Raw genomic sequence first — 115,343 nt, forward strand, 5'->3', positions numbered from 1 at the left:
GACAGACTGAAGCTTAATATTTAAAGACTGACACAGTTAATGTAATACTACCAACTTCTAAAGCGTGTAAACTTACATACAATTCTACGGCTTCCAACAGGGATTTTCTACGCTCAGGGAGTAAAATCCAATGTGTTGTTCTTTGACAATAAAAAAGCTTCTGATTCGCCTCAAACCAAAGAAATCTGGTTTTACGACTACCGAACTAATGTCCACCACACGCCTAAAAAAAACCCCTTAAGCTTTGATCACCTCAAAGAGTTCATAGAGTGCTATAATCCAACGGATATCACAAAGAGAAAAGAAACCTGGAGTGAACAAAAGCTGGCAGGTCGTTGGAGGAAATACTCCTCTAAGGAAATCCTGGCTAGGGAGAAGGTCAATATGGATATTTTTTGGCTCAAAGACGATAGCCTTATTGATATGGACAACCTCCCAGAACCTGACGTTTTGTTAACAGAGATCATTGACAATATCGAAAGTGCCTTGGAGAACTTTAAGACTATTCGGGAAAGTCTAACGTAGTGTTGTGCAGTTAAGTCCAAAACATTTTGACGAGCGTTTAGAAGCATTTCTAACATCTTGGCCGCTTAGCAGGGTGGTCAAGATGACCTTAGAAGAATATGCCGATTTGAGTAATCATGACTCTTTCTGTTATTGGCTTGAATTCGGCTCAAAATACCTTGGAGCAATAGGAAACAACCCCCTAACAAAATTTGGTATATGGCAACCGAAGAATTGGAAAGAATTTGGGAAGAGCATAAAGTTCGATGATCAATATGCTTGGTATAGAACAAAAGGCAAGTCGAGTCAAGAGGCTTTTGATATAATAAAAAGCGCAGTATTGGAAGTTGTAAAGCTCTCTTTAAATAAAAAATGGGATCAGATCGAGAAAGTCAACCTGCATAAAATGGTAAAATGGAAAATTGCTTTTCTTTATTCTGAAAAGCAGCTTATACCCATATATAGCAAGCCTGCCCTATTGGCGATTGCTGCAGGTTTGGGTGAAACTTTTACCAATGATTCTGATACCTATTTGATTCAGCAATACATTCTTGGACATAGAGAAATTGGAGAGCATATCGATGATTTCGCACACAGGGTTTACACCAATTTTGCTGAGCAGCCAAATTACTATCTTGTGGGCTCAAAGTATATTACATCACAAAATGATACGGTAGATATTTTTCCTGAAATGTTAAAAAGTGAGTGTATTGCCATAGGCTACTTATGGGGTCATTCATTTGAGAATATCAAAAATGCTGAGTCCCAAGAAATCAATGCATTCGTTAAACAGCACAGAAGTAAAAATGAACCGATTGTAAGTAAAGTCCAAAGCCAGGTTAAACACTTCTTGAGGCTTAAGCAAGGGGATATAGTTGCCATCAAATCAAAGGGGCAATTCAATAAATTAGAAATCGTTGCATATGCGAGGGTAATAGCCAAAGAATCTGAAATCTATAAGTATGACCCAGGAAATTTGGGACATACAACTCATGTTGAGTTTTTGGAAACTGGATTTACGAAATTTCTGGGTTTCAATTATGCAGATTCAATTCATAGGATAAAGCCCAACAGCGAGCATTTCAAGAGTATTTTTGGTAAGTATGCCCTATTGGCTGAAGAGGAAGATGATATTCGTTCATCTCTGAGCTCAGATATTGGCTCCTTGAAAGAATCAATTCCTGAAAAATCAGAGTATGAGTATGAAAGAAAGAGCGTGTCAAGTATTGTAGTCAGGCAAATTCATAGTCAGATTCAAAACCGATTCATTAAGTTTTTGTCAGACAATTCGAATGGTACTCTTGTATCAGAATTTAAAGGTCGAATTGATGTAGTAATGGAACAACAAGATGTGATTTGGTTCTATGAAATTAAGCCATTTGAAAACGCCTATAAATGTATTAGAGAAAGCATCGGACAATTGTTGGATTACACTAATCGCTTTTCAAGTTCAAAAGAAATAAGGATTGCTACTGTCGGGCCTAATGAACCAAATGACGATACAAATGCATTCATTTCTCATATTAAGAAGGAGCTCAACCTCAAGTATTCTTACATCGCCTTTGATTTCGAAAGAAGCTTAATAAAAGAGTTCTAAATCCTTGGTTCTCCTCCTAGCTTTTTCATTTGGGCACCCTGCTTTCACATTATTCCAGTCAATGCCGGCAACAATTCATAGTTCTTCCAAAATTGTTGGTTGACTTAGATATTGTCCAACTCCTACTATATATACCCCGTCACAATATACCTGACAAAGGCAATGTTTTGGAAACAATAGGGCCTCGGAAATGGATTCTAGTAATCACACCGCAAAATAAAAAAGCAGTTACAAATTAATGCAACTGCTTTAACCAAGGGTGGAAGACCGGGTTCGAACCGGCGACCTCCTGAACCACAATCAGGCGCTCTAACCAGCTGAGCTACAACCACCATGTAATTTTGGGACTGCAAAGTTAATGGCATTCATCAATTTTGCAAAGCACTTAGTCCCTTGTAAATAATAATCTTTCACCTTTTTTAGTTTCATCCAATTGGCCTTTGTGATAAGCCCTGTGCCCCGAAACAAGGACAGTGTCAATTTTTGAATGAAAGATTTGCCCTTCAAAAGGCGACCACCCACATTTCGCCAGGATATTTGACTTCTCCACCATCCAGGTTGAGCTGGTGTCGGCAATCACCAAATCAGCAAAATAACCCTCTCTGATAAAGCCCCGTTTTTCAATTTGAAACAAAATAGCTGGGTTGTGGCACATTTTTTCCACCAGCCGCTCCATGCTTATTTTACCCTCCCGGTGCTTTTCAAGCATCGCCACGAGCGAATGTTGAATCAACGGCCCCCCGGAAGGCGCCTTGAAATAGCTATTTTGTTTCTCTTCCCAGGTGTGGGGCGCATGATCAGTAGCCACCACATCGATTCTGTCTTCCAGCAAAGCTTTCCATATCTGCTCCCTGTCGCTTACCTTTTTCACGGCCGGGTTCCACTTAATAAGTGTCCCTTTACTCGCATAGTCTTCATCCGAAAACCAAAGGTGGTGGATGCACGCCTCAGCCGTTATCCTTTTTTTTGCCAGAGGAATTGAATTGTCGAACAGCGCCGTTTCCTTTCCTGTGGAGATATGCAGAATGTGTAGCTTGGTGCCGTGCTTCTTTGCCAACCCCACTGCCAAGGATGAAGAGAGATAGCAAGCTTTTTCACTTCGAATGAGAGGGTGGCATTCTATCGGCACATCTTCACCATACTTATTCCTGAATATTTCGGTGTTAGCTCTGATAGTGGCTTCGTCTTCGCAATGAGTTGCTATGAGCATGTCTACCTTGCTAAAAAGCCCTTCCAGCACCTGCGCATTGTCTACCAACATATTACCAGTGGAAGAACCCATAAACACCTTGATGCCACACACATTCCTGTGATTCGTTTTCAATACCTCCTCCAGGTTGTCGTTGCTGGCTCCCATGAAAAAAGAGTAGTTGGCAAGAGATGTTTGCCGGGCAATTTCATATTTGTCCTCAAGCAGCTGCTGAGTTAATGCGTTGGGCACTGTGTTGGGCATTTCCATAAATGATGTGACTCCCCCGGCCACAGCCGCCCTGGCCTCTGTAAAAATGGTAGCCTTATGTGTGAGGCCCGGCTCACGAAAATGCACCTGGTCATCGATTACCCCAGGCAACAGGTATTTGCCGTCGGCATCTATCACCTCGTCAGCGTCATCAGTCAAGTGCGAACCTATCTTTTCGATATACTGGCCCTTCACCAACACATCTGCGGCACGTACCTTGCCTTCGTTCACTATATTTGCATTTACAATCAGCTTCGTCTTCATAGGATGGACTATTTGATATGCAAATTTACATTTATATACCCAAACAGGGGGCTCTGGCATGATAGATAACAAAAATTTTATGGAGGAGTCGGCCGGCTTCGAGTCGTTCAAGCTGAATAAGCAGCTCCTGAATGCTATAGCCGATTTGGGTTATAAATCGCCCACTCCTATTCAGACCAAGGCTATTCCTGTGGCGAACGCAGGCCACGACCTCTTCGGCATAGCGCAAACCGGCACCGGCAAAACAGCGGCCTACCTGATCCCCATTCTATTGAAAATCAAGTATGCCCAAGGCAACGACCCGAGAGCGCTCATTCTGGCACCCACCCGGGAGCTTGTGATGCAAATCGAGGAGAATGCCCGAAAGCTGGCCACCTATACCGACCTACGGGTAGTGGGCCTCTACGGGGGAAAAGGGCCAAAGCTTCAGATTGAAGAGTTGAAAAAAGGTGTGGACTTGATCGTGGCCACCCCCGGTCGGTTCACCGAGCTTTATCACGCAGAGGCTATCCATCCACGCCAAATTAAAACGCTCGTGCTGGATGAAGCAGACCGAATGATGGACATGGGTTTTATGCCGCAGATAAGGAAGATCCTTGAGGTTATACCGGTCAAGAGGCAAAACATGTTGTTTTCTGCCACCATGCCCGAAAAAGTAGTGAAGCTCTCAGAGGAGTTTCTGGAGTTTCCTCAAACAGTTGAGGTGGCCCCTCAGTCGAGTACGCTCGAAACCATTGAACAGCGGGTGTACCTCATCCCTAACTTCAAGACGAAGATCCACATGCTCAACTGGTTTCTGCATCAAACAGAAGCCATCGACAAAGTCATCATATTCACCAAAACAAAAGACACTGCCAACAACCTTTATAAATTTATACACCGGAAAATCAATCCATCTGTAAAGGTGATCCATGGCAATAAAGACCAAAATGCCAGAATCAATGCTTTTGAAGCCTTTAAAGCTGGCGACAGCAAAATCCTGGTAGCTACGGATGTGAGCTCAAGAGGCCTCGACGTGAGCATGGTAAGCCATGTTATCAATTTTGATGTGCCAGTGTTGTATGAAGACTATGTGCACAGGATAGGACGAACAGGGCGAATTTACAAAGCAGGCTCAGCCTGGACTTTTGTTAACCCTGCCGAGGAATATCACCTTCGGAAAATAGAGGAGCTTATCCGAAAACAAATTCCCGTACACCGTTTGCCGAAAGATTTGATCATTGAGGAGACCCCGTTTGAAGAACAGCAGGACATGGCCAGGGAAGTGGATCATCAGAAGAGAAAAGATGACCCGGATTTCAAAGGTGCCTTCCATGACAAGAAGCATCCGAAAGGCCAATTTAAGAAGCCCGTTCCCAAAAAGAACAAAAGGAAAAAACGTTGATCTGCATATCGGCAGAATTCATCGAAGAATTTGGGTAGTTCATCTAATCGAAATTTTTGTTTGAAGTGAAAAGCATACATTTGATACAGAAAGATGGATAAGTCTTTCTTTCCATAGCTGGTTGAAAAGATCTTGGGGGATGTGGCTTTGCCGATCCCTCAAGTTGTTTCTAGCCCACACTAAAAAGGCCCTTGAACTGAAGTTCAAGGGCCTTTTGCATTCTTTTCGCACCGTTTGCTTGTGACTCCGCTAGTCTAGTTTAATCCGCTCTTCCCTGTTAGCCACTTCCCAGGCCGTAAAGAAAACCAGCTTTGTGATAGCGGTCATCTTGTCGAACGCAATTTTCTCGATCGTGTCGGTGGGGCGGTGGTAATCGGCATGCACACCATTAAAATAGAAAATAATCGGCACGTTGTTCTTTGCGAAGTTGTAGTGGTCAGAGCGATAATAGAACCGGTTTGGGTCGTTCTCGTCATTATAAGTATAGTCCAGCGCAAGGTTGGTGTAGTCTTTATTTACCTTCTCCGAAAGCTGATGAAGATCCTGCGACAACTTGTCCGAACCAATCACATAGATATAATTCTCATTGTCCAAATGAGCGTCATCTACCCTGCCTATCATGTCAATATTCAAATTGGCAACGGTTTTACTCAGCGGCAGCACCGGATGATCCGTGTAGTACTCCGACCCGAGAAGGCCTTTTTCCTCACCTGTCACGGTCATGAACAGTATACTTCTCCTGGGCCCGTTGCCTTTCCTTTTCGCTTCGCTAAAAGCCTGGGCTATTTCCAACACTGCACTCGTGCCCGATCCGTCGTCGTCTGCACCATGGTAAATAACATCGTCTCTTTTGCCAAGGTGGTCGTAGTGGGCCGTCACTACCAGCACCTCGTCTTTCTTGTCAGTCCCTTCCAGAAACCCAAGCACATTCTCAGTTATTACCTCCTCGGTGGTTCTTTCTGCCTTAAAGCTGATACTAGCCATCGGTTGCTCTGCGCCCGAAGCACTCGCCATCAGCTCTTCAATAGACCGGCCAAAGACACCCTTTGCAGCATCGGGCGAAACAATGAAAACAAAAGGGCCTTCGTTGCTGCTATCTCCCTCACTACTAAGGCTTAGACGTGAGGCTGTAATATAGTTCTTGTATCGACCGACTACAGTTTTAAATTGACCATCCGATTCGCCGCCAAATACCAGGAGGCCCCTGACGTCGGCTTCAGCAAACTGCCTCCTTATGGATGTCCACGACCTGCTGTCCTGGCTTCTCACAGCAACAATTTTATTCTTGAAAGCCCCATTTTTGACAATGCCTGAGGCTTGTGCCAAATCACCAATAAAAACCACCTCGGCGGTCACTTCGTTGGAAGTGCTGGCAGCACCAAAATACAACAGGTCGGTTCCGTTCTCCAGCTTTGTCGCACCTGCTTTTACATAAACATCGGTCCATTGAGATTTTTGCAGCGGGAAACGCTGAAAATAAGACATCGACTGAGCCTCAAACACGATGGGCACCAAACCATATTGCTTAAACTGTGCCGCAATAAAAGCCGCCGCCATTCGCTGACCTTCGGTGGCTGTTTCCCTACCCTCCAGGCTATCGGAAGTTAACACTTCGAGCCGGGCATAGAGGTCTTCTTTGGTGATGGTCTTCGAGATTTTTATCGCCTTTTTATCCTGGGCAAATGCAGCTAAGCTAATTACCAGGGCGAGCACAAATAATGAAAATTTTTGAATCATGATTGCTTTGGGTTACCCGGGGCAATTTTATTCTTTTCGGGTAAACCTTCCATACCAATTCCACATTTTATTTGAAAACCGGAACAAAATATCTTCACATTAAATTATACCTTTGCAGTCAGAAATAAGGTTCATATCACTACACATTTTCAGAGGGTAACTTAATGAAGATCAACGTTAACCAAAGGGTTAGTTTTGAGAGTCGCCATCACGGCAAAGATGATCAAGAGCTGGCCACAATGCTTCAAACTGTTGGAGTGTCGTCTATTGATGAATTAATAGACCAGACGGTTCCAAAAAAGATTCGACTGGAGCGGCCGCTGCAACTTCCGGCACCAAGAAATGAGTATCAGTTCCTGAACGAATTCAAGCAACTGGCTGCTGGCAACAAGGTATTCAAGAGCTATATCGGCATGGGGTATTATAATTGCGTGGTGCCTGCCGTTATTCAGAGAAATATATTGGAAAACCCAGGGTGGTACACAGCCTACACTCCTTATCAGGCAGAGATCGCCCAGGGACGTTTGGAAGCACTTATCAACTTCCAAACTGTGGTATCTGATTTGACAGGCATGGAGATCGCCAACGCCTCCTTACTCGACGAAGGTACCGCAGCGGCCGAAGCCATGACCATGCTGCATGAGCTAAGGAAAAAATCGAGAAAAGATGCGCATAAATTCTTTATCGATGAAAATACCTTCCCACAAACGATCGACTTGCTCGTTACAAGGGCCCAACCATTGAACATTGAGTTGGTAGTTGCTCCGTTTTCTTCGTTCGATGTTACCGACACTTCATTCTACGGGGCCTTGCTTCAGTATCCGGATGCTAATGGCGAGGTGAAAGACCTGACATCTTTTATCGCCGCAGCGAAGGAAAACGATTTGATGATTGCGGTAGCCGCAGACCTCCTGAGCCTCACGCTTCTGACATCCCCGGGAGAAATGGGCGCCGATGTGGTTATCGGGAGCAGCCAGCGCTTTGGCGTACCAATGGGCTACGGCGGGCCGCATGCGGCTTTTTTTGCTACGAAAGATGAATACAAAAGGCAGATACCTGGCAGAATCATTGGCGTGTCGGTAGACAAGGAAGGCAACAAAGCCTACCGCATGGCGCTGCAAACAAGAGAGCAGCACATCAGGAGAGAAAAAGCCACTTCCAATATTTGCACAGCGCAGGTACTATTGGCCGTTATGGCTGGCATGTACGCCGTATATCATGGCCCGCATGGCCTGAAGGAAATCGCTGCAAGAGTCAATGGCTTGGCAAGACTGCTCAATGCTGGTCTGGCTCACCTTGGTTTCAAGCAGATGAATGCTGAGTTTTTTGACACCCTTAAAGTAGAGGCGGCAGGTAAAAAAGAAGCGATCAAGGCCCTTGCCGAATCCAAGGGGGTAAACCTTAGGTACTTCTCCTCTGATCATGTTGGCATCTCGCTGGACGAAACTACTCAGTTGGAAGACCTGAAAGTCGTTTTCTCCATCTTTAGTGAAATAGCAGGCAAATCAACTTCCGGATTTGATCTTGAGGGCCAGTCGAGCAATGTGGATGTGAGCTTCTCTTCGGCTTTGGAACGCAAAAGCGACTATCTTACCCACCAGATTTTCAATGTGCACCACACGGAGCACGAGCTGCTTCGCTACATGAAATGGCTTGAAAACAAGGATCTTTCTCTGGTGCATTCAATGATTTCCCTTGGCTCGTGCACGATGAAGCTCAATGCCACATCGGAAATGATTCCGGTAACGTGGGCCGAATTTGGAAACATTCATCCATTTGCTCCGGCGAGTCAGGTAAAAGGCTATCAGCAGTTGGTAAACGAGCTTTCGGACTGGTTAAAAGAGATCACTGGCTTTGCGGCAGTTTCTTTGCAGCCAAATTCTGGCGCACAGGGGGAGTATGCCGGTTTAATGGTAATAAGGGCTTATCATCAGAACAGAGGCGACAACCACCGCAACGTGGCGCTTATTCCTTCGTCAGCACATGGCACCAACCCAGCCAGTGCAGTAATGGCAGGTATGCAGGTGGTGATCGTAGCTTGCGATGAAAAAGGAAATATCGACCTGAATGACCTCCAAACCAAAGCTGAAAAACACAAAGACAATCTGTCGGCGCTGATGGTGACCTATCCATCCACTCACGGTGTGTTTGAAGAAGAAATCATAGATATCTGCGACATTATCCATCAAAATGGTGGACAGGTGTACATGGACGGCGCTAACATGAATGCTCAGGTTGGGCTGACGAGTCCGGCACGCATTGGCGCCGACGTTTGCCATCTCAACCTCCACAAAACATTCTGTATCCCTCACGGCGGCGGCGGCCCCGGCATGGGCCCGATTGGCGTTGGGGCTCACCTGGCTCCCTTCCTTCCCGGCAACCCGGTGGTAAAGGCAGGCGGAGACAAAGCGATTACGTCTATTTCATCTGCTCCCTACGGCAGCGCCAGCATCCTCACTATATCGTACGCTTACATAGCTATGATGGGAAGTGAAGGACTGACGAATGCGACGAAAATGGCGATTCTTAACGCCAACTATATCAAGGAGCGATTGAAGGGCGATTACAAAATTCTTTACACCGGAAAAAATGGCCGGTGCGCTCACGAAATGATTGTGGATTGCAGAGAGTTTAAGCAGTTTGGAGTGGAAGTGGAAGACCTCGCAAAAAGGCTGATGGATTACGGCTTCCATGCGCCTACCATGTCGTTCCCGGTGCCCGGCACCATGATGATTGAACCAACAGAGAGTGAGTCAATTATTGAACTGGACAGGTTCTGCAATGCAATGCTCAGCATTAGGGAAGAAGTGAGGGAAGTAGAAAAAGGTCTGGCAGACCGTGAGATCAACGTGCTGAAAAATGCGCCACACACCCAGAAAGTAGCACTGGCCGAAGTATGGCAGCTGCCTTATAGCAGGGAAAAGGCGGTGTTCCCTCTTGAATATGTGAAAAACAGTAAATTCTGGCCAAGCGTGAGCAGGATTGACAACGCCTATGGCGATAGAAACCTTTTCTGCAGCTGCATTCCAATTTCAGAGTTTTCGGAAACACTGGCAGAAGCCTAAGGAACAGAAAAGGGAGTTAATCGCTCCCTTTTTTCATTTGGCAGGTCAATTGAAAACAAGGAGCAGTTGCCGAAAAAAGCTAAAAATTGTGTAATCTTGTTAGCCTGTTAATGTCAAGCATATTTTTTATAGTGCCTTCATTGAAGGGTAACATATTGTTGAAATACTAATCGCAGTAAAGATTATGGCGTCTCAAAAGGATCTTTTAGAAAAATGGTCCAGCCGCATAAAGGCAGAAAAACTTGATGAAACAATTGCAGTAGTTAAGAACGCCCTGGCTGGCTATAAAAGATTCCCAAAATCTGTCAGAGTAGCCTACTACCTGCATGGCTCTCACCTCAATGGCACCAATATTCTGTACAATACGCCGGTTGACGTAGCGATTGAACTGACCTCGGTAACAGGTTCCAGCAAAAGCAATGAAGACCCATTTGAGGGAAAAGGCCTCACCTACAAAAGCTTCAGAGAAAACATCCTTGAAAGCATGCAAAATGCTTTTGGCGAAGGGTCGGTACAGGATGGAGATAACGCCATTCATATCATTGGCTCTCCTAATCGCCTCCCTGTGAATGTGCTCGTGTGCTTCAAATACAAACTGTTTATCAAGCATGGAAGAGATGAAGTGGAAAAACTGGGCGTGGCATTCTACCCTAAAAAAGGGAAGGAACTCATCATCAATTTTCCAAAGCAGCACAACTCCTATGAGGCAGTAAAAGAAAGTGGCTCCCAGGGCCAGTTTCTTGCTACCGTGAGGGTTTTCAAAAATATCAGAGACCGGCTGGTGCAGATGGGCCATATGGACGAGAACAGGACGCCTTCCTATTTCCTCGAAAGCTTTATTTGCAATGCTCCTACGGGAATGTTCACCAAAGATTACATTTCTTCCATCGCCAACTTGCTCGACTTCTGGAAGAAAAATGCGTGGAGGAACTATATCACCATCGACGGCTTCAGGTCTCTTTGGGGCGACTCACCACAATCGTGGAATGTTGAGGATGCAAAATTCTTTTTGGAGGCTATTCGTAAAGTGGGAAAAGATCCCGCTTTCTGGCAGGCAGGCACTGATGCCTGATTCTCTCTTACTTGAAGTAATTCTCCCACCATTTCTGAAAAACATACAGGGCCCACGTGGTAGCATGCGCATCGCCAGGGTTGTTGCTGTGCAGTTGTTGCCTGAGCAAAGCCAACTGCTGAGCGCTGAAAATTCCCTGCTCGTTTAACTTGTCGTCATTAAAAACAACACCGTCCAGCGTGCTCTTCATATCGTTTTGCATCCACTTTAGCAGCGGAACCTCAAAGCCTTTTTTGGGTCGATTATAGAGCTTTTGAGGCAGAAAGCCTTTAAAAGCATCCTGCAAAATTCTTTTCCTGGTTCCATTGTGAATCTTAAAGCTTTCGGGTAGCCCAAAAGCAAACTCTACAACTCTGTGGTCCAAAAATGGTACTCTTACCTCCAGCGCATTCGCCATCGACATCCTGTCTACTTTGGTCAGCATGTCGTCGGGCAACACCAGCTGGGTGTCCGCCAAAAGAAAGCTGTTTAGTGAAGAGGATCCGTGCAGCGGAAGCAACCAACCTCCCTTGTTTCCAAGGTAAGTCTCCATAACAAGTTCTTCCTTTGCCGATGGGCTCAGGTAGTCCAGCGCCCGGCCTTCCGCCATATAGCTGGCCCACCGCCAATAACGGTCTTCAGCAGAAAGCTTAAGCCCTTCTCCATACTTACTTAGTTGCCTTACCTTATTTCCAAAAGCTGACGATCTTGATGCAGGGAGGCTTTTCCAGAGTGGGAGCAGGCCCTTTGCCAGCGCATTCGAAAAACTCGGCTCAACGCTTTTTTGCCAGGCCAGGTGCTTGTTGTAGCCCCCAAAGAGCTCGTCTGCTCCATCGCCGGAAAGAGCCACGGTTACGTGCTTTCTGGTTTCCTCACTTAGTATGTACACCGGCAGCGCTGACGAATCCGCAAACGGTTCATCAATATTGCTAATCATCCCCTCCAGATGATTCAGTAAGTCATCGTTCGACAACTTGAAAACATGGTGCTGTGTATTGAAATGACGAGCAACCAATTCAGCATACTCGGTTTCATCAAAAAAAGGATCATCTCTGTAACCAATTGAAAATGAATGAATACCCGGGTGCAGCTTCGAGGCAATACCCGCTACGATTGAAGAGTCGGTACCTCCGCTAAGAAATGTGCCAAGGGGAACGTCCGCAACCAGCCTATTTTTTACTGCGCTGGTGAGAAGCTCTCTCAACTCCTTTTGCTTGTCGGCATAGCTTTGACGCCCAACAGCTCTGCTTGCATCGAATGGAACCTTGTACCACTGTTCAACCGTTACCTCATTCTTTTTGCTCACAATCAGGTGGCCCGGAGACAACTTATGGACACCCTTGAGGATCGTCAACGGAGCAGGAATATAATTGAGCTGCAGGTAAGTAAGCAACGATTCGAATGACAGCTCTTTCTGAATACCATAGCGCATAATGGCCTTCATTTCTGAGGCAAAAATCAGCTTGTCCTCGTCGTAGTAGTAATAAAGCGGCTTGATCCCCAGGCGGTCTCTGGCGATAAATAGCGAACCGTCAGCTGCGTCAAATATGGCGAAAGCAAAGAATCCGTTGAGATGATTCAGCGCCTTTTTGCCAAATAATATATACAACTGAAGAAGCACTTCGGTGTCACTTTCTGTTTGGAACGACACTCCCTTTTCCTGCAGGCCCTTCCTCAACTGCATGTAGTTAAATATCTCGCCGTTAAATACGATTTGATATCGGCCGGAGGCATCCGACATCGGCTGGTGGGCGCTTTCAGAAACATCGATAATACTCAAACGACGGTGCCCCATCCCGACAAAATGGTCGTAAAAGAGTCCCTGATTGTCTGGCCCTCTTTTGGCGAGCGATTCAGTTGCGGCAGCCAGGTGAATCATGTTGATCCGCCCAACCTCATTAAATGCCTTAATTCCTGTTATCCCGCACATTATTTGAGCCTCTTTTCAAATGTTTGTGTAATTTTAAAGTAATTCAACGGTTCTGAAAATTCGTCAGATAAATATGTCCAAGTTAAGACCCTCTTTTGTTCTTTTCATTTTTTCCATTCTTATTCTCTCGGGCTGTGCCGGCTCCAAAAAATCCAGGGCAAAAAAGGTCGACGTCATTATTCAATCTGCCAGGTCATACACTGGAACACCTTATAAATACGGTGGCACCACCCGGAGCGGCATCGACTGCTCAGGGCTAATTCTCCGTTCGTTCGAGTCGGCAAGCATCCAGGTGCCCAGAACATCCAATGCACAAAGCAAAATGGGCCGAAAAGTTTCGCTGAATGACCTGGAAGAGGGCGATCTCATATTCTTTGCCATGGGCAAAAGGAAAAGAAAAATCACCCACGTTGGTATGGTGACTGACGTCAGGGGCAAAACCGACATCCGCTTTATTCATGCCTCAACAAAACTTGGCGTGATGGAAACGAACCTAAAATCCGACTATTATTGGAAAAGGATAGTGCAAGCCCGCCGACCTTTTTGAGAATACAATTTCTTTCCTATTTTTGCAGTCCCCAATTCAAGACTTCAATGTGAGCTAGCTCGTTGCGGTTCGACGATTCTTCTTTGGTGTTTTAATGGGGCATTAGCTCAGCTGGCTAGAGCGCTTGCATGGCATGCAAGAGGTCATCGGTTCGACTCCGATATGCTCCACTTCGATATTTAACTCAAAAGGAAGGCACAAGTCTTCCTTTTTTTGTCCATCTTCCTTTCTAATTGTGTTCACAATTACGCCAGCTATTACTTCAGTTCATTTTTTGGAACAAGAATTCACTTCATTTAGTAGTTTTTAGCGACTACACTGCTAATAAAATTGAAGCTTATAGCTAAACAATTGAAAAATGGGTATTTTAATTTCCAGAAACACGTAATAGATGGCAAAGCTCAAGAACATTATCAAACAACTCTCCGATAAAGACTATCAGGCTATTTATAACAGCCTCAATGAAAGTGCGGCCGAAAAATCGGCCTCGTTGCTCAAGGGCATTAGAGAACGAAGCCTTGGCGACAACAAGATCATGGAGGAGTTGGGTGTCAACCCCAATGCGTACTATACGCTGCGGTCACGACTCAACCAGAAAATTGAAGAGTATCTGGTGGAGCAAATGGAAAACCCCCGTACTGATATTCTTAAAAAGGTAGCCAACGTGAACGACGTTGTGTTCACCAAGAAACGAGCCATTGCCCTTGCCACACTAAAAAAACTGGAGAAAGAGCTAATAGACTATGATTTGTCGTCAGAGCTAACGGTAGTTTACAAATATCTCAAGCGCTTGCACATGCACTCGCCAGAGCAGTTTAGCTACTCTCAGCTCTATAACAAACACGTGGCCTTTATGCTTGCCACCGACAAGGCTGAAGATATTCTGGCAGACTATTTTAAAAATTATGGCGACTACTACCTGACGGGAGATGAGACATCAAAGCTGGGACTTAGTTACCTGCTCAGGGAGCTTACCAATGTCAGTGCTCTTCATGATTCGCACAGGCTATATGTGTACAAGTCGGCGGTAAATATCTTTCACAGACTTTTTGTGGACGACAAGGAAAGTGAACTTAACCAGGATGAAGAGGCCATTGAGGACGTTCTCAAAAAAGTAGAAAGCTACTTCTCAGTATATACCCTTGATTCTATCTACCACCACTTATCGCTTTTGTTTGACTACCTAAAGCTGGAGTATTATACCCACTATCAGCTTTATAAAAAATCAGAAGAGTTTTTCGATGAAGTGAACGATGCAGTGGCAACGCTTCTGATGAACTATCCCACGTTCACTTTTTCTTCCCAGCTGCTTATCACAAAGCTGCGAAGAAGCATCCGTCTGAAAATAGAGGACACATTGGAAGAAGAGAACCAGCTTCAGTTTTCAGAATATGAACCAAATCCTCTCAACGTACCCGCCTATATTACCTATGTCACTTACCGGGCGCTGAGTTGCTATTATGCCGGCAACTATGACGAGGCGGCTAAATGGATCAACAACTTCCTTAACGAGGTAAGCCTTAAAAAATACCCGCTTGCCCAGCTTGAAATCAAATCGGTGCTGGCCCTGCAATACTGTATGATGGGCGACTATGATTTATTCAGCCAGCTGATGAATAGTGTTCAAAGACAGGTGAGGCTGATGGGCAAGGAAAACATTGACCACGTCGTTATCTTCAACAAGATTCTGAAAGTCGCTACCAGCGAAGCAAAAAAACAGAAGGCAGATAAAATTTCGGTGTTGGTCAGGAAGTTCAATTCCTCCAATATTTCAGTTTATGCACCAACCACGCTAATTCGAATGGATGAAAAATTCATAAACGATCTCAGCTCTGTGTCGGTGGTTTAGAACTTTATCTTCTCGAGCGTATCCTGTGTTAGAGGTTTATTGATGTATTTTTTAACGTAGTTGTACTTCTTCGATTTGTTGACGTCCTGAGGATTAATTGACGAAGTAAGCATGACAATATTGCAAATATTCTTGGTTTCCACTCTGAACTTTTCAAACTCATCCAAAAATTGGAACCCGTCCATCAGTGGCATATCGATGTCGAGAAAAATGATTTGAGGGAGAATGGAATGTCCTGCCGCACCAAGCTTTTCTATATTTCTTAAAAACTCAATGGCGCTCTTGGCACCGGTATGCACATAAATATTTTCAGATAAGGTTGATGCCTCAATCATCTTTTGATTGATCAAATTATCGATCTCATTGTCGTCAATAAGCATCACAGCTTTAAATCTGGGGGCTACAGTCACTGCCATATTAAGTTGTTAGTTGGTGTCATAGCCTGGGGTAAAAGGGCTACGACACCAAATGTTACTAATTTTTTGGTAAAATACACTGCTAAAGATCAAATTTTATCCCCTGAGCCAAAGGTAACTTTGCGCTGTAGTTGATTGTATTGGTCTGACGGCGCATATATGCTTTCCATGCGTCGGAGCCCGACTCCCTGCCACCACCTGTTTCTTTCTCCCCACCAAAGGCTCCCCCAATTTCAGCTCCAGAGGTTCCAATGTTAACATTAGCAATGCCACAATCACTTCCCGCCTGTGACAAAAACTGCTCTGCTTCCAGCAGATTATCTGTGAGAATTGCAGAAGAAAGGCCCTGAGGCACACCATTTTGAAGAGCGATGGCATCAGCTACATCACCTGAGTATTTGATCAAATACAAAATTGGAGCGAAGGTTTCGTGCTGAACAATCTTGAAAGTATTCTCTACCTCAAAAATGGCGGGCTTCACATAACATCCCGATTCATAACCGGCGCCCGAAAGCACACCACCAGCAACGATAGTTTTGCCTCCTTCTTTTTCTACTTCCTTAATGGCGTTGAGGTAATTTTCAACTGCCAGTTTATCTATAAGCGGGCCAACATGGTTTTTCTCACTCAGTGGATTCCCTATTTTCAATTGAGAGTACGCTTTAGTCAACCGAGCCTTCATTTCATCAAAAATACTGTCGTGCACAATAAGCCTTCTGGTAGTGGTGCACCTTTGCCCTGCGGTGCCCACAGCACCAAACACGGCTGCGATAATTGCCACGTCCAAATTAGCATGCTGCGAAACAATGATGGCATTATTACCGCCAAGCTCCAGCAGAGACCTGCCCAGTCTTTTGCCTACAGCTTCACTCACCTTCTTGCCCATGCGGGTAGAGCCGGTGGCGGAAACCAATGGCACTCTGGTGTCGTTGGAGAGAAGCTCACCAATTTTATAGTCGCCGATAACGAGTCCGCTGATGCCTTCTGGCAAATTATTTCTTTCGAACACTTTCGCAGCTATCTTCTGGCAGGCTACCGCCGTGATCGGTGTTTTCTCTGAGGGTTTCCAAACACAAACATCGCCGCATACCCAGGCCAGCATAGTGTTCCAGCTCCAAACGGCAACAGGAAAGTTAAAAGCAGAAATGATACCCACAATGCCCATGGGGTGCCACTGCTCATACATGCGGTGGCCAGGTCTTTCGGAATGCATACTCAAGCCATACAGCTGACGAGAAAGGCCCACAGCAAAATCGCAGATGTCGATCATTTCCTGCACTTCACCATAACCCTCTTGCAAGGACTTACCCATTTCGTAGGAAACCAGTTTGCCAAGATGCTCTTTATTCTTCCTAAGCTCGTCACCGATTTGCCGTATGATTTCTCCACGCTGAGGTGCCGGCACAAGTCTCCAGCTCTTGAAAGCCTCCTCTGCCTTTTTTATCACCTGCTCATATGTAGCTGCCGTCGCAGATTCTACAGAGGCAATCAACATTCCGTCCGCCGGAGAAAAGCTTTCTATCACCTCTCCACCAGAGGCAATCCAATTTTTGCCAGTTGAGGATCCGGCATTTTTATTTTCAATACCGAGCTTTTCAATCGCTTCGGCAATTCCGTAAGTATCTTCAATTGTGACCATTCTATAATTATTAGGGGGTTAATGGAGCCGCAAAATTGCTAACATTTAAAGCGTTTTCAAAATAATACTACTTAGGAAACTGCACTCTAACAGTACCCGGTTTTCTGTTTCCCACGGCATAAGTCTTTTCTGTGTACTCAACCCCGCCACCATGATCAATAGTGATGACTGTGGTGCAGCAGGTGCCATAGTTTTCAGTCTTAATGCACATAGCCGACAGCTGTTTTTCCCAGTCAGCTGAAACCCCGGTAGCGGGTAACTGCTCATCCGGTGCCAGCTCGCCATCGCCCATCCACTCGATCATTTCGGTAGCGCTGGGATGATCCTTTTTCAAAGTGGCTTCAAAGTAGCGCTTTGCCTTTTGCACTTTTGGCCACGGTGTATCGAGGAAAGCATTGGAAAGCCCATATATACCAGGCTTTACCTGTAGTAGTTCCTTCTGAATATTATTGAAATAGTATAGCTCATTATTTTCAAGAGTCAGCAAGTTGAATCCGTTGAAAAGATCAAGCCGCCCTATTACACCCTCATAAAACGACGGTGACGATTGGGTGCCAGCAAGAAAGTCCTTCGTGAGGTTCCCTCTCGACGGGGCCGAGGCTTTGATATTTGTCAGATCTCGGTGGTTGGTAATCGCCGTCATCCGCCCCGACCGGTGCATGCCCATCCATGTACCCCCTTCTTTCAAGTCACGGCCGCCAAGGATGTCGGGGTTGTCGTTCCAATACCCAAGAGGCGCAGTGGGCCGCTCGTAAAATTCGTCCCTGTTGGCAACAAGAATCAACTGATAGTTGGGGTGGTGCTTCCAGGCAAAGGTGATCAGGCACATATTAAGGTTATTGCTTTCAAAGTCACAATACTAAAACAACTCCTCCAATCAATGATGAATTTGAGAAATAGGTTCCGTTACTTAGTTTGCGTCGCAAGAAAATAGCCATGAACAAGAAGTGGAAGATTTGGGTCGATACAGGCGGCACCTTTACCGATTGCCTGGCAGAAACACCCAATGGTGAGATAAAAAGAGTGAAAGTGCTCAGCAGCAGCAAGCTGAGGGGAAAAGCCGTTGAGCAGGTGGCTAAAAATGCTTTTCGTGCAGATGCTTCGTTCGCTGTCGATAAAGATATTTTAAAGGGCTACAAAATAAGGGTTCTTGGTCAAAACTTCCCCGGCAATTCCATCGCCCAATTCGACCCCAACAACTTTACGTTTACTCTGGTCAATTCATTGCCGAACGGGCTGATTTTTCCCTGCGACTTCGAGCTGGACGGCGGCGAAGAAGCCCCCGTGCTGGCTGCCCGATTAATCACCAAAACGGCTTTAGACAGAGCACTGCCTCCCATGGACATGCGGCTGGGCACTACCAGGGGCACCAACGCTTTACTTGAAAGAAAGGGAGCAAACACTGCCTGGATGGTGACCAAAGGGCTCAAAGACCTGATTCGTATCGGCACACAACAGCGGCCCGATATTTTCGCTTTGAAAATCGAAAAACCTGAGCCGCTTTACTCGAATGTTTTTGAGATAAATGAAAGAATAGATGCGCAGGGAAACGTGTTACTTGCCTTAAATTCAGGCGAGGTAGAGCGAATCATTGAAAAAATAAAAGAGCAGGGGATTCAATCGGTCGCTGTTTCCTTTCTCAATTCGTTCAAAAACCAAGCACATGAATTGGTGGCGCTCGACCTGTGTAAAAAAGCCGGACTAACGTATGTATCCGTTTCGTCGCAGCTTTTCCCTGCCATCAAGTTGCTCCCCAGAGCCGAAACAGCTGTAGCGGACGCCTACCTGAACCCCATCCTCTCTGCGTATCTAACAGGGGTTTCGAACAAGCTGTCAAGCGACAGCTCACTAAAAGTGATGACCAGTGCGGGTGGCCTCATCAGTGCCAACGATTTTCATGCGAAAGACAGCTTACTCAGTGGCCCGGCCGGGGGGGTAGTGGGCGCTGCCGAAATTGCCCGACTATGTGGGATGGAGCATATTCTTACCCTTGACATGGGTGGTACCAGCACCGACGTGAGCCGGTACTCCGGCAAGCCCGACTACCGTTTTGAGTGTGAAGTAGGCCAGGCAAAAATTGCTTCTCCTTCGGTGGCTGTAGAAACTGTAGCGGCAGGCGGCGGCTCCATTTGCTCGTTCGATGGGCATAAGCTAAAGGTGGGGCCTGAAAGCGCCGGCGCACAGCCCGGGCCAGCCTGCTATGGTGCCGGCGGCCCACTGACCGTCACTGACGTCAATCTGCTGCTTGGGAGAGTGGATGAGGAAAAGTTTGGCATTCCCGTGCAAAAAGGGGAGTCGGCGAAAAGGCTGGAAGAGCAGCTCAACGAAATAAAAAACCAAACCGGGGAGCACCCGCAAGCCAATAGCTTGCTGGAAGGCTATCTGCAAATTGCTAACGAACGGATGGCGGAAGCCATCAGAAACATCTCCACGAGAAAAGGATACGACCCAAGCGAGCATGCGCTTCTTGCCTTTGGTGGGGCCGGTGGACAGCATGCCTGCGCCATTGCTGAACTACTGGGCATGAAAAAAATCATCGTGCCCTTCGATGCCGGACTGCTGAGTGCCTACGGCATTGGCAAGGCCGTTGAGGAGCGCATAGTTACGCAACAAGTGCTGAACCCTCTCAATGACCTAAAGCATCATTTTGAATCAATCGTCGCCACGGCCGCTGAAGAAGCAGCGTTGATGCTCAAAAGCGAGGGAATTCTGGAAACAGAGACCACATTTGTAGCTGCCTATCTCCGCTTTTCAGGGCAAGATGCAGTGATAGAAGTTGAATCTGGAAGATATGCAAGCCTGCACGCTGCCTTCAAAAGTAAGTATGAGGAACTGTTTGGTCATTGGGTAGAGAACCGGGCTATCGAAGTGGAGTCGATAAAGGTGAAGGTTTCTGCACTGAAAATAAGCAAAGAGACTGGCACTGAGCATGTCAAAGCACATACCGCATTATCGCAACGAACCAAAGAAATAACGCACCAGGGCAAGCAGCTAATGGCTCAACTCTATGACTGGGAAACTTTGTCGCCCGGAGCGAAAATTGAAGGTCCTGCCCTGCTGGCTTCAAAAACTTCCACTACCTGGGTCGCCCCGGGCTGGCAAGCGAACCTGGGGCACGAGCTCAATGTCATCTTAGATTTGAAAAAAGCCTCTGCTGGCATCAACGAGATACACGAAACCGTAGCCCTCGAGCTGTTTACCAACAGGTTTCGGGGCATTGCCGAAGAAATGGGGGCGCTGCTCATGCGCACGGCCTTTTCAGTAAACATCAAAGAACGCCTCGATTTCTCCTGCGCCTTGCTTGATCCGAAAGGCGAGCTGGTAGTCAATGCGCCCCACATCCCAGTGCATTTGGGTGGGCTGGGACTATGCGTGCGCAAGGTGCTGGAAGCGCTGCCTCTTGGCCCAGACGATGTGGCAGTTACCAATCATCCCGGTTTCGGCGGTTCTCACCTGCCCGATATCACACTCATTGCCCCCGTTTTTGAGGGGAAAAAACTATTGGGCTATGTAGCCAACCGGGCCCACCATGCGGAGCTGGGAGGTAAAAGACCAGGCTCTATGCCGCCCGACGCCAAAAATTTGGCCGAGGAGGGAGTCTTGATTAGCCCCTTGTTATTGATCCAAAGGGGAGAAGCACGATGGCCAGCAATAGAAAAAGTGCTTACAGCACACAGCTACCCCACCAGGGCCGTGGCAGAGAACATGGCCGACCTGAATGCGGCGCTGTCGTCAATTAAAGCTGGTCAAAATGCGTTGCTTTCGCTCTGCCAAAAAGAAGGAGCTGAAAAAGTGCTGCATTATATGCAGCGGCTCAAAGACTATTCCAACGAAAAACTCTGGGTACAATTGCAAAAGCTACCAGGCAATGAGTTCGAAGCTGCTGAAAAACTGGATGACGGGAGCCCGTTGAAAGTAAAACTACAACGGGCAAATGATAAGCTAATAGTTGACTTCACAGGCTCCTCAAAGGTGCATCCTGGCAACCTGAATGCGACGCCCGCCATTGTGCGAAGCGCAGTTATTTATGTGCTCAGGCTGCTGATCTCGGAGGACATCCCGTTGAACGAAGGCATTATGAAACAGGTGGAAATCATTCTCCCTGAAGGTTTGCTCAACCCGCCTTTTCCTGCCGACTCCTCCAAATGTCCGGCGGTCGTTGGGGGCAATACCGAAGTCAGCCAGCGGCTGGTCGACACCCTGATCAAGGCACTGAAGCTTTCGGCCTGTAGCCAGGGAACGATGAACAACCTCCTGTTTGGCAACAAAAGCTTCGGCTACTACGAAACCATCTGCGGAGGCACGGGCGCAGGTCCCGGTTTCAACGGCGCCGATGCCATCCACCATCACATGACCAATACCCGCATTACCGACCCCGAGATCATGGAGTGGAGGTATCCGGTGCGGGTAGAAGAGTTTTCGATTAGAAAAGGCTCGGGAGGGCTGGGCATATGGAAGGGTGGCGACGGCATTGTGAGAAAGCTTCGTTTCAACGAGCCTGTAGAACTGACCCTCCTCACGCAACACAGGGTAGAAGCTCCATACGGCATGGAAGGAGGAAGGTCGGGGGCCACCGGCAAGCAACATGTCGAAAAGTCAACCGGAGAAGTCATCGAGTTAAAAGGCGTTGACGAAATGGATTTGCAAGCTGGCGATGCCATTGTCATTGAAACGCCGGGCGGCGGCGGGTGGGGTTCATAGGCAGCGACTGCTACTTGACGAGCATTGACAGTCTATCGCTTTTGTACTATTTTTATGGAAAATAATGCAAAACACTATTTCCCATGCAACTACTCAAATCATTTTTCGCAGTTAGCCTTCTTGTTTTTTCTCAACAGGTATTTAGCCAGTGCAATCCCTATTTCAACTACAATGAGGGGGCGGTGATAGAAAGAACCTATTTCAATAAAAAAGGGAAAGAAGTCTCTCAGGACAAGACAGAAATTCTATCAGTGACCGGCTCTGGCAACAACCAAACTATCAAAGCCAGAGTGACCATGTACGACAAAAAGAAAGAGCTGAGCAACAACGAAATCGAGATGATTTGTGAAGACGGCGTTTTCAAAATGGACATGAGGAACTTTATGCCACAGGGAATGGAGGGCATGGAAGATGTTCAGGTCGTATTCGAGGGTGACCAACTAACCATCCCATCTGACCTGAAAACGGGGCAGTCTTTGAAAGACCTGAATTTTGTGGTGACGATTGTCTCCGACAACCCCGCCATGAAAGCTATGGCTACTAACACCAATGTGTCGATCAAGAACCGGAAAGTGGTTGGCAAAGAGAAAATAACTACGGCCGCCGGCACCTACGATTGCTTCAAAATGACCTACGACTCAGAGTCTACCGTGTCGATCATGGGCATGAAAAGAACGATGAACTCTTCGAGTGTAGACTACCTGAGTGAAGGCGCAGGAATGGTGAAAAGTGAATCCTACGACGAAAAAGGTCAGCTGAATAGCTATGTGGAGTTGAGTGCTTTTAAAAAGTAAGAAGTTCCCGCATCTCATCAATAGCGTTTATTAATAGGTCCATATGCCATATATTGGGGCTGATCTATTCACACTTCTCTTTTGAAAAAGAAGCTCCTTAACATTCTCTTCTGGTCGGTCATCTCTGCCGCTTTCATCGGCCCGGGAACAATTACCACGGCTTCGCTGGCAGGGGCTTCCCACGGCGTCTCCCTGCTTTGGGCCTTGCTGTTTTCAACCCTGGCCTGCATGGTGCTGCAGGAAGGAGCCGCCCGCATTACTATCGCCTCAGGACTGACCATTGGGGAGGCCGTCACGCTCACTTTTGGCAACCAACCGTGGATGAAGTGGCTCCTTGGAGGAGCCGTGATTTTCGGATGTGCTGCCTACGAGGCGGGTAATATTGTTGGTGCCATATCGGGGGCGGGCCTGTTGCTTCCTCTCCCGCCGTGGGTTTTTACATTGGCCATTACCGGCATTGCCGCCGTTCTTTTATGGGGAGGCTCTGCGAGTTCCATAGCCAAGTCGGTGGGCATGCTGGTAGCAGTAATGGGCGTGGCCTTTCTGTATACTTCCTTTTTCATTAACGAATCTCTGCTAGCCATCACCAAAGGCCTTTTTATTCCACAAATTCCCGCCGACGATATTTTGCTGGTCATTGGGTTGGTCGGCACCACCATCGTGCCCTACAACTTGTTTTTGGGCTCTGGCCTTGGCAAAGGTCAGCAATTGGGTGAAATGAGATTAGGCCTCATCATTGCCATTGGTCTGGGTGGCATTGTTTCTATGGCGGTCTTGCTCTCAGGCACGCTGGCGTCACTTCCTTTTTCCTTCGAAGGCATGGCCACTGTGTTGGAAAAAGCTGTAGGCCTTCCCGGCAAATACCTGTTTGCCGTTGGGCTCTTCGCCGCCGGCTTTACCAGTACCATTACAGCACCATTAGCCTCCGCTATCACCGCACAAAGCATTTGGGGCAAGGGAGAAAAGAATTGGGAGGCCGCCGGAATAAATTATAGACTTGTGTGGGGTGGAATACTCGTCGTTGGCCTGGTGTTTGGACTGCTCGGCTTACGCCCCGTACCTGTTATCTTGCTAGCTCAGGCCATCAATGGAGTATTGCTTCCGGTAGCTGCCACCGGCCTTCTGCTGGTGCTCAACAACACCAGGCTAATGGTCAATCATATCAATGGCCCTTTTTCCAATGTGGCAGGGCTTCTCATCGTTGGTGTTACGCTTTTCCTTGGCATTCACCAGGTGGCACGGGCAATTTTTATGGCTATCGGCTACCAGGGCAGCTTCGATAGTCTTTACTTTGCAACGATTTCCCTGCTGGCACTTTTGCCCCTGATTTGGCTGGGAATTCGTATTTTCAGACGATAAAATTTCTTACACGTTAACCATGGATTTGATTTCGCTCCTTATCGGATTGGCCATTGGCTTGGTGGCTACAGCACTTGTCCTGCTAGCCAGACAGTCGACTACCAAACAAAGCTTGCAACGTGAGTTCGAGGCAAAAAGCAATGAGCAGAATACGCAAAACGCCTTATTGAAGGGCAAGTTGGAAGATGTGGAGAAAGAAGCAGCCGGATATGTGCAGGAGATTAAGGCAGAAAGGGAAAAGGTAATTCAGCTGAGCACACGCAACTCTACGCTGGAAGCCAATTATAAAAATCTACAGGAGAGGCTGGAAGAGCACAAAAAAGAGGTAGCAGAGCTTCAGCAGCGTTTCACTGTAGAGTTCAAGCACCTTGCTCAGGAAATCTTTGAAGAAAAAAGTAAAAAATTCACTGACCAAAACAAGACGAATATAGCCGAGGTGCTCAATCCGCTACGGGAGAAAATAGCTGAGTTTGAAAAAAAGGTGGAAGACACCAACAAAGAAAGCCTGAAGTGGAACAGCAGCCTGAGCGAGCAAATCAAAAACCTTCGGGAGCTGAACCAGCAGATCACCAAAGAAGCGGAGAACCTCACCCGAGCCTTGAAAGGCGACAGCAAATCACAGGGAAGCTGGGGGGAAATGCAGCTGGAGGCAATCCTGGAAAAAGCCGGGCTCCAGAAAGACATCCACTACTTTAAAGAGAAGAACTTTAAGAATGAGGACGGCTCCAATCAGCGCCCCGACTACATCATCAAACTTCCGGATGATAAGTACCTGGTACTCGATTCAAAAGTTTCGCTAACGGCCTACACTAATTTTTTCAATGCTGAAAACGACCTGGAACAAGCGAAATTCCTGAAGCTGCATATTGATAGCATTTACAGCCATATCAAGTTGCTCAGCGAGCGCAACTATCAAAATCTTTACGAAATCAGCCAGCCCGACTATGTGATGATGTTTGTGGCAAACGAACCTGCACTGACTGTTGCTTACAAAGAGGATCATGCGCTCTATGAAAAGGGCCTGGACAAAAACATCGTGCTGGTGTCTACCACCACACTGCTTGCCACCCTGCGCACTATTTCGTACATATGGAAACAGGACATGCAGAACAAAAATGCTGAAGAGATTGCCAGGCAAGCTGGCGCACTCTACGACAAGTTCGATGGTTTCGTGGCCGACTTGGTTAAGGTGGGCAACAGCCTTAAGCAGACCAAGGAAAACTACGATGCGGCAATGAATAAGCTGGTAGATGGCAAGGACAACCTTGTTCGCAAAACCGAGCGGTTGAGAGAGCTGGGAGCCAAAACTACCAAGCAACTTGACCAGAGGCTCATCGACAGATCAATGGACTAAACTGTTTTGTACGTTTTTCGGTTTAAGAGTAACTTTGAAACCTGATGAAGGAAAAAAGAATGGAATTGACGGCAGACAATAAGCTTAAAAAGCTGGTAATAGTGGGCGACAGGGTATTGGTCAAGCCAAAAAAGGAATCAGAGAAAACCGAAAGTGGGCTTTACCTGCCTCCGGGAGTGCAGGAGAAGGAAAAAATACAAAGCGGATACATCGTGAAAGCGGGGCCTGGCTACCCTATACCTATGCAGGCCGACGACGACGAACCCTGGAAAGCTGAAGAGGACAAAGTGAAATATGTGCCGCTTCAGGCAAAAGAAGGGGACATGGCCATTTTCCTGCAAAAGGCTGCCTTCGAGGTGCACTACAAGGGAGAAAAGTACTTCATTGTGCCGCAGTCGGCTATTTTGATGCTGGAGCGGGAAGAGGATTTATTTGATTAGACTTCAGTTTATCTAAATGGCAGCCACTCTCTTAAAATTTCCTGAAAGAATCCGATTTTCGGATGACGAATTGCTGGAAATCTGCCTGGCTAACAAAGAACTACGTATAGAAAGAGACGTAAAGGGAAATCTCATCATTGATTCACTGGCGGGATGCCGTACAAGCCGCTTCGGCTTAAAAATTCTAGCACAGCTGGGCAACTGGGCAGAGAAAAATTCCAGCCTTGGAATAGCCTTTTCCAATGGCGGATTTATTTTGCCCGATGGCTCTATGAAAGCTGCTCCCGCAACCTGGGTGTCATTAGAAAAATGGAGTCAAATCAGCGGCGAACAGAAAAACAAGTTTGCGCCAATTACACCGGAATTCGTAGTTGAGTTTAAATCTCCTTCTGATTCTATCCCCGCCATGAAGAAAAAGATGGAGGAATGGATAGCCAACGGAGTGCAATTAGGCTGGCTGATCGACCCGGAACTGAAAAAAGCGTTTATCTACAAGCCTTCTCAGCCTGTCAAAGAGGTTGACTCATTTGATTTTTTCCTGGACGGCGAAAACGTGCTACCTGGCTTCCGGCTGGATCTTTCGAAATTGATTTAGGTGGATTAAACATCCGCCTCATACTTCAACCCAATTTTTTCCCTGATTCTGTCGAGGGTCTTTAATACAAGGAGGCTGTCGCCATAGCTCCAAAGATCGCTCTCTGTTTTGCCTTCATCCAGGCATTTGTGCACTTCCGCTATCTGATAGTTGAGGCCATTGCTCGGGTAGTCAAACTTCACAAGCCCCCGGGGCTTCCAATCGGTAAAAATATTGATATTGGTTTGTCCCCAAAAAGGCTGATCAATCTGGATACGACTCTTCGACCCGTTGATGCTGGCCACCTGAGTATTATTTGAAATAATGGAGGACGAAAGGCTGGCAATTGCCCCATTGTCATACTCCAGCAGCATAGCACACTGCTCATCTACCCCGGTTGGCCCAATCACTCCGCTGGCCTGTATTTTTGTCGGCTCACCCAGAAGGGCTGTCGTGAGAAAAACAGGGTAAATACCCACGTCGAGCAATGCCCCGCCGCCTAATTCTTTGTTGAAAAGCCGGGCTCCAGGATCATAGGGAGCTTTGAAACCAAAATCAGCCTGGATAGAAACAACATGACCGATCTCTTCCTTTTTCACTATCTCAATCACCCGCTTCATCGACGGAAGAAACCGTGTCCACAAAGCCTCCATTATAAACACACCTGACTCACGGGCCACCTCATATACCTCTTTGGCCTGCTGGTAATTCATGGCAAAGGGTTTCTCGCAAAGAACTGGCTTGCCAAAACGCAGACAGGCCTTGGCCAGAGATGCGTGGGACGGATGAGTAGTGGCAATGTAAACTATGTCAACTTCCTTGTCGAGAATGAGGTCTTCATAGTTGTCGTAAAACGTCTTTGCTTCAAAACGTTCAGCAAAAGCTTCCGCATTTTTTCTGTCTCTTGAGGCCACCGCTACCAGCTGGGCAGTGGGGATCACTTTTAACGCTTCCGCAAATTTGTGGGCAATTCGCCCCAGTCCAACAATCCCCCAGCGATAGGTATTCATTAATTCTCTTTTATTAGAATAGTATTAGACAAATCTTTAGCTAAATACATCAATATTTTCATTTGAACGCCAATTTATAACAATAGTTATACTATCAAACCACTACTTTTAAACCTGCTGAGTGAGAGCAAAGTAGGGAGGCCCTGCTGACCGACGATAATACTTGCTGCCATTTTTCCCAAGCCAGGCCCATGCTTGAAACCATGGCCCGATCCTCCGCCCAGCAACCAAACGTTCGAAGCTTCGGGATGCGTATCCAGAATAAAACTGCCATCGGGCGTATTTGTGTATTGGCAGACCCTGGACTCGGCCAGCGGCAAACTTCCCAGGCCGGGAAACCTGTGATGCACATAGTCCCTTGCCCTTTCTACTTCCGGCTGTTCTGGCATCCGGCTCTGGGTTGTTGGATCAATTTCACGACCCCGCTTGTCAGACGCTACCTTAAAGCCCCTTTGAAAGCCCCCGGGAATGCCATAAAAGCCGCCATCATGGGACATGTCAATCCAGCTGGGTAAATTTGCTTCAAAAAAACTAGCTTTTGCAGCAGGCAAACCAAAGTAATGCACTTCCTGCCGGGTAACAGCCAGGTTTTGTCCAAGCACCTCCGGAAACAACGACTTAAGCCATGGTCCAACAGCGAACAGGTAGATGTCTGTTTCATGCCTGTCCCCTGATGAAGTTTCACAGGTTCCTATTTTACCATTTTTGACTACGCCAGGCTTTAGCGCCTCTGCAACATATTGCCCTCCCTCAGAGACAAATTTTTCCAGCACCGCCTGGCAGCTTTCCCTGGCTTTAAGCACACCAGCTTTTTCTTCCAGGATCAGGTGCGAAAGGTCGGAGCAATTGATATACGAAAATCGATCTGGTACTTCACTGGCTTTGAAAATCTTGTAGGGAAGGTTCAAACCATCCATCTGGGCGACAGCACTCCGCATTTCATTGTCATTTTCACCCACCATCCACAAATTGCCTGTGGTTTGCAGCAATTTTCTGCCTTCCCAGGCTTCCGTTTCCAGCCACATATCGTACGAGTCATTGGCCAGCTTCGTATAAAAGCTATTGTTTCCATATACGCTCCTCATCAACCTTGTTTCTCCACCGGAACTTGACAGGGAATTGCCTGCACCCCATGGGTCAAACAGCGTTACTTTGTAGCCAAGCCTAAGCAAATTCAGCGCTGTCCACCCGCCAAAGGCACCCGCCCCAGCCACAGTAATACGGGTCGATAAAGGAAGCGCAGGCTTAAAAACATCTGCAACATTATCAGCCTCAGCGTATCTGGGAGCAATGGTCGACATATTTTTCCAGGCCATGGGGTATAATTATTTTGATGTGTTATTAGAGTTCAGGTAACTTGATTTTACTTGGTAAATGAAATTTATGTAATATTGAATTAGAACCTTAATTAAAACGAAAATTATGGAAGAACAGGCGTCGGGATTTCTTCTTGCTTGGCACAACTTCATGGAAAATGGAGCCTATATATTGATTGCTCTCGCAGTTATTATATACATCATTACAAAGCTTCGCATTTCCAGTTTTAAAGAGCTTAAGCAGAAGTATGATTTTACCAGCAAGTATGAATCAAAGCTCCTCTGGGTGATGCATTTGTGCATTGCGCTGGCCATTACAGGGTATGCCAACACTTACAAAGACGAGACAGTCGAACTGAACTTTGTGTGGTTCTTCGTTAGGCTGTTTATCACCATTGCCATAGGTACTTTGTACGGTTATGTTGCTTTTCTCATCCTTAAATTCTACTACCCTACGGCCCAATCGAAAAGGCTGAAAAAGTTCAGATATACTCCCCGGGTCAATCCTAAAACTGGCAACAAAATGAAGCTGCTTAGTGAAGAAGAGGAGGACGTTTACCTTGACGAGGGGATGCAGGCGGAAGAGAACATCTTCAGTGTTGATTACGACGTATGGATAGATCAGGAAACAGGCGAAACTAAGATTGAAAAGTATCCGGGCAACCTCATTGCGATAGAGTGCGACAGGTGTGGTTTCCAAACGCTGAAGCTTGAAAGCGAGGAAATCATCAGCGAGGCCACGGAAACAGAGGAAGGCAAAATTGTTCAACACTACAAATGCTCATACTGTAACCGCATAAAGCACAAAGACAAAAAATTGGGGCTGGTTAGAAAAGACGGCCAGTTTATCGTACCGGAGAACGCCACGTTTGTTGATGATCCTTTGTCCGGTAAAAAAGTGATCCTGATCAAGGTGGAGATTCATGCCAAAGACGGTGAATCTAAATCCTTCGAGTTCCAAAACCTTAAAGAGGCGCAGAAATTCATGGACGAGTTTGACTTTGACCGTGTAGTGGAAAAGTGATAGTCGTAGTTCTAAGCCTTCTTTTGAATTGGCTCCAAAGCGATTCATCAGGCACTCTTACTGTGGAGATCAAAGGGATAAAAAACGTAAAGGGCGACATTCGTGTGGCCCTTTACGATTTAAAAGAGAATTTTCTTACGGATCAGCTTTACAAAGGCAAGGTAGAAAAGGTAAGCGGAGAATCGGCCCGGGTGCAATTCACAAGTCTTCCCTTTGGCTCTTATGCCATTAGTGTGTTTCACGACGAGAATGAAAACGGCAAGCTTGACACTGGCCTTTTCGGCATACCAAAAGAACCTTATGGTTTTGGAAATGATTCCATGGGGGTACTTGGCCCCCCTGATTTCGAAGAAGCTTCAGTTACCTTTCAAGCAAAGACTGCCACCCACAGCATCTCGCTTCGATAATTCGTCAGATATTACTATCTCGTAAAAGGAAAAGCATAGTCTACCGACCAATCCAGCCATGAAAGTCTCAACGATAATTATCCGTCTTTCTTTTTTATCGCTTATCACGTCATTTCTTTTGACCTCTTGCGACCATAAAATGTCGGAGGAAGAAGTAGCAGCTTACAAAGTAGCCCATCAAAAATGGCAACAGGAACGAATCGAAAAACTAAAGGCCCCCAACGGCTATGTCAACCTTGCAGGCCTTTACATCCTTAACAAGGGCTTGTCTACCTTTGGGTCAGATTCGTCCAACAAGATTGTATTTCCTGAAAAAGCACCCGCTTTTTTAGGCAAGCTGCGAGTGACTAATACCAAATCTGTACTATATGAGGCCCCTTCTGAGCCTGTGGTCATGATGAAAGAAGAGGGAAAAGACTCAATATGGGAAGCCCCAGCCCTACAGTTGGTTTACGACGACTCTATGCATATGAGTCTGCAAATGAGCCACGAGGCGCTTACCTGGTTTGTCATTAAAAGAGGTGATGAACTGGCAGTGCGCCTTCGGGACTTTGAAAACCCAAAATTAGACTCTCTTCAATCGATCGATTCCTACCCTGTGGATGTAAATTGGGTGATCACCGCTGAATTTGAGCCGTACGATCCCCCTAAAGTGCTGAAAATCCAAAACATCCTTGGCATCACTTATGACCAGCCAAGCCCGGGCAGGCTTGTGTTTGAAAAAGATGGCGAGGAATATGCGCTAGATGTGACAGAAGAAGGTGATGAGTTTTTTGTGACATATGCTGATGAAACAACGGGAGAAGAAACGTACGGAGGTGGCCGCTATATGTATACTACAAAACCAAACAGCAGTGGGGAAGTGGTGATGGACTTTAACAAGGGGTACAATCCACCGTGCGTGTACACACCTTTTGCAACTTGTCCGCTTCCTCCCCCTCAAAACAAGTTGAAGGTGGCAATATTGGCCGGGGAAAAATTTGCCAGCCACTATTGATTGTTCATACTTTTGATCAAAGGATTGGGCTTTTCTGTGCTATTTTCTAATTTCAGGCACCTACCTAAATATATCCGCTGAATGGAAAGCAAATCGCTGGCTTCTAAAATTGGACTCGTGCTGGGGCCAGTCCTTTTCATTATCTTCCAGTTTATAGTACAGCCCGAAGGGATGAGCGAATCGGGCCGGTCGGTTTTGGCCTGCACACTCTGGGTAGCTACGTGGTGGACAACCGAAGCCATTCCCATGGCTGCCACTTCATTATTGCCGATTGTGATACTGCCGTTAACTGGCGGCGCCAAAATCGACACAGTAACAGCCGCTTATGGCAATAAAATTTTATTCCTCTACATGGGAGGCTTTATTATCGCCATTGCCATGGAGAAGTGGAACCTGCACAAAAGAATCGCTCTCACCATTATTTCATGGGTGGGCACCAACAGCCGGGGTATCGTGCTGGGCTTCATCATCGCTACGGCGTTTCTTTCCATGTGGATTTCAAACACAGCCACTTCGCTCATGATGGTGACGATTGGCATAGCTTTGATCAGTCAGCTTGGAGGCATTATCGACAAGAGTGACATGCCCGACAAAGTGAAGCTCAAGGCAAATTTAGGGAAGGCGCTCATGCTCAGCATTGCCTATGCGGCTTCCATTGGAGGCATGGGAACACTGATAGGCACGCCTACCAACGTAGTCTTCTCCGCCATCGCTCAGCAGCTTTTCGATGTCGAAATATCCTTTGCTCTTTGGATGGCTTTTGCGATGCCTCTTGTTGTCGTTCTGTTAACAATCCTCTGGTGGTATATGGTGAGGGTGGCCTACCCTCTGCCAAAAAAGCCCCTTGCAGGAGGCAGGAAGCAAATCGAGGACGACCTGAAAGAACTGGGCAAAATGAGCTGGGAAGAAAAAGCCGTCTTTGCTGTCTTTACCCTAACTGCCTTTTCCTGGATAACCAGCTCATTCCTTCTCAAAAAATTCCTTCCTGGTCTTGACGATACCATCATTGCCATGAGCGGTGCATTGGCTTTGTTTCTGGTGCCTGCTAAAAGTGAAGCGAACAAAATGGTCATGGACTGGGAGTCGGCGGTGAAGCTCCCCTGGGGGATAATTGTTCTGTTCGGTGGCGGGCTGGCATTGGCAGCTGGCTTTCAGGAGTCTGGCCTGGCTGAATGGATTGGCCAGCAAATGTCGTTGCTCGAAGGTGTTAACCTCCTGCTTCTTATTTTCATAATCGCCCTCATGCTCAACTTCTTAACCGAGGTCACTTCCAATGTAGCCACGGCTTCTATCATGCTGCCGATTTTGGCTGCCCTTTCTCAGTCGATTGGCGTGCATCCGTTTGGGCCAATGATCGCCGCTACACTCGCTGCCTCCTGCGCTTTTATGCTACCTATTGCCACTCCACCAAATGCCATTGTATTTAGTTTTGGTCATGTGGAAATGAAAGATATGATTCGAAAAGGCTTTGCACTGAACCTCGCCAGCACGGTGCTGATCACGCTTTCGGTCTATTTTTTGATGGAGCTGGTGCTCGGTATCGACTTGTCAGTGAACCCGTTTTAGGCGGACTACCTCCTGTTGGCAATAAAAACACCCACAAGAATAAGCGCCATGCTTATATAGTGGGTGACAAGCAATCTTTCGCCGTCCAGAAGACCCCATATCACGGCAATGAGTGGTATGATATAAGTAACAGAACTGGTGAACAGGGGTGTTGAAATCTGCACTGTTTTATTGAATATGATTAACGCTATCGCTGTCCCGACAACGCCCAGAATACTTATATAGCCGAGGGCCTCCCAGGCTCCTTTTGTATAAATGATTTTTGTGCTGAAGTCGGTGGCGCTTGCCAGAATAACCAGTGCGAGAGGCAGCACCATAAGCAGCGAAACACTGGTAATTGTCAACGGCTTCAGGTCTGCGAGATACGCCTTGATGATGTTCAGGTTGGTAGCATACATGATGGTAGCAAGCACTACAAACAACGCATAAAAATTGAAGCCTGAGATACCGTCATCGCTCCCGGCAAATATCAAAAGTACTGTACCCACAAAGCCAATGGCAATGCCAATAGCATTCCTTCTGGTGAAAGTGGAACTAAAAAACCAGCTCCCTATCAAAATGGTGAAAAGAGGGGTAAGTGCGTTGAGCGACCCTGCCAGCCCGCTATCGAGATGCGTTTGTGCGAGGGCAAACAAAAAAGCCGGCCCGAAGCTTCCTACAAAACCAGCAAGAAGAAGAATCTGCCAGTTCCGCTTCGAAAGTTTACCAATCCGGCTTACTGCCACCGGCAGAAGGAACAAGCCCGCTGTCACTATACGAAGGGCACCAAGTTCCAATGGAGAATAGACTTCGAGCCCCCTTTTGATCAGAATAAAACTGCTACCCCAAATGAAAGAAAGTGTAATCAGTAAAAGCCATGCGAGTGCTTTGTCACTCATCTGGCTGGCTGGCTTGCTCATATTGTCTATGCCTCCACGAAAGCGTTCATGAATTCCTGCTCCATTTCACAAAGCAGTTCATCAACCTGTTCATAGGCGTCGAACTCTACCAGCTTTTGCCTGTAGGGCTTTATGTTGGGGATATTTCTAAAATAACTGGTGTAGTGCCTGCGCATTTCCAGAATGCCTGTCTTCTCACCTTTCCATTCAACAGAGAACTTAAGGTGCTTTCTGGCCACCTCTATTCTTTGCTTCATGCTCGGCGCTGCCAGCTTTTCTCCGGTTTTCATGAAATGTTTGATCTCATTAAAAATCCATGGATAGCCAATTGCTGCCCTTCCTATCATGATGCCGTCCACTCCATACCTGTTCTTGTATTCAAGCGCCTTTTCCGGAGTGTCAATGTCGCCATTGCCAAAGATCGGTATCTGTATCCTGGGGTTTTCCTTCACTTTTCTGATCAGTGTCCAGTCGGCTTCACCCTTGTAAAGCTGCGCTCTGGTTCGACCATGTATGCTAAGGGCTTTTATCCCTACGTCCTGAAGTCGTTCTGCCACCTCTTCTATGTTGATGCTGCTGTCATCCCAGCCAAGCCTGGTTTTTACTGTCACCGGCAAGCTTGTAGATTTCACCACTGCCTGGGTCAGCCTGACCATCAACGGAATATCCCGCAGCACCCCGGCACCCGCACCTTTGCAGACCACTTTCTTCACCGGGCAACCGTAGTTGATATCCAAAATATCGGGCTGTGTGGCATCCACTATTCTCGCCGACATAGCCATGGCCTCCTCGTCTCCACCAAAAATCTGAATACCAATAGGTTTTTCGTAAGGAAAAATATCGAGCTTCTTGCGGCTTTTTATGGCGTCACGGATGAGGCCTTCGCTGCTGATAAACTCGGTGTACATCAGGTCAGCGCCGTTGTCTTTGCACACTGCACGGAACGGAGGATCACTTACATCCTCCATGGGTGCGAGCAAAAGCGGGAATTCTCCCAGTTCTATGTTACCTATTTTTACCACCGTATGTCTACCTTTAGGGCCGAATGTGACCAGTTGTGTTACATCAGCTAATCTAACAAGATGCAAAAGTACAATAGTTTCCTTGAAATCAGAGATTTGAAGGGGCCGGGGCTTGGCCTGCTTCAGCTGGTTTTATTTTGTTTTGGTGGAATGATCGTGTTTCAGATAATTTCCGTACTGCCGCTGATGCTGCTTTTTAATACTGGGTTTGAAGAAACAATGAGGCTCCTGACGGACATGGGCGACCCACGATCCAAAGTGGCGCTGTACACCACCCAGGCTGTGGGATCGCTCGGAGCGTTTATTCTAGTGCCCCTGTTCTACATCAAACTCTATCAAGGCACAAAAGTAAACACCTATTTTTCCGTTGACACCCGCTATTGGCAGCCATTGACTTATGTCATCCTGATCACTTTCTGTTTCATGGTTGTCAACAGTCTTTTTATAGAATGGAACCTCAACCTGAAGTTCCCGGAGTTTATGAGTGGCTTTGAGCAATGGGCGCAGGCGAAAGAGGAGCAACTCAAGGTCATTACCGACTATCTGACTGACTTCTCCGGTTTTGGCGAACTACTGGTTGCATTACTTGTTGTGGCCATTATACCCGGCATTGGTGAAGAGCTTCTTTTCAGAGGTCTCATCCAAACCCGACTTCAGCAGCTCACACGCAATCCGCATATCGCCATTTGGGTAGCAGCTATATTCTTCAGTGCATTTCATTTTCAGTTCTATGGCTTTGTTCCCCGAATGCTCCTTGGTGCCCTTTTTGGCTACATTTTCTACTGGTCGGGCAGCCTGGTGCTAGCTATGCTGGCGCACTTCTTCAACAATGGCTTCAGCCTGGTGATGCTTTACCTTTACAAAAATGACCTGGTCGACTTCAACATCGACGATACAGAGACGGTGCCTTTGGAAACAGTAGGGTTTTTCTTTATTATTGGTGCTGCCCTCACTTACCTCTTTATTAAGTTTCACAGGAACCTGGAAAACGCTGATGGATAACTGGCAAAAGGTGTTTACTAATAACCAACAGCACAAAGCAGAGATTGTGAAGGCAGTACTAGAGGAAAATGATATTTCCGCTGTGGTAGTTAGCAAAAAAGATTCTCTCTATCAGTTGGGCAACTATGAGGTGTATGTTTCATCTGAGAATGTCCTCAGCGCTGTGAAAATGATCAACGATGACATCCATTTTGAATAGGTTCAACAACCTAACCCAAAGAATTATCGCAGCAGTTATAGGAGCCCCTATCTTGCTCTTTCTGATTATTTACAGCCCCTACACGTATTTTGCCATTTTTTTTATCCTGACTCTTCTTACCCAAATGGAGTTTTACAACCTCGTGCGGCTTCATGGCATTTTGCCGCTGCGCTTCCTGGGTTGCTTTATAGGGGCGATTATATTTTGTCTCACCTTCTTTGTGGAAACAGGAGAGATTGACGGTAAATACGCCTTTCTTATTTTTCCTTTGCTGGCCACCATCTTTTTTATCAAGCTCTACAAGAAAAACGAAAAGAACCCATTTACCAACATTGGTTTTACCTTTCTGGGGATCATTTACGTAGCCGTGCCTTTTGCTCTCCTTAACTTTATTGCCTTCTCGAGGGGCGAATATCATTGGGAGATAATAGTCGGATTGCTACTAATACTTTGGGCAAGCGACACCGGTGCCTACTTTGCCGGAGTCAATTTTGGCAAAACCAAACTTTTCGAAAGAGTGTCTCCAAAGAAGTCCTGGGAAGGAAGTGTGGGAGGGGCCCTGACCTCCCTGGCAATGGCCTATGGCCTTTCCATGTACTTTACTGTGTTGCCTCTCTGGGAATGGCTGTCAGTCTCCGTTATCATCATTGTGGCTGGAACCTATGGTGACCTCGTAGAATCTCTTTTCAAAAGAAGCATGGAGATAAAAGATTCAGGCAAAAGTATTCCAGGGCATGGCGGGTTTTTGGATCGTTTTGATGGATTGTTGCTATCCGTGCCTTTTATTATCGTTTTTCTAAGGCTTCTCTGATTTTACCAGTGTGCTAAGCTCCCATTTCACAGATACTTGACACCTTTGCTAAAAAATGTACATTTCAGCTTTTTTGAGCAAACTTTCTATTGCTTTTAGTAGCTTTGCCACCGAATACAACACATTAACCCTATTATATTTTTATGGCTTACATAGAACCGGCACCGATAAAGGACAAAGAAAATCCTTTCGAATCGATGATGTCCAGGTTTGACATTGCAGCAAAATGTCTTGGACTGGATGATGAGGTGTACAACGTGCTGAAGTCGCCTGTTAAGCAGGTAATAGTGAACCTTCCTATTACCATGGATGATGGCAGCGTACAAGTGTTTGAAGGCTATCGGGTAATTCACTCCAACATTCTTGGCCCTTCTAAAGGTGGCATCCGCTACGACATGGACGTTCACCTGGATGAAGTAAAAGCATTGGCCGCCTGGATGACGTGGAAATGCGCCGTGGTGGACATTCCCTATGGTGGTGCCAAAGGCGGTATCATCTGTAATCCACGCAATATGTCGCCGGGCGAAATCGAACGGTTGACCAGGGCCTATACAGGTGCCCTTGTCGAAATCTTCGGGCCTGACAGAGACATTCCCGCCCCCGATATGGGTACGGGCCCTCGTGAAATGGCCTGGTTGATGGACGAATACTCCCGTGCTCAGGGCATGACTGTGAATGCGGTTGTTACAGGCAAGCCCCTGGTTTTGGGCGGTTCTTTGGGCCGTACTGAGGCTACAGGTCGTGGGGTAATGATTACTGCGCTGGCGGCAATGGAGAAATTGAAAATTAATCCTTACCATGCGAAAGTGGCTGTTCAAGGGTTTGGTAACGTAGGATCATGGGCCGCTACACTTCTGGAAGAAAGAGGTGCCTCGGTCGTTGCTGTGAGCGATATTTCCGGAGCCTACTACAACGACAGCGGAATTGACATTAACAAAGCCATAGAGTATCGGAATGCCAATAACGGCTCACTTGAGGGCTTTAAAGGTGCCGAAAAAATTGCGGGCGATGATCTGCTCACCCTTAACCTCGACGTTTTGGTGCCGGCAGCAAAAGAAGATGTGATTACCGTGCACAACGCAGACCAGATAAAGGCGAAGCTGATTGTGGAAGGCGCCAATGGGCCAACTTCAGCCAAAGCCGATGCTTTGCTGAACGACAAGGGCATCATGGCTGTGCCTGACATCCTGGCCAACGCTGGCGGGGTAACTGTATCCTACTTCGAGTGGGTACAAAACCGCCTTGGTTATAAGTGGACTGCAGACAGGGTGAGCCGGCGGTCTGACCGGATCATGAAGGATGCGTTCAACAACGTGTTCAAAACCTCTCAGGAGTATAATGTTTCTTTAAGGATTGCCGCTTATATTGTAGCCATCGATAAAGTAGCTAAAACTTATAAATTCAGAGGTAGATTTTAGAAAGATGACAATACACAAAGAAGGTAGAACATTATTGCTGGTGATGGCGATTATTTTCATCGGCTTGAACTACGTAGTTTTCAACTATGTGGCAATGTCGCTTATTCATACCCTGGTGCTTGCTGCCAGCATTGTGATCTACCTTCTTGTTCTTCAGTTTTTCAGGCTTCCAACATGCGTGACTCCCGAAGACCCTAAAGCTGTTTACGCACCCGCCGAAGGGAAAGTGGTGGTGATTGAAAAAACCACCGAAGACGAATGCCTGAAAGACGAACGCATACAGATTTCTATTTTTATGTCGCCTCTTAACGTACATGTCAACAGGGCTCCAATCAAAGGAAAAGTAAGCTTTTTTAAATACCACCCAGGAAAATACCTTGTTGCCTGGCACCCGAAGTCGAGCATCGAGAATGAAAGAACGACTGTGGTCATGGAAAACGACAAGGGTGTAAAAGTGCTCTTCCGCCAGATAGCCGGAGCAGTTGCCCGCCGCATCAAGTGGTATGTGAAAGAGGGCGACCAACTGACCCAGGGTGAGGAGTTCGGATTCATTAAGTTCGGCTCCAGGGTCGACGTGTTTTTACCGCTTGACGCCAAAATTGAAGTCAACATCAACGACAAAACTACAGGCGGCAAAACGGTGATTGCCAGGCTGGCCTAAAGCATATCGCTTCCAGATCGCTGGTTTAGTGAAAAGAAATTTATATCTTTTCATAAAAACCAACCCTTACATACTATGTCATCTACTAATTATGCTGGATTTTGGCTACGCTTTGTGGCCTACATTATTGACTATATCATAGTCTATACAGTCCAATCTTTTGTTCTGTTGCCAATTTTTGCCGCTCTGGGTTTTGGCTTTGCCACCACACCCGGCTTGTTTGACGATTCCATGAGCACTGAAGAAGCGATAGGGCTTTTTGCCGCTCTCGCTAGCATTGCCAGCGTTACCTTCTTAATTACTCTCACTATTCAGGTGCTCTATTACTCTTTTATGGAGTCAAGTAAGTACCAGGCAACCGTGGGCAAAATAGCTCTTGGCCTAAAAGTAACCGACATGGAAGGCAACAAACTCGATTTTGGAAAAGCCCTGCTCCGAAACCTGGGTAAGATTGTTTCTTCGATGATCCTCGGCATTGGTTATATCATGGCGGGCTTCACAGAAAAGAAGCAAGGCCTTCATGATATGATTGCCAGCACGTTGGTAGTTAAGAAGTGATTTGAAGCATATCAATGATTTGCTCGAGGTAGCGCTGGTCTACCTCGTCAAACTCATTGAGTCTGTCGCTGTCCACATCAAGAACGCCAAGCACTTTTCCGTCTCGAATGATTGGCAGCACTATTTCCGATTTTGAATCGCCGCTGCAAGCTATATGACCGGGAAACTGATCAACATCCGGCACAATAAAGGTTCTGGCCTCCTTCCATGAAGAGCCACACACGCCTTTACCCAGGTTGATTCTGGTACAAGCGATTGGCCCCTGAAACGGCCCAAGCACCAGCTGGTCTTCTTTGACCATATAAAAACCAACCCAAAAAAAGCCCATCCCGTACTTCAGAGCCGCCGCAATATTGGCCAGGTTGGCCGTAAGATCTGGCTCGCCGGCAATCAACGCTTCAATCTGAGGCACAAGTGATTGGTATTTATCTTGCTTAGTCGCTTCCTGCGGAATAAAAAGAGTTTCAGCCATTAGTCTCTTGTATAAATAATCAATGTATCACCCAAAATATCTTCCTTACTTAAAATAGTGCCTCCGCAAACCGGAGCCTTTATGCCCGTGGTAAATGTCGTGGGCGCATAAAAAACCCTGGCCTCGTCCCAAAGGTTCATTTCTATAAACGATTCCAGCGTTTTGGCTCCACCCTCTATAATCACCGATCGGATATTTTTCCTATGCAAATCAGCCAGCACCTCCGACAAGTAGTGATGTGCGTCGACCTTTACAAGCTCAAGGTTAGCCTCCAGCGACTCTCGTATGGTTGTATAGATGATCGTCGAAACGGAGCCGTCAAGCACATGGTAGTTACCATCCAACTCGTCACCCGGATCCAGCACTACCCGCACAGGGTTTTTGCCTGGCCAGTCCCTGGCAGTCAACTGCGGATTGTCGTAAACTACGGTATTGCTGCCGACCAAAATAGCATCCTCTTCTGTCCGCCATTTGTGCACCAGCTTTCTTGAATAGGCGTTGCTGATCCACTTCGAGTCATGGTTTTCCCGAGCAACAAAACCATCCATGGTTTGCGCCCATTTCAGGATGATGTAAGGCCTGTGGTCTTTCATGGCCGTTAAAAACCGCCTGTTCATCCATTCGGCCTCCTCAGCCAGCAATCCCACCTGCACATGGATACCTGCCTGTTTCAGTCTGGCGATACCCCGGCCAGCCACTTGCGGATTGGGGTCTTCAACAGCCACTATCACCTCTGCCACTTTTTTTTCTATCAAAAGATCGGCACATGGTGGTGTTTTGCCAAAGTGAAAGCAAGGCTCAAGCGTGACATACACAGTAGCGCCTTTAAGCTGCTCAGGATGTTTTACGGCATTCACAGCGTTTACTTCGGCATGGCCCTCTCCATATTTGCGATGCCAGCCTTCCCCAATGACCAGGCCGTCTTTCACTATTACACAGCCAACCAGTGGATTAGGGCTCACACTACCCAAACCTAACTGCGCCAGTTCAATGGCCCGCCGCATGAATACCTGGTGTTGTTCCAAATCAATTGCTATTTGCCTCATAAATTTGACATAAATTGTGAGACAAAAAAATTATTGCCTTGCCTATCCCCGCTATTACTTCTGCCGACAAACTATTCACCGAAGTGGCCAATCAACTGATCCTGATTTGTGGCGCCAATGAAGCACAAAGCATCACCGGCTACTTGCTGGAGGGAGTGCTGGGAATAACTGCCGGCGACAGGCTAGCCAAAAAACAACTGGAGCTATCCGAGGATGATAGGGCTAGGCTTGACGAAGCAGTTAAAAGGCTCAAAAATGAAGAGCCAGTACAACATGTGGTGGGCTACGGATGGTTCTACGGTAGAAAATTCTTTGTGAACAAAGATGTGCTGATTCCCCGACCCGAAACAGAAGAGTTGGTTCACTGGATTATCAATTCTCAAAAGAAGCCAACCAAGATCAGCCTCCTGGACATAGGTACAGGCAGTGGCTGCATCCCCATCATCATTAAGCTGGAAATGCCAACCTTTCAATGTGAGGGCTGGGATGTTTCCGAACCAGCCTTGGCAGTTGCCAGAAAGAATGCGGGTCGGCTGAGAGCTGAGGTACATTTTAAACAAGTCAATATTCTTGAGGCAACGATCGATAAAGGGGCTTTTGATATCATAGTTAGTAACCCTCCTTATGTCAGAGTTTCCGAAAAGCCTTTAATGAGCAAAAACGTTTTGGCATTTGATCCCAGCCTGGCCCTGTTTGTCGGCGACAATGATCCGCTTATTTTTTACAAAAGAATTGCAACGCTGGCCAAAACAGGCTTGAAAAAGGAAGGCTGGCTCTGCTTCGAGATCAACGAAGCTTTTGGCCCGGAAATGAAAGATTTGCTTGATTCATTGGGTTACTCTCAAATCGAACTGCGGCAGGACATCAATGGCAAAGACCGGATGATCAGAGGGCAGGTCGGCTAAAGCTGTTCCTCAAGAAGAAAAGCCTGCCCGGATTGAATATAAACCAAGCTATCCTTCTCAACGGAAAGAGTCGCCTTGTCCAAAAGTTGCTTGGATGGCTTTGCAGTAAACCCGCTCCACATAAACTCCTGTGGCTCATCCAGCGACTTTACGCTGAGCTGGGTGCCTGCTGGCTGCCATTTGCTGTATTTCCCTTGTCGGATCCACAGCCAACGGCTCGTTTCACAATAGAAAACAATGTCCATATTGGCGAAAAAGAGTGCTAACTCCGAAAGGGATAAATCAAAAGCAGAGGCAAAAATATTAACCGCCTTGTATCTCTTTGCCAAAAGGTAATGAAGGGCAGCAATGACATCATTCTGTTCACTTATTCTTTCCAAAATGGTCAAGGGGGCGAAAGCTTCCCAGACGGCGGCGTGTTGAATTTTTTCTTCATGGGTCGCCACCACTACATCGGGCTTGATTCCCAGGGTGGTTAACACCTCCACCTCTCCGGCGGGCACCACAATCGTCGGGCTCCACTCCAGCAAGCTTGCCAGCGTTTCGTTGCGAAGCCATGCGGCATTCAGCGCCAGCAAAGCTGGTTCCTGCTCATCTCGAACGATATGGTGTGAAGACATTAGCAGTGATTTACAAAAACACGAAGATGACTATTTCTTCCACGTTTTCATAAGGTTGTCGTTCACTTGTCGAATCTCCGCCCAGGTCCATATTTCCTTTGGCTTTGTCGACTGATAAGCCTTGCGGTAAAAAGAAATGACAGTATTTTCCAGCAACTCCGGAGCAATGGATGATGAGTAGAACCGCCTGTTAAAAGGGTGATCAAAACGTATTTCCTTGTCTTTAATAGAAGGGCCAAGCCGAAGAATAGGCCCGGTGTCTGTCACATCGGCACCTGTCCACTTCTCACCGGAAGTTTCCAGGCCATTTAGCTTATCTATAAGCGGCTGAAAGTTAATCCTGGGGTAAGGGTTTCGGCCGTAGGCGTCTACCCATGTCGTGTATTTATACTCTAACTCAAACTGGTTTCCCGGGTAAATGGTCAGCACCATATCTGTCTGCGCCGATTTCCCGAAAAGCGCATAATAATGAAGAGGCATTGGAGCATGAACCACAAGAAGCCGTATGTCTTCATAGAACTCCACACTGCCCTGGCTGGCCAACAGCGATAAGTGTTGATTGGCCAGTTGATATTCCTCTTCCCAATCTTTGCGAAACACCTCAGGGTCATTCAAAGCCTTTTCAAACGCCGGCAAAAAGAAGGTGTACTTTTCTACGCAGGCCTCTTCTTCCAGGTAGGCTTTTCCGAAAGGGGCATAAAACTTTTTCTTTTCTACACTATTCAGCCACGCCACAAGTTTCAGCGCCTGGTCAGCGAGCGCTGCGTCTTCCGGGAGCTCCCTGAAATCTCCCAGCAAAGCCATTGCCTTCAACAAATGCTGGTGCTTTAGCGCCAGCTCTGGATTCAGCAGAGACCAAATGCCGATAAACCCGTCTACGTCGAAGTGGTTATTCGTGACAAACCTGGCCGCCTCCGGCACAGCGCCCTTCACCAAAGCGTTGATGGCAATGGCAGCACTGGTGTCCTCGGCAAGTTCAGCAGGAGGGCCCGCTCCCCTCCAGTGGCTCAAATTGAGCCTGCCAGGAAGGAAGCAGTCTACTCCAATCACCTGATGGTGATCAAGTTTTTTGGCTTCAGCAAACGGAATGAATTCCATTAAAACCTCACAGATAAAGCTGCCAGAAAGTTCCTCGTTGCCTGAGGATAATAGTAGTTTTCTCGCACCTCATAAGCGCCCCCGAAGTATCCGAAGGTATATCCATTAGAGGAGTACAGCGTGCTGAATACGTTGTTCACCAACAAGCTGAGGCCTATTCTTTCTACCCATGCTGGTTTCCACTCATAGGTAAACCGGAGATCATTGACAAAGTAGGGATCGATAGAGCGGGATTCCATCTGCGTGTTGTCCATGTATTGACGGCCAACATACTTGGTAAGCAGCCCTGCTTCAAAGGCGGGAATCGGGCGGTAGAAAAGCTGAGACCCCGCAACGACATTGGGAGAGAAAGAGATGTCAGTGTTTTTGTAGACATTTCTGACCTCGTTGTATTCGTCAAAGTTGGTGCCGTAGTCGTAAAGCACTTCAGTGAACTCTTTGATTTTGTTTCTGCTCAAAGTCAGGTTGGCGTTCCATGTTAGCTGGTTGGTTAGCTGTACTGAGCCCTGTAGTTCGAGCCCAGCCCGGTAGCTGTCGGCCACATTGGTACGGACGGAGGAGCCAACGTCGTTAACCTCGCCAGTCAATACCAACTGATCTTTGTAGTCCATCAGATAGAGGTTGGCACCAGCCGAGTAGCGCTTACCGGCCGTTTTGTATCCGGCTTCCCAGTTACCCAGCGTTTCGGGTGCCGGCACTTTTCCAGCTGGAGCATCAATGAAGTCGCTTCGGATAGGCTCTCTGTGGGCAACGCTGTAAGAAGCGTAAAGCTGGGAAGTCCCTTCAAGGGCATAAGTAAGGCCTGCCTTTGGATTGAAAAAGAAGAAATTCTCGTCCACATCAATAGCGGCCTGGTCGCTGTCAACCCCTTCGGTAGTGTAGCCAATCGTACGGATTTGCAGATCGCCGTAGGCATTCAGCCTGTCGGTAAGTTGATAGTTGGCTTTCAGGTAGCTATTGAAGTCCTTCTTCAGCGCATTGCTTTCGTAATACCTGTCTCTGATTTCGGAATTGCTTGCATATCTGGCCCAGATGATCTCGCCAAAGTGATCTCCATCGTACACATTGAGGCCTCCGCCCAACGTTGTCTGCCACTTCTCGCCACTGTAGTTGATGCTATAGGTAAACCCGTAGAAATCATTGTCAAGCCAGCGACGGCGAATCAAATCTGTGGTCTCAACGGTAGTGTTTTCTATCACGATCGGGTCGAGCCCGTAGTCAGAAAAGTCGTCGCCCTCCCGGTACTGCTCATAGTAGCCACGGCCATAAGTGTAATGCAATGCACCGTTAACCGACCACTCTTTGCTCAGCTGATGCGTCAGGTGAAGCTGGTAGTGGTCTTGCTGGTAGTTATCAACCTCGTTGTCGTACTGATAGTAGTTGAAAGTGCGGCCTGAGTTCAGCAAGTTGTCTGCCTGAGCCTGCGAATACCCGTTGTTGGCGATCACCTCCTGCATGCCCTCCTCGTCGTTGTTGAGTCTCGCTTCAGGCGTACCCCACCACGACTGGTAGGTAACTTCTTTGCCTCCAAACACAAGCGCTTTCACAATGGTTTTCTTGCCGTAATAGCCTCCGGAAAGGAAATAAGATTGTAAATCTGACGACGCCCTGTCGATATAACCGTCGGAAGCAATTTTTGACAGCCTGCCTTCAAACGACCAGTGGTCCTTGATGAGACCGGTGTTGTACACAATGTTGTGTTTTCTTGTTCCGTAAGAGCCAAAAGAGTTGTTGATCTCGCCAAAACCTTCGGTGGAGGGCATGGAAGTTTGGAGGTTGATGGTGGCACCAAACGCACCCGCTCCATTGGTCGAAGCACCCACACCCCGCTGGATCTGAATATTGTTGGTAGACGAGGCAAGGTCAGGCGTATTGACCCAGAAAGTGCCATGCGACTCTGAATCATTGAGCGGAACACCGTTAATGGTCACATTGATCCGGGTAGCATCGCTTCCTCTGATCCGGATGCCGGTGTAACCAACTCCAGCACCTGCATCGGAAGTTGTCACCACCGATGGCGACCAGTTGACCAACATCGGCATGTCCTGGCCAAGGTTTTGCGCCTTTATTTCCTTGTTGGAAATAGTGGAAAATGTCATCGGCGTTTTCTCATTGGCCCGTGTTGAGGACACAATGATGCCCTCATCGAGCAGCAGGTCTTTGGAAAGACTAAAGTTCATGACTTCATCTGTACCAAGTGAAATTGCTTTCTCAACCGTTTCATACCCTACAAAAGACACTTTGATAGTCACCTGCCCTGTGGGCAGTCCTGTCAGGTAGTAGTTACCCAAATTATTGGTGGAAACTCCTTTTCCACTCCCTACAATGACCACATTAGCCCCCGGTAGGGCCTCATTCGTTTCTGCGTCAGTCACTTTGCCTGAAAGCGACTGGGCATCGGCATTCGCTCCTGCGAACACACCCGTCAGTGCCAGCCATAAGCTGACGCCCAACATTTTTTTGTTAAACATGTACCTTAAATTTTTCGGTTAAACATCAGTGGCATCAAGGGGTTTCTGCCACCTTAACGTTTCACCTCCTTTCCCTTGCGCCGGCATTACCCGGATCAGGTTCAAAGGGTATAATCTCAGCCCGAACTTATTCCGCCTACTGGCAGATAGGGCACCCCTGGTAAAATTACGCTGCTAAGGTAAGGAAGAATTTAGATAGGAATCAAATCGATGGAGCCGACAGCCCTGAAATGAAACCTATTTCAGACAATCAACGAGCCTACTTTCGCAATGGCCAATTGGAGCCTTTCTTCCTCATTACCACTCACTAACGAGTAGGGAAAGCCTTCCTTTTCGAGATAGCTTTTATAAATGTCAAAAAAATAATCCCGCATGTGTGGATGTTCCCTCAGTGGATCCTCCACCCAGGGCATGTCGATATCGGTAAGGAAAAAATAATCATATTTCATATGATCAACCTGCTCTGCAATCCAGGGATCACATCGGCCATAGCTGTGTTCGCTCCACACTTTAACGACGATAAGTGTGGTGTCGCAAAACAAAAAGTTGTTGGCGCCTCGAAATAATTGCTCCTCTTTCGCTTTCTGACCTTTTGCAATGGTCAACAAATCACTTTCCTCGTACGGTCGATTAATGTCTATAAGGTATTGCCTGGCAAACTCGGGTACCCACTGTGTTTGAAAATGGGCTGCCAGCTGGAGGCTCAAAGTTGACTTGCCAGTTGATTCGGGGCCTATAATGCCAATCCTTTTGGTCATACGGCCTCCTTCGTTTGCTGCTTCACATCATTTATCCATGCAACAAGTCCTATCACTGCAATTATTGTAAAAATGAAAAACTGAAAGCTGGCCAGTAATAGTCCTTTGTAGAAGTAAAGTGGCACGGAAATCAAGTCGCCTACAATCCATGCCACCCAGTTTTCCACCTTCTTTTTTGCCATGAGCCACATGCCCACTATGAAAATGGCCGTGGTCAAAGAGTCCCACAAGGGCACGTCACTATCGGTATGTTGGGTAAGAATGTAATACCAGAAGGCAAATGATCCAATCAGGAAAAAGGCTGTAATTACATTTTCTCTTTGGCTGTTATAGCTAACAGGAAGGGCTTCTTCACCGGGAGTCTTTTTACTCCAGAGAATCCATCCATACACGCTCATGGCAGTGTAATAAACATTGATGGCCATGTCGGCATAAAGCTTGGCCGGAAAGCAGATATAGACAAAAATGATGGTACTTACTATTCCGGTAGGGAAAACCAAAATGTCTCGCCGCATGGAATACCAGACGCTCAAAAGCCCAAAGAATACGGCTATTGCTTCCAGCCAGGTCATTTGTTGCACGCCAATTTTCAATCCTTCCAGAAACCACTCCATGCCCAAATATTCTTTCGTTAAAATTAATTTCGAACTAACCGTTCCGAATAATCTTTAATATCTTTAATTTTGCCCCGCAAATAATATCACGTAAATTATTATTTGCAAATGGCCCTCAACAACTCCAAGTTCAAGTACGAAGCGCTCACTTACGACGACGTACTATTACTCCCAGCGTATTCTGAAGTACTTCCACGCCAGACTGATACTTCGACGCAACTTACCAGAAATATCAGACTTAATGTGCCTCTGGTGTCTGCGGCTATGGACACGGTCACCGAATATTCTCTTGCCATTGCTATGGCTTTGGAAGGTGGTCTTGGTTTCATTCACAAAAACATGTCGATAGAGGCCCAGGCAGAGCAGGTTCGAAAAGTGAAGCGCTCTCAAAGTGGCATGATCCTCGATCCCATCACACTTGATGTGAACTCGACTGTAGGCGATGCCGTCGCCATCATGCGTGAATTCAAGATTGGTGGCATCCCGGTCATTGATGGTGACAGAAAACTGGTAGGCATCATTACCAACCGGGATTTGCGCTTTCAGAAAAAAATGAACGTACCTGTAAAGGACGTGATGACCACCGGTAAGCTGATTACAGCAGATGTGGGCATCGACCTGGCGCAGGCAGAGGACATTTTGCAGGAGTTTAAAATTGAGAAACTTCCCATCGTTGACAAGTCAGGCAGGCTGAGTGGCTTAATTACTTATAAAGACATTTTAAAGAAAAAAGATCGTCCCTACGCATGTAAGGATGAGTTTGGCAGGCTTAGAGTGGGCGCTGCGGTAGGCGTTACCGAAGACATTTTGGATCGGGTTGATTTGTTGATAAAAGCTGGCGTGGACGTAATCAGTATTGACACCGCACACGGTCATTCCAAAGGAGTTATTGACACCGCCAAAAGGGTGAAGAAGGCCTATCCCGACCTCGACATGATTGTTGGAAACATTGCTACTGGCGAAGCGGCCAAAGCGCTTGTTGATGCAGGTGCCGACGCTGTGAAAGTAGGCGTTGGCCCGGGCAGTATCTGCACCACCAGAATCATAGCTGGCGTGGGCGTACCTCAGCTGTCAGCAGTGGTAGAGTCCGCAGAGGCCATCAAAGGCAGCGGAGTGCCCGTTATAGCCGATGGTGGTGTGCGCTTCTCTGGCGACCTTGTGAAAGCTATTGCAGGTGGTGCCAGCAGCATCATGATCGGGTCGCTACTGGCTGGAACAGAGGAGGCACCTGGCGAGATCATTATTTACGAAGGAAGAAAGTTTAAGACATACCGCGGCATGGGCTCAGTGGAAGCAATGGAAAGTGGCTCTAAAGACCGCTACTTCCAGGACGCTGAGGACGACGTGAAAAAGCTGGTGCCGGAAGGCATTGTGGGGCGGGTTCCATTCAAGGGCCTGGTTTCGGAAGTGCTGTACCAACTCGTGGGCGGACTGAAAGCCGGGATGGGTTATTGCGGAGCTGCTGGCATCGAAGACTTGCAGAAAGCCCAATTTGTTAAAATTACAGCCGCTGGTGTTCGTGAAAGTCACCCGCACGACATCGCCGTTACCAGAGAGGCTCCCAATTATTCGTCGAGATAACAGTTATCAACATGGTATAATAAAAGCTGTCTTTGGGCAGCTTTTATATTTTTACAGTAATTAGTGATTTATTTAAATTGCCCTGTCAAACAGGTGTAACACTATTGGATGTTGTCGAACAAAAGCATCGTCAGACTTAGCATAGCCTTCGGAATTATATTCTGGACGTTGCTGCTATTGACCAACCTGTCGATCCTTTTCGATCAGAAGAACAACGCCTCACTGGGCATACCGCAGTTCCTGCCCCACGCTTTTCTCATCCTTTTTATCTTGTCTGTTGGGGTTTATTATCGCTACAGCATTGGTAAAGCAGAGAGCATCAATTTTATCGATTTGTTGTGGCGTGTATTTGTAACCGGCCTTCTTACTACCATCGTTTCACTGTCGATCAAGTTCTTTTTCTACGTTTTTGGAGGCTCCATGCTCACCAAAAACATTCTGTTGATCAACTTCTTTTACCTGGTCAACCTGGGGCTCATTCTATCGTTTTTGATTTCCACCTTCATCGTTTGGAAAAGGCTGATCCTCTATCAAAAATCCAAGAAGCTTCTGCGCACCTGGCAGTTCTTCGAATATTTCCTTTTTCTGAGCCTTGGCTTTGAGTTTTCCGGCTACAAGTTGTTCGACGTTCCTTTTAACACGGTAATTCTCTTGCTCGTTGGCATTGGGCTGATCTTGTCTGTCAACTTAAAATGGGTCGCCTATCTCAATTTTAAGCAAAAGTGGAAAAGCATCTTGTTTCTACTGCTGGTCATCATTTATCTGTGGTACTTCTTCATGAGCCTGGTTGGTTATTCCAATGAGTCCGTGCTGATCACCGACCTCCTCAACAATGTGTTCGTGCTGGCAGTCTTCGCCTTCATCTTCATTTACTCCGTTTTTTCTGTCCTTGTTATCCTGTTCAACCTCCCCACTTCCTCCGTTTTTGAGAGCAAACTGGAAGAGGTCATCAATTTCCAGCGGTTGAGCCAAACCATCCCAACCGGACAAAAAGAAGAGCAAGTCTTCGAAATATTACTTGATAGCGCTGTAAGTGCGGTGTTTGCAGACGCTGCCTGGCTGGAGATCACGGACACAAAGGCCGGCAAGCAGGAACTATTGGTAAGGAACCTGAACCCTGACCTTATAGACAAAATAAAGGAGGCTGCGCAAAACAGCACGTTGAAGCGAATTCTCAACTCTGAGCTGGAAAGAAACCCCACCAGCCAAAAACTGACGGCTACGCTTAAAAAAGTGCCGTTCAAGTCGATTCTGGTGTACCCCATTATTGTTAAAAATGAACAAATCGGCACTCTTGCCTTGCTGAAAGAGGTCGACGACTCCTTCAACAAGGAAATGATCGACATCATCAACACTTACGTCAACCAGGCGAGCATTTCGATTGAAAATTTCCGGCTGCTAACGGAAGCGCTGGAAAACGAGCGGTACAAGGAAGAGCTGAAAATTGCCTCACGGGTTCAAAAAAGTCTTTTACCACAAACCCTTGACAAAAACCACGACTACAACATCACGGCATTTTCTATGGCTGCCGACGAAGTAGGGGGCGATTACTATGACACCTTCCGCATCAACGACAATAAAGTAGCCCTTATCATCGCCGACGTTTCTGGCAAAGGCACGTCAGCGGCCTTCCATATGAGCCAGATGAAGGGAATTTTCCATAGCCTTGCACAGCTGGATCTGGAGCCAAAAGAATTTATGGTGCAGGCCAATAGCGCCTTAAGCCGGTGCCTTGAGAAAACCTCATTCATTACGGCTTCCTACTTCATAATCGACACAAAAAGTAAAGTAGTAAGGTTCACCAGAGCAGGCCACTGCCCAACCTTATACCTCGATGGCCGTACAAGGGAGACCAGCTTCTTCAAAAACAAGGGGCTAGGGCTGGGAATATTGCGAAACTCTTCCTTCGAAGACTATGTTCAGGTTAATGAGTTCTACTACAAGCCGGAGGATGTGTTCGTATTATACACCGACGGTATTACGGAAGCCACTAACCAGCACCAGGAGGAATTTGGGTACGATCGCCTCCGCACCTCTCTACTTAAGCATGCTAACCTATCACCCGACAAAATAAAGGACGGGATCATTGATGATTTATACGATTTCTGTGGAAAGCGGTCGTTGGACGATGATTATACCATGCTTATCGTAAAGTTCTCTGGGCATGAAAACGTTAAAAGTGTTGAATCCGTAAAAACTAAAAAATGATTGAAATCTCTACAGCAGAAGACAAAGAATATGTATGCATTAGTGTTGGAGGCGAAGTAGATGCGAGCTCATCTATTCAACTCGACACAACAATTCAGAACGCAGTATCTGATGGGTATAAAAAAATAATGATCGACTGCTCTGGGCTTAATTATATTTCTTCTGCAGGGCTGGGAGTCTTTATGTCTTACATACAAGAGCTGGAAATAAAGGAGATTAACATGGTTATTTTCGGCTTACAGGATAAGGTTTTCCATGTTTTTCAAATTTTAGGTCTCGATCAGCTTTTAAAAATTGTTGATGATGAAAAGTCCGCTAAGGGTTTATTAAATGTTATATAATTATAAGGCATCGTGCAGTACTGATAAACTTCAGGAGATCCGTCAATTTATTGACGATTTGCTGAGGCAGCATGGCCTTTCCGATGTGGAAAGTCACAAGGTTGTGCTTGCTGTGGATGAGGTGTGCGCCAACCTTATCATTCACTCGCATGGTTGCGATGCCAACGAATCCATTGAAATCTCGGTTGAATTCAAAGCAGACAAAACAACAGTTTTCGAAATAAAAGACCACGGTGAAGCGTTCAACATGGCTCAGTACAAAGAACCTTCTTTGTCAGATATTATCAGAACCAAGAAAAAGGGAGGCATTGGTCTTATGCTGGTAAACAGAATCATGGATAAAATCGAATTCTATCAGTCCAATGGTTACAATGTTTGCCGGCTCACCAAGGATTTTAAAAAGCAATAACAAATACTTCTAGCTGAATAATGAAGCCCCAGGGAGCCCTCTTCGTCCTTTTCATTTTTTCGTTTGGCCTATCAAACCCCGCCTTCTCCCAAAAAGAAGATCCCCTTTTTACGATTGGGGATGAAGCTTTTTCTACGGAAGAATTCCTCTATGCCTTCAACAAAAACCGGCAGGCAACTTCTGGTTCTTTTACAGAGCAAGAGCTTGACGACTACTTCAAACTCTATGTGAACTTTCGGCTTAAGGTAAAAGAGGCAAAAGCACTTGGTTATGATAAAAAGCCAGCTTTCGTGGAGGAAATGGCTGGTTACAAAAAACAATTGGCAAAACCTTACCTGACCGAAAACCTCATTAACGAGGAGCTGGTCAGAGAAGCTTACAGCCGCACTCTGGAGGAGGTGGAGGCTTCCCATATCCTCATAGAAATTCCAGCGAATGCCTCACCTGAAGATACCCTCAAAGCCTACAACCTTCTTCTTGAAATCAAAAAAAGGGTAGGCAACGGTGAATCATTTGCCACATTGGCCAAACAGTATTCGCAGGATCCGTCGGCCGCACAAAACAATGGCTATCTGGGCTATTTCGGCGCCTTCCAAATGGTGTACCCATTCGAAAATGCAGCCTTCAAAACTGCCGCCGGTAAAGTATCTGACCCCTTCAAAACGTCGTTTGGCTATCACATTGTTTATGTCCATGCGAAGCGAAAAGCCCTGGGGTCTATTAAGCTGGCACATATTTTTTTCAAAATGAATGCCGACTCAACATTGGCGTACACTAAAGCTGCAGAGGTAAAGGCAAAACTTGACAAAGGTGAAGTCTGGAACAGCCTGGTGGCGCAATACAGTGATGAAGGTTCTAATAAAAACAAAGGCGGGGAGCTGCCCTGGTTAACATTCAGGCAACTGCCAGCGTCATTTTATACTGCAGCAAGTGGTTTGGATAAACCCGGCGACATCTCTCATCCTCTCAAGGCGCAAAATGGGTGGCACATCATCAAACTGGTAGAGAAGAAGCCCGTGCCGCCTTTGGAAGAGGTAAGGACAATGATTGAATCACGCATTTCGGGCGATGACCGCTCCTCCAGTAGAAATGATCAAACTATTGATAGTTTGATCAGCCGACTAAATGTGAAGATTTTTCTTGAACCGAAAAGGGCCACCTTTTCATTGATAGACGGCAGGATCATTGAAGGCAATTGGTCTTACGACTCCAAAGGCTCAGAATTGAAAAAAGTGTTGGTTAACGCTGCCAATAGCCAACTAACAATAGAAGATTTCTTGCGGTATGTGGAGATAAACCAAAAGAAGGGCAGCAACCTAACAGCTGAAAAGTATGCTGATGAGCTTTGGAACAGCTTCTTGCTGGAGAAGCTAGAAGGCATCGAGCTACAGCAACTCTATGCTACTAACTCCGCTTACAGGTTTTTATACAACGAGTATTTTGATGGCACCCTGCTGTTTGAGGTAATGAACGAAAAGGTGTGGCAGATGGCCAACACGGATACTGTGGGTTTGAGCAGCTTTTTCTCAGAGCACCGGGATGATTATACATGGAATGAACGGGCAGAAGTGTTAAGCATTGAAGGCGAAAATAAAGTGCTGAAAAGCCTGATGGACTCTTCCATCGACACCTTGTTCCTTCTAAGAAAATACACAGTTGGCACCTCATCAGAATGGGGAGCGGCCAAGGCGGGCCTTGCAGAGGTATTCAATTCGATTGACTCCCTGGGACTATCTATTTATGCAAATGAAAAATCGGTTCAGGAAATAAAAACAGCATTTCCCGATGAGGCCTCAAGGGTTCGTTTTATCAAAGATGAGATCAACTCATCTCAAATTGAATTACTTACCCAATCAAAAAGTGTGTTAGAAAAATATTTCAATGGTCTGGATACGCTATCTTTGAAGGTTTCAAGTACTCTGCTTGAAAAAGATAATAACCTCGTTCCCAAAGAATACTGGAAGGCGGGGATTCATTTCGTCAACGACGGTGCCTTCTCGAAAATTCTGTATATAAAAAATATACAGCAACCTGCCCGAAAAGAGCTCGGAGAGGTCAAAGGCAAAGTGGTTTCAGACTATCAGGAATTTCTGGAAACCACGTGGCTAAATGAGCTGAAGGCCAAGTATAGCGTAAAAGTGAACGCCAGGGCTTGGAAAAATGTAGTAAAACAACTTAATGAAAAGTAAATACCTTCCTCTCGTACTCATCCTTTCTCTGTTGCATAGCTGCGAGTTTATAAAGCTAAAATCAGGAGAAGAAGCCAATGTTCAGGAAATTCCCGTAGCACGTGTCTTCGACACGTACCTCTATAAAGCTGACCTCACTGGTATTGCCCCTGAAAATTTGTCCCCTGAAGACAGTGTCAAGCTGGTTGAGAAGTACGTTGATAGTTGGATAAAAAAGCAACTCATGATTGCCAAGGCGTCTTCGAAGATAGAGTTCAACGAAGCAGAAATCGAACGCAAGGTGCTTGACTATAAGTATGCCCTCATGGTGCATGAGTTTGAAAAATATGAGATCGGCAGGCGCCTTAACAAAGAGGTTTCCGAGCAAGAAATACAAACCTATTACGACGATAAGTTTGAGAACTTTCTTCTAAAGCAGAACATTATCAAGTGCCTGTTTGTCAAAATTCCCAAGGAGGCCCCACGAATTTCACGAATCAGGGGTCTGTTAAGAAGTTACCCCGACTCCGACATGGAAGAAATCAAGTCTTATTGCTTCAGGTTTGCCATATCTTCCTCCCTTGAGGACAACGCCTGGCTCAACTTTGACGAGGTGGTGAAAAGCACTCCGCTAGCCACCATACCCAACAAAGTTCAGTTTTTGCGGGATAATTCTTTCGTAGAATCGTCGGACGACAAATTTATTTACTTCATAAAACTACTTGAATACAAAATCTCTGATCAGGTTTCTCCGTTGGAGTTTATCAGGGAAGACATAGTTAATATTATTCTTAATAAGCGTAAAATTGAGCTCGCTAAGAAACTGGAAGAAGAGATCATAAACGAGGCGCAACAAAACGATGAATTTGAAATTTACAGGAACTAGAATATTCGCACTCTCACTGGCTTTTATCATGATGGCGTCCCTGAAAGTATTGGGACAACAAACAATGGTGTTGGATGAGATCATCGCTAAAGTCGATAACTATATCATCCTTAGGTCGGACATGGAAAAATCCTACCTGGAAATGCTATCGAGAAATGACATTACTGGTATCACCAGGTGCGATGCCCTGGAAACGTTGGTTATCAATAAAATGCTTGTTGCTAAAGCAGAAATAGACTCCGTAATGGTGGAAGATGGCGATGTGGAAAGTAATCTGGATCGCCGACTACAGTTCTTCATCAATCAGGTCGGCTCCGAGGAGCGGCTGGAGGAATTTTACGGAAAAACCATCGATCAGTTCAAGGACGAGCTTCGTGAGAGCGTAAAGGAACAGATGGTTGTGGAAAAAATGCAGGGAACTATCACCAAAGATTTAACTGTGACACCTGCAGAAGTGAAGAAGTTCTTCAAAACCATTCCATCGGACTCTCTGCCGTTCTTTTCAACCGAAGTAACTATTGGCCAAATCGTAAAAATTCCTGAGCCTGGTGAAGTTGAAAAAGAAAAAATTCGCACACAGTTAATTGCTATCAGAAATAAAATTCTGGCCGGCGAAAGTATGGCTACCCTTGCCCAGCAGTATTCGATGGATCCGAGTGTGAGGAGAAACAATGGCGAGCTCGGGTTTTTCAGACGAGGAGATTTAGCGCCTGAGTTTGAAGCAACTGCGCTTAGCACGCAGCCTGGAGAGATTTCGATGCCCGTCGAAACCGACTTTGGCTTTCATATTATACAACTTGTAGAAAGAAGAGGAAACACCTACAACAGTCGACACATCTTGATGATTCCGGTGCCATCCCCTGCTGACATCAAAGCCTCCCGGGACTATCTGGACAGCCTAAAAACGCAAATTGAAGCAAAAACGATAACGTTCGAAAAGGCAGCAAAAGAATATAGCGATGACAAGGCGACAGCTTCCGATGGCGGCTTTTTGCTCGATGGCACAGGCGCACCGAGAGTTTCCGTTGAGGAAATAGACCCCGTGCTTTTCTTTACTTTGGATACGATGAAGGTTGGTAACATTACTGCACCCATTGACTACAGGCTAGATGACGGGACGCAAGCTTTGAGACTGATCTACTATAAAGACAAGGTTCCACCTCACCAGGCAAATCTGGAGCAAGATTTCCAGAAGATTTATCAGGCAACACTTAGCGCCAAAAAAAACAAGATTCTATCTGAGTGGTTTCGTAAAGCACAGGGAGATGTGTACATTGACGTTGATCCGGAATTCGACTTCTGCAATCTTTTAAAAGAGAATTACTGATAAACAATGGTTCAGTTTAAAAACGACAAAGAGGCCGCTGATGCTTTTCACCAGTCATATCTACAGTTAACAAAAGAAGTTTCGAAAGTAATAGTTGGTCAGGACAGGGTAGTCAAGCTATTAATTTCGTCTATTTTCTGTCAGGGGCACTCCCTTTTGGTAGGTGTGCCGGGCCTGGCTAAGACCTTGCTCATTCACACAATGGCGTCAGCGCTGCATTTGAAGTTTAACAGGATACAGTTTACTCCTGACTTGATGCCTTCTGATATTTTAGGGGCAGAAACCCTGGACAAGGAACGAAATTTCAAGTTCATCCTGGGCCCCATTTTCGCCAATATCATTCTCGCCGACGAAATAAACAGAACCCCTCCAAAAACGCAGTCTGCTTTGCTAGAGGCGATGCAGGAATACTCAGTGACAATAGGCGGAAAGAACCACCCTCTTGAAAAGCCTTTCTTCGTTTTGGCTACGCAAAACCCTATCGAACAAGAAGGCACCTACCCTCTCCCCGAAGCTCAGTTGGATCGGTTTATGTTCAATATTAACCTGGACTATCCTACGCTGGCCTCCGAAATTGAAATTGTGAAGAATACTACCTCAGAGCGGGAGCAATCTGTGGATCAGGTGATGACTGCGGATGAGATCAAGTTCTATCAGCAGTTGGTGAGAAGGGTTCCCGTGGCAGACAACGTGATTGAGTATGCCGTTAAGCTTGTTCATAAAACCAGACCGAACGACGGAGGGGATGAGCTTGCCAAACAGTACCTGGAATGGGGGGCAGGCCCAAGGGCGTCTCAGTTTCTTGTGCTTGGTGCAAAATGCAATGCACTTATGAACGGCAAGTATTCTCCGGACATCGAAGATGTCCAATCCGTAGCGGAGCCCATCCTCAGACACAGGATAGTGCGTAACTTCAAAGCAGAATCGGAGGGAATAACCGAAGAGCAGATCATCACCCGACTCCTTTAGAGCTAGTTAGAAATGTAGAGGAACGTGCCGTCCGACACTGCCCTGTATTCAACCAAAGGATATTTTGCAGGGCCAGCCGTAGGGTACCCGTCAAGATCGAAGGTCGATTTGCAGCAAAGGTCTTCCATGTAAAAGCCAGAGCTATTCATCGTGACTACTTCACATTCTTTGTCCGGCCCGTAGGTGCAGATTCGATCCCACACCCTATACTCTGATTGAGATTGCCGGTAAACAATCAGACCTTTGTTTCCGCCCGATAAGTACACAAAGCCTCCAACCTGCCGAAGTGACTGATATTGAAGGTTGGATAGGTTTATTTCGATGTTGACAATTTTTGGAGGGATATTAGGGCCAGTGTTCGATTCACTGCATTGAGCAAAAATCAACACCACTGCTAAAACTCCAAAGACACTAGCCAGCCTGCTCAAAGAATGGAGGAAAATTGTTTCAAGAAGCGAACATCATTTTCGGTAAAGAGACGAAGATCCCTCACCTGATACTTCAACAAGGCCATTCTCTCTATTCCCATTCCAAAAGCAAAGCCTGTATATTTCTCCGAGTCAATACCACAGTTCTCCAGCACATTTGGGTCGACCATACCAGAGCCGGCTATCTCCACCCACCCTGTATACTTGCATATGTTACAACCTTCTCCGTTGCAAATAAGACAGGAGATGTCAATCTCTGCGCTAGGCTCTGTGAATGGGAAATAGGACGGCCTGAACCTTATTTTGACGTCTTTATGGAACATTTCCTTGGCGAAATGATACAGGGTGTCCTTCAGATCTGCAAAGCTCACTCCTTCATCTATATACAGGCCCTCTACCTGGTGAAAAATGCAATGAGCCCGTGCGGTAATGGCTTCGTTCCTAAAAACTCTTCCCGGCATAATAGCCCTGAAAGGTGGCTTCCCGCTTTCCATTAACCTTACTTGTACGGAAGATGTATGCGTTCTCAACAATACATCAGGATCTTTCTCAATGAAAAATGTATCCTGCATTTCCCTTGCAGGATGGTTTTCAGGAAAGTTAAGCGCAGTGAAGTTATACCAGTCAGTCTCAATTTCAGGCCCGTCGGCCACCGAAAACCCTATTCTTTCGAAAATCTCTATGATTCTTGCTCTGAGGGCGGTCAAAGGGTGAATGCCTCCTATTTGGTCCGTTGCGGCTGGAAGTGTTAAATCCTTTGTTTCTATGGTTGCCTCTCTACGCTCTTCCAGGCCAGACACCAGCTCCTTGAAGCGATCCTGTACCAGCACTTTTAGTTGGTTCAGAGCTACTCCGTAATCTTTCTTTTGAGCTGGCGGAACATCCTTGAAGGCATCAAACAAATCTGTAAGAACGCTCTTTCTGCTTACAAACTTCATCCTGAACGATTCAAGATCAGCCTCCTTCTCAGCAACAAATTTCTGCACCTCTTCCTTTAACTCTTCAATTCGTTCGATCATGAAAGAAAATTTTAACAAAAGTAAGGAACTCACCCTGTAATCAAAAAGCTGGTTTCCATCGGATTCGGATCAAGCCAAACTTAAAGTCGTATGCTGCTCGAACTATATGTTTTCACAAACTCACGGTAAACACTTCCAATTCCTTGTTCCAAAGTGATAGTTGGCTTGAAACCCATCGCCGAGAGACGGCATGTGTCCATGAGCTTTCTTGGTGTGCCATCGGGCTTTGAAGTGTCGAACTTTAAGGTTCCCTGAAAACCAACAATATCTTTTATTAACAGCCCCAGGTCTTTTATGCTAATATCCTCTCCCCAACCGATATTCAAAAATGACGGGTCCTTTGAATGTGGCTTGGCATCGAATTTTTCCATCAGATAAATACACGCTTCTGCCATGTCGTCGACATGAAGAAATTCCCTTTTGGGGGAGCCGGTACCCCATACTTCCACCTCACTTGCGCCGCTCACCTTTGCGTCATGAAATTTCCTGATCAGCGCCGGCAACACGTGGGAGTTTTTCAAATCATAATTATCATTAGGGCCATAGAGGTTAGTGGGCATTACTGACACAAAGTTACAACCATATTGATCTCTGTAGGCCTCACACATTTTGATGCCAGCTATCTTAGCTATTGCATAGGGTTCATTTGTCTCTTCCAAAAGTCCTGTAAGCAAATAGTCTTCTTTAAGTGGCTGAGGAGCAAGTTTAGGGTAAATGCAAGAAGAGCCAAGAAACATCAATTTGGTAGATTGGTATTTCCAGGCCGAGTGAATGACATTATTCTGGATCATCAGATTGTCGTGTAGAAATTCTGCCCGATAGGTGTTGTTGGCATTAATTCCTCCGACCTTGGCAGCGGCCAGAAAGACATAATCTGGTCTCTCCACCTCGAACAGGCTCTCCACATCAGCTTGGCGGCGCAAATCACATTCCGCCGAAGTCTTCAAAACAAAATTCGAGAAACCCCTCTTTTGTAAGCCCCTTAAAATAGCAGAGCCGACCATTCCCCTATGGCCGGCAATAAACACTTTTGATTCTTTATGCACTTGCTAGAACATTTTAAAGACAATTCTAATAGGCATTTTCCCTATTGAATACGATTGAATAAACAGTCAAAACTATGATTTTCAGGTCAAGAATAAAAGACCAATTCTGAAGATAGAATCTGTCTAGTTTCACCCGAGAGCTCATTTGGTGGAACTTTTGTATTTCGCCCCTGTAGCCCATAGCCTGTGCTAAGCCCGTGATACCAGGTTTGGAAGCATGGCGTTGAGTGAATTTATGGACCCGATTTTGGTACGACTCGTTGAGGGGAATTGGGTGAGGCCTCGGCCCAACTATCGACATATTGCCTATCAGTACATTTAAGAACTGAGGAAGTTCATCAAGACTTGTCCTTCTGAGGAAAGTCCCGACCCTGGTTATTCTGGGATCATTTCTGGAAGCCCATTTGGTATCTGCTACGTTGTTGATCACCATCGTCCTGAACTTATAGCAAACAAATGGGGAGTTGCCCTTACCGTGACGAAGCTGGCGGAAAAGAACCGGACCATTTGACTCCAGCTTTATCAACAAACCAAGGATAGGATAAAGCCAGCTCAATACTAGCGTAACTATAAGAAGGGAGAAAACAATGTCAAATGATCGTTTAACAACCCGATTCAAGATGCCATCGAGTGGGAGGTCGTTGATATCGACAATAGAGATGTCGTCAAATCTGGTAAGAGAATAGGTCTTAAAGAGCTCCGTGTTAAAATGAGGTATTAGCTTGACCTTCTTTAGCTGAGCATCGGCGGCATTGACAATCTGACTAAGAGCGAACCTGTTAACACCCTCACTCACATAGATAAATTCAGTCTGGTTGATTCCGTTTCTAATAAAGTCGTCTATTCCTCCAAGGATAGGTATCCCGTCCTTTTGAGACGCCCCCGAGTAGGTATCATCGTAAAAACCCACACACCTTATTCCATATTCAGGCTTCCTTCTAAATAAGTTGTACAGACGAACCCCCTGGCTATCGAACCCTATGATAATGGCGCTTCTAACATTACCGCCGAACTTCCGATACTTATTGAGAACTATGTGGACAAAAACTCTGTAGAAGCCAACAGCAATAAAAAGCTGAACAAAAATGAGCACCAGAAACTCCCGGTTCAGCTCATAAGCCTCGAAGAGCACCCAGAAGAAAGAAATCAGTGACAGTGATATGAAAAGTGTAAAAAATGCCCTCTTTAGTGTTACATAATAATTGGTAGACCTGCCAATTTTAAAATCTTCGGCAACAACCGAAACCGACAACCAGATGCCCAGGTAAAACCCGAAGGCCCACCGGTATACTGGCTCAAGTTGAAAGCTACCATTAATAAAATAATAGGAAAGCAGGAAAGGTATTGATATGACCACTAACTCTCCAAAGATGAAAAGGGCAGGGAATAGTTTATAAAACCTTTTAGGCATTTTAAAATGCGTTACAGAGTATAGTTAATTCTGCAAAATGTTTTCGGTTTCAATAAGGGTCTTTTCTACAACAGGGTGATTAGTAGGTACTTTAGCTCCAGGGAATTTTTTATTGACTAGTAATTTAGGACTTTTTCTGACTTTATTTTTCACAGATCGCAAAACAAGATAGTCCAACGAAAGGCCGAGAAAAATAGCCGTACCAATTACAATTGGAAGCATTATTGAGTCTGAATAGCTCTTTCCAACGATAGCAATCGCTACGAACATGAAGTTAATAGATGTTAATATAAGCGTGATATGACGATGTTCAAACCCCATCCGCATTATGAAATGATGCACGTGACTCTTATCAGGCGAAAGCGGAGACTTTCCTTTTCTCACCCTTTTTACAAAAATACGGGCAGTGTCAAAAATAGGCAAAATCATTACCGCCACTCCTGTGGCCACCGAACCACTAAACTTTATTGGAGAGCTTGCATTAAGTGCGAAATTGCTTTCGATAAATAAAACGGCGAACGATGCCAGCAGCAAACCAATTGCCAAAGCACCCGTATCTCCCATAAAAATCTTCGCAGGTGACCAGTTAAACATCAAGAATCCAACAATTCCTCCAGCAAACGTGGCCGCTATACCTGCATAAAGGTGCTGCCCATTCAACTCAAACCAAACGCCAAAAAAAGTTAACGCTAACAAGCTAATTGCCCCTGCCAAGCCGTCGACTCCGTCAATTAGGTTGAACGCATTGGTAAGTACAATTATTGTGAAAATAGAAATAGGAACGCCAACATATGTTGGAAGGTCATATACCCCAAACAACCCATAAAGAGATGTTAGCTGTACTCCACCAAAAAATACAACCAAAAGTGCTGCCGCCAACTGCCCTATCAACTTATGTAGAGCGGACATATTAACCAGATCGTCCCGTAAGCCTACCATAAACATAATGCTGACAGCAAACAATAAACTCCTGCTCTGGTTCAGCTCGCCAAATGTAAACCACAATAATGTAGCGAACAATACACCTATCATGATGGGTATTCCACCCATTGACGGTGTATTACCCTTATGGATTTTCCGTCCTCCTGGAGTGTCTGTAATACTATTTTTAACAAAAAAATAGATCACCGCCGGCGTCAGGATAAAGCAGATTAAAAAAGACGTAAGTGCAAAAAGTATCTTTTCCATATCGAAATCGGATGTCAAAGATAGTTCTTAACAATTAACCTGCCAATTTATATGGCTTAATTGTTAAGAAGAAAAATGTAAAATTTTCAAATTTTATGATTTTTCCTAGTAAATCAAGCAAGGAATTCGCTCGAAAAGTGAAATACCTATTGGTAAGAGACTGAGTGTAGGGCACCCAAAAGGATTCACAGAATCCTTAACCAATGAACTCCTAAAGAACTATCCTATGGTTTTGAAGGAACTCCGCTTTCAAAGTCCTCTGCAAACCTGTTTTAAGTGGCACAGGAGGAGTAAAGTTAAGCTGGCTGATATTGTTACTTTTGAATTGAGTAGTAGCGCAGAATTTTTTTACCCTAACACTACTAATAGGAAGCTTTTTCCCGGTAATCGCCGCTAACACATCAAAGCCCATACCTCCCAAATACCCAATCCAGTAAGGAATACGAACTTTACGGCCTGCATCTTCACTCCTGCCTATGGTGATATTCACCTCCCTCACAAGTTCGTTCATTGTGTAGTCAGGCTTGTCTACAGCATTCATCACCATATAGCCTTTTTGGTCAATAAGTGCCACGAGTAGGGCAACGACGTTTTCGATATAAATCATTGACTTACGATTGTTGCCATTGCCAATCATAAGAAACCTTCCGGATACGATCTGAGCCAGCAGGTTGTATACGTTGCCCCGGTTGCCTTCCCCAAAAACCACAGTTGGACGAATCACCAACAATGATTTACCCTCACTGCTTTCAAACCACTTTTCGTATTCCTTTTCCGCCAGTAGCTTAGTCCGTCCATAGTCATTAAAGTGGTTGAATTCCCCCGTTTCGTCCGTTTCGTTTTTCGGCAAGCCATAGACCGCTACCGAACTAGTGAAAATAATTTTCTTTATGCCTAATTCGTCTGCCACCAAAGCCACATTTCTGGCACCATCTACATTGACTTCGTCATAAAGGGAGAGGGGTGTTACATTATCTTTATGCTCTGCTGCAAGGTTGATGATCGTATGGCAGCCATCTAGGCCGCTTAAGAGGCTCCTGTTGTCTCTTACATCACACCACTTCCAATGCTCAGGGAAGGCGGAGCTTTTTTCTACGTCAAGTATAACAAAATCATCCCCTTTTTCTTTCAATCTGGCAGCAAGCCTGGAACCTATAAAACCCGAACCTCCAATAAGTGCGATCATTTAAAAACTTTAATAACTACATTCCAAAATAGAAAATAACAAGATTTTAAAAAAGACAAGCGTTCCACTTCATAAAAAAGTTTCCAATTATACTTAAGCAGCTTAATTTTATTGCTGGAGACAGACATACTTCGCTGAGTGTAAAGTGCGAGCGGCTGATCACCTACACAATATGCGTAAGATGTCTTCTTCAAAATACTTAGCCAAAGTCCATAATCCTGCCTCTTTTTAATCTGAGGCATATACATCTTCCCCAACGCCTCTGCATCATATATGGCTGTCAAGCATCCAATATAATTCGTCCTCAGCAATTTACTGTAATTCAGTCTTTTTGGTAAATCATTTCCTTTCTTCAAAATATCGCCTTCTTCAGAAATTGTAGAATAGTCTGAAAAACAAAAAACTGCTTTGGATTGCTTCATAAAGGCTATCTGTTGTTGCAGTTTTTGTGGAAGCCACTGATCATCAGCATCTAAAAAAGCAACGTACTTACCCTGTGCCTTTTCAATGGCGCAATTTCTCGCAAAGGCAGGGCCTTTGTTTTCATTATTTAGAAGAAGTATTATCCGACTATCTTTTTTTGCAAAGCTCCTTACAATTTCTACACTTCCGTCAGTAGAGCCATCATCAACCACAATCATCTCCCAATCATGAAAAGTTTGTTTGACAACTGAGTTAATCGCGTTAGCAATAAATAGCTCAGCATTAAAAAGGGGTGTGATAATAGACACCGATTTACTGCATCTATCGATTAACATTGCGAGTTTTTTAATTGATTCCACGTATCAATCATCAACTGCATAGATTTTTCGATATCAAAATTATTCTCTATTGTCTTTCTGGCTTGCTTACGAATCCCAATGAACTTCTCAGGATTAATAAAAAACTGCGTCAGAATAGTAGCAGCTTTTTCGTAATCATGATATTCAACCAGAAACCCATTTTGGCCATCCTGGATAAGTTCTTCCATCCCTTTAGTGTTTGTAGAAACACAAAAGCAGCCGTTAGCCATTGCCTCTTTCACAACATTTGGCAGTCTTTCTCCTTTATACGAAGACATAAATAGGAAAACCGGAGAATCCTTCAATTTCTCAAGTAACGTCGAATGACTGATATGTCCCAAAAAAACAACGTTTTCTGATAGGGTGAGTTGTCCGGCCAGTTCTTCGAGGCGACCTCTATCAGGTCCGTCACCAGCTACAGACAATTGAGCAGTCGGAAATTTTTCTGAAAGAATCGAAAAAACCCTCATAACATCTTCGAAAGATTTCTCTTGAATAAGTCTTCCAGCGGATAGAATTTTAAAACTGTTTGCTTCATTCAAATGATGCGGGGCAAAAGGAATCTTGGACAAATCAAGAGACTGGTACACTAAAGTAATCCTGTTTTCTTTTACTCCCCAAGACTTGATGTCATTGATATTCTGTCTTGCCCAGGTAAATACCCTGTCAGCGACAAGTACCATTTTCTTGCTAATCCCGAGCGCCATTACGAGATCATATGCACTTAGAGATATGGTAACAACTGTCCAAGGAGATTTCTGCTTGATAAGAAGGCCAACAAGAGAAGGAAAATGACCCCAATAGAGGTGGACAATATCTATTTTCTGTTTTCTTATCTCCCGAAAAACGAAAAAACTTGGAGGGAGCAAGACAAGGCACTTAAACATATTTTTAAAGTCCCCCATACTGTTTCGTATTACCTTGCCAAGCAGGACTATCGTAAGATCAAGATTCAAAATCATTTCCCAACACCCACTTACAATAGCTCTTGAGTGAAACGTACTTTGGTCGATACCCTCCAACCCTCTTTCCTTTATCAGCTTCGAGTGGTCTTTATGATAGCCTTTCAACGCAAAAACACTTACGTCTATCTTCTTCCGGGCTAATTCTTTTATGTCATTCGAAACAAACACCTCGGAAGGCACAGGAAATTGCATTAGTACATACCCTACTTTCATTTTATGTCTCATTGGAAGTAAACAAAAGCCTTCCCCGGATAACTATTGCTAAGAAAGCGTTATATAAAAACGAAGTTCTAAACTGCTCGGTAAGATTATTGCCAATTGCACATACTGGTAATGCAAGTAACCATATGACGGCTGCAAGAAAGAAAACAAACAAAGGATGGGCTGGCGATAACTTTCGTAAAATCTTAATTAACGAATACAGGGCTATTAAATAAGGAATAATGAAGATGGTGAATAACCCAACAACACCATAACGAAAGAAGAAGAAGGTATAAATACTTTCAACGTACTCCATGACATCTTTGGCAGGACCATTGCCGAAAAAGAAATTCAGTGGACTAGCAGTCGCATACTCGATTGCCATATTAAGCTGCTCAAGCCGTGTTGAGCCTGCACTAATCTCCTGCCCTCTATTATTCCAAATTTTTACAAATTCGTAGGTCAGATATTGATAGTTCTCAATGAGGTATCCAACTGAAGCAATGAAAAAAATGATTGATAGCACCAGCAATAGATTATACTTGATCAGTGTTTTAGGTAATTTAAATTCTCGAAGGCTCCTAAAATTGACCAACACCATCATGGCAGGCGTTATTATAACCAGGCCAAAAAGCATGCCCACAGCTATGGACCTCGACTGAGTAGATACAAACATTAACAAAGCGAGTAGGAGCAGAAATATAAATTTCCATGACTTGTATAAAAACTTCAAAAAGAAGTAATAAATGTAGAAACTCATCACAAACGCATAATCGTATGGGTTTATAAAAGGCGCACAAACCCTCCGAGATTTGACATTATGAGCTTTCGTGAACCAAGCGATGAGAGGATCAAAAAAACCTACAAGATGAGCGACGCTTAAAAGGACAAATCCGGTGAAGACAATAAGTAGCCCCTTTTCAAGACTTATAAAACTTTCTTTGCTGTTGAATGAATAAAATGTTAGTAAAAAAACAGAGGCGTATAGCACAGGCCTGTATATATCCGATAAATCCCTAATTGTAATAGAGAAATCGTTGAAAATAAAGCCAATTATAGAGGAGACCGGTAGTAGGAGGAAGTAAATGAAATAAGCGGCAAAAACTCCAAAAATCGCTTTCCTTTCAGTGGTGTTGAGGGGAAGAGTGCCTCTTAGAAAAAAAGAGATGGAGAGCCAACACAGCATTATCGTGCAAACAATTATAGCTAAAACACCAGCACTACCCAAGCGATCATAAAAAGGAGGAGCAAACAACGAAAACATTGCTATAATAAAAAAGGCACTGACTTTGGTTGAGTCCGTTCTATCAATCAAAAGGAATTTCTGGATGCGTCCCACTATTAAAAATTCGTAGAACTATTATTTAGCTGACTTCTCCTCATAAGTACGATTTCGTGTCCTCGCAGAGCAAACATCATTGGTCGCATTGCTCTATTACGGACACCCATTTATTTAGTACATTTTTGTTTGAATAGATTTCCCTGACTTCTGTGGCATTTTGTCCATACTTCTGCTTAAGAGATTGATTACCAGCTAAACTTTCCATAGCAATTGCCATAGCTTTGTATGACTGATTATCAACCAATATCCCGTTGTGTCCATCTTCTATTATTTCAGATGGGCCTACTTCACAATCAAAGCTAATGACCGGACAACCCGCAGACATCGCTTCGAGTAAGACATTGCCAAAGCCTTCAAACCTTGACGAAAAAACGAATATGTCACACATTTTGTACCAATCGAGAATATTACCTACCCGACCAGGCAGCTTAATGCGCCCTTCCAACCCATTTTCAAGAACCAACTGTTCCAGGTTCTCCCTTTCTTTACCCTCACCGGCAATAATCAAATCCCAATTAGGTATTTTTCCTGCTATTGTTGAAAATATCTTTATTAAGTTATCAAATCCCTTTTGGTCATCTAATCGACCAACACTCAAAAAATATTGCTTTTTGGGATCAAAAAACAGGTTTGGATCAACAAAGGGATCAAAAGAGAGTAAAGGCCAATCAATGGAAACCGGAATTACATTGACTTTTTTAAGTTTAGTATTCTTCATCACCCAAGTTGCAGTTGACTGTGTCAGGGTAACGGAGCTATCCGCATATCGATATAGATACCTACGAAGACCCCTCCAAATAAATGATGGGTTTTCGTATGGAGGATGATTTCTTTCAGAAAGAATTATTTTGGTTTTTAATTTTAAAGAAGCCAGCAGCAATGTCAGTGAAGGCTCTGTCATCATGCCAATTGCTACATCAACATTGTTCTTTCTTAGTACTTTCCTGAGAGCAAAAATATCTCTAAGGACCAGAAATTTTCTGGTTACCCAGTTACTCTCTTTCCATTTACCAATTGTTATTCTTACAACATTTCTCGGTGTGGGGTAAAAATCCTGAGATGGTGAATCACGACAGGCTAAAAAAACAGAATATCCACGTTCAGCAAGGTAGGCCGACAGATTGCAAGTTACTCTTTGAGCCCCTCCAAGGGCTAGCGAATTAATATATAATAATATTACTTTTGATGCCATATGTCATTGCCTTCGAGGTTTAGCCCATAATGAAAGTGATAAATGTTCAACCGCTTCTACAATCCTCAGCAAATAGAACACAAACACAATTTTCATTTTGTCTGGCAAATTATACTCGTTATGCCTTTGAATATACAGGAAGGTTTTAATAGGTGGTTTAAAATTGACCAAGAGTCTAAAAAGATAATAAAATGTAGATTTGTTCCCGTTGTGAGTTCCTCCTGCAACACGTCGTCGCTTACTAGCAAGTTCTTTAAAGGTTTGTCTCGCTGGGTGAGATACGACAACATCATTCTTGTATCGAATAAGAAAGTCTGATTTATATGCTCGGAAACCCCATTCGTGATCACCTCCTGAGAGTAAGCTTTCATTGAATAGCCCAATTTCATCAAATACTGCTTTTCTTGCAAGCATATTGGCGGTAACAGAGGTTCCCTTAGCCGCATTTTTCTCTTGTTCGAAAGCAAAGAGGGATTCAAAGACTTCTGCTGCTGTTCTTCGTTTACCAGAATAAAATAGATTAACGTGTCCAGATATTCGAAATAAATCTTGTTCAATTTCAAAATGACTTATGCCTCTTTCCAACCAATCATTTGCCGGAATACAGTCAGAATCGGTAAACGCAATTATATTACCAGAAGCCAAGTTGATTCCCTTGTTCCTGGCAGCATACGATCCCGTCTTAAGTTCGTTAGTTATTTGAAGATTAAGTGTTGCAAAAGACGCTGCAAAATTAGGCGGAGGAGGATAGTCAATACAATTGTTAACCACGATTACCTCAAAGGTGGACTTGTCAACTGTTTGAGCCTCTAAAGCGCTCAAACAACTTTTTAGTCCATCCCAATCTTTGTAAACAGGAACAATAACAGACAACATGGATACTATAGACTTCTTAAAAAGTTATGGATACTTTCAAACACTCTATTCAAGATCTTGAACAAGGATCTTTTCTTGGTCATATCAATTTCCTTATCGCCACGAAACTCTTTCAATACATCTATATATTCGCTCAAACAATCCGATAAAAGTACGTCATTGCCTGCAAAAATTCCGGTAATTGTGCTTTGAGTAAAATGAATAAAAACTATCGGGAACTCGTCATTTATTACTACGGTCCCAGAAGCGCTCAATGTTCTTTTGCATTCTAAAATATTCCAGTTTGCAACATTACAACCTCGATGCTTCACAATCTGCACCTTATCAAAAAAAATAGGAAATAGATTCAAATACGATTGATCATGGAGTTGTCCTCTAAATGAATTCCTAGTGCAAGAATCTAAGCAACTTTCAGCCCAAAAGTCAAGAGCCGGCATTGAATTACGATTGACCCCGATAAACCCTGCATTATAAAGGCCTTCCTCAAAGTTCAGATAAAAGTTTTTTCTATCATCACGCAGACGAGACGCTCTCCAATGGGGTGTTAAAATGATGCTTGAATCGTCAAGGTAGCCGAACAGAAAATTATAGTCTCCAAAGAAAAAAAGATCACTATCAACATAAATGACTTTAGAGTAGTGAAGTAGTAAGTATTTCAACAAAACTGGTTTTAACGTCCACCTCAAAAGATCTAAATCATTCTTATACTTAACCAAAATGCGTTCGGCTACCTTGTCGTTAGCTATTTCATCTAAACAGATAAATGATGTGTTCGGAAACTTAATTCGATATTCTTCGAACGGACCTGTTGAATCAACAACCAAAACAACTACCCTCATTTTTGGGTCAAATTTCTCTAAAGATCTATTTAGCGCCGCTGCCCATGGTAAGTGACTCTTAGTAATTATCGTGCAAAATGCTCTCATTTTAATGCTACTAGCAAAGTCAAAATCTTATTATTATTTATTAGACAGATAGTAAAATTAATTTTGTGACCTCACAATCTGGTAAATTGCTATGCAAGGAAGTTTACTTTCGATGTTTCTAGCCTTTTAGGGTATTACTTCCTGGTAACCACACTGCTAAAAACTCGATGCATAATTCCCCTTTTGTAAGATAAAACCAAACTTCGTTCTGATTATATGGAGATCAGCTCAACCAGGCACTCTAAATTTTTGTTCTTGCCAAGTCGGTCGGCCGATATATTTATCTCAAGCCGTTTCAGCCCCTTCATAGCTTTGTCGTAGGTATGTGGGGGAGGATTCAGGTTAACGACGTCAAAAACCACATTGTCGGGAGAAAGTATTCTAACATTCAATTGCTGTCCCCCTTTTTTAAGAATAGCCTCATTTCCTTTCACCTCAACTTCAGCGTCCACCATCATCTGCCATCGGAACTCATACTCACTTTTCCTAAATTCAACAGAATCCTTGATTACCAACTTCTTAGGGCCAAGTTTCACAAAATACCTGAGCGCAAGATTAACGTCTTCCGCAAGTACGTTAGTCATGTCTGCAGAAATCGAAGGAATCGATTCACTAAGGAAGCGCCCCTCAACAACTCCATTTCCTGTAGCGGAATGCTTGCTTCCATTAATAGTAATCGTACTATGGCCATAATTACTTTTGCTTAGCACATCCCACCGTGTGGAAGATTGTTCATAATTCCACTGGTCGATTTTGCTCACACTGCTCGCCTTGAAATAGCTTTGATTGCCCATGTCAATTGACCACCTTATACCCTTGGTTTCAAAAACAAAAGAACCGGCATCCATATGACCATGGGGCAGACTGGCCTTCCCGCCTTTGACTCCCAAATAAAATACTGAGTCTTTGATCACTCCAACACTATTCTCCCCCTTAGCCACCCAAAGTACAGGAAGTTCTGAACTTCCTTTTGGTTCGAACTGTACCAACCACAAAAACGCAATGGGTGCATATCTTGAGGAGGCCCTTCCACTGCGCAAGTCCTGTTTGACGAGCGATAAGACCTCCTTTTTGTTGAGGAACAAACTATCACCGGTTTTTAGAGCAAAGAAAAAAAATACTTCTCTCGAACTTAGACCGAACCCAGAAGGATCTGTGTCTGAATAGTTAAAAACCCTTCCAGACGTCCCGTTCATCATCAGACGATAAGCGGCGCTCTCAAAAAAACCAGGATATTTGGACAGACCAAAGTCATGGTCGAAACGAGATTCAAGCATTGAGACTAAGAAAGCTGTGAAGACCGTTCCATAGCCCCAATAAACTGGCCCTTCTAAAAAGGCCCCTTCAGGGGCATAACTTTTCATTGATTGAGAGAGATTACCAACCCCTCTAGACACCACCTTCTTAACAAAACTACTATCATTAACTGCAAGGGCAGCACCCACTATTCCAGCCTGACATACCTGATTCCAATTATTACCTTTTGAAAGCCAACCACTTCCTGGCCCAGGTTTAAATGTTAAGTCAACATGATACCTCAATTTCTCCTTGATTTTTTTCCTGAGGTTCTCGTCAAAATATTGTCCACACCAGTTCAATGCCAGAGCGACGCCTAACGACATCTCGCCTACATCCAGAAAATGATTCGGATGCCAATCAGAAAAGTCCACAATCTTTTCTATCTCGTCTTCTAAGCGACGTAAATATTTATTGTCATGTGATACCCTAAAAACTAAAGCTAAGGTCGTGAGTCTCCTCATTCCCTCCCAAGAGGTACGTAGCATATTTCCACTGCTGATCCTTCTTTCCAGCAATGGGGACTTTAGAATAGAGTCTGCATTAAAAATAAGAAACTCATAGTATGTGCTTACAAGCGAGTCAGCAACCAACTTCTCGTGTATTAACTTTTCAACTTGGTCATTGAGAATCAGTTGGTTGTCCTGATCAACGAATGTCATCGTTGATCTCCCATTAATCAAAATGCTTTTGTCAAAAACCAATTTCTTATTTGCCGTAGACGTAAATAATGTTAACGACAACGCTGCTGAGAGTGACAAGAAAACTCTTTTCGTGGTCATTTAATAGGTCCTCTGTGGGATTCTTCCGATGTCCTCGGCCAACCTTTTTGAGAATATCCTTGCCGTACTATCGTACAAATGATGACAATCATTGAAATATTTTGGGTCATCAAAAAGGTCCATATAGTTTAGGTAGTAAACTCCATGTTCATTTGCGAGTTTTCTATAAAATGAGTCATCGTTTTCGTACAGTGTGGGCGCTGTAAACAATATCACTTGCACGTCATTTTTTTTACATAAAGAAATAAGGCTTTCTATAGCTTGGATTGAGGTGGAGTCGACAGTTATTGGCTTAACATGACAGTCACTTCTTGTTTGTTGTTTTTTTAGTGGTTTAAACCCATTAAGATTATTATGCCTTTCAGCAAACTGGTGCATATAGGTGTCAGGCAAAACCCTTAATAACAAACCTTTCAGAAGTTCTTTCTCATCCTTTTTTATAAATATGGAGTATAGTCTCGGCTCTATCGACATAACGAAGCCCCAAAACCCATATTGGTCTTTTATATATTGCTTTACTTCGGGGTTGTCAGAGAAGCTTGCTAAATATTGAGGCCGGTGAGCTTTTGTGAAGTTGTTTTCATTCAAATACCCCATATCAACATTCAAAAGAACCCTTTTAGGCTTTTTCAACTTGATCGTTTCTTGCAAAAGCATTTTCGTTGTAGAAATTCCAACTCCGGAAAGGCCTAAATTAAAACTTGACAATTCAAAGTAATCAGGATTCACGTGATACTCAGCCCTGCTGCTGCCCAATATAATGGTGTTGTATTCCTGCCCATTGTTTAGGTAGTAAAACCATTTTTGGTCCATATAGGCTCGAGAGTCTTGCAAAAGAACAAAGACGATTAAAGCGAAAATTAATGACAGACAATATATCCCGGTCTTCCTTAAGAACAATACCATTATCAAAATTGGAAATAAATAAAATCTCTCTCACTTTCCGTTCCTGAATAAACCACAATCAAAATTGCGATCAATAAGTATAAAGCCCCTCTTAACCATCTGCTTGTCGGTACCTTCAAGTTGCGCTCATCGTTTCTAAGAAACCACTCTGCCCCAACAAATGCTACAATTATAAAGAGATACCTTACCCAGGGGATTTCGGGAATTGATAGGTCAAAATGAGCCAGGTAGTCAAAAGCGTTTTTTATACTAGGTGATCGAAAGAAAACCCAGCCGACGGTAACCATGCAAAATGTGGTGGCAATTTGGATTGTCTCTTTCAAAGAAGGAAAGGGGTCTGAAGCTCCTGCGATTTGTCCGCTGTATTTTCTATTGCTGCCCATCAAAAAACTTGGTATGAAAAGGAGTGCGTGTATTAATCCCCAAGCAATGAAGGTCCAATTGGCCCCATGCCAGAATCCGCTTACCAGAAAAATAACAAATACATTTCGAATTGCCTTGACCTTACCCGCTTTCGAGCCCCCAAGTGGTATATAGACGTAGTCCCTAAACCATGTTGAAAGGCTTATGTGCCACCTTCTCCAGAACTCAGGTATATCCCTTGAGAAGTAGGGAAACCTGAAGTTAGACATCAACTCAAACCCAAACAGCTTTGATGTTCCAATTGCTATATCTGAATATCCGCTAAAATCACCATAGATTTGAAAAGCAAAAAAAACAGCCCCTACAACTAAAGTTCCCCCCGAGTGTGTGCTATAATTCAGGAATATGTCATCTACAACCGGTGCAAGGGAGTCTGCAATTACAATCTTTTTAAACAGTCCCCATAGTATTAATCGAAGGCCCTCCACACTTTGCTGGTAGTTGAAATTTCTTTTCCCGAGAATCTGAGGAAGCAGATTAGAGGCTCGTTCAATAGGACCAGCGACAAGCTGCGGAAAAAACGAGACATAGGCAGCAAATGATATAAAGTCTGTGGTAGGCTTGAGCTGATTCCGGTAAACATCAATTGAATATGACATTGTTTGGAACGTGTAGAAGGATATACCAACGGGAAGAATGATCTGAAGGGTGTGGGGGCTTGCCTGGAAACCTAAAAAATGGGCAAAGTCAACAAAAGAATTAACGAAAAAATTGGTATACTTAAAAAAACCCAGAATCCCAATATTAACGATAATACTTACACCTAGCCACAGTTTTTTTAGTCTCTGCTCTTGACTGTGACCGATTAGAATGCCTGCAAGATAGTCTACAATTGTCGAAAAAATTATAAGAGATAGAAACCGGTAATCCCACCAACCGTAGAATAGATAGCTGCCGGCAACAATAAGAAGGTTCTGGAGCTTCAGGGATTTATTAAAAACAAACCAGTAGGCTAGAAAAAATGTGGGAAAGAAAATGAGGAATTCGAGAGAATTAAATAGCACCGCACTACAAAATTTTGAGCATCTTTAATAACTGCAGACCGTAGAGGATCATAAAAGCATTTGTAATTCTCAAAATGAATGACCGCTCCATAATGTCCTATTTTAGAAAAGTGGTACCTGTACTTTTCGATAACTCACGATTTCCCCTAAAACTTCTTGTATTAAATATCAAGTAGGCAAGGGCTTTAAAAAGCATCAGCATTCTAAAAATTGACGGGTGGGCGATGGAATCAGCCCACCGCAGTATGAAATATTGATACACCTCATATCCGCGACTACTAGGGTTACAGGAATAAATTAATGCCCACCTTTTGGTCGTTTCGTAAAAGTCAGACTTGTATATACTTTTCTGTCGACTTTCTCGGTCGTGGCAAATTGTAGCAGCAGGCATCAAGCCTACCTTGTAACCATGGTACTTAGCTCGATGAAGATAGTTTATATCTTCCCCATAGTGGTAGAAAAGACTATTAAATCCTCCAACAGTTTCTATGCATTTTCTGCTAATTAGCCATGCGGCCGCATTGACAAAATCGATACCATAGATCTTGTTGTCAATTTGATTTAAATAAACGTCTGAGATGATATTAGGACACTTTTCTGGAATGATATAGCGAGAGAAGTCGTAGTCCAGGGCTGTAGACGAGCCGTTTAAATGCACGGGTGACAATATTCCATACTCAGGATTGTCAGCAGCAGCACGGACGAGTAGCTCTAATGTATTCTCTTCAACCCACGCATCTTGGTTAAGCAAGAAAACATAGTCTGCTCCGTTGTCAATTGCTTCCCTAATCCCAACATTATTTGCCCTGCCGAATCCTTGATTTTTTTCAGATATAGTTAAATTCACATCGGGGTAATTTTGCCTGACAAAAGCTACCGTCTCATCCACCGAGCCATTATCAACTAGAACAATGTTTGTCGGGATGGAAGAATATATCAGAGAATCAAGGCACTTTTTAATCCAATTGCATTGCATTCCGTTGTATGTAACAACAATTGAATAAACTTTCATTTTCCAAAACCTTTTTTTATCATTCTTAACGGTCTTAACAGAGTTCTGCCGACTTTGTAGTCGATTGAATTATACTTAACAAGCAACTTTTTCCATTCTCGTAAGTAAAACCTCGGGTGTGTGTCATTAAAAGCTAAATCGGGTATCTTTGAGCTTATTCCATTTCGCTCATCATATTTGGCTATCAAAATATTCCGATAGACAATCTTCAGGTCAGGATGTGAAAAGCACCTAATGTTCATATCATAGTCCGCCAGAACTTTATATTTCAAATTATAGCTTCCAAGGTTTCTAAAGACACCTTTCGAATAAAAAACTGTCTGATGACAAATGTTTCTCACTTTTAACAAAACTAAAAGTGAAAACTCTCCGCCGTAAACTCTCCTGCTATTTGTATAAAAAGCGTCACCGTACAATATGTCTGGTGAGCTGTTCTGTATCTCTTTCGCAACTTCTTCAAATACCCTATTGTTATACAGCTCGTCATCGCTCCCTAAAAAATATAACCAACTCCCAATAGCCATTTTTATCCCTTTGTTCATCGCATCATAGATCCCGTTGTCTTTTTCAGAAATGATTTTTATTCGTCTGTCATCAAACGAACTTGCAATTTCAACTGTCGCATCTGTTGATAACCCATCCATTATCAAGACCTCAAAATCCCCAAAGCTTTGAAAAAGGATGCTTTCAATAGTAGCCTTTATTGTAGCCGAGGAATTATAAGTCGGGATTATAATTGAAAAGAAAGGCATTGGGTTATTTACTTTAGGGACTTAATTATCTTAGCAGGATTTCCCCCAATGACGGTATCGGCAGGAAAACTTTTCGTAACGACACTGCCTGCCCCCACAATAACTCTATTTCCGAGAGAAACTCCTTTTAATATAACAGCATTGGCTCCAATCCAAACATCATCACCAATCATAACTGGAGCGTGGGGAATTTTATTCAAATCGAATCCCGGATTCTTTCGCCTCTCTAGGTAATCAATTGGATGAAAATCTGTGTCATAGATCCTTGCGCCTGCTCCTACATTAACGTAGTTTCCTATAACAATACAATTAACGCAACAAATTGAATTGCCAGAAAAGCCAACATCATGCCCAATCACTAACTTGGCCGAGGCTGTACTGGTAACGAATGAGGTGATATTAGGTATTCCAGCAACATTTTCGGATGTTGTGTTAACGATGCTACAATTGTTCCCAATTGTGATTGTAGAGCCTTTTTGCTTCTTGAAGAATGGAATCGATCGAATGTTCAAAATATGATCGTTTGCTAGAATACCTTCACTAACTAGCATTTCTTTGAACTTCTTTATGTCCACCCTACTCTTTCTCTGAACATAAAAGTGATAAATTCTTTCAACTAGCCCCAATATCTCGAAAATCAGATTTTTCATTTTGGTTAAAGAATTCAATAACTTTTTTTACGTCATGAAAGTCACGCTCTAGTACTTGCAATGATGCCTCTTCTTTGTCCCACCATTTTACACTCAACAACGCTCCAATAATATCATCGCTGAAACGATAACCTTTTATTTGTATAGGGTTCCCCAATGCAATGGCGTAGGCAGGAATATCCTTACTTACAACAGCACCTGCGCCTATTACAGCTCCATCTCCGATGGTTATACCATCCAAAACTGTAGCATTTGCGCCTATAAATACGTCGTTCCCAATAGTTGTCGTCTTAAACTCGTCTACCTTATTTGCTTTAGTTAGGCTAACACCATTTTGTTTCATTGTAGAATAAAACATTGGAGATGTAGATATTCCATAAATAGGATGAATTCCGCGGCCACACATAAAATTTGGGCCAATTGAACAGAATTTTTGTATTACCGTATTATTAATAAACGAGTTGTGAGCTACATAAGAATAGTTCCCTACTATGGAATTATAGATTTCTGTGCCCGGATATATCTTAACTGACTTACCGAGATAGCTTTTTTTAACGGTTCCTTTTTCCTGGGATTTACTTTTCAACAGGTCTAGAATAATTTTTATTCGTTTTCTGTAAGGTATAAGCTTGTTAAACCAACTAATATATCTTGCTTGGCTCGGCTTGGAGGAGTAATAGGTGTTTTTGTAAAACGTCAATATTATTTCTTTTGCCTTCTCATCTTCTTTCAAAGAAATTCTATCAACTCGCACACCATTCGATAGTTCAACTTTGTAGGCGAAATTGTTGCTTTCTTTGTGTTCTCCAGTTCTGTCAAAACCGATGTTCTGTACCAGACTTCGATTTGGGTAAAGAGACATTCCATCTAACAAGTACAATGACGCATGCCACTTGATAAACCATGTTTTCATTGTCCCCGTTATGTTACCCGCAAGTTGTTTTTGTAAATAGTCGCCCCCTACTTTATTAAAGCTATCCCAGCCTCGTTTTAACGCTATTTCCTTCCACAAGTAAGCGCTATTTCCATTAAAGTTTACCCAAGCTCGTTTCCACGTTCCCCAACCCCAACAAAGTGGCACATTGAAAAAAAATGTTTCGGGCAACGTTTCATCATGCGGATACATATATCCGGAAATATGCATTACGTCTTTATCCTTTTCATAAAGTCTTAAAGCATCATTCATATACTTCAGAAAACCTGCTGACGTCACAATATCATCTTCCAGGACAATGACCTTTCCATATTTATTGACGACTTCAGTGACTCCTGCGACTATAGAATCCGCCAGGCCCTTGTTGGTATCACTCTCTTTGATATAGACTTCTTTACACCACTTTTTCTTGTTAAGAATCCTCCTGGTTTGCTCTATTTTAGAAAGGTCCTCAATACTGATGTTTTCTTTCGGGCCATCTGCGTAAATAAACAGTTTCGACTCCAAAGCTAGCTCGTTTTTTGACAACGCTTCCAACGTTTGCTCGGTATGCCAAGGACGATTGTATGCGAAAAGGACTATTGGTGCTGTTTCCATATCCTTCCTAATAAGGGCCATTGCTGCCAAAAACATCGATTGGATGCTAAAAATGGAAATTGAATGACTGCTCTGATTAAAAAAAAGACTTTTCCAGTCCGGCCTGGGTTATGTACAATTAAATAGTATTTTAAATAGTTGTCCCAAAGAATTAATGTTTTGTCATCACAACCCCGATCTTGACTATACCATTCAAGGAGCTTTCTAAAGAGCGTAGGCCTGTACTCCATTATCTTGCTAGAGTTGTGCACTCTGTTTCCCTGATGAATCCCACGAACCGCAACTGGAATGCCGCATTCTCCTGGAACAAGTTTAAGCTTTAGGGCCATCTTAATCCACATATGGGTATCTTGCGACAGTCTGAGTTCGACATCGAAAAGGCCGGTACGCTGAAATGCATTTTTTTTTACCGTTAATGCAACGCCACTAAACCATCCAGACTGGCCAATTGGTGCCATCTCGTAAAATAGTCGTTCAGGCGGTACATTTCCAGATACGGTTGTCACAGTCTCTTCTTTCTTATCTCGTGCAAAGTCATCTAGCAACTCGCTTCCTAGTGCTCCATATACTCCATCTACATCCTTGTGCTCTTCAAATATTCTGTTCTCAGCCTCGAACCGACCTGGTAAATAATAATCGTCTGCATCCAAAAAGGCAATATAATCAAACGACGAATTTTTAATCCCCAAATTTCTACTAGCACCCGCTCCCTTGTTGACGTTATTGGGATGTGTATAGAGCACGACTCTATCATAGATTTGTACCAAATGCTTACACTGTATCAAAGACTGATCTTCACTACCATCTTCGACCAAGATGATTTCAGCGACCTCTGGTTGTGCTAGTGCAGATTCAACCGCTATTTTGATAAACCTTGCGGCATTATAAACTGGTATAACTACTGATATTTGCAACGTCATTATCTTCGATAAAAAACCGGAACAAAGCTCATTGTCGTTCCACGAGAAAAGTGACTATATCGATCTGTTTTTTGAAACTTGACCGTAAGCAGTTTTTCCCATTCTTCCATAATTTCTATCTCGCCTTTCCTGCCGGCATCATCTAAATATATTGAGATCTCTTCATTGAAATAGGTTTTCAAGAACGGAACGGCAGGATATCTTGCATGGGGCACCTTGGATGCTACAGGGCCGTCCACTATAACCAGGTCGAACTTTTTCCCTGCAATCTGATTCGCCAATTTGTCTAAGCCGTACCATTGCGTTTGTGACTTAAATTGGTAGCCACATTCTTCTATTGGTGCATGAACAAACTTAACAACGTTCGTAATTCCCTCTCTAATAAGCGTTTGCTTTACACTTTCTTGCCAATCTCCATCTTGATCGACCGAAATAAACTCTATTGGTAGCTGCTGAGAGTGAATTAATCTAGCTATATAAATCGTTGAATTACCTGTTCCAAACTCGATAATGCTCTTTCTTTCATTGATCACAATATCATTTAAGACATGCACAATTACCGATGGTGCTATGCTAAAAGATGTAAAAGTTTCATACTTATTAATATCATTCTGAAGAGGCCGCAAAAGGGCGAGAGCATAGATATCGTTCAATTGCATTTTGCTTTGAATACGATGCATTCTCCATTCTTCAAAAAAGGAAGAAAGCCCTTTGAGGTTGAAAGCGATTTCCTTTATTACCCTTAAAATCCTTATCATCAATAAATTACGTTATAGTTTCTATCCATTCAAAGTCGACCAGAAAACCTCTCTGCCAGTTTACCATTACGCCAGTACGGTAAAAATCACCTCTTTCAACATCAATTGAGCATGCTTGGGCATAATGGGCTCTTATCATCCCATCTGAGGAGGTCAAAGCAACATTAAAGTAATAGCGACCCTCGATCAGAGGAAATCTTTCTATTTTCAAGCGAACGACAAGATTATCTCCTTGCTGACTAAAAAAAGCCTTCTTAGCTAAACTATTGCAGAGAAACATTGGACTATCGAAATAATCGTACACTGCCAAAGCTATGCTGACTTTTTTTGATGCTCTATTTTTATAGGTCAGCTCAATGAATATATCGTCGCCTGAAAGTACCTTATCTATTTCGCTACCTCCATCGTCCAAAACACGTAAATCTAAAACTTGAATGTCTTTTTCAATATTCTCTCTTTGCAGGATTTTACTACCAGCATTGTTCCTGTTGAATGAGCTGTAGTACGACAATGCTGCAGAGGCAGTTCCATCAAATTCAGCTAATCCATCTCTCATTACTATTCCTCTCTCGCAAAGAGCGCTTACAGCAGCCATGTTGTGACTAACAAACAACACCGTCCTTCCCTCACCTTGGCTCACATCACCCATTTTACTGAGGCATTTCTTTTGAAACTCTGCATCGCCAACCGCCAAGACTTCGTCTACTATTAATGTTTCGGACTCCAAATGCGCCGCCACGGCGAAAGCCAGTCGCACATACATTCCTGAAGAATACCGTTTTACCGGCGTATCTATATACCGCTCAACCCCAGAAAAATTGACAATCTCGTCAAACTTTCTCAAAATCTCTTTTTTCCTCATACCAAGAATAGCGCCATTCAGGAAAATGTTTTCCCGACCTGTAAGCTCTGGGTGAAATCCAGTCCCAACTTCCAGCAAACTCGCCACACGGCCATTAATTTTCACCTTTCCCGAAGTCGGGGAAGTTACCTGAGAAAGGACTTTCAACAAAGTACTTTTCCCAGCACCATTGCGCCCGATAAGGCCCACAACCTCGCCTTGTTCAACCTCAAAATTAATGTTCTTTAAGCTCCATACAATATCGCTTGCTCCTTTTGAAGCTCTATCATTAGTTTCACCAATTTTCAAAAATGGATCCTCCTTGCCCCGTATCAGCATCCACCAGCGATGAATATCTTTAGACAAGGTACCGGTACTGAATTGCCCTAGCTGGTACGCTTTAGAAAGGTTTTCTACTTTTATAGCTAAACTCATCAGATGGTGTCTACAAAGTTCTTCTCAACTCTATTGAAAAATACGACACCAATAAAGAGAGTGCCTAAAGAAATAATTAATGCTATCAACATAGTCTGAAAATTGAATTCACCTTTTCCCAAAAAGCCTAAACGGAATCCTTCAATGACCTGCACAATCGGGTTCCACTCGAAAAAAACTTTGTATCTTTCCGGGACTCGAGAAAGTGGATAAACAACCGTTGTAGAGTACATGAGCAATTGAGTGCCAAATTGCACTAACAGAGCCATGTCTCTGTATTTCGTAGTCAAGGAAGAGACTATCATGCCTAGTCCCATTCCGAATGAAGCCATTATCAAAACCAAAACCGGAAAAATGACTAAATATATCGTTGGTTCTAGTTGTGTGCCAAATACATAGTACCCAAGATACATTAACAGAAACAAGCCAAGTTGCACGCCAAACCTAACAAGATTAGAGATAATAATGCTGAGGGGCATTACCAATCTGGGAAAGTACACTTTGCCGAATATTTTTGCATTAACAGTAAATACGGTTGAAGTTTTTGTTAAGCAATCAGCAAAATAAGTCCAGGCTGTAATACCTGCCAAGTAAAACAAAGGTTTAGGTAATCCATCGGTAGCTATTCCAGCCACTCCACCAAAAATGATGGTGTAAGTAGCCACGGTAAACAGCGGCTGAATGAAGAACCAAAGAGGCCCTAAAATAGTCTGTTTATAGAACGAAATAAAGTCGCGTTTTACAAACATTTTCAGGAGGTCTCGATATCTCCATACGTCCCTTAATTTCAAATCTAGCAGGCCAGATTGTGGTTCAATGACCAAATCCCATTTCTCTTCTTTTTCAATTATTAAAGAACTCATATTTCCCTTTTTACTCCGCCTGGTTCAACACTTTATGACCAGCCTTCATCAAATGCAAATCTCTCTCAAACAATTTTACGTCAGACTCCACCATCTCTTTTACGAGCATATCGAGGGTATATTTAGGTTTCCAACCTAACTTTGTGTTGGATTTAGCGGGGTCTCCAATTAAAAGATCCACTTCCGTAGGTCTGAAATAACGAGGGTCAACCTTTACAAGTACATCCCCTACCTTTGGGCGCGATAAATTCTGATGTATATTCTTCGAATAAACATTCTCATTTATCGAATCAAGTATCCCTATCTCCTCCTCTTCAGCGTTCTTAAAACGAAGCTGAAGCCCCACTTCCTGAAAGGCCATTTTTATAAAATCCCTCACTTTTGTTGTCACGCCAGTGGCGATCACAAAGTCTTCAGGTTTGTCCTGTTGTAGGATGAGCCACATCGCCTCCACATAGTCTTTGGCATGACCCCAATCTCGCCGGGCGTCAAGATTACCTACGTAGAGTTCTTTTTGTAAACCCAAAGCGATCTTCGCCACAGCTCTCGTAATCTTTCTTGTGACAAACGTCTCACCCCTCAATGGAGATTCATGATTAAATAGAATGCCATTACATGCAAACATGTTATAAGCTTCCCTATAGTTGACCGTGATCCAATATCCGTACAACTTTGCAACGGCGTAAGGAGATCTTGGGTAAAAAGGAGTTGTTTCCGACTGAGGCACCTCTTGTACCAGGCCATACAGCTCTGACGTCGACGCCTGGTAAATCTTGGTTTTTGTTTCCAAACCAAGTAAGCGTACAGCTTCCAATATCCTTAAAGTACCTATTCCATCGGCATTGGCGGTGTACTCAGGTGTATCGAAGCTCACTTTTACATGGCTCATGGCTGCCAGGTTGTAAATTTCATCCGGCTGCGTTTCCTTAATAATTCGAGTTAGATTCATCGAATCAGTCATGTCTCCATAATGCAATACCAAGCGTGGATCGTCCACATGAGGATCTTCATATAAATGATCTATTCTGTCAGTATTGAATAGTGACGCCCTTCTTTTAATGCCGTGAACTTTATACCCTTTACTCAGCAGAAGTTCAGCTAAGTATGCGCCGTCCTGGCCAGTGATGCCGGTAATCAATGCAATTTTCATCTCTTCTCTTATCCTTTGGAATACAAAATTATACTATTTTCCAATTCCAGTTCTTTTTCAAATTTTGGCAATTCCTCAAAAGTAAGAATTAACGTCCGTATTTTTCTTTGTATCAAACGCTCGGCTTTCTCGACAAGACCGTCCAAGTACAATTTGTCAATGGAACCTACTACTATTAAGTCAATAAGTCCTGAGTCCTTACCTTTGGCATAATCACCTACCACCCATGCACCGTCCAAATCTCCAATTTTTAAAATGACCTGATCTATTAACCGATCCAATCCAAGGTACTTCGATACTATCCCGGTTATTTCTGGGAAGAGAGGATGCATTTTATTGGCCCTATAAACAATCGTATTTCCCCGCACGTGACTCTCTAAAAATCCAGCTTCTGAGAGTCTGTTTAGTTCGACCCTGACGGCATTAGTAGACTCACCAAACTCTTCAGACAGGCTGCGAAGGTATGCCTGTGTGTTTGAGTTGCTAAAAAACTTTAATAGCAATCTGAGGCGAGTTTTAGATGTGATAAGCGTATCTAACATAAAGACTTATTAATACGCAGCCTCGTAGATAACAAGGATACAGCTTCGCCTCTTCAGTCCCAAAACACTTAGCTAATAACGATAAAATAGCCAAGTACGAGACTCAAGGTAGTTTTAAGGAAAAAACCCAACTCCGAGTAACAAAATTACTCAAACTAGATGTTACATCAAAGTTATTTGAGTTTTCGGCAGCTGTCCCTAGCTAGCTTCTTTGAAATAGGATGTAACAATGGAAAAGAAAACAATTATTCCTCCAACTAGGATTCCAAGCGCGATGTAGATGGTGAGAATTTTGGCCACATTCGGATCGGAGTTTTTAAAAGGCACCGACACTGGTTGGAACTCAGTGAATATAGGGCTCTCATCCTTCAGTTGAATTTTCTTTTGTTCCAATTCTTGGGCAAGTTTGCTATATATTGAAAACGCCAAGCTATACTCTGCCTGTAGTTGCTCCTCTTTTGTCCTAGCGGTTTGGGTTACCATACCTTGGTTGGAGTCCCTAAATGAGGCTAACCGAAGCTGTGCACTTTTGAATTTGTCCTCAGCTTCTTTTGCTCTTTCTTCCACAAATTCAAGATTCTGTCGTTGCTTATCAGTTTTATAGCCAGTAACATAGTCAATAATCTTCATCCTAACTATATTGTTCAGTTGGGCAGCGATATAAGGCTCAGGCATTTTCACTTTTATTGTGATAATCTTACCTACTGGCTCAATCGTTATTCTGGAAGCCAGTTCCTTCATGACATATTCCTGATTTCTTGAAATACTAAGAATGGGCAAGGCCTTCAAATCGGCAACAGAGTCTTTCTGGAAGCGAGCTATGGGAACCACATCTTCCGGTAGCGCCCATTCCTTTTTTTTTTCGAAAAGCGAAAAAAATCTCCCCGGAAATCCTATCAAAAGATCAAAAGTTTTTGTGAAAATATGGCCTGGTCGTTCCTCCGAAAAATACTCAAACAGGGAAAGTTCGGCCGCCTTTTCCTGAAAGTAAAAGCGCTCGTCCATAAGACCCAACAAAAATGGTTGACTACTAACAATCGTTGGATACATCGCAGGGCCAAGACCCTGGGCGGCTCCGCTTTCCGGCAGGGAAATGCCAGCCAAACCGGCTAAACCTCCCAAACCACTCAACCCGGAACGTCCCGAAGAATTATCTTCCGAAAGAATCTGTACCTCGGCCTCATATTCAACAGGAGAGGTGATCACTATTAATACTCCTATCAGAAAAAAAACACCTAACGATACAAACATGAATGTCTTTCGGTCGGTAAAAAGCCGCACCAAATCCAGAAGTGATATTTCTTCTTCCGAAAAAATCTCTTTTGCGCTTTTACTTTTCGACGTGTCTGTTGACATCACTTAAAAAACTTTATTAGAAAGAAGAATATAAAGCGAGACGGCGCTCGTCATTAGCGTTATTAACTCGCCGTAACTCAACCTTTGTCGCTGTGGTGCCAGAGGCACAATTATTTCTGCACCTGGCTCAATGGTTGGGTAGTTAGGTACGAACAAAAAACTTCTGGTTCTTTTTACATTGCCATTAGCATAAATAACATAAGATTTTCTTTTGCTGGCTTGATCCGAAAAGCCCCCAGCATTGGTAATATAGTCTTTGAATCCTCTCCTTTTGTCAAATCTTGTCGTCGTAGGATAGAGAACCTCACCTCGCAAGCGCACCGTTTGAAGCTCTTTCGGCACTGCAATGACGTCTCCTTCCTGAAGGATCAGATCAAATTTGGAGCCCGGACTGGCCATTATTTGATCAAGGTTTATCCCCACAAGCTCGGTTTCTTTTATTGTTTTCGCATTGGTTTGCGATACATCAGATAATAAATCAAGCTTAAATTGCGTTGCCTCTGCCTCAGTTCCCTCTAACTGTTGCTTAGCAATTTCTTCTTGCCCATCCTTAATTTTCTGATCGATCCTCTCCAAAAGAAGTTTCTCTGATGCTGGATTATCAATCCCCGCCCTTTCAGTATTAGTCTTCAATTCGAGCAGGCTTTCGACAACTTCTTCATCCGGGTTTGGTTTGTTATAAAACTCGGTTCGCCTCACTAAGGTGCCACCGCGTGGATAGGCAAATTGATTCAATCCTCCAGCCCTTTTCACCAGGTCAGATATCCTCATCGTCGCATTTTCCAGCGCATAGGTTCCAGGGTAATTGACCTCACCGTCGATAGACACAAGTTTTTGTTCACGATAACCTGGGCTCCTCCTGACAAAGATATGATCAAACGGTTGAAGGATGACCGACTGATCCTCGTCTGAAAGCTCCAGGTTCTTCGGTATAGATAACGTAAAAATTTGCGCTATTTTACCTGTCTGGTCGTCCTTCACTCTTCGGGCAATCTCGATTGACGCACTTGAAGCAGCTTCTTTAAATCCACCTGCTCTCAAAATTAAGTCTCCAACCGTAAGACCGACTGCATAAGGAAAAACTCCGGTATGGTTAACCTCACCAGAAATTTGCACATAAAACTCCTGACGAACGTCATACCGACTCGGGATGTTAATGATATCCTCATTTCTGAGCACAACATCAGGAGCACTACCGTCCAATACAGCTTTTAAGTCAATGGCCTGGGCTTCAAGTGTAAAGTCTTGAGAGGTTCTGTAAATAGTAGCCCGAGAAAGAAATGCGTCACCTTGGATGCCTCCTGCGGTGTTGATCAGCTCCGTTAGAGTCATTGATTCGATAAGCTCGTACTCGCCAGGCCTGATCACAGACCCGGAAACCTGTACCCTGTTGCTGAAACGATCTATAATTTCGCCAATCAGATACTCGTCACCATCCAAGGGTTGAAAACTGCGGTAGTCGGGCTGAAGTATCGTTTCTACTTTCCTCTGGATCGCTGTATTTCGTCTCACCGAAATAAGCTGTTGATAAGCCTTGTTAGTAAAGCCCCCTGCAAAATAAAGCACACTACTTAAAGACTCCCCTTTCTTTACCTCAAAAAGACCTGGTGTTCTGACCTCTCCTATTATTTCAACCCGCCTATCAATGGGCCTGACGAGAATCACATCATTGTCTTGTAGCATGACGTTTTTGCTTTCCTCACCATTTGTCAGAAATTCGTAAATATCAACATCCGACACCAGTTTGCCGGATCTGTAAATATGAATATTTCGGAAGGTTCCTTTCGTTGTTGGTCCCCCCGCGGCATATAAAGCATTGAAGACTGTGGCAAAAGAAGGCAGCGTGTAAGTTCCCGGATTTTGCAATTCACCAACAATATTCACTTTAATCGTACGAATATTCCCGATAGTAACGGAAAGAAAAGTATTAGGTTGTGAGCCTCGCAGGCCAGAAAACCTTTTGCTTAGCTGTTCTTTCAACAAGGCAGAAACAGCATCTATTGAAAAGCCTCCAACATGGATGAGCCCAATCGTGGGAATATTGATCTTACCCTCTGGCGATATAGTTAACGTATAGCTCTCCTGCGCTACTCCGTATACTTGAATAATCAACTGATCACTAGGGCCAACTACATAATTGTGTGGAGTTGCCATATTGAAATTAGGCGAGAAGTTCAGGCTCTTGTTATGGAAGGTAGAGTAGCCAAATATTTTTCTTTCGATGTCTGTTAAACCTAATCGCAATGAATCTCTCGCCCCTATTGACTCGAATAGCCCCTCGCCCTGGGATGGGCTGGATTGCCTCAATTGGCTGCCTTGAACAACTGCCCCACTATTTTGCGTTTGAGATTGATATAAAGTCCCCAACTGGCTTATTCTTTGGCGAAGCTTATTGACCTCTATTGCTGGCATTCCTTTTTGCTGAGCCAGCGTATATAGCTGTTGTTCGGATACACCTGAAGCCTGTGCTTTACTGAGCAATTGGCGAATTTGAGCGTCTGTCAATTGATCAACTTTCACTGTCGCAATATTTTGCAGCGACTGTGCCTCGGCTGGCTGACCGCTTATCAAAAGAGTCAAAAGGCAAAAAAGGACAGATATAAAATGCTTTCTCAACATCGCTGTGACAATACTAGTACTCATATGTTCTCTAAAGCTTTTTTTGTGGATATTTGTCGATGTTGAAATATTTTTACTTCCATGGCGGCATTTGAAGTTGCAAATATATGGAATTAAACCTAGCAAGAACAACTGCGTGGCCAATTGGCCGAGTTGTCAAAGGCCTTTTTGATCGTTATCATCTGAGTAAGACCAAGCTAATTTATATTTTTCAACAAACTAAAAATCTGTAGCTTCAATACTTATTCAAAAGTTTCAACTGAAAAGAATAGTGAAGGTATTGACCGCTAAAAAACGTTATTTGTCGTCAACTAGCATAACTGTTTGAAGCATAATTCTGCCATGAAAAGGAATTACCTTTACAACCTTCTTTTTTCCTTATCTAATATACTGTTCCCTGTCATTACCTTTCCATATGTGTCTCGGGTATTAGGCCCTGAGGGTATCGGAAAAGTTCAATTTGTGGTTTCCTTTGCCCAATATTTTACTTTAATGGCTGCCTTAGGAATCCCCATTTATGGGATTCAGGCGATTGCTGCTGCCAAAAATGACCAAGCGCAACTCACAAAGGTCTTCTCAGAGCTGACGGTTATTTCTTTACTTACAGGCTTCATTCTGAGCATCACCTACCTTATAGTTATATTTTCCTTTTCATTTTTTGAAGAGAACATCAACCTATTTCTTTTTGCCGGGATAATAATTTTGCTAAACTTTACTTCTATTGAATGGCTCTACTCGGGGCTGGAAGAATTTAAGACCATAGCTATCCGCTCTTTGTCAATAAAGTTATTGTCGCTTGTTCTTTTGTTTGCTTTTGTAAAAACGAAAGATGACTATTTGAGCTATCTGCTGGTGGTGCTGTTCACAATTCAAGGCAGTCACTTTTTCAATGTCATTTTGGCATCCGGCAGGACTGGGCTCACTCTCAAGGGCCTTCAGCTAAAAAAACACCTCAAACCTTTAACCTACATCTTCAGCACCACAATAGCTGGCAGTATGTATACCATACTTGACACCGTTCTGCTGGGTTTTTTGGCTGACGATTCATCTGTCGGGTTTTATACGGCCGCTGTGAAACTCAATAGAATCACTTTGCCAATTATAACGTCTTTGGGTGTCGTACTTATTCCACAAATCGCCAGAAATTTTAGCGAACAAAAGCTCTCCGAGGCTAATCTGCTGATAAAAAAAGATTTTCATTTTGTCGCTCTTTTTACCATCCCCATTGCTATGGGCTTATGTCTATTAGCGCCACAATTCATCGAGGCCTTTTCAGGCAGGGACTTCCTACCCGCCGTCTCAAGCATGCAGGTTCTAGCTCTATTACCCGTTTTCGTTGGGTTGGGCCACCTATTCGTGTTTGTAATTCTAGTGCCAGCCGGTTATCATAAGGAGGCATTTTATTCTATGAGCCTTGGAGTGGCCATTTGTTTCCTTTTAAATTTTCTTTTGGTTCCTTCGATGTCAGAACTAGGCGCTGCGGTAGCCAATGTTTGTACTGAGCTTGCTGTTACTTGTTCCTACTTTTACTTCATAAGGAAACATTTTTCTCTGTCTTTTGAGTGGATACTTTATTTGAAATCTTTTGCTATATCGCTAGCGTTTATTCCGATTGTGAATTATATCAATTCATTGGAACTTGACCTCCCGATTACATTGGTCATCGCCGTCGCATGCTGTGCCTTCTTTTATTTGCTGTGCCAACTTATCCTTTTTAAGGATCGTCTAATTACAAACGGCATACATAGTCTTAAACAACGTTTCCTTTAGTTTGAAATGACACACAATCCACACCCAAAAGTTGGTATTTCAGTGGCAATAGCCACTTTCAATGGCGGTAAATTTCTCCGGGAACAAATTCAATCAATTCTCGATCAGGAAGTGAAGCCCGAAGAAATCATTGTTTGCGATGATCGGTCCACCGATGACACCGCGGAAATTCTGGAGTCGTTTCAAAAGTTAGGTCTCGTGAAGTATTTCGTGAATGATCAGAATCTTGGTGTTACTGCTAATTTCAAAAAAGCGGCGTCCCTTGTTAACCCCCAAAACTACCTGGCTCTCTCTGATCAGGATGATGTCTGGCTGCCAAACAAGCTCAAATCACTTATCGACGAACTCGAAAAGATTGACGAAGGAAAAGAGCCAACGATCGTCTACTCCGATATGATCGTGATGGATTCAGAGAAAAACATTATCAACACTTCCGTTTGGAATGAATTGTCCTCTGACACTTATCACAGATGTTTTGAAACGTTGTTATTCGGAAATTTTGTGCATGGATGTACCGTACTCATGAATCAAGTAATGCGAAGGCTATTTGTTGAAACTCCTGACCACGCACTCTCTCATGACTATTGGTTAGCACTGATCGCGTATTCTTTTGGACGGGTGTCTGCCGTAAAAAAGCCACTGGTTCTTTATAGGAAACATGGAAACAATGTATCATATGCCCCCGATCATCGACGCCTGACGAAACTAGAGAGAAGGATGAACAACCTCAAAAAGCTGTTTCAGCGAGATGATTATATGCACCAGGAAATTGAAATGGCAAAGCTATTTGAAAACGTTTTTGGTGAGCTCCTTAGCAAGGAACAACTCATAGCAGTCGGGAAGTTTAAAAAACTATCCGGACGGCTTTTTATCGAAAAGAAATGGGGACTACATAAAGCTTTCAGAAAATACTGGTTGACCTAGTTTTTCTGATGTTTGAAAAGGTAAGTACAAGATATGCTGGCATGCAAATTATTAACATCTCTCCCGGCTATAAACCATGGTCCACCAGGGGTGTTTACCAATTGCCACTGGTAGTTGAGGGAGCGTGTGTACACCACCTGGCCTGCGAGCACGAAGCTGCTGAGCCTCCACGACGCATCCAGCCCTATAGTATAGTCTACCCAGTGCCGTCTAAAGTCTCCATAGTCAGAATAGTCAAAAATATAGTAATCATTATTATTCACGAGGCGCTCCATGAAAAGCGCCACACGGTTTAGAGATCTACCCCTTGCTATTTGCAAATACTGCGAATTGCTCCCGGGTCCAATCGTCGCCCCAAGTAGTTCACCCCTCTGCGTATACCCCTGGCGCACATAGTCGCCCAAATACCAACTTTGCGCCTGAAAAATGCCGGCTTTTTGCGTTTGCTCAAGTTGAGTGAGCTCCACATCAACTTGCCAATAAACGTCTTTCTCTTTCAAAAACATTTTTGATAAGCCAACAGTGACGCCTCTGTTCTTTTCCGGCTGCTCAAGCCATTGCCGCAAAGTTTTCCTTTTCCCATGGGAGCCAAATTCAGCGTAAACCTCCGCATGTTCTTTATTAAACACCCACCTCACATACCCGGAAGATTGCTGCTGGGAGGGAGATCGGCCAATTTGCACTGAAGCTATCGGGTCATCTTTCGGGACAAAAAAGGGCACGTAATCTACCAATTGCTTCAAATCGGAATAGTACAACTGCTTGGTTTTGCTGAACCCGACGAATAAACCTTTGACCCAAATTGGTTGCCACACAAAGTTGATGCCGGACAAGTAACGCCATTTGTTTTTTTTGGGGTAATAAAGTTGATTGGAAAGATACTTTCGTTCAGGCTCGGGGGGAGTTCCTCCGCTGTTTATAAGGTTTCCAGCTATGAGCTGGCCTTCCAGTCCACCTATTTTTGTTTTAACAGGCGAGCTTGTGCGAAGCGTTAGGTGTGCAAATCCCCTGGCATTATTACTCATGATAAGCGCATTGCGCTTTGAAGGGCCCCACCAAAGATTTTCTGTAGAAACCGCAACAGCCAACTTTCCAAAACTATATTGAACGTTGGACTGCCCCGGTAGTAAACTCTTGTACTTCGCTGGCCCAATCACTTCCGGCTGATCGATTTTGTTCCACCAAACATACCTCCTCACCCAGTTAATGTCGTACTGGATGTCTGGATAGCCTTGGTAATTCTTATTTGCCGCATACTGCCATTCAGGGCGAAGTTGCATACTAAATCCCCGATATTTTAAGAACACCCCTGCGCTGATAATATTCTGTGCTCCGACGGCAGGGAGCATTGTTCCGTCATTTCTGCTGTAGGGTGTAAAGGAATTGTACGAAAACCTGTTTAAAAGCGGAAGGAGACTGATCTGCAAATGACCTGGAGCGCTAGAGCCATTTAAACGCAGCGAGTTATCGAATGGTAAGTTTAATGAATCGAGATAACGCGAATCTATCGGCCGGCTGGCAAACGACAAGTCAATTTCCGCATTGCCGGCAAGCTGCTCCCGACGTAACAATTCCTCAAAAGGTTCAAACCCGGAAGCAGGCAGCGTTTGTCCAAACGACAATTTCGTGAGCAGCAAATACGCTACCAGTTGAAAGAAACTCCTACTTTTCATTTGATTGCGAAGGAATGGTGTAGAATAATTGCACGTTTGAAAAAAGGTTGAATTTGTATTCACCGGCTGGCAACACCCGGTCTGGCGAGGTGAACGAGTACTTCCATTGGTAATTCAGGGAATTAACGAATGACATATTGCTTGAGATTAGCAAACGACTGCCGACTTGCTTGTTAAAAAGCAAACCAAATGACAAATCGATCCATGGACGGCGGTTGGCATCAGCATTGGCAAGTCGTCTATAAAAGCCGTTGTTATTGACCTTTCGGGTGATCAATAGGCCCACCTTGTCCAGTGCCCTTACCCAGCTCACCTCTAGAGATTGCGAGTCACTGCCAGGGCCAATACCAGCCCCAATGACCTGACCCTTATTAGTATAGCCCTGTCGAACCTGATAGTGGGTATACCAATTGAGAGCATCAATTATCACGTAGTTCACACTTTGTTCAAGCTGTGTGACTTCAAAGTTAAATTGAATATTACTGTCGTTTATAATTGGGAAGTCTATCAGTTTAGAAAATCCATATAGGAATGCTCTTGAGTGATCAAGGGAAACTAACAAAGCCCTTGGATTATAGGGAGCATCATTTCTACCAAACTCAAAGTAGACTTCGGCGTTGGCTTTCTTCCAAACCCACCTTCCAAAAATCGACAACAGAAAATCCCTATTATACAAATCATCTGCGAAGTTGTCTTTCTTCCGGAATAAGTTGCCAAATACAGGAAAATATTGCCCAAGCTTCTTTGTATCGCTGAAATATTGTTGCGCCACCTTCGCAATACCAACCGAAAGACCGGGTACCCATTTAGGATGGTAGTTGACTAGCAATCCGCTGAAATATCTCCAGTCGTCAGTTGGAGGATTATAGTACTTAGAGCTAAAGTATCCTGAACCAACGCCCGAAGAAACAAGTTTTCCGACAAATGCTTCACTTTCCAGCGTTCCGATTCCAATATTGATCGGTTTGACCGTCTTTAAGGCCAAATGGACAAAGCCAGGGGCATTATTACTTAATAATAGGGAGTTGTACCTCCCTGGCCCCCAATTGAGATTTTCCGAAGATAGGCCCAGAAATAGCCCCTTGGCATTAATACCTGCAAAAGATTGGCCAAGGGCAAATCTGGCATAATTCCCATTGCCAAATCGATCAGGCTGATCTATTCTGTTGTATTGATAACTATAATAACGTGTCAACAAACTTGCGTTGTCAGTCGGAAAACCTTCGTATTTCAAATTGGCCGCCCAAACAGCTTCTGGGCGAAATTGTGCCTGGAAAATACCGTATTTGAAAAAAAAACCAGCAGTCAAATAAGTCTGATATCCCCTGGCTGGAATCATGAGGCCATCGTTCCAACCATAGGGTGTTGACGTATTGAGTTGATTGGTAAACTGTACCGGTAGAAGTTCAACCCTTCCCTTCCCCTTTCCAAACTCTTTTCGGAAGGAGTTTCCGCTCAGCACTCGAAGGACAGCCGAATCAGCAGTCAATCTGTCCAAGTAAATTGGTCTCAGGTTGAATGAAAGTGTCGAATCCACATGTCCTTTTAATTGTTCCCTTCTCAAAAATTCATGCTGTGGACTGAAGCCCATAGGCAACGACTGACCCTCCACACGTAGGAAGTAGCCAAGTAGGATGATCAGTAACAGCAGATTCACTCGTAGGAACATATGACGACTAGTTTGTTCTTAAAAGAGTGATTTTAAGGTTGTCAAGCGACCAGCTTTCGTCACACTTGTCATTTGTTGGGTGGGTCAGTTCGTCAAAAAACCTGAGATCAGCTTTTGAGGACGTATGCCCAACTGTCCGGGCAATTTTGTAGAGAGTGCTGTTATTACTGAACTGTGTATGCGTGCACCACGCTGGCAAATCTTTTCTAGTCGCTCCAGTCCCAGGATTATTAAATCGCCATCCATTCTCAGGATATGTTTGTTGGGGACAATAAGCAGAGTTGCATAGACCATTTGCAAAAGAAGTATAAACTACTTTTTGCCCATCGATATGCATAAACCACAAGTCAGGTCCGTACTCACCGGTAATATTACCATCCCAGGAATCGTGTATCAAAAGGTCAAATGTGATTTGCAAATAATCATGGTCCGGTATTCCATCAAGTTCCAAAGTAAAACCGGACCTAAAAAAATTACCTATTACTTTGCTTCCATTGAACTTCGTCACCTCGCCTCCAGTAATGTTGTCCAAATCCGTTGTCTCAAAATCGTTGAAATAAAGTACAGAGTCTAAGACTACGGCCTGCTCACAGGACAAACCAAAAGAAATAACCAAACTTAATAGAGATGAACAAAATCTTCTGCCTGCTATAACCATCAGTAATACAGCGTGTTTACATCAATTGTTCAAAGACTTGAATATACCTATTTGTCACATAATCCCAGCTATACTTTTCATTTATGCCGTCCACCGAAGATTCCTTCATCGCCTGTGCTAAACTGGGATGGCCTTCCATGTTCTCAATAACCTCGCACACTGATCCCGGCTGTTTCTCAAAAAACAAACCGAATTTTCCTCCTTGCAACATCTCTTGATTGAACTTGGTATTAAGCGCCAATATACAACTACCATAGGCCATTGCTTTCAGCATGGTTGGATTTGTGCCGCCAAACTCATGTCCATGCAAATACACATAGGCATTGTGATACAATTCCGCAAGCTCCTCAGGATCTGTGACATAGCCAGTGAATAAAACCCTGCTATCCTCTTTCCCCATCAGTTTAATATTCTCGGAGTACTCATCTTTGTATGGAACATCGCCAATAATGACGAGTTTTCTCAAAGATTTAGACTGCATGAATCCCTTGATTATTAAGTCTGCATTATTGTCAGGGATAAGACGCCCCACTATCAAGTAATATCCACTGGGCTCTAGTCCCCACTTTTTGATTTTTGATGCGTCTTGAGTCTGTCGGATAGTAGCGCCATAGGCAATCACAATTGAATCCCTTTTGAAAAGTTTGAGGTAAATGTTCCTCATCTCTTCCGAGTCATTGATTATCTGATCGTAAAGCTTGGTTGACAACCAGGAAGCAAAATAAAAGTATCGGGCACCTAATCCCTTCCATTTTGGGCGAAGCCACTCCATCCCATCCACATTAATGGCTGTTTTTTTTCCAAATATTTTCGATATCACTCCAAAAGGCCCATTGGCAGAATTAACAACGAAGATGACATCAACTTTGCTAAAGCAGGCATGTATCATTGAAAAAAAAGAGTGTATGAACTGACTAAGTACCTTCGTTTCTATCGAAGGAAGGTACACTAACTTCACACCATTAACCTGCTTCGGTCGATCCTGAAACAGCGCCTTATGACAATAGACTGTTACTTCAATCCCTCGTTCAACAAGTCGTTCCGACAGTTCCTTTACCAGCGTTTCGTACCCGCTGTATACATAAGGATATCCCCTGGAGCCAATAATCGCTATTTTCATTCCGTTAACCAATCAACTTCCCTTCCTCTGATATCAAAACCAATATTCTTAACGTTCTCATTGGGGCAGAGCCTGATGAAGTAATTTTTTACATTTGTTTCCAAAGACCCACCCATTTACTCTTAAGTTGTGTCACTACGAAAAATGAACACTGTTGTATCAATCGTTTATGTAAATTACAATAGTTCGGCACTTATTGTTGACTCCATTGATTCACTGACAGCTCAGTGCAAAGATGTTCCTTTTGAAGTAATAATTGTCGACAATGCTTCCAAAGTTGAAGAAAAGCTAAAATTGGACTCTTTGAGAATGGAAAGGAATTGGAACAATATTCAAATCATTTACGCTGGTGAGAACCTTGGTTTTGGTAGGGCAAATAATCTTGGGGCTACCAAAGCCATAGGTAAATATTTGTTTTTTCTCAATCCAGATACGCTGATTTGCAACGACGTTGTAAGAATACTTTTTGATTTTCTGGAGTCATCAGGGCCTAAAATAATTGCTTGTGGTGGCTCCCTCCTCACAGCGGACAAAAAGCCTACTTCTTCCTACGGAAATTTACCCGGAATATTCCAGGAGTTGGGAAATATCGGGCTAGGGTTAAGTTTCATCCTTGGCGGCTATTACAAAAGGCATTTGGCAATCAACGCCGCCGTCTATCAGACCACTCCGACAAAAGTACCTTACATCGTTGGTGCCGATATATTTATTTATGCTGATGCCTTTAATGACCTTAATGGATTTGATGAATGCTTCTTTATGTACTACGAGGAAACTGACTTGTTTTATCGACTTTCAAAAAAGAGACTGGATTCTTATATTGTTCCTGATGCTCAGATCATACACCTTGAAGGTGGGGCTGTAAATTCTTTGGCGACAGAAAAGTTTAACCATGCCAAATTTGAAATGCTCCTGGCGAGTAAGATCTATTACTATCGAAAATGGTGGTCAAAATCATCCCTTCCCTTATTTAAGCTAATTTTCCTGCTCCAGATTGTTGTTCAGTTTACCAAAGGCAATATGGGTAGTCAACTCAAGCCTCTACTCAAAAGCTATTTTTCGATAGTTTTAGGAGCAAAATAGAATTGGTTCTATTTCGCTTGACGGGTATCAAAAAGATTCCGTGAATATTAACTCAATACATCTCGGTTTAGAATAGCTTTGAAGCAATACAGAATTTATGAAATTAGTAGTTGACACTCACCATTTGATGTTAGAGAATGCCGGCACAAAGAGGGTAACTATCAATTTGCTCGCTGAGCTAAAAAGAACTCCAGGAATTGAATTGATAGAACTTCAGCCCGGCTATTCTTTAAAAAAAGGAGCAAGTCTCGCAGGCAAGCTCAAAGGTCATTTTTTGCGGTTCTTTTGGGTTTATATTCATTTACCTTTCAAATGCTACACTTCTAAAGCTGACTTTTTACTATCTCCTGAGTTCAACACACCTATGTTTTGCCCTTGTCCACGGGCTGTAATTGCCCACGATGCACACATGCGGGCTCAGCGAGAGTTTACCAGCACTTTATGGTTCTATTTCTACTATGTTCCATTTATAGAAGTAGCCATCAGAAGAGCTGACTTGATATTCACCGTTTCTCAATTTGCTAAAAGGCAAATCGTTGATTTAATGCGTTTGGACCAAAGGAAAGTTCATGTAGTATATAACGGGGTCGATCAACTGTTTTTTAAAAGTGCGCCGGAGCTCAATTCAAGGCTTCCCGGTGGACTTGTTGCAAACCAGTATATTCTTTTCGTTGGCACCTTTGAAGCGAGAAAAAATATCGGAAGGCTTCTTGAAGCTTTTAGCATATTGAAAATCAAACACACGGAAGCATTTCAAAAATTAAAGTTGGCCATAGTAGGGCAGTCAGCTTCCGGCAAGTATTCAGATAGCACTAAGCAAATACTATCACTTATTAAGAGCCTAAACCTGACGAATGACGTAGTATTTTGTGGGTATGTGGCCGATGCTGAGTTGCCGATAATTTACCAAAATGCGAAGGCTGTAGCGTTTCCATCTTTGCATGAAGGGTTCGGGCTCCCTATAATTGAAGCGTTTGCAAGCAATGTACCTGTATTAACCTCCAATCTGTGTTCAATGCCAGAAATAGCTGGAGGCGCAGCCCTGTTGATAGATCCATACGAAATAGACGATATCAGCAGCAAACTAGAAAGGCTACTTTTCGATGAGGTACTTCGCCAGGTGCTAACCACCGCCGGTACTGAGAGGGTGAAGGAGTTTACGTGGGAAACATTCGGCTCAAAAGTGTTAGCAAAAATCACATCCTTTTTGAATAAAACAGATGTCAGCGCTGATACATAACAAGAAGAAAAGGCTACTGCTATATCCACTTAATGCTGTTCTGTGGCTACTTTTTCTGCCTAAGAAGGTGTTTGGCAAAAGTGTGAAGTTTAATTCCTTGCCAGCAAAAAAAATTCTCTTGGTAAGGCTAGACTATATAGGTGATGTAGTTATGACCAGCCCCTCCTTTTCATTTATAAGGCACCGGTTTCCCAACGCCAAAATCACACTATTAACTAATCCTTCAGCCAAGGCGCTTTTTAATAAAGACCCCAGGATTGACAGAATCGATACTTTTAATTGGCCCTGGGGACATTTGAGAACAAATAACCGATTCAGCTTTTCGTTACTTAAAGAATTATTAGACCTCGTTTTTCGCCTAAGGAGGGAGGAATTTGATTTGATGGTTGATTTTAGGGGAGACATGAGATTTGGGTTACTATTCGGGCTCTTTACAGGCGCAAAGGTGCTGGTGGGTAACTCAAGGTCAGGCAACAAATTCATGCTGGACTACGCATCGGAATATGATGCCTCAAAACACGAACTGGAGAGGACTTTAGATGTACTCGCCTGCTTCGGAGAGGTTCCTGTAGTGAGTCACCCTGAGATATTTCTTTCAGAAGAAGCGAAGCTTCTGGCAACCAAACATTTAGAGGAGCTTCTGGACACAAGCTCACTAAAAAAACTTGCTATAATCGCTCCGTTCTCCTCAAAAGATATCAAGTCGTGGCCGCTTCCTTACTTTGAAGTCGTTATCAAGCACCTGTTAACCCTCGGTTATAAAGTTGTTATCGTTGGAACAAGGGAAGACCAGGAGAATTCTGCATCTCTTGCGAGTTCTTTTCCTTCAAAAGTGTACTCTTTGGCGGGTAAAACAAGCCTTACTGAGCTGGCTTGGATGACCTCGATATCTACACTTGTTATTGGAGTTGACACCGGCGTTCTGCACATAGCATCTTGTTTTGACACTCCGATCGTAGCTATTTTTGGGCCAACACGATCCTGTGAATACAGGCCTTACTCCAAGTTTTCAATAGTAGTGGATAGTGGTGAATGCAGGTGCGATCAACTCACCCACGTAAAGTGTGATATTCAAGTTAATGACTATGCAAAATGCATGTTTGAACTAGGCCCAGAGGCCGTAATAAGAGCTATTCAGAGCCTATGAATCAACATTATTCTCCCCCGCATGTGGGTTGCTGGCATAAATCCTTATAATTCCGCCTCGATGAAATAAGCTTGCCACCGTCTCCAAAACCGTTGACACCGGTAGCAACACTCCAATTAAGAGATAAAGAAGAATACTTTTCTCGTTTTTCAGACTGTGAATAAGGTCTCCCTTGTAGCCCACCAAGCCCAGGCAGGTACGCAACATTCCCAAGAGGCCCACATGGGAAGAGAAGTAGCTAATTTCAACAGGATGAAGACCACAAGACTCAATTAAGGAGATGATAGAGTCTTGGCTAAAATGATTTATATGACGAGGAACGTCCAATTGCAGCCAGTTTTTGCCAGCCCACCTTGATTGCCAGCTATCTATATTCGGCACTTCCACAACTACCAGTCCTTCTCTACCCAAATTATCACCTATAAGATTCGTGAAGAGGTCTTTGGGTTTGCTTAAGTGCTCTAAAACGTGGAATAAACTTATCACATCAAAAGGAGCGCCCAGAAGTTTGCCTTTGGAATAATAGTTTGAATCTATTTCTAAGTGATAAAATTTCCTGGCAAAGTCAGCTCTTGGTTCCGACGTTTCCACTCCGTTTGTCCTGAAACCAGCCTCCTTACACAAGGAGAGGAATTTACCCTTCCCACTTCCAAAATCAAGTACTGCGGGTTCCGAACCATACCTCTTCTTAATCTTGCCAACCACTCGATTGTACTCAAAAGAAAGCATTTTGTCAAATATCGAATTTCGATTGTCAATCACTCTATACCGCTCATCCCTATAGATTCCTTCTTCAGAAACATTCACAAGAAAATAGGTGTACTTGTGATCGCATATTCTGCATGTCACTATTGTGAAATCTTCTGAAATCTTCATTCCGTTCTCCAATACCAACGCATCTGGCTTGGTTGAACACAAAGGACAGGAAGCTTGTTTCATATGGTGTTTAACTTGGGTCGAAGTAAGGGCCTTCTGTTGATCTGATAAACTGAAACACTATATCCCACCATCCACCACGATACAAAGGCGACAAAAAGATATATCTCGGCATTAGAAGTAAAAAGCGGCAAAAACAAACCCACTTTCACTGTAGCGGCTGTAAACGGGATTACTCGATCTTCTTTATAATTTGCCAGCCTATAAGCCTTAAATGAATACCGTACCGACATAAAAAGCAATAAACAGTAAAGAAAAAGCCCTAAAACACCTAACTGAACCCCAAATATGATGAATTGGTTTTCGCCGCCAACACGAAGTCCCTCCACGACACCCCGAGCATTACCACTCATAGCCAGACCTATTCCCTGGGGTGATGCAATCATGCTGTCAATTCCCTCAAACCATTCAATGGCGTGACCCAGGGTGGACGGTTCTTGAAAAGTAATTGTATCGTATACGAGATCGACTGTATCCTTTGGAGCCCAGAAATAGAAATACAAGCCAGCAAATGCCAACAACCCAACTCCCACTAAAATCATTCTGTAATACCGAAATATGATCGTAATAAATACGAGCTCGACAAAGAGCGACGCCATAGAGGCCCGTGAAAATGTTAGTGCAAGTGTAATCAGAAGCAAAACTATTAATGCGACATATTTTGCCCTTGACAGAGTGTCCGTCGCATTTAACAGTAAGATGACCGAAAGTGGGAAGGCAAGTACTACTGCACTTGCGAGCTCAAGCGGGGTAGAAAAAAAAGAGGAATACCTTTTATGTCCAGCTGCAGTTTCAAAAGTCCATGAAAGCATGTATTCACCAGTTGGTTCAATTTCATTTAAGGCTTTATTATACTGAGCATACCCCGTAGAACTATGAAAGTGCGTCCCCCTCGCAGCTTCCGCCGCAACAAAAAAGAATGCTATGAACGCCACGGAAAGTATGACGTTAGTAACTATGGTAGTATCACGCCCACTTTTCGAGAAGTTTCTCCCGAAAAAGTACATGATTCCAAGCATAAGAATGTTTTTAAAATATGCCAGCTTTTCCGGAATCCCAGCAGCTCCAAGTGGCAAAATAGCGTATGCAAAAGCAAGTAGAAGAAAGGAAATAAATACTACGTCGATGCTTAAAAGCTTATAACTCCAGGTAAAGAAATCCCTCTTAAAAAAAATAAAGGCAAGAAATGCAAACAGGACAATGAGCTCTTTTGCGTATTGGAAAACAACAACAGCTACCGTTGATCCGGTTTGCTTGTACACTAAACTTAAAATGGTAATATAGGCTGGCAGGTATAGACACATAAAAACAATCACATACTCACTATTACCCTTAAAAAGGATTTTATAAGATGAATAGGCAATGGCCAATAGTGCGGCTGAGAAAAACAACAGAAATAACATCATTGCTTATTAACTCCTGTTTTAAAAGGCGTGGTCGCTCTATCTTTCATCCAAGACCATATTCAAAGTCCTCTATGAGAAGTCTACTTAGCTTCCAACGCATGAGCAAAGAAGAACTTGACCACAAAAAATCCTGTCGAAAGTATTCCAAATACGAACATGCCTATCACGATGCCTTTATACCAACGCCATTTGTTGTTTTCGAGGTACCTCATAGGCCTGTCAATTATTTGAATAAGTGGTTGCCGATCTAAGTGATTTAATTTTGCCAGTTCGAGATTCTTCACAATTTCTGAATATGCAGCGAGTGACGATTGTAAGTCCATCTGCTTTTGCTGAATGGGCACATTCTGCGTTCGGTTCAAGGCATTATAATTCAGGGTTCTCTCGAGATCTGTTGCAATATCAAAAACCGAACTATCAAGCACCTTTTTTACGCTGTCTGCCTGATGCTGAAGCGTAGCGACAGTCTCGGTCGTCTTTCTCGTTTTACTATAAAGGTAGAACTCACTCACTTTCTTTACCAAAGTCGTATCAAAGGCTGCCGAAAAAAAAGGATCTTTAGAATTAACCTGCACACTAATAATGTTGAGCCTTCTTGACGGTTTGTTGACCGCTAGATAGCTTTTCTGCAACTTCTCAACTACCTCAATTAAAATACTGTCATGACTGGCGGTAAATTGCGAGGGGTCTACATCGAACGACAACCCCTTCAGGTGACTCTTTGACTGCCAAACTTTTTCCAATTTGGACTCCCTTGCAAATGTATTGATCAGCCTTTCCTTGCTTCCATTATGGTCTACCTCGGTCAGAAGCGTTTCTATTAACATCCGCTTCGACTTGTAGAGCTCCAAAATATTCTCTCCCTTAAATAGCCCTTCTTCATCTCCTCCGAGAGACCCAAGGCTTAGCCCAAGCGAAGAAGCTAGCCCTGACACTTGGCTTAAACTACTGGACTCCTCAAGTGCGAAGGTTGTTTGTGCTGTATAAGTCGGCTTACGCAGTGTATACAGATAGCCAAAAACACCCCCGACCAAAACAACCATGGCGATGATTTTCCATTTGCGCAGCAGATAGTTAACCAAAGCTGTTATTCGCAACAAAAGCTCCCTTAGCGAGATCTTATCTTCCTGAATGTATGGTTGGTGTTGATTTGTCATACGTCGACTCAGGTTTTAGAATTTTATCTGGGTGATTAGAAGCGCAAGAGTAGCCAATCCGCTGGTAAAGCCAATAATCTCACTTGGTTTCAAAGGTATTTTGAAAGGCTTGACAGGCACAATTACTTCTGCACCGGGTTCTACAGACGGGTAGGCACGAATAAAAAGCAATCCCCTTGTTCGGGCCACTTCGCCATTGGCATAAACTACGTACGTTCTGTTTCTCTTCGCCCTGCTATCAAAGCCCCCAGCATGATTAATAAAGTATTTGGCTGATTTACCACTCTCATAACGAACTGTAGTGGGATACAAAACCCGTCCCTTAAGCCTGACTGTTTGAAGCTGTTTGGGAATACTAATAATATCGCCTTCCTCCAGAATAAGATCGTATTTGGATCCGGGCTTGGCCATAATTTCCTCCAAATTGATCCCTATAATCTCAGTACCTTTATTTCCTCCGGCAGAAATTAGGGGGTTATTCAGACCCATCTCTGTCAAGCGTTCCCGCTTAGCGAGGCTACTTAAATCTTCATTGGCTGAGAGATCACTAGCCTTCTGATAAACTTCATCCTCAACCTTTTCAGTACGCAATGTCTCTGATTCTGTAGGGCTCTGCGAGGTCAATTCAATGTTTTCTTTAACCCCTTGCAGGCTCGCTATTTTTCTTGCTAGTTCTGGCTCATTCTCGAAAAACTCTGTTCTTCTAATTAACGTAGCACCTTTAGGATAAGCAAACTCGCTCAGCCCGCCAGCTCGCTCCACTACGTCGGATATTTTCTCATTGACATTTCGAATGGCATATTTGCCCGGGTATAACACTTCTCCGTCAACTTGTATGAATCTCTCCACCCGGTAGTTCGGATTTCGCCTGACAACAATGTGGTCAAAAGGCTCAAGATCAATTTCAGAGCCCGACGCTGAAAGACTCAAATCCTTATTAATACCCACTAAAAGTATGTCAGATATGTCCCGGGAGTTTTGATCTTTTACTCTTCTTGTGATTTCTATATTTGATTCTGAAGCTGCCTCTCTCAATCCGCTGGCTTGGGCAATCAGATCTTCTACGGTCAGGCCCTCAGAATATGGAAAATTACCTGCCTGGTTAACCTCTCCGGTAATAGTTACATAATACTCTTCCTTCAAGTCATACCTTGAAAATATGGTTACTACATCTTCTTGCCTTAATGCTATGTCTTCTGTTTTTTCGGTCAAAAGGTCAGAAAGATCAAAAGAAATTGTTTCAGTGGAAAGATCACTTTTTGTTCGTGTAATAATGGCCCTCGCCAAATGTGCGTCACCAGAGAGCCCCTCAGCTCTTTTAACAAGCTCTCTGACCGTAAGTCCGTCAGTAAGCGAATAATTGCCCGGGCGGAATACAGCGCCTTTTATTTGCACTCGATTGGCATACCTGTTCAGGATTTTCCCTACACGAAAAACATCGCCGCTTTTAGCCGTAAACAGGGAGAACTGGTCACCAAAAATATCTGCAACCGTCTTTTCTGAATCCGTATTCCTGGTCACGTTTACCCGATCCTTATAGCTCTCATCTGTAAAGCCACCTGCATAGGCCAGAACATCAGCAAAACTTTCACCGCCTCTCAGCTCAAACACTGCCGGCCGCTTCACTTCTCCCTTCACTTCCACTCTTGCCAAATACGGATCCACGATCACAACGTCCTGATCCTCCAACCGAATGTTGATTTCAGATTTTCCGCCAATTAGAAAATCATAGGCGTCTACTTCTTTTACAAGCTTATTCGAACGAAAAACTTTGATTTTTCGCAAAGTCCCATTGGTGGTAACACCCCCAGCTGCGTAGAGTGCATTGAATACCGTTGCTAATGAGCTGATAGTATAAGTACCCGGCATCCTAACTTCGCCAACCATGTTCACTTTTATAGTTCTCACAGACCCCAAAGACACGTTTAAAAAAGTGTTGGGTGTCGAACCATTCATCCCTTTGTAGGCGGTGGCCAACTTATCCTTTATTCGCTCCGTGGCTTGCTCAATCGTCAAACCATTGACAGGTAGTGGGCCAAAATTAGCTATCAACAATCTACCCTCTGCGTTTACCCTAGCTTCAAAATATTGCTCAGCTGCGCCATATATGTCAATAAATAAAACATCGCCGGGACCTATCACATAGTTACGGGGAGTTGGCAGGTTAAGGCTTGGCTCAAATGTTAATTGTGGGTTCTTATTGTTGAAAAGGGTGAAACCGAAGATTCTGTCTTCCAAGGGAAGCTCTGGCTCAACGGCATCACGGACGGGTCGGCTGATTTTTTCCCAATCATTTTGTCCTCTTACCTGACTTCCGGGATAAGAGGAGCCTCCGGTCACACGAGCAGAATTAGCTTTGCCAACACGTTGGGTAAGTTTGGTAATCTCTGATGACGGCATACCCTGCGACTGTGCTAGTTGAATCATCTGATCGGGCGTATAACCCATTGAACTCCCTCGACTCATCAGATCCATAATTTGTGAGTCGGAAAGCTCATCAACTTTAACAGTGGTGAAGTCGGGAATAGCCTGCGAGCTGGCTGGTTGATAACTGCCTACAGAGGCCAGCAAAAAGAAAATTGCCAGGAGACGGTATTTTGCGTTCGAAAAGGTCATGATACCCTTTTGCTTAGTCTGGTTTCGAGAAATAAAGCGCAAGATAGGATAATTAATTAGCTTACTAAATAGGAATACAGCCCTGACAACGAAGGCGACAGGATAGTTGGTGTACTACGAAAATAAAAAAGAGAACCTGTTAGTCCTCTTTTTTTGCTCTTGCTATGAAAAAGTGATTGAGCAATACCTCTTTGTTATACCTGAGGGGCTCGTTTGTCTTGTTGTCTATCACCGAGCCTCCTGCTGCTTCCAGTACTGCCTGCGCTGCGGCTGTGTCCCATTCCATGGTAGGGCCGAAACGTGGATAAACGTCGGCACCGCCTTCCGCCAACACCATAAACTTCAGCGAGCTGCCCATTGATACTATCTCAGGCTTATCGTATTGGTTGATAAACTCAAGCGTTTCGTCGCTCATGTGAGAACGGCTGGCCACTACTCGTACGGGGCCGGAGTATACAGACGATTTTCCTCCATCAAGCTGAGTTGTCTGGCCTTTTTCTTCCAGAAAAGCTCCCTGGCCAATAATACCCCAATGCAACTTCTCCTGCACAGGTGTGTACACCACGCCAGCCACTAGCTCCGTTCTGTTAACAAGGGCTATGTTGACTGTAAATTCACCGTTTCTCTTTATGAACTCCTTTGTGCCATCGAGAGGATCAACCAGCCAGAAATACTCCCAGCCTGATCTTTCGCTGAAATCTATCCCTTTGCCTTCTTCACTCAACACCGGGATGCCGGTGTTCTCAAGGTGTTTCATGATCACGTCATGAGCTGCCTTGTCGGCCTTAGTCAGTGGAGAATTGTCCCCTTTGGTTTCTACGCCAAAATCCTCTGTGTCGTAAATTTTGAGAATAGCCTTTCCGCCTTCTATCGCAGCTTCTTTTGCTAAACCTATCAGGTTCTTAATTTTAGTTTGCTCCATCAGATAATCATCCCCGCTGCGACAGTTTCGTTGGTAGCCTCGTCAACCAAAATGATACTACCAGTATTTCTGTTCCTTCTGTATGAATCCACCAGAAGCGGCTTTGTTGTTCTTAACTGCACCCTCGCTATTTCATTCATTTTGATGTCCTTATCATCTTCGATGCGGTGCAGGTTACTGATATTAACCTTGTATTGCACCTCTTTGATGATGGCCTTTACCTCATTGCTGGTGTGGAACAAAGTATATTTGGCCCTTGGCAGAGGTCCTTTATTGTTCATCCAGCAAAGCATTACATCTATGTCCTGCACCGCCTTGGGTTGATTGTTGTCCCGAACGATCATATCTCCCCTGCTGATATCAATTTCATCTTCAAGAGTGATGGTTACCGACATTGGAGGAAACGCTTCTGCGATTGGGCCATCTGCCGTGTCGATAGATTTGATTTTTGAGGTGAGGCCTGAAGGCAAGACTGTCACTGAGTCGCCAGGTTTGAAAATACCACCAGATACCCTGCCCGCATAGCCCCTGTAGTCATGATACTCGTCAGAATGGGGACGGATAACTGTTTGCACAGGGAAACGGCAGTCAATATGATTTTCATCGCTGGCGATGTGGATGGTTTCAAGTTCATGAAGCAACGTGCCACCCTGGAACCAGGGCGTTTTCTCTGACTTGTTCACCACGTTGTCGCCATGGAGGGCACTAATGGGAATAAACCTGATGTCTTTCACATCAAGTTTGGCCGCAAAGTCTTCATACTGCTTCACTACCTTGTCGTAGGCTTCCTCAGAGTAGTCGACGAGATCCATTTTGTTCACACACACAATAATGTGGGGGATTTGCAGGAGGGAAGCAATGAAGCTGTGGCGGCAGGTTTGCTCAATCACCCCTTTTCGGGCATCCACCAGAATAAGCGCCAGGTTGGCGGTAGACGCACCAGTCACCATGTTACGGGTGTACTGAATATGCCCAGGCGTGTCGGCAATAATAAATTTCCTTTTTGGTGTAGCAAAGTACCTGTAGGCTACGTCTATCGTGATTCCCTGCTCTCTTTCGTCCTTCAAGCCGTCGGTCAAAAGCGAAAGATCCACGTGACCAAGTCCCTTTTTCTTGCTGGAGTTCTCCACTGAAAGCAGCTGGTCTTCAAAAATTGATTTTGAGTCAAAAAGCAGCCTTCCGATCAAGGTACTTTTCCCGTCGTCCACACTTCCGGCTGTAGTAAACCGGAGCAGTTCCATGTCCAAATATCCGTCTGACATTATCTTCTAATTAAAAATAGCCTTCTTTCTTTCTGTCTTCCATAGCGGTTTCAGATCGTTTGTCATCCGATCTGTTGCCTCTTTCTGTTTGCCTTAGCGCCGACACCTCAAATACGATCTTCTCCAGCGTGTCAGCATCAGATTCTATGCCGCCGGTGATAGTGATATCGCCCAGCGTTCTGAACCTGATCTTCTTCTTTTCAATTTTTTCCCCTTCACGAAGCTGCGTGAACTCTGACTTGGGCAACCAGGTGCCGTCACGTCTTATTACCTCTCTTTCATGGGCAATGTAGAGCGACGGTATATCGATGTTTTCTGACAAAATATATTGCCAAACGTCCATTTCAGTCCAGTTGCTTATAGGGAACACCCTGAAGTGCTCTCCCTGGTTTTTCTTGCCGTTGAAGAGGTTCCAAAGTTCCGGGCGTTGATTTTTCGGATCCCACTGACCAAATTCATCTCTATGTGAGAAGAAACGCTCCTTGGCACGGGCCTTTTCCTCATCTCTTCTGGCACCTCCCATCAGGGCATCAAACTTATTTTCCTCGATGGAGTCCAGCAGAGTTGTAATCTGCAGCCAGTTGCGGCTAGCATTTTTTCCGGTTTCTTCACGAACCCGACCAGCATCTATAGACTTTTGCACTGAAGCCACAACTAAATTGACCCCCAGCTCTTTTACAAGGTTGTCCCTAAAGTCAATCGTTTCTGGGAAATTGTGACCCGTGTCGATGTGAACGAGGGGAAATGGGATTTTGGCCGGCCAGAAAGCCTTCCTGGCCAAATGGGTAACCACTATGGAGTCTTTCCCTCCGGAGAAAAGAATCCCGGGGTTTTCAAATTGAGCAAAAACCTCTCTGATGATAAAGATGGATTCTGCTTCCAGTTCCTTCAGGTGAGTAAGATTGTACCTCGCCATTAATTTTTAATTTTTTTCAAAACTACTTCCAAAATCTTTTTTGTGCACACTTCCAACGACTCTTCGTTGGTTTTTACTACTACATCTGCATTTTTGGGCTGCTCGAAAGGCGAGTCGATCCCGGTAAAATTTTTAATCTTCCCTTCCCTGGCCTTTTTGTAAAGCCCTTTCACATCTCTTTGCTCACACACCTCCAGAGGGCAGTCGACAAACACTTCTATAAAGTTATCCGCCCCAGCCAAGTCTTTAGCTTGCTTTCGGTCATCAATAAACGGCGAGATGAATGCCGTGAGTACAATAGTGCCCGAATCGATGAAAAGCTTCGACACCTCACCAATGCGGCGGATGTTCTCCTTCCGAGCCTCATCACCAAAATCCAGGTCTTTGTTTAGACCCGACCGAATATTGTCACCGTCGAGAATATAAGTGTTGAGCCCCTGGGTAAATAAGGCCTTCTCTACCTCACTTGCCAGCGTTGATTTGCCGGAACCTGACAAACCAGTCAACCAAACCAGCACGGGTCGGTAGCCATTTCGCTCTACTCTGTCAACATGAGTGATACTGTGCTTGTGCGGAATTATATTTTCTGAAACGGAATCAGCAGACATATTTGAAGCCGGAAAAATGAATTAACTATATTCTCTATTGGGTTAGTATAGAATTGAGGCACAAAGATAATTGAAGGTTTCCCGAAAACAAGATGAAAACCCCCATAAACCAATAAAGGGCCATGAAGGCCCTCTATCAATGCTTATCAATGTAAATGTGTTACAATCTTCGAAGAAGTATGTCTCCACTGATCGACTTGAGCTGAAGATTCTTCCCTCCGTTGTTCAGTTTGGCGTCCAGCTTTACGCCGACAATCTCTTTCAACCCTTTCCCACCATCAAGGTATTCGAACGTCAGGTCGCTATAGATGTCGCCAGAAATGGTTGACGCCTTCAACGAAATGTTTTGAGACGCTGGCAGCTTAATGTCCACATCGCCGGAAATGGTCTCAAGAGACAGCTCACCACCGTCGAAAGTGGTTTCAATGTCGGCGCTGATGCTTTTCACACCAATATCGACCCCTTTTGGTAACCACACCTCCACTGTCATAGTGGGGGTGGAGCAGTAGCAGTTTTCACGACCGCCTCTTTGCTTTTTCCAGTAGTCTTCAAACTGTTGTTTCTTCATGTAGATGCTCACCGCCGAGGTAGTATTGTCCACACTAATTGTAAACTCCGGGGTGGGCCAGTCTTCCTTTTCCTCCACGCTCAAAACTGCTTTTGCCTCCTGTTGATCCCAGTGATTAATCTTGATCACCGACGAGAAATCAAACTCCAGGTATATCTTCTGGCCAGCCTTCACCGGGCTACTTGCCTCGGTGGTGTATTGGGCCAGGAGGGAGGTCACGCTTCCCAGAAGCATGACCAAACCCATTGCTATGGCTTTCATGGCTGAATTATTTTTTCCTTAGAAAAATATCACCACTTACTGCCCTGAGCGATATCTCCACGCCGCCACCGTTGAAGGTTGGGTTGGCATTCATGCCTCCCCACGACTTGAGACCTTCCTTTTCAGCAAACTTCAAATCCAGGTCAGTATAGATTTCACCGGAAACCACGCTTAGCTTAAAGTTAACTTTGGCATCCGAGGGCATGGTAATATCAATATCGCCGCTCGTGGCTGCCAGTGAAGTGGGTTTGGTGGCATTCAGCTTGCCGAAAACAACGTTTATGTCTCCACTTACCGTGTTTGCCACTATAGGGCCTGACACATCACTCAGGATAATGTCAGAGTTTTTCGACTGTACGTTGATTTCGCCACTAAGGCCTTTGACTACAAAGTCACCTCCTCCGTGCCATGATTCTTGCTCATAGGAGAGCCCCATCGCCGTTGGCATTTTTATGATGTAATCAGAGTCGCTGGCCGCCTTGCCTGCCCCTGAAAGCGAGATAACATTTCCTTCTGTCTTAATATTTAACCCTATCTCCGTGTTGTCGGGCCCGGTAGCTGAAAGCGGCTTCAGTCCTTTCGCTTTTTCAGGAATCCCTTCATAGTCAAGGGCTGTAATGACCAGTTCCGTGCCGGAATAAGCCTCAAAAGTAATATCGGTTTGAAGGTTTGACACTTTTAGGGTGTACTGCTCTGGAGAGCCAGGAACCTTAAATTTGAATTCCTTGGTTTGGCCTTCCCTTTCACCGAATCGATTCATGTCTCTTCTGTCAACCTTGGCTAACCTCGCCAGTTCCTGAGATTTTGCCGGAAGCTGGCTAACCATCGTCAGAGCCAGTGCTGCTGTAAATAATTTGATTGTTTTCATTGTCCTTTATGTTTTACGCTTATCAATTATTGAATGCTTTATATCAAAACTTCTATGCCCAACTGGGCTTGTTTTCTCACTTCAGGTAGCGTCTCTGTGTTGTCAATCAGCGATTTCAACTTGTTCACCGCACTCTTTTCTTCGAGTTCCACCATCATGTTGATGAGGGAAATTTGAACAATCGGCTCCGTCTGAAATTCCAGGGAGCGCACCAGCTCGGCTCTCACGGTGCTGTTGACAGTCGCAAACTTCTGCAAAGCATTGGCTGCCGCAAGCCGCACATTGGGGCTGGCATCAGTATTCAGTGTGGTTACCAGAGCTTCAATCAGCTTCGGGTCAACTTTGTTGTAGCTTTCCACCTGGCTTACGGCTTGTATCCGTTCGCTTGGATATTGCGCCTTTAGGTTCGCCAGCATGAGCATTTCTTTTATTTCGCTAATCTCCTCCTTCATTTCGGCTACCTGGTTGTTGTCGGCAACCGGAGAATCGCCTTTGTTGCCCCACCAATAACCAACTGCCAGCAGCATTACCGCCGCCGCTACCCTCGAAATGGCTTGCCAGGAGAAGAAAAAGACCTGCCTTGCTTTCGGACTTGAATGCAAGCCTTTCTTCTCCTCCTCAATCATGGCAAACACATCCTTTTTGAGTTTTTGGCCCGGTTGAGCTGGCTTCACCAGAGAAAATTCTTGCTCCAGCTGCAATTCCTGCTCATAGGCCTGTCTACAACTTGCACACTCATCAAGGTGAAGCTTCACTGCCTCCTCGTGATTTTTTGAAAGCATTCCGCCGATGTATTCCGGCAAAAGCTCCTCTATATGTTTCTTAGTTTTCTGCATGATTGAAATATATTTCTCTCAGTTGCTGGATGGCCCGGTGCATTTGCACTTTGATATTGCCAACCGTCGTATTTCTTATTTCTGCTATCTCTTCGTACTTCATTCCTTCCAGTTTACCGAGCACTATCAGCTCCCTTTTTTCCTCCGGCATTTTGTCGAGCGCCTGGAAAAGTACCGACTCCCGCTCCCTGGTTATTTCGTCTTCCTCATCGCTATGATGCAGGTCGGCGACATTCTCCACTTTCTTAAAGTCGTCGGTGAGCTGCTTGTTCTTTCGGTAGTGATCGTGGTGCACATTGCGGGCCATTTGATACACCCAGGTTTTGAATTTGTACTCGGGGTTAAACGACTTGCGGTATTTCATCAGCCGTATGAACACGTTCTGCACCAAATCGTCACTTACATCCTGATCGAATGTCATGCGGAGAAAGAAATTGTACAGCCTCACCTGATACCGCTCAAACAGGTCCTTCAGATAGTCCAGGTCATCGTTTTGCACCTGAATCATCAGCCACTCGTCCGTTATCATCTCCACAGTTTTGGTCAGGCGATTTTGCAAGCTTTTCCGATCGATTTGGTTTGGTTACCAAAAAAGGTACGGAAGGTTACAGGAGGGAAAAAGATTTATTTGGGAAAGTTCGAAATGCCGAAGTAGAAAGGGCTGTGGAAATCAAACAGGTTAGGAGGAGGCGGTGCTCAGTATAGGTTAATGTGTAAGTTTTTGAAAGAACATCAAACGGGAAATAGCCCTTATTTTCTCAGTAGACATATTTCAGAAAGGTGTGAAGACACACCTATAGACTGATAGGGGTTTTGGTTGAGTGACTCTTGTCTAACCAGGCTCTGGGTTATGATTTTCCATTCAAAAACGCCAGAGCCTATTCTCTTTTGGTACAAGGCATTAAACTTCCTTTAAAACAACCTCTTAAACAGCTTCGTAAACTTCAGCATCTCGTTCAGGTCGCTCACTTTGATTTTGCCCATCATAAAGGCCATTTCGGCGCTACGTTTGCCCAGCTCAATTTCTTCATACACTACGTCGCTTGTTTTTATTGTGCATTTTGCCTCGCCCTCCAATCCCTGACTTACACGGCAGGAACCTTTCTCGATCACAGCGGTAAATTGCCCGCCGTTCTTTCCTTCGATATCAAAATGAAATATCGTTTCAAATCCTTCCTCCAATTTTTCAGGCCTGAAGCGATCCTGCAATGACAAAACTATTTCCCGTGCTATCTCTGGTTTGGTTTCCATGGTTTCTTGTAGGTATCTAATGCTATTTGTCTTTCTTATATAAATTCTCTCCAATGGTTCAAGCGTCCGCTTGAACCTTATCGGCACCAGCGTCCGCTGAAATCTCTGTCTTTCGTGCCACCAGCTTGGCTTCCGCCGCAAGCCTTTTTTCCAACCCTCCAAGGGGTTTTGAACCCTTGGAGGGTTTTTAATAAGACTTCTATAGTCTAAGCGAGACGCTTGAACAATCTGCCGTATCTGCTAATAGAACTTCTTCCCGTTCCCAGCCTGCTTCACCAGCAATTCGGCCGGCTTAAACCTGGCTCCTATTTCTTTCTCCAGCTGAGTCATCTTCTCAACAATAGTTTTGGCTCCTTTGGCGTCGATGTACCGGAACGGACCACCCAGAAAAGGCGGGAAGCCTAATCCAAAAACCGCTCCGATGTCTCCATCTCTTGGCTCTTTCAATATGCCTTCCTGCAGGCAATAAATCGCCTCATTGATCATAATCAATGACAACCTATCCTGTATTTCGGAATCTTTAAAGGCTTTGCTTCCCCGGCTTTCTATGAACCGCAACGCCTCCTCATTCACTTTGCCCCTCAGTTTCTTACCTGTCTTTTCATCGTACTGTAAAAAACCCTTTCGGTTCTTGCGGCCCTTAAAGCCTGCTTCGGCAAGTTTGTTCAGTAGGTTGGAGCTCTTCGCTCCCCGCTTGTTGAAGAAAGCTTCCAAATCGCCTTTATTGATATGAGCGCCAACGTCAATCCCTACTTCATCAATCAAGGTGATCGGCCCAACGGGAAACCCGAATTTTTTCATTGCCTTGTCCATCTGCAAAGGATCGGCCCCTTCCTGCATGAGCAACAGCGCTTCATTGATGAATGGCGCCAGGATTCGGGTAGTGTAGAAGCCTGGGCCGTCTTTCACTACGATACAGGTTTTGCCCTGCTTCACACCTACTTCCAGCGCTGTGGCAGTTACCCAATCAGCTGTTTTACCCGTAACAACTATCTCCAGCAGGGGCATTTTAGGCACTGGGGAAAAGTAATGCATGCCAATGACTGTCTCCGGCCGGGAGGAGGCCTCTGCGATTTTAGTAATAGGCAATGCCGACGTATTCGAAGCGAAGACACATTCCTTGCGCAGAGTGGCTTCGGTCTCTTTCAGCACTTTGTGTTTGATGTTAATGTCTTCAAAAACCGCCTCAATGATCACATCCGCCTTGTGGAAACCCTCGTAAGTAGTCGTGGTGTGTACTTTGTTGATGATAGTTTCGGCGTCCGCTTTGGTGATGGCTCTTGTTTTCACCTTTTTCATCAGCACCAACCAGATGTTCTTTTTGGCCTGGGCCAATGCTGGCTCCTGTAAGTCTTTCAACAAAATATCGGTGCCGTTTTGAACGGTGACTTCCGCTATGCCTTCGCCCATGAGGCCAGCGCCCAAAACTCCTAAAGTTTTCACTGGCCTGGCAAGCTCTTTCATCGGGTTTTTGCGCAGCGCATTCATGGCAAAGAAAATGTTGATCAGCTGAAATGCCTCGGGCGACTGAAGCAGTTGATCAAACAGTTCAGTCTCTTTTTCGGCAGCCTGCTCCCGGGTATGGCTCAATCCGTATTTAACTGCCTCGAGTATTTTATAAGGAGCAGGGTAGTTGCCGTTAGTTTGGCGAAGCATCATTTTTGTTGCCTGGCTGAAAATGATGCCCCTGGTCAGCGGATTGCTTTCCAGAATTTTGGAAGCCAGGGGCACTTTGATTTTCCTCCTGAACTGGCCTGCAGCCAACTTTCTTGCGAGTTTGATCGCCGCATCCAGCAGCTTCGGTTGAAAGACCAGCTCATCAACCAGTCCCATTTTCAATGCCGGAAAGGCGTAGACATTTCTTCCTGTCAGAATGATACTAAGGGCATTCTGCACACCTACGAGTTTTGGGAGTCGGTAAGTGCCTCCCAGGCCGGGAAGCAATCCTAGCTTCACTTCTGGCAAAGCCATCATAGTGCTGCTGTGATTACTTGCCACTCGTCCGGCGCAAGCCAGGCTGATTTCCAGGCCCCCACCCATGCATGCACCATGAATGGCAGCCACACAAGGTTTTTTGGAGTCTTCCAGATCACGCAGCATAGCATGGCCTGCCTGCGCTGTTGCTTTCGATTCACCAGGCTTCATTTGCAAAAACTTCTCTATGTCAGCACCAGCCATAAAACCCTTCTTCCGGCTTATCAGCACAGAGACTTTAAGCTCTGTGTCTGCCTCAATCTGCTGCATTACCTCCCGAAACTGCGCTTCAGTGTCAATCGATATCTTGTTCCACTCTTCTCCGGGCAAATCCATCCAGATCACGCCTACTTCGTCGTGTTTTTCAAGAGTCAGAAAGGAGTTTTGTGCTTTTGAGGCCATGATAAAGTGAATTAATAATCGCCTGGAAACGCTCCCAGAGCTTTAGTATGCATGCAGAGTAAATATAGGCGATTATTTAGGATTATGTAAGGCAAATAAACACGAAGTTCTCTATTGGCTGATCGCCTTTTGTTGCGTGCTATCTTTTCGTATTTCCTGCAGCCTTATTTCGGCCATGCCCCTCACCTGAATAATCATTTGAAGGTCTTTGGAAGTGATAAGAGTAGCTATTGGCATAATCTCCCATGAATCAATATATACCTCCAGT

Annotated in this window: 99 protein-coding genes, 2 tRNA genes, 1 pseudogene and 1 riboswitch (1 of these 103 running past the window's edge); of the genes and pseudogenes, 38 read left to right on the forward strand and 64 right to left on the reverse strand. The window is 44.4% G+C overall.

The window, feature by feature from the left end; translation table 11 throughout:
* Positions 1 to 63 precede the first annotated feature (63 nt).
* Positions 64 to 525 (forward strand): annotated as a pseudogene (locus tag AAC052_RS11220) (N-6 DNA methylase); the annotation flags it as partial.
* Between the two features lie 82 nt (positions 526 to 607).
* Positions 608 to 2,101, forward strand: coding sequence for a hypothetical protein (locus tag AAC052_RS11225; RefSeq protein WP_339813293.1), 1,494 nt, complete (start codon positions 608 to 610; stop codon positions 2,099 to 2,101).
* Between the two features lie 257 nt (positions 2,102 to 2,358).
* Here AAC052_RS11225 and AAC052_RS11230 read toward each other — a convergent pair.
* A tRNA-His gene (locus AAC052_RS11230) sits at positions 2,359 to 2,434 on the reverse strand.
* Positions 2,435 to 2,486: 52 nt separating this feature from the next.
* Positions 2,487 to 3,824, reverse strand: coding sequence for a dihydroorotase (locus tag AAC052_RS11235; protein ID WP_339813296.1), 1,338 nt, complete (start codon positions 3,822 to 3,824; stop codon positions 2,487 to 2,489).
* A 58-nt stretch (positions 3,825 to 3,882) separates the two neighbouring features.
* On the opposite strand from AAC052_RS11235, the gene AAC052_RS11240 reads away from it, so the two are divergent.
* A complete protein-coding gene (locus AAC052_RS11240) occupies positions 3,883 to 5,208 on the forward strand; it encodes a DEAD/DEAH box helicase (RefSeq protein ID WP_339813297.1) in 1,326 nt (441 codons plus the stop codon).
* 249 nt (positions 5,209 to 5,457) lie between these two features.
* On the opposite strand, the gene AAC052_RS11245 is transcribed toward AAC052_RS11240, so the two are convergent.
* Positions 5,458 to 6,945 (reverse strand): M28 family peptidase, encoded by a 1,488-nt coding sequence (locus tag AAC052_RS11245; RefSeq protein WP_339813298.1) that lies wholly within the window; start codon positions 6,943 to 6,945, stop codon positions 5,458 to 5,460.
* A gap of 164 nt (positions 6,946 to 7,109) precedes the next feature.
* Between AAC052_RS11245 and gcvP the strand changes: the two genes are divergently transcribed.
* Together gcvP and AAC052_RS11255 are read left to right on the forward strand one after the other, a co-directional pair.
* Complete coding sequence (gcvP, locus tag AAC052_RS11250; protein WP_317488955.1) at positions 7,110 to 10,010, forward strand: aminomethyl-transferring glycine dehydrogenase; 2,901 nt, start codon at positions 7,110 to 7,112, stop codon at positions 10,008 to 10,010.
* A 184-nt stretch (positions 10,011 to 10,194) separates the two neighbouring features.
* Complete coding sequence (locus tag AAC052_RS11255; protein ID WP_317488954.1) at positions 10,195 to 11,082, forward strand: hypothetical protein; 888 nt, start codon at positions 10,195 to 10,197, stop codon at positions 11,080 to 11,082.
* A 7-nt stretch (positions 11,083 to 11,089) separates the two neighbouring features.
* Here the strand turns inward: AAC052_RS11255 and asnB are convergent, their stop codons facing one another.
* Positions 11,090 to 12,991 carry an asparagine synthase (glutamine-hydrolyzing) gene (asnB, locus tag AAC052_RS11260; protein ID WP_339813301.1) on the reverse strand — a complete coding sequence of 634 codons (1,902 nt, stop codon included), beginning with the start codon at positions 12,989 to 12,991 and terminating at the stop codon, positions 11,090 to 11,092.
* 73 nt (positions 12,992 to 13,064) lie between these two features.
* Between asnB and AAC052_RS11265 the strand changes: the two genes are divergently transcribed.
* The 3 genes from AAC052_RS11265 (at position 13,065) to AAC052_RS11275 (ending at position 15,387) form a co-directional block, all read left to right on the forward strand.
* Positions 13,065 to 13,538: a C40 family peptidase gene (locus AAC052_RS11265; protein ID WP_152001400.1), complete on the forward strand. Its 474-nt coding sequence runs from the start codon at positions 13,065 to 13,067 to the stop codon at positions 13,536 to 13,538.
* Between the two features lie 96 nt (positions 13,539 to 13,634).
* Positions 13,635 to 13,708: transfer RNA gene (locus AAC052_RS11270), tRNA-Ala, on the forward strand.
* Between the two features lie 221 nt (positions 13,709 to 13,929).
* Positions 13,930 to 15,387: a hypothetical protein gene (locus AAC052_RS11275; protein WP_317488952.1), complete on the forward strand. Its 1,458-nt coding sequence runs from the start codon at positions 13,930 to 13,932 to the stop codon at positions 15,385 to 15,387.
* Here AAC052_RS11275 and AAC052_RS11280 read toward each other — a convergent pair.
* From AAC052_RS11280 to AAC052_RS11290, 3 genes are all read right to left on the reverse strand, one after another.
* A complete protein-coding gene (locus AAC052_RS11280) occupies positions 15,384 to 15,803 on the reverse strand; it encodes a response regulator (RefSeq protein ID WP_317488951.1) in 420 nt (139 codons plus the stop codon). The two genes, AAC052_RS11275 and AAC052_RS11280, sit on opposite strands and share 4 nt — an antisense overlap.
* A gap of 82 nt (positions 15,804 to 15,885) precedes the next feature.
* On the reverse strand, positions 15,886 to 17,442 hold the full coding sequence (locus AAC052_RS11285; protein WP_317488950.1) for an aldehyde dehydrogenase family protein: 1,557 nt from the start codon (positions 17,440 to 17,442) through the stop codon (positions 15,886 to 15,888).
* 67 nt (positions 17,443 to 17,509) lie between these two features.
* A complete protein-coding gene (locus AAC052_RS11290; protein ID WP_339813304.1) occupies positions 17,510 to 18,271 on the reverse strand; it encodes an NRDE family protein in 762 nt (253 codons plus the stop codon).
* Between the two features lie 107 nt (positions 18,272 to 18,378).
* On the opposite strand from AAC052_RS11290, the gene AAC052_RS11295 reads away from it, so the two are divergent.
* The 6 genes from AAC052_RS11295 (at position 18,379) to AAC052_RS11320 (ending at position 26,685) form a co-directional block, all read left to right on the forward strand.
* Complete coding sequence (locus tag AAC052_RS11295) at positions 18,379 to 22,143, forward strand: hydantoinase B/oxoprolinase family protein (RefSeq protein ID WP_339813307.1); 3,765 nt, start codon at positions 18,379 to 18,381, stop codon at positions 22,141 to 22,143.
* Positions 22,144 to 22,226: 83 nt separating this feature from the next.
* On the forward strand, positions 22,227 to 22,937 hold the full coding sequence (locus AAC052_RS11300; protein ID WP_339813308.1) for a hypothetical protein: 711 nt from the start codon (positions 22,227 to 22,229) through the stop codon (positions 22,935 to 22,937).
* An 81-nt stretch (positions 22,938 to 23,018) separates the two neighbouring features.
* Complete coding sequence (locus AAC052_RS11305) at positions 23,019 to 24,296, forward strand: divalent metal cation transporter (RefSeq protein ID WP_339813310.1); 1,278 nt, start codon at positions 23,019 to 23,021, stop codon at positions 24,294 to 24,296.
* A gap of 19 nt (positions 24,297 to 24,315) precedes the next feature.
* Positions 24,316 to 25,650 carry a DNA recombination protein RmuC gene (gene rmuC, locus AAC052_RS11310; protein WP_339813312.1) on the forward strand — a complete coding sequence of 445 codons (1,335 nt, stop codon included), beginning with the start codon at positions 24,316 to 24,318 and terminating at the stop codon, positions 25,648 to 25,650.
* A 59-nt stretch (positions 25,651 to 25,709) separates the two neighbouring features.
* The gene (locus tag AAC052_RS11315; RefSeq protein WP_151997806.1) at positions 25,710 to 26,090 is read left to right on the forward strand and encodes a co-chaperone GroES family protein; all 381 of its coding nucleotides are present in this window, start codon (positions 25,710 to 25,712) and stop codon (positions 26,088 to 26,090) included.
* Positions 26,091 to 26,106: 16 nt separating this feature from the next.
* A complete protein-coding gene (locus tag AAC052_RS11320; protein WP_339813314.1) occupies positions 26,107 to 26,685 on the forward strand; it encodes a Uma2 family endonuclease in 579 nt (192 codons plus the stop codon).
* A gap of 5 nt (positions 26,686 to 26,690) precedes the next feature.
* On the opposite strand, the gene AAC052_RS11325 is transcribed toward AAC052_RS11320, so the two are convergent.
* Together AAC052_RS11325 and AAC052_RS11330 are read right to left on the reverse strand one after the other, a co-directional pair.
* Complete coding sequence (locus AAC052_RS11325; protein ID WP_339813315.1) at positions 26,691 to 27,674, reverse strand: Gfo/Idh/MocA family oxidoreductase; 984 nt, start codon at positions 27,672 to 27,674, stop codon at positions 26,691 to 26,693.
* A gap of 86 nt (positions 27,675 to 27,760) precedes the next feature.
* Entirely contained in the window at positions 27,761 to 28,990 is a 1,230-nt protein-coding gene (locus AAC052_RS11330; protein ID WP_339813316.1) for an FAD-dependent oxidoreductase, read from the reverse strand.
* 106 nt (positions 28,991 to 29,096) lie between these two features.
* Here AAC052_RS11330 and AAC052_RS11335 point away from each other — a divergent pair, with 106 nt between their 5' ends.
* The 4 genes from AAC052_RS11335 to AAC052_RS11350 all read left to right on the forward strand — a co-directional run bounded on the left by AAC052_RS11335 (position 29,097) and on the right by AAC052_RS11350 (position 32,984).
* Positions 29,097 to 30,014 (forward strand): hypothetical protein, encoded by a 918-nt coding sequence (locus tag AAC052_RS11335; RefSeq protein WP_339813319.1) that lies wholly within the window; start codon positions 29,097 to 29,099, stop codon positions 30,012 to 30,014.
* Between the two features lie 23 nt (positions 30,015 to 30,037).
* Complete coding sequence (locus tag AAC052_RS11340) at positions 30,038 to 30,421, forward strand: DUF2141 domain-containing protein (RefSeq protein ID WP_339813320.1); 384 nt, start codon at positions 30,038 to 30,040, stop codon at positions 30,419 to 30,421.
* A gap of 58 nt (positions 30,422 to 30,479) precedes the next feature.
* Positions 30,480 to 31,418, forward strand: coding sequence for a DUF1684 domain-containing protein (locus tag AAC052_RS11345; protein WP_317489214.1), 939 nt, complete (start codon positions 30,480 to 30,482; stop codon positions 31,416 to 31,418).
* 81 nt (positions 31,419 to 31,499) lie between these two features.
* Entirely contained in the window at positions 31,500 to 32,984 is a 1,485-nt protein-coding gene (locus AAC052_RS11350; protein WP_339813321.1) for a DASS family sodium-coupled anion symporter, read from the forward strand.
* A 5-nt stretch (positions 32,985 to 32,989) separates the two neighbouring features.
* Here the strand turns inward: AAC052_RS11350 and AAC052_RS11355 are convergent, their stop codons facing one another.
* Both AAC052_RS11355 and dusB read right to left on the reverse strand, forming a co-directional pair.
* Entirely contained in the window at positions 32,990 to 33,862 is an 873-nt protein-coding gene (locus AAC052_RS11355; protein ID WP_339813322.1) for a DMT family transporter, read from the reverse strand.
* 26 nt (positions 33,863 to 33,888) lie between these two features.
* A complete protein-coding gene (gene dusB / locus AAC052_RS11360) occupies positions 33,889 to 34,884 on the reverse strand; it encodes a tRNA dihydrouridine synthase DusB (RefSeq protein ID WP_339813677.1) in 996 nt (331 codons plus the stop codon).
* A 60-nt stretch (positions 34,885 to 34,944) separates the two neighbouring features.
* Between dusB and AAC052_RS11365 the strand changes: the two genes are divergently transcribed.
* The 6 genes from AAC052_RS11365 (at position 34,945) to AAC052_RS11390 (ending at position 39,533) form a co-directional block, all read left to right on the forward strand.
* Positions 34,945 to 35,886: a CPBP family intramembrane glutamic endopeptidase gene (locus tag AAC052_RS11365; RefSeq protein ID WP_339813323.1), complete on the forward strand. Its 942-nt coding sequence runs from the start codon at positions 34,945 to 34,947 to the stop codon at positions 35,884 to 35,886.
* A complete protein-coding gene (locus AAC052_RS11370; protein ID WP_151997733.1) occupies positions 35,879 to 36,085 on the forward strand; it encodes a DUF2007 domain-containing protein in 207 nt (68 codons plus the stop codon). Before AAC052_RS11365 ends, AAC052_RS11370 begins: the two co-directional genes overlap by 8 nt.
* Positions 36,066 to 36,896 carry a phosphatidate cytidylyltransferase gene (locus AAC052_RS11375; RefSeq protein WP_317489210.1) on the forward strand — a complete coding sequence of 277 codons (831 nt, stop codon included), beginning with the start codon at positions 36,066 to 36,068 and terminating at the stop codon, positions 36,894 to 36,896. The genes AAC052_RS11370 and AAC052_RS11375 overlap by 20 nt, the downstream gene beginning before the upstream one ends.
* 143 nt (positions 36,897 to 37,039) lie before the next feature.
* Positions 37,040 to 38,314 carry a Glu/Leu/Phe/Val dehydrogenase gene (locus AAC052_RS11380; RefSeq protein WP_317489209.1) on the forward strand — a complete coding sequence of 425 codons (1,275 nt, stop codon included), beginning with the start codon at positions 37,040 to 37,042 and terminating at the stop codon, positions 38,312 to 38,314.
* A gap of 4 nt (positions 38,315 to 38,318) precedes the next feature.
* Positions 38,319 to 38,975, forward strand: a complete 657-nt coding sequence (locus AAC052_RS11385) for a phosphatidylserine decarboxylase family protein (RefSeq protein WP_317489208.1) — start codon at positions 38,319 to 38,321, stop codon at positions 38,973 to 38,975.
* Between the two features lie 75 nt (positions 38,976 to 39,050).
* On the forward strand, positions 39,051 to 39,533 hold the full coding sequence (locus tag AAC052_RS11390) for an RDD family protein (RefSeq protein ID WP_317489207.1): 483 nt from the start codon (positions 39,051 to 39,053) through the stop codon (positions 39,531 to 39,533).
* Here AAC052_RS11390 and AAC052_RS11395 read toward each other — a convergent pair.
* Entirely contained in the window at positions 39,523 to 40,005 is a 483-nt protein-coding gene (locus AAC052_RS11395; RefSeq protein ID WP_339813327.1) for a GAF domain-containing protein, read from the reverse strand. The two genes, AAC052_RS11390 and AAC052_RS11395, sit on opposite strands and share 11 nt — an antisense overlap.
* The gene (gene ribD / locus AAC052_RS11400; RefSeq protein ID WP_339813328.1) at positions 40,005 to 41,051 is read right to left on the reverse strand and encodes a bifunctional diaminohydroxyphosphoribosylaminopyrimidine deaminase/5-amino-6-(5-phosphoribosylamino)uracil reductase RibD; all 1,047 of its coding nucleotides are present in this window, start codon (positions 41,049 to 41,051) and stop codon (positions 40,005 to 40,007) included. The genes AAC052_RS11395 and ribD overlap by 1 nt, the downstream gene beginning before the upstream one ends.
* A gap of 38 nt (positions 41,052 to 41,089) precedes the next feature.
* Here ribD and prmC point away from each other — a divergent pair, with 38 nt between their 5' ends.
* Complete coding sequence (prmC, locus tag AAC052_RS11405) at positions 41,090 to 41,956, forward strand: peptide chain release factor N(5)-glutamine methyltransferase (RefSeq protein WP_339813330.1); 867 nt, start codon at positions 41,090 to 41,092, stop codon at positions 41,954 to 41,956.
* On the opposite strand, the gene AAC052_RS11410 is transcribed toward prmC, so the two are convergent.
* From AAC052_RS11410 to pnuC, 5 genes are all read right to left on the reverse strand, one after another.
* Positions 41,953 to 42,576, reverse strand: coding sequence for a hypothetical protein (locus AAC052_RS11410; RefSeq protein WP_339813333.1), 624 nt, complete (start codon positions 42,574 to 42,576; stop codon positions 41,953 to 41,955). The genes prmC and AAC052_RS11410 overlap by 4 nt on opposite strands.
* 30 nt (positions 42,577 to 42,606) lie before the next feature.
* Positions 42,607 to 43,674: a DUF6687 family protein gene (locus AAC052_RS11415; protein WP_339813334.1), complete on the reverse strand. Its 1,068-nt coding sequence runs from the start codon at positions 43,672 to 43,674 to the stop codon at positions 42,607 to 42,609.
* Complete coding sequence (locus tag AAC052_RS11420; protein WP_339813335.1) at positions 43,674 to 46,145, reverse strand: TonB-dependent receptor; 2,472 nt, start codon at positions 46,143 to 46,145, stop codon at positions 43,674 to 43,676. The genes AAC052_RS11415 and AAC052_RS11420 overlap by 1 nt, the downstream gene beginning before the upstream one ends.
* A 53-nt stretch (positions 46,146 to 46,198) precedes the next feature.
* Positions 46,199 to 46,314: riboswitch (TPP riboswitch) on the reverse strand.
* A gap of 73 nt (positions 46,315 to 46,387) precedes the next feature.
* Positions 46,388 to 46,903: an ATP-binding protein gene (locus tag AAC052_RS11425; protein ID WP_339813337.1), complete on the reverse strand. Its 516-nt coding sequence runs from the start codon at positions 46,901 to 46,903 to the stop codon at positions 46,388 to 46,390.
* Positions 46,900 to 47,517, reverse strand: a complete 618-nt coding sequence (pnuC, locus tag AAC052_RS11430; RefSeq protein WP_317489199.1) for a nicotinamide riboside transporter PnuC — start codon at positions 47,515 to 47,517, stop codon at positions 46,900 to 46,902. Before pnuC ends, AAC052_RS11425 begins: the two co-directional genes overlap by 4 nt.
* 108 nt (positions 47,518 to 47,625) lie before the next feature.
* Here pnuC and guaB point away from each other — a divergent pair, with 108 nt between their 5' ends.
* The 8 genes from guaB to AAC052_RS11470 all read left to right on the forward strand — a co-directional run bounded on the left by guaB (position 47,626) and on the right by AAC052_RS11470 (position 57,406).
* Positions 47,626 to 49,098: an IMP dehydrogenase gene (gene guaB, locus AAC052_RS11435; protein WP_317489198.1), complete on the forward strand. Its 1,473-nt coding sequence runs from the start codon at positions 47,626 to 47,628 to the stop codon at positions 49,096 to 49,098.
* Positions 49,099 to 49,206: 108 nt separating this feature from the next.
* Entirely contained in the window at positions 49,207 to 51,306 is a 2,100-nt protein-coding gene (locus AAC052_RS11440; RefSeq protein ID WP_339813340.1) for a GAF domain-containing SpoIIE family protein phosphatase, read from the forward strand.
* Positions 51,303 to 51,647 (forward strand): STAS domain-containing protein, encoded by a 345-nt coding sequence (locus AAC052_RS11445; protein ID WP_317489196.1) that lies wholly within the window; start codon positions 51,303 to 51,305, stop codon positions 51,645 to 51,647. The genes AAC052_RS11440 and AAC052_RS11445 overlap by 4 nt, the downstream gene beginning before the upstream one ends.
* Positions 51,637 to 52,056 carry an ATP-binding protein gene (locus AAC052_RS11450; protein WP_317489195.1) on the forward strand — a complete coding sequence of 140 codons (420 nt, stop codon included), beginning with the start codon at positions 51,637 to 51,639 and terminating at the stop codon, positions 52,054 to 52,056. The genes AAC052_RS11445 and AAC052_RS11450 overlap by 11 nt, the downstream gene beginning before the upstream one ends.
* A gap of 20 nt (positions 52,057 to 52,076) precedes the next feature.
* Positions 52,077 to 54,245: a peptidylprolyl isomerase gene (locus AAC052_RS11455; protein WP_339813341.1), complete on the forward strand. Its 2,169-nt coding sequence runs from the start codon at positions 52,077 to 52,079 to the stop codon at positions 54,243 to 54,245.
* Positions 54,235 to 55,110 (forward strand): peptidyl-prolyl cis-trans isomerase, encoded by an 876-nt coding sequence (locus tag AAC052_RS11460; protein WP_339813342.1) that lies wholly within the window; start codon positions 54,235 to 54,237, stop codon positions 55,108 to 55,110. Before AAC052_RS11455 ends, AAC052_RS11460 begins: the two co-directional genes overlap by 11 nt.
* Positions 55,085 to 56,437: a peptidylprolyl isomerase gene (locus tag AAC052_RS11465; RefSeq protein WP_339813344.1), complete on the forward strand. Its 1,353-nt coding sequence runs from the start codon at positions 55,085 to 55,087 to the stop codon at positions 56,435 to 56,437. Before AAC052_RS11460 ends, AAC052_RS11465 begins: the two co-directional genes overlap by 26 nt.
* Before the next feature lie 6 nt (positions 56,438 to 56,443).
* Complete coding sequence (locus AAC052_RS11470) at positions 56,444 to 57,406, forward strand: MoxR family ATPase (RefSeq protein WP_317489191.1); 963 nt, start codon at positions 56,444 to 56,446, stop codon at positions 57,404 to 57,406.
* A 2-nt stretch (positions 57,407 to 57,408) separates the two neighbouring features.
* Here AAC052_RS11470 and AAC052_RS11475 read toward each other — a convergent pair whose 3' ends face one another.
* The 27 genes from AAC052_RS11475 to AAC052_RS11605 form a co-directional block, all read right to left on the reverse strand.
* Positions 57,409 to 57,834, reverse strand: coding sequence for a hypothetical protein (locus AAC052_RS11475; RefSeq protein ID WP_339813346.1), 426 nt, complete (start codon positions 57,832 to 57,834; stop codon positions 57,409 to 57,411).
* Positions 57,831 to 58,853 (reverse strand): phenylalanine--tRNA ligase subunit alpha, encoded by a 1,023-nt coding sequence (pheS, locus tag AAC052_RS11480; protein ID WP_339813348.1) that lies wholly within the window; start codon positions 58,851 to 58,853, stop codon positions 57,831 to 57,833. The genes AAC052_RS11475 and pheS overlap by 4 nt, the downstream gene beginning before the upstream one ends.
* An 80-nt stretch (positions 58,854 to 58,933) precedes the next feature.
* The gene (locus tag AAC052_RS11485) at positions 58,934 to 59,899 is read right to left on the reverse strand and encodes a GDP-L-fucose synthase (protein ID WP_339813350.1); all 966 of its coding nucleotides are present in this window, start codon (positions 59,897 to 59,899) and stop codon (positions 58,934 to 58,936) included.
* A gap of 25 nt (positions 59,900 to 59,924) precedes the next feature.
* Positions 59,925 to 61,310 (reverse strand): exopolysaccharide biosynthesis polyprenyl glycosylphosphotransferase, encoded by a 1,386-nt coding sequence (locus tag AAC052_RS11490; RefSeq protein ID WP_339813352.1) that lies wholly within the window; start codon positions 61,308 to 61,310, stop codon positions 59,925 to 59,927.
* 24 nt (positions 61,311 to 61,334) lie between these two features.
* On the reverse strand, positions 61,335 to 62,498 hold the full coding sequence (locus AAC052_RS11495; RefSeq protein ID WP_339813353.1) for an MraY family glycosyltransferase: 1,164 nt from the start codon (positions 62,496 to 62,498) through the stop codon (positions 61,335 to 61,337).
* Between the two features lie 211 nt (positions 62,499 to 62,709).
* Positions 62,710 to 63,684, reverse strand: a complete 975-nt coding sequence (locus tag AAC052_RS11500; protein WP_339813355.1) for an NAD-dependent epimerase/dehydratase family protein — start codon at positions 63,682 to 63,684, stop codon at positions 62,710 to 62,712.
* Positions 63,681 to 64,442 (reverse strand): glycosyltransferase family 2 protein, encoded by a 762-nt coding sequence (locus tag AAC052_RS11505; RefSeq protein WP_339813356.1) that lies wholly within the window; start codon positions 64,440 to 64,442, stop codon positions 63,681 to 63,683. The genes AAC052_RS11500 and AAC052_RS11505 overlap by 4 nt, the downstream gene beginning before the upstream one ends.
* Entirely contained in the window at positions 64,436 to 65,644 is a 1,209-nt protein-coding gene (locus AAC052_RS11510) for a glycosyltransferase (protein ID WP_339813359.1), read from the reverse strand. Before AAC052_RS11510 ends, AAC052_RS11505 begins: the two co-directional genes overlap by 7 nt.
* Position 65,645: 1 nt before the next feature.
* On the reverse strand, positions 65,646 to 66,971 hold the full coding sequence (locus AAC052_RS11515) for a hypothetical protein (RefSeq protein WP_339813362.1): 1,326 nt from the start codon (positions 66,969 to 66,971) through the stop codon (positions 65,646 to 65,648).
* Positions 66,972 to 67,047: 76 nt separating this feature from the next.
* Positions 67,048 to 68,166: a glycosyltransferase family 4 protein gene (locus AAC052_RS11520; RefSeq protein WP_339813365.1), complete on the reverse strand. Its 1,119-nt coding sequence runs from the start codon at positions 68,164 to 68,166 to the stop codon at positions 67,048 to 67,050.
* 3 nt (positions 68,167 to 68,169) lie between these two features.
* The gene (locus AAC052_RS11525) at positions 68,170 to 69,042 is read right to left on the reverse strand and encodes a glycosyltransferase (protein ID WP_339813368.1); all 873 of its coding nucleotides are present in this window, start codon (positions 69,040 to 69,042) and stop codon (positions 68,170 to 68,172) included.
* A gap of 5 nt (positions 69,043 to 69,047) precedes the next feature.
* Positions 69,048 to 69,968, reverse strand: coding sequence for a hypothetical protein (locus AAC052_RS11530; RefSeq protein ID WP_339813371.1), 921 nt, complete (start codon positions 69,966 to 69,968; stop codon positions 69,048 to 69,050).
* 212 nt (positions 69,969 to 70,180) lie between these two features.
* Complete coding sequence (locus AAC052_RS11535; protein ID WP_339813374.1) at positions 70,181 to 72,046, reverse strand: heparinase II/III family protein; 1,866 nt, start codon at positions 72,044 to 72,046, stop codon at positions 70,181 to 70,183.
* Entirely contained in the window at positions 72,047 to 72,859 is an 813-nt protein-coding gene (locus AAC052_RS11540; RefSeq protein ID WP_339813375.1) for a hypothetical protein, read from the reverse strand.
* 95 nt (positions 72,860 to 72,954) lie between these two features.
* On the reverse strand, positions 72,955 to 74,379 hold the full coding sequence (locus AAC052_RS11545) for an MBOAT family O-acyltransferase (protein WP_339813378.1): 1,425 nt from the start codon (positions 74,377 to 74,379) through the stop codon (positions 72,955 to 72,957).
* 97 nt (positions 74,380 to 74,476) lie between these two features.
* On the reverse strand, positions 74,477 to 75,391 hold the full coding sequence (locus AAC052_RS11550; protein WP_339813380.1) for a glycosyltransferase family 2 protein: 915 nt from the start codon (positions 75,389 to 75,391) through the stop codon (positions 74,477 to 74,479).
* A complete protein-coding gene (locus tag AAC052_RS11555; protein WP_339813382.1) occupies positions 75,388 to 76,143 on the reverse strand; it encodes a glycosyltransferase family 2 protein in 756 nt (251 codons plus the stop codon). The genes AAC052_RS11550 and AAC052_RS11555 overlap by 4 nt, the downstream gene beginning before the upstream one ends.
* An 8-nt stretch (positions 76,144 to 76,151) precedes the next feature.
* Complete coding sequence (locus AAC052_RS11560; RefSeq protein WP_339813384.1) at positions 76,152 to 76,793, reverse strand: DapH/DapD/GlmU-related protein; 642 nt, start codon at positions 76,791 to 76,793, stop codon at positions 76,152 to 76,154.
* Positions 76,756 to 78,324 (reverse strand): DapH/DapD/GlmU-related protein, encoded by a 1,569-nt coding sequence (locus AAC052_RS11565; RefSeq protein ID WP_339813385.1) that lies wholly within the window; start codon positions 78,322 to 78,324, stop codon positions 76,756 to 76,758. Before AAC052_RS11565 ends, AAC052_RS11560 begins: the two co-directional genes overlap by 38 nt.
* Positions 78,306 to 79,244 carry a glycosyltransferase family 2 protein gene (locus AAC052_RS11570; RefSeq protein WP_339813388.1) on the reverse strand — a complete coding sequence of 313 codons (939 nt, stop codon included), beginning with the start codon at positions 79,242 to 79,244 and terminating at the stop codon, positions 78,306 to 78,308. Before AAC052_RS11570 ends, AAC052_RS11565 begins: the two co-directional genes overlap by 19 nt.
* Complete coding sequence (locus tag AAC052_RS11575; protein WP_339813390.1) at positions 79,244 to 80,002, reverse strand: hypothetical protein; 759 nt, start codon at positions 80,000 to 80,002, stop codon at positions 79,244 to 79,246. Before AAC052_RS11575 ends, AAC052_RS11570 begins: the two co-directional genes overlap by 1 nt.
* A 7-nt stretch (positions 80,003 to 80,009) precedes the next feature.
* Positions 80,010 to 81,281, reverse strand: a complete 1,272-nt coding sequence (locus tag AAC052_RS11580; RefSeq protein ID WP_339813679.1) for an ABC transporter ATP-binding protein — start codon at positions 81,279 to 81,281, stop codon at positions 80,010 to 80,012.
* Entirely contained in the window at positions 81,278 to 82,141 is an 864-nt protein-coding gene (locus AAC052_RS11585) for an ABC transporter permease (RefSeq protein ID WP_339813392.1), read from the reverse strand. Before AAC052_RS11585 ends, AAC052_RS11580 begins: the two co-directional genes overlap by 4 nt.
* Before the next feature lie 10 nt (positions 82,142 to 82,151).
* Entirely contained in the window at positions 82,152 to 83,291 is a 1,140-nt protein-coding gene (gene gmd, locus AAC052_RS11590; RefSeq protein WP_339813394.1) for a GDP-mannose 4,6-dehydratase, read from the reverse strand.
* 8 nt (positions 83,292 to 83,299) lie between these two features.
* Complete coding sequence (locus AAC052_RS11595; RefSeq protein ID WP_339813396.1) at positions 83,300 to 83,833, reverse strand: ArsR family transcriptional regulator; 534 nt, start codon at positions 83,831 to 83,833, stop codon at positions 83,300 to 83,302.
* Between the two features lie 198 nt (positions 83,834 to 84,031).
* The gene (locus tag AAC052_RS11600; RefSeq protein ID WP_339813398.1) at positions 84,032 to 85,189 is read right to left on the reverse strand and encodes a Wzz/FepE/Etk N-terminal domain-containing protein; all 1,158 of its coding nucleotides are present in this window, start codon (positions 85,187 to 85,189) and stop codon (positions 84,032 to 84,034) included.
* A gap of 3 nt (positions 85,190 to 85,192) precedes the next feature.
* Positions 85,193 to 87,832, reverse strand: a complete 2,640-nt coding sequence (locus AAC052_RS11605; RefSeq protein WP_339813400.1) for an SLBB domain-containing protein — start codon at positions 87,830 to 87,832, stop codon at positions 85,193 to 85,195.
* A gap of 318 nt (positions 87,833 to 88,150) precedes the next feature.
* On the opposite strand from AAC052_RS11605, the gene AAC052_RS11610 reads away from it, so the two are divergent.
* Both AAC052_RS11610 and AAC052_RS11615 read left to right on the forward strand, forming a co-directional pair.
* Entirely contained in the window at positions 88,151 to 89,578 is a 1,428-nt protein-coding gene (locus tag AAC052_RS11610; RefSeq protein WP_339813401.1) for a flippase, read from the forward strand.
* Positions 89,579 to 89,584: 6 nt separating this feature from the next.
* Positions 89,585 to 90,502, forward strand: coding sequence for a glycosyltransferase family 2 protein (locus tag AAC052_RS11615; protein WP_339813403.1), 918 nt, complete (start codon positions 89,585 to 89,587; stop codon positions 90,500 to 90,502).
* Here the strand turns inward: AAC052_RS11615 and AAC052_RS11620 are convergent.
* From AAC052_RS11620 to AAC052_RS11635, 4 genes are read right to left on the reverse strand one after another with little or no spacing between them, the layout of a single operon-like run.
* Complete coding sequence (locus AAC052_RS11620; protein WP_339813404.1) at positions 90,499 to 92,175, reverse strand: capsule assembly Wzi family protein; 1,677 nt, start codon at positions 92,173 to 92,175, stop codon at positions 90,499 to 90,501. The genes AAC052_RS11615 and AAC052_RS11620 overlap by 4 nt on opposite strands.
* On the reverse strand, positions 92,165 to 93,844 hold the full coding sequence (locus AAC052_RS11625) for a capsule assembly Wzi family protein (RefSeq protein ID WP_339813407.1): 1,680 nt from the start codon (positions 93,842 to 93,844) through the stop codon (positions 92,165 to 92,167). The genes AAC052_RS11620 and AAC052_RS11625 overlap by 11 nt, the downstream gene beginning before the upstream one ends.
* 7 nt (positions 93,845 to 93,851) lie before the next feature.
* A complete protein-coding gene (locus tag AAC052_RS11630) occupies positions 93,852 to 94,502 on the reverse strand; it encodes a hypothetical protein (RefSeq protein WP_339813409.1) in 651 nt (216 codons plus the stop codon).
* Between the two features lie 16 nt (positions 94,503 to 94,518).
* On the reverse strand, positions 94,519 to 95,622 hold the full coding sequence (locus AAC052_RS11635; RefSeq protein ID WP_339813411.1) for a DUF1972 domain-containing protein: 1,104 nt from the start codon (positions 95,620 to 95,622) through the stop codon (positions 94,519 to 94,521).
* Between the two features lie 144 nt (positions 95,623 to 95,766).
* On the opposite strand from AAC052_RS11635, the gene AAC052_RS11640 reads away from it, so the two are divergent.
* The 3 genes from AAC052_RS11640 to AAC052_RS11650 all read left to right on the forward strand — a co-directional run bounded on the left by AAC052_RS11640 (position 95,767) and on the right by AAC052_RS11650 (position 99,092).
* Positions 95,767 to 96,705 (forward strand): glycosyltransferase family 2 protein, encoded by a 939-nt coding sequence (locus AAC052_RS11640; RefSeq protein WP_339813414.1) that lies wholly within the window; start codon positions 95,767 to 95,769, stop codon positions 96,703 to 96,705.
* A gap of 97 nt (positions 96,706 to 96,802) precedes the next feature.
* Positions 96,803 to 97,945: a glycosyltransferase family 1 protein gene (locus AAC052_RS11645; protein ID WP_339813415.1), complete on the forward strand. Its 1,143-nt coding sequence runs from the start codon at positions 96,803 to 96,805 to the stop codon at positions 97,943 to 97,945.
* Positions 97,926 to 99,092, forward strand: coding sequence for a glycosyltransferase family 9 protein (locus AAC052_RS11650; RefSeq protein ID WP_317489040.1), 1,167 nt, complete (start codon positions 97,926 to 97,928; stop codon positions 99,090 to 99,092). Before AAC052_RS11645 ends, AAC052_RS11650 begins: the two co-directional genes overlap by 20 nt.
* Here AAC052_RS11650 and AAC052_RS11655 read toward each other — a convergent pair.
* From AAC052_RS11655 to AAC052_RS11725, 15 genes are all read right to left on the reverse strand, one after another.
* The gene (locus tag AAC052_RS11655; RefSeq protein ID WP_339813420.1) at positions 99,087 to 100,031 is read right to left on the reverse strand and encodes a class I SAM-dependent methyltransferase; all 945 of its coding nucleotides are present in this window, start codon (positions 100,029 to 100,031) and stop codon (positions 99,087 to 99,089) included. The two genes, AAC052_RS11650 and AAC052_RS11655, sit on opposite strands and share 6 nt — an antisense overlap.
* Positions 100,028 to 101,434 (reverse strand): O-antigen ligase domain-containing protein, encoded by a 1,407-nt coding sequence (locus tag AAC052_RS11660; protein WP_339813421.1) that lies wholly within the window; start codon positions 101,432 to 101,434, stop codon positions 100,028 to 100,030. Before AAC052_RS11660 ends, AAC052_RS11655 begins: the two co-directional genes overlap by 4 nt.
* An 80-nt stretch (positions 101,435 to 101,514) precedes the next feature.
* Complete coding sequence (locus tag AAC052_RS11665; protein ID WP_339813422.1) at positions 101,515 to 102,591, reverse strand: exopolysaccharide biosynthesis protein; 1,077 nt, start codon at positions 102,589 to 102,591, stop codon at positions 101,515 to 101,517.
* Between the two features lie 15 nt (positions 102,592 to 102,606).
* Positions 102,607 to 105,207 (reverse strand): SLBB domain-containing protein, encoded by a 2,601-nt coding sequence (locus tag AAC052_RS11670; RefSeq protein ID WP_317489045.1) that lies wholly within the window; start codon positions 105,205 to 105,207, stop codon positions 102,607 to 102,609.
* A gap of 139 nt (positions 105,208 to 105,346) precedes the next feature.
* Complete coding sequence (cysQ, locus tag AAC052_RS11675) at positions 105,347 to 106,129, reverse strand: 3'(2'),5'-bisphosphate nucleotidase CysQ (protein WP_317489046.1); 783 nt, start codon at positions 106,127 to 106,129, stop codon at positions 105,347 to 105,349.
* Positions 106,129 to 107,391 (reverse strand): sulfate adenylyltransferase subunit CysN, encoded by a 1,263-nt coding sequence (gene cysN / locus AAC052_RS11680; protein ID WP_339813424.1) that lies wholly within the window; start codon positions 107,389 to 107,391, stop codon positions 106,129 to 106,131. The genes cysQ and cysN overlap by 1 nt, the downstream gene beginning before the upstream one ends.
* A 10-nt stretch (positions 107,392 to 107,401) precedes the next feature.
* Positions 107,402 to 108,307: a sulfate adenylyltransferase subunit CysD gene (cysD, locus tag AAC052_RS11685; protein WP_152001311.1), complete on the reverse strand. Its 906-nt coding sequence runs from the start codon at positions 108,305 to 108,307 to the stop codon at positions 107,402 to 107,404.
* Positions 108,307 to 108,915: an adenylyl-sulfate kinase gene (gene cysC / locus AAC052_RS11690; RefSeq protein WP_317489048.1), complete on the reverse strand. Its 609-nt coding sequence runs from the start codon at positions 108,913 to 108,915 to the stop codon at positions 108,307 to 108,309. The genes cysD and cysC overlap by 1 nt, the downstream gene beginning before the upstream one ends.
* A 160-nt stretch (positions 108,916 to 109,075) precedes the next feature.
* Complete coding sequence (locus AAC052_RS11695; RefSeq protein WP_339813426.1) at positions 109,076 to 109,744, reverse strand: DUF4097 family beta strand repeat-containing protein; 669 nt, start codon at positions 109,742 to 109,744, stop codon at positions 109,076 to 109,078.
* Between the two features lie 7 nt (positions 109,745 to 109,751).
* Positions 109,752 to 110,612 carry a DUF4097 family beta strand repeat-containing protein gene (locus AAC052_RS11700; RefSeq protein WP_317489050.1) on the reverse strand — a complete coding sequence of 287 codons (861 nt, stop codon included), beginning with the start codon at positions 110,610 to 110,612 and terminating at the stop codon, positions 109,752 to 109,754.
* A gap of 38 nt (positions 110,613 to 110,650) precedes the next feature.
* Positions 110,651 to 111,448, reverse strand: a complete 798-nt coding sequence (locus AAC052_RS11705; protein ID WP_339813428.1) for a zf-HC2 domain-containing protein — start codon at positions 111,446 to 111,448, stop codon at positions 110,651 to 110,653.
* Positions 111,435 to 111,977 carry a sigma-70 family RNA polymerase sigma factor gene (locus AAC052_RS11710; RefSeq protein ID WP_339813431.1) on the reverse strand — a complete coding sequence of 181 codons (543 nt, stop codon included), beginning with the start codon at positions 111,975 to 111,977 and terminating at the stop codon, positions 111,435 to 111,437. The genes AAC052_RS11705 and AAC052_RS11710 overlap by 14 nt, the downstream gene beginning before the upstream one ends.
* Before the next feature lie 383 nt (positions 111,978 to 112,360).
* A complete protein-coding gene (locus AAC052_RS11715) occupies positions 112,361 to 112,699 on the reverse strand; it encodes an SCP2 sterol-binding domain-containing protein (protein WP_317489054.1) in 339 nt (112 codons plus the stop codon).
* A gap of 240 nt (positions 112,700 to 112,939) precedes the next feature.
* Complete coding sequence (locus tag AAC052_RS11720; RefSeq protein WP_339813433.1) at positions 112,940 to 115,075, reverse strand: 3-hydroxyacyl-CoA dehydrogenase NAD-binding domain-containing protein; 2,136 nt, start codon at positions 115,073 to 115,075, stop codon at positions 112,940 to 112,942.
* A gap of 111 nt (positions 115,076 to 115,186) precedes the next feature.
* Positions 115,187 to 115,343, reverse strand: partial view of a DUF4403 family protein gene (locus AAC052_RS11725; RefSeq protein ID WP_339813434.1) — the final stretch only. 1,268 nt of this gene lie beyond the right edge of the window; 157 of the gene's 1,425 nt are visible here — the last part of the coding sequence; its start codon lies off the right edge, out of view; the stop codon is at positions 115,187 to 115,189.

This window comes from uncultured Imperialibacter sp., from assembly GCF_963974565.1.
Lineage (GTDB): Bacteria > Bacteroidota > Bacteroidia > Cytophagales > Cyclobacteriaceae > Imperialibacter > Imperialibacter roseus.

Coding starts and splice junctions, on each gene's coding strand:
- AAC052_RS11225 (WP_339813293.1), top strand. CDS start 608: ATGACCTTAGAAGAATATGCCGATTTGAGTAATCATGACTCTTTCTGT.
- AAC052_RS11235 (WP_339813296.1), bottom strand. CDS start 3,824: ATGAAGACGAAGCTGATTGTAAATGCAAATATAGTGAACGAAGGCAAG.
- AAC052_RS11240 (WP_339813297.1), top strand. CDS start 3,883: ATGATAGATAACAAAAATTTTATGGAGGAGTCGGCCGGCTTCGAGTCG.
- AAC052_RS11245 (WP_339813298.1), bottom strand. CDS start 6,945: ATGATTCAAAAATTTTCATTATTTGTGCTCGCCCTGGTAATTAGCTTA.
- gcvP (WP_317488955.1), top strand. CDS start 7,110: ATGAAGATCAACGTTAACCAAAGGGTTAGTTTTGAGAGTCGCCATCAC.
- AAC052_RS11255 (WP_317488954.1), top strand. CDS start 10,195: ATGGCGTCTCAAAAGGATCTTTTAGAAAAATGGTCCAGCCGCATAAAG.
- asnB (WP_339813301.1), bottom strand. CDS start 12,991: ATGTGCGGGATAACAGGAATTAAGGCATTTAATGAGGTTGGGCGGATC.
- AAC052_RS11265 (WP_152001400.1), top strand. CDS start 13,065: ATGTCCAAGTTAAGACCCTCTTTTGTTCTTTTCATTTTTTCCATTCTT.
- AAC052_RS11275 (WP_317488952.1), top strand. CDS start 13,930: ATGGCAAAGCTCAAGAACATTATCAAACAACTCTCCGATAAAGACTAT.
- AAC052_RS11280 (WP_317488951.1), bottom strand. CDS start 15,803: ATGGCAGTGACTGTAGCCCCCAGATTTAAAGCTGTGATGCTTATTGAC.
- AAC052_RS11285 (WP_317488950.1), bottom strand. CDS start 17,442: ATGGTCACAATTGAAGATACTTACGGAATTGCCGAAGCGATTGAAAAG.
- AAC052_RS11290 (WP_339813304.1), bottom strand. CDS start 18,271: ATGTGCCTGATCACCTTTGCCTGGAAGCACCACCCCAACTATCAGTTG.
- AAC052_RS11295 (WP_339813307.1), top strand. CDS start 18,379: ATGAACAAGAAGTGGAAGATTTGGGTCGATACAGGCGGCACCTTTACC.
- AAC052_RS11300 (WP_339813308.1), top strand. CDS start 22,227: ATGCAACTACTCAAATCATTTTTCGCAGTTAGCCTTCTTGTTTTTTCT.
- rmuC (WP_339813312.1), top strand. CDS start 24,316: ATGGATTTGATTTCGCTCCTTATCGGATTGGCCATTGGCTTGGTGGCT.
- AAC052_RS11315 (WP_151997806.1), top strand. CDS start 25,710: ATGGAATTGACGGCAGACAATAAGCTTAAAAAGCTGGTAATAGTGGGC.
- AAC052_RS11320 (WP_339813314.1), top strand. CDS start 26,107: ATGGCAGCCACTCTCTTAAAATTTCCTGAAAGAATCCGATTTTCGGAT.
- AAC052_RS11325 (WP_339813315.1), bottom strand. CDS start 27,674: ATGAATACCTATCGCTGGGGGATTGTTGGACTGGGGCGAATTGCCCAC.
- AAC052_RS11330 (WP_339813316.1), bottom strand. CDS start 28,990: ATGGCCTGGAAAAATATGTCGACCATTGCTCCCAGATACGCTGAGGCT.
- AAC052_RS11335 (WP_339813319.1), top strand. CDS start 29,097: ATGGAAGAACAGGCGTCGGGATTTCTTCTTGCTTGGCACAACTTCATG.
- AAC052_RS11345 (WP_317489214.1), top strand. CDS start 30,480: ATGAAAGTCTCAACGATAATTATCCGTCTTTCTTTTTTATCGCTTATC.
- AAC052_RS11350 (WP_339813321.1), top strand. CDS start 31,500: ATGGAAAGCAAATCGCTGGCTTCTAAAATTGGACTCGTGCTGGGGCCA.
- AAC052_RS11355 (WP_339813322.1), bottom strand. CDS start 33,862: ATGAGTGACAAAGCACTCGCATGGCTTTTACTGATTACACTTTCTTTC.
- AAC052_RS11365 (WP_339813323.1), top strand. CDS start 34,945: ATGCAAAAGTACAATAGTTTCCTTGAAATCAGAGATTTGAAGGGGCCG.
- AAC052_RS11370 (WP_151997733.1), top strand. CDS start 35,879: ATGGATAACTGGCAAAAGGTGTTTACTAATAACCAACAGCACAAAGCA.
- AAC052_RS11375 (WP_317489210.1), top strand. CDS start 36,066: ATGACATCCATTTTGAATAGGTTCAACAACCTAACCCAAAGAATTATC.
- AAC052_RS11380 (WP_317489209.1), top strand. CDS start 37,040: ATGGCTTACATAGAACCGGCACCGATAAAGGACAAAGAAAATCCTTTC.
- AAC052_RS11385 (WP_317489208.1), top strand. CDS start 38,319: ATGACAATACACAAAGAAGGTAGAACATTATTGCTGGTGATGGCGATT.
- AAC052_RS11390 (WP_317489207.1), top strand. CDS start 39,051: ATGTCATCTACTAATTATGCTGGATTTTGGCTACGCTTTGTGGCCTAC.
- AAC052_RS11395 (WP_339813327.1), bottom strand. CDS start 40,005: ATGGCTGAAACTCTTTTTATTCCGCAGGAAGCGACTAAGCAAGATAAA.
- ribD (WP_339813328.1), bottom strand. CDS start 41,051: ATGAGGCAAATAGCAATTGATTTGGAACAACACCAGGTATTCATGCGG.
- AAC052_RS11410 (WP_339813333.1), bottom strand. CDS start 42,576: ATGTCTTCACACCATATCGTTCGAGATGAGCAGGAACCAGCTTTGCTG.
- AAC052_RS11415 (WP_339813334.1), bottom strand. CDS start 43,674: ATGGAATTCATTCCGTTTGCTGAAGCCAAAAAACTTGATCACCATCAG.
- AAC052_RS11420 (WP_339813335.1), bottom strand. CDS start 46,145: ATGTTTAACAAAAAAATGTTGGGCGTCAGCTTATGGCTGGCACTGACG.
- AAC052_RS11425 (WP_339813337.1), bottom strand. CDS start 46,903: ATGACCAAAAGGATTGGCATTATAGGCCCCGAATCAACTGGCAAGTCA.
- pnuC (WP_317489199.1), bottom strand. CDS start 47,517: ATGGAGTGGTTTCTGGAAGGATTGAAAATTGGCGTGCAACAAATGACC.
- guaB (WP_317489198.1), top strand. CDS start 47,626: ATGGCCCTCAACAACTCCAAGTTCAAGTACGAAGCGCTCACTTACGAC.
- AAC052_RS11440 (WP_339813340.1), top strand. CDS start 49,207: ATGTTGTCGAACAAAAGCATCGTCAGACTTAGCATAGCCTTCGGAATT.
- AAC052_RS11445 (WP_317489196.1), top strand. CDS start 51,303: ATGATTGAAATCTCTACAGCAGAAGACAAAGAATATGTATGCATTAGT.
- AAC052_RS11450 (WP_317489195.1), top strand. CDS start 51,637: ATGTTATATAATTATAAGGCATCGTGCAGTACTGATAAACTTCAGGAG.
- AAC052_RS11455 (WP_339813341.1), top strand. CDS start 52,077: ATGAAGCCCCAGGGAGCCCTCTTCGTCCTTTTCATTTTTTCGTTTGGC.
- AAC052_RS11460 (WP_339813342.1), top strand. CDS start 54,235: ATGAAAAGTAAATACCTTCCTCTCGTACTCATCCTTTCTCTGTTGCAT.
- AAC052_RS11465 (WP_339813344.1), top strand. CDS start 55,085: ATGAATTTGAAATTTACAGGAACTAGAATATTCGCACTCTCACTGGCT.
- AAC052_RS11470 (WP_317489191.1), top strand. CDS start 56,444: ATGGTTCAGTTTAAAAACGACAAAGAGGCCGCTGATGCTTTTCACCAG.
- pheS (WP_339813348.1), bottom strand. CDS start 58,853: ATGATCGAACGAATTGAAGAGTTAAAGGAAGAGGTGCAGAAATTTGTT.
- AAC052_RS11490 (WP_339813352.1), bottom strand. CDS start 61,310: ATGCCTAAAAGGTTTTATAAACTATTCCCTGCCCTTTTCATCTTTGGA.
- AAC052_RS11495 (WP_339813353.1), bottom strand. CDS start 62,498: ATGGAAAAGATACTTTTTGCACTTACGTCTTTTTTAATCTGCTTTATC.
- AAC052_RS11500 (WP_339813355.1), bottom strand. CDS start 63,684: ATGATCGCACTTATTGGAGGTTCGGGTTTTATAGGTTCCAGGCTTGCT.
- AAC052_RS11505 (WP_339813356.1), bottom strand. CDS start 64,442: ATGTTAATCGATAGATGCAGTAAATCGGTGTCTATTATCACACCCCTT.
- AAC052_RS11510 (WP_339813359.1), bottom strand. CDS start 65,644: ATGAAAGTAGGGTATGTACTAATGCAATTTCCTGTGCCTTCCGAGGTG.
- AAC052_RS11520 (WP_339813365.1), bottom strand. CDS start 68,166: ATGGCATCAAAAGTAATATTATTATATATTAATTCGCTAGCCCTTGGA.
- AAC052_RS11525 (WP_339813368.1), bottom strand. CDS start 69,042: ATGTTGTCTGTTATTGTTCCTGTTTACAAAGATTGGGATGGACTAAAA.
- AAC052_RS11530 (WP_339813371.1), bottom strand. CDS start 69,968: ATGAGAGCATTTTGCACGATAATTACTAAGAGTCACTTACCATGGGCA.
- AAC052_RS11535 (WP_339813374.1), bottom strand. CDS start 72,046: ATGACCACGAAAAGAGTTTTCTTGTCACTCTCAGCAGCGTTGTCGTTA.
- AAC052_RS11540 (WP_339813375.1), bottom strand. CDS start 72,859: ATGGACCAAAAATGGTTTTACTACCTAAACAATGGGCAGGAATACAAC.
- AAC052_RS11550 (WP_339813380.1), bottom strand. CDS start 75,391: ATGAAAGTTTATTCAATTGTTGTTACATACAACGGAATGCAATGCAAT.
- AAC052_RS11555 (WP_339813382.1), bottom strand. CDS start 76,143: ATGCCTTTCTTTTCAATTATAATCCCGACTTATAATTCCTCGGCTACA.
- AAC052_RS11560 (WP_339813384.1), bottom strand. CDS start 76,793: ATGAAAAATCTGATTTTCGAGATATTGGGGCTAGTTGAAAGAATTTAT.
- AAC052_RS11565 (WP_339813385.1), bottom strand. CDS start 78,324: ATGGAAACAGCACCAATAGTCCTTTTCGCATACAATCGTCCTTGGCAT.
- AAC052_RS11570 (WP_339813388.1), bottom strand. CDS start 79,244: ATGACGTTGCAAATATCAGTAGTTATACCAGTTTATAATGCCGCAAGG.
- AAC052_RS11575 (WP_339813390.1), bottom strand. CDS start 80,002: ATGATAAGGATTTTAAGGGTAATAAAGGAAATCGCTTTCAACCTCAAA.
- AAC052_RS11585 (WP_339813392.1), bottom strand. CDS start 82,141: ATGAGTTCTTTAATAATTGAAAAAGAAGAGAAATGGGATTTGGTCATT.
- gmd (WP_339813394.1), bottom strand. CDS start 83,291: ATGAAAATTGCATTGATTACCGGCATCACTGGCCAGGACGGCGCATAC.
- AAC052_RS11595 (WP_339813396.1), bottom strand. CDS start 83,833: ATGTTAGATACGCTTATCACATCTAAAACTCGCCTCAGATTGCTATTA.
- AAC052_RS11600 (WP_339813398.1), bottom strand. CDS start 85,189: ATGTCAACAGACACGTCGAAAAGTAAAAGCGCAAAAGAGATTTTTTCG.
- AAC052_RS11605 (WP_339813400.1), bottom strand. CDS start 87,832: ATGAGTACTAGTATTGTCACAGCGATGTTGAGAAAGCATTTTATATCT.
- AAC052_RS11610 (WP_339813401.1), top strand. CDS start 88,151: ATGAAAAGGAATTACCTTTACAACCTTCTTTTTTCCTTATCTAATATA.
- AAC052_RS11615 (WP_339813403.1), top strand. CDS start 89,585: ATGACACACAATCCACACCCAAAAGTTGGTATTTCAGTGGCAATAGCC.
- AAC052_RS11620 (WP_339813404.1), bottom strand. CDS start 92,175: ATGAAAAGTAGGAGTTTCTTTCAACTGGTAGCGTATTTGCTGCTCACG.
- AAC052_RS11625 (WP_339813407.1), bottom strand. CDS start 93,844: ATGTTCCTACGAGTGAATCTGCTGTTACTGATCATCCTACTTGGCTAC.
- AAC052_RS11630 (WP_339813409.1), bottom strand. CDS start 94,502: ATGGTTATAGCAGGCAGAAGATTTTGTTCATCTCTATTAAGTTTGGTT.
- AAC052_RS11635 (WP_339813411.1), bottom strand. CDS start 95,622: ATGAAAATAGCGATTATTGGCTCCAGGGGATATCCTTATGTATACAGC.
- AAC052_RS11640 (WP_339813414.1), top strand. CDS start 95,767: ATGAACACTGTTGTATCAATCGTTTATGTAAATTACAATAGTTCGGCA.
- AAC052_RS11645 (WP_339813415.1), top strand. CDS start 96,803: ATGAAATTAGTAGTTGACACTCACCATTTGATGTTAGAGAATGCCGGC.
- AAC052_RS11650 (WP_317489040.1), top strand. CDS start 97,926: ATGTCAGCGCTGATACATAACAAGAAGAAAAGGCTACTGCTATATCCA.
- AAC052_RS11655 (WP_339813420.1), bottom strand. CDS start 100,031: ATGAAACAAGCTTCCTGTCCTTTGTGTTCAACCAAGCCAGATGCGTTG.
- AAC052_RS11660 (WP_339813421.1), bottom strand. CDS start 101,434: ATGATGTTATTTCTGTTGTTTTTCTCAGCCGCACTATTGGCCATTGCC.
- AAC052_RS11665 (WP_339813422.1), bottom strand. CDS start 102,591: ATGACAAATCAACACCAACCATACATTCAGGAAGATAAGATCTCGCTA.
- AAC052_RS11670 (WP_317489045.1), bottom strand. CDS start 105,207: ATGACCTTTTCGAACGCAAAATACCGTCTCCTGGCAATTTTCTTTTTG.
- cysQ (WP_317489046.1), bottom strand. CDS start 106,129: ATGGAGCAAACTAAAATTAAGAACCTGATAGGTTTAGCAAAAGAAGCT.
- cysN (WP_339813424.1), bottom strand. CDS start 107,391: ATGTCAGACGGATATTTGGACATGGAACTGCTCCGGTTTACTACAGCC.
- cysD (WP_152001311.1), bottom strand. CDS start 108,307: ATGGCGAGGTACAATCTTACTCACCTGAAGGAACTGGAAGCAGAATCC.
- cysC (WP_317489048.1), bottom strand. CDS start 108,915: ATGTCTGCTGATTCCGTTTCAGAAAATATAATTCCGCACAAGCACAGT.
- AAC052_RS11695 (WP_339813426.1), bottom strand. CDS start 109,744: ATGAAAGCCATAGCAATGGGTTTGGTCATGCTTCTGGGAAGCGTGACC.
- AAC052_RS11700 (WP_317489050.1), bottom strand. CDS start 110,612: ATGAAAACAATCAAATTATTTACAGCAGCACTGGCTCTGACGATGGTT.
- AAC052_RS11705 (WP_339813428.1), bottom strand. CDS start 111,448: ATGCAGAAAACTAAGAAACATATAGAGGAGCTTTTGCCGGAATACATC.
- AAC052_RS11710 (WP_339813431.1), bottom strand. CDS start 111,977: ATGATAACGGACGAGTGGCTGATGATTCAGGTGCAAAACGATGACCTG.
- AAC052_RS11715 (WP_317489054.1), bottom strand. CDS start 112,699: ATGGAAACCAAACCAGAGATAGCACGGGAAATAGTTTTGTCATTGCAG.
- AAC052_RS11720 (WP_339813433.1), bottom strand. CDS start 115,075: ATGGCCTCAAAAGCACAAAACTCCTTTCTGACTCTTGAAAAACACGAC.